A 115,343-nucleotide genomic window follows, 5' to 3' on the forward strand; every position below is an offset into this window, starting at 1 on the left:
CCGGGGGTGCCCGACCTGTACCAGGGCAACGAATGCTGGGACCTGAGCCTGGTCGACCCGGACAACCGCCGCGCGGTGGACTACGCCGCGCGCCGCCAGGCCCTGGACGACAGCCTGCCCCCCGCCGAACTGCTCGGGCACTGGCAGGACGGGCGGGTCAAGCAGGCCCTGATCGCCCAGGTGCTGGAGCAGCGCCGGGCCTACCCCGAGCTGTTTCGCCACGGCCGCTACCAACCTCTGGAGGTACGCGGCAAACACGCCGAGCGGGTGCTCGCCTTTGCCCGTATCGGCGAGGCGCAACGTGCGGTGGTGGTGGTGCCGCGGCTGGCCTCGGGCCTGCTGGGCAACGCCACGCAACCCTTGATCCCGGCACAGAACTGGGACGATACCCGTGTGCTTTTACCGTTCGCCTTGTGCGCTGCCAATTGCACGGGACTTTTCGCCCAGGGCGCAGTCACACCCTCTAACGAGCTGTGGCTGAGCACTGCGCTCAAAGCCTTCCCCGTCAATCTCTTCATAGAACAGACTGAGTCATCAGGAGCGTCGAGATGAGTGCTGAGGAAAAACGTATCCGCGAATTCGCCTACCAGATCTGGGAGTCGGAAGGTAAACCCGAAGGCCAGGAGGAGCGTCACTGGGAGATGGCACGCAAGTTGGCCGAAGCCGAGGCCATTGCGCCCAAGGCCGCCCCGCGCAAGCCCCGTACCACCCCGCCAGGCGCACCGCCGGTAGCCCCTGGCGCCAAGCCAAAGCCCGGCGCCGCCGCGTCCAAGGCCAAGCCGCCGGCCCCTGCGGCCAAGCCCGACCCGGCAAAGAAGCCGCGTACCGCGAAGAAGCCCGCCACGCCCTGACGCCGCCGTACCTTGCGTCACTACCGCCCCGGGGCAGCGCAACGCTGCCCCGGCGCCCAGTGCGTCGCCTTTCGCCCCCCAAGGATCGCTACAAGGATTGCCATGACCCAGCCCAAGTCCAAACACAACACCCAGCCCGACGCCGTTGAACCTTCGCGCATCCGCGAGGGCCTGCCCTTCCCCCTGGGCGCCACCTGGGACGGCCTGGGTGTGAACTTCGCACTGTTCTCGGCCAACGCCACCAAGGTCGAACTGTGCCTGTTCGACGCCAGCGGCGAACATGAGCTCGAGCGCATCGAACTGCCCGAATACACCGACGAGATCTACCACGGCTACCTGCCCGACGCGCACCCGGGGCAGATCTACGGCTACCGCGTGTACGGCCCCTACGAGCCGCAGAACGGGCACCGTTTCAACCCCAACAAGCTGCTGATCGACCCGTATGCCAAGCAGTTGGTCGGCGAGCTGCGCTGGTCCGAGGCCTTGTTCGGCTACACCATCGGCCACCCCGATGGCGACCTCAGTTTCGACGAGCGCGACAGTGCGCCGTTCGTGCCCAAGTGCAAGGTCATCGACCCGGCCTACACCTGGGGCCGCGACCAGCGCGTGGGCGTGCCGTGGGACCGTACCGTGTTCTACGAAGCGCACGTGCGCGGCATCAGCATGCGTCACCCGGCGGTGCCGGAAGCGGCGCGCGGTACCTTCGCCGGGCTGATGAACGACGAGCTGCTGGGGCACATCAAGGGCCTGGGCGTCAGCTCCATCGAGCTGCTGCCGATCCACGCCTTCGTCAACGACCAGCACCTGCTGCAAAAGGGCCTGAACAACTACTGGGGCTACAACAGCATCGCCTTCTTCGCGCCCCACCCGCGCTACCTGGCCAACGGCAAGATCGCCGAGTTCAAGGAGATGGTCGCGCACCTGCACGACGCCGGCCTGGAGGTGATTCTGGACGTGGTCTACAACCACACCGCCGAAGGCAACGAGCAGGGCCCCACACTGTCGATGCGCGGTATCGACAACGCCTCGTACTACCGCCTGATGCCCGACGACAAGCGCTACTACATCAACGACTCGGGCACCGGCAACACCCTGGACCTGAGCCATCCCTGCGTACTGCAACTGGTCACCGACTCGCTGCGCTACTGGGCAGGCGAGATGCACGTTGATGGCTTTCGCTTCGACCTGGCGACCATCCTGGGCCGCTACCACGAAGGCTTCGACGAGCGGCACAGCTTTCTGGTGGCCTGTCGCCAGGACCCGCTGCTGAGCCAGGTCAAGCTGATTGCCGAACCCTGGGACTGCGGCCCCGGTGGCTACCAGGTGGGCAACTTCGCGCCGGGCTGGGCCGAATGGAACGACCGCTTTCGCGACACCGTGCGCGCCTTCTGGAAAGGCGACGAAGGCCAGCTGGCCGACTTTGCCGCGCGCATGACCGCCTCCGGCGAGCTGTTCAACCGCCGCGGCCGGCGCCCCTATGCCTCGGTCAACTTCATCACCGCCCACGACGGCTTCACCCTGCGCGACCTGGTGTCGTACAACGACAAGCACAACGAGGACAACGACGAGAACAACCAGGACGGCAGCAACAACAACATCTCCTGGAACCACGGGGTCGAGGGGCCCACCGACGACCCCGAGATCAACAGCCTGCGCCAGCGCCAGATGCGCAACTTCTTCGCCACCCTGCTGCTGGCCCAGGGCACGCCGATGATCGTGGCCGGCGACGAGTTCAGCCGCACCCAGCACGGCAACAACAACGCCTACTGCCAGGACAGCGAGATCGGCTGGATCAACTGGGACCTGGACGAGCAAGGCAGCGCCCTGCTCAAGTTCGTCAAGCGCCTGACCAAGCTGCGCCTGGCCTACCCGATCCTGCGCCGCAGCCGCTTCCTGGTGGGCGACTACAACGAGGCGATCGGGGTCAAGGACGTGACCTGGCTGGCGCCGGACGCCAGCGAGATGAGCGTGGAACAGTGGGAAGACCCGCAAGGGCGTTGCCTGGGCATGCTCATGGACGGGCGCGCGCAGGTCAGCGGCATCCTGCGCCCGGGGGCAGACGCCACCTTGCTGCTGATCGTCAACGCGCACCACGACGGCGTGGACTTCACCCTGCCCGACGTGCCCGAGGGCGAGTACTGGAACTGCCTGATCGACACCGACCGGCCGCAGCTGCGCAAGGCCCAGCGCCTGGAATTCGGCAGCGTGTTCAACGTCACCGGACGCTCGTTGCTGCTGTTGGAACTGCAACGGGACGAGGACGCCTGACGCTTTAGCAATCATTCGAAATAGCCAGCCGCGTTGTCATTCGCAACGCGGCTATGCCCAATCAGTAACCGCTATTTTTCAACCGCTTACCCCCTCCAACACGGCCATCACAAAATAATCACACTATCTTGACGCCTGCCTGCGACTCTCCTTAGCTACACCTAGAACCACCGTGTTCAACTTCATTCCGGGCCTCTGGCACGCGGCTTTGCGCGCGCCATGGGGCAGGTTTGCTGGTTTGGGTCGCTCTCTGTTCCTGCCTTACAGCCCGTGACATCAGGCCAGACCTTTGGCTGTAACACACAGAGGAGATCGGCCATGAAAAGCGCACCCTGCCCTTCGGGGCTCGAGTATGTTTTCTACGCACTGTCGACGTCGCTGCTGCTGGCAACCCCGCTGGAAAGCCTGGCGGCGGGGCTGGAAGACGACGACCCGATGTTCAACCCGGCACACGGCCTGGCGCTGCCGTCGCTGGTCCCGGCCAGCGTGTCGGGGCTGAGCCTGGGCACGCTGGGGGCGTTTTCCGAACGCCTGGCAGAGCGCACGGCGGTGTTCGGCGACGAAGGCATTGCCAGCCAGTGGGCGCAGTTCTTTCCCACCCCGGTCAGGACTGCCCCGCAACGCCTGGATGCCACCAACCAGAACCTGCAGATCGCCCCCGACCTGTTCGTGCGGGAAACCGCCGGCGGCAACACCCACCGCGCCGGGATCTTCATGGGCCACAGCAACCTGCAGGGCGGCCTGGACAATCGCCGGCCACAGCTGGGTGACAAGCAGAACGCCGTGCGCCTGGAAGGGCAAAGCCTGGGCATGTACTGGAGCCTGCAGCATGACCAGGGCTGGCATGTGGATGCGGTGGCCATGGGCACCCGTTTCGACGCCAGCGGGCGCGGCAGCGACGGCGAACGGCTCGATGGCAACGGGCACGCGCTGACCTTCTCGGTGGAGGGCGGCTTCCCCATCGGCCTGGGCAAGCACTGGGTGATCGAGCCCCAGGCGCAGTTGATCAACCAGCAGTACTACCCCGGCAACGACGCCCAGGCCCAGACCCTGCAGGCCTATGACAGCCAGCCGAGCTGGACCGGCCGGGTGGGCGCGAAGCTGTCGGCCCGCTACGAGGTGCGCGGCATGCCCATCGAACCCTATGTGCGCACCAACGTGTGGTACGACTTCTCGAACGCCGACACGGTGAGCCTGGACAAGGTCGACAAGATCAGCAGCGGACGCAACGCCACCACCGTGGAGGTGGGCCTGGGCCTGGTGGCACGGGTGACGCCCAAGGTGGCGCTGTTTGTCAGTGCCGATTACAGCAGCGACGTGGACGACAACGACTTGAACGGGTTGATCGGCAACCTGGGGGTGCGTGTGCGCTGGTGAGCGGCGCTGAATGCATCGCGGGTCAGGCCCGCGATGCGACACGCATACCCCCGTCAACCTGAGGTTGACAGCTTATGTATACTGGCCGGCCATGCCCTCGCCAAGGACACCCCAGCGCATGACCGAAAACAGCTTCGCCTTTCGCCTCAAGGAACTGCTCGAACACCACAAGCTGACGCTGCAGGCGGTAGGCACGGCCCTGGGGATCTCGCGCACCGCCGTGCACAAATGGACCCGCGGCGGCGAGATCGACTATGCCAACCTGCGCAAGCTGGCCGACTTTCTCAAGGTCAACTGGATCTGGCTGCGCTACGGCGAAGAAGCCCTGCAGGACGTGCAGCAGACCCAGGTGGTGGAGCTGCCGATGACCGACCTGCGCCGGCGCTACACCGCCGAGATCATGGAGAGCGAAACCCGCATGAAGCTGGCCCAGGAAGGCGCCCGCATCGTGACCTGGGAATGGAACCTGATCAGCGACGAACTCACCTACTCGCCCAACGTCGAGGCCGTGTACGGCTGGCAGGTGATCCGCAACGAAGACTTCTGGGTGCACCTGCCCCCCGAAGACGTCGAGATGCTGCAGGCGCTGTACAGCAAGACCCTGCTCGAAGGCGAAGGCTGCGAGTGCGACTTTCGCATCTATCGCCCCGACGGCGAGATGCGCTGGATCGCCTCCCGCGCCACGGTGGTGCGCGACAGCGCCGGGCGCGCGGTGAAGATGGTCGGCATCAGCATGGACAACACCGAGCGCAAGGTCGCCGAAGAGCAACTGCGCAACAGCGAGGAACGTTTTCGCGCCATCTTCGAACTGGCCTGGGGCGCGCTGGCCTACATCGACCCGGACGGCACCTGGCAGCGGGTCAACGGCAGCTTCTGCGAGCTGCTGGGCTACAGCGCCGAAACGCTGTACGGCATGACCTTCCAGCAACTGACCCACCCCGACGACCTGGCCGCCAACCTGCAGTTGCTGCAGCGCCTGCTGGCCGGCGAGATCGAGCGCTACGAAGTGGAAAAGCGCGTGCGCCACAAGCAGGGCCACTACATCTGGGTACGTGCACGTACCGCCCTGCAGCGCCGCCAGGACGGCCAGCCGCAGCATCTGATCAGCGTGTTCGAGGACATAGGCGCCGAACGCCAGGAACGCGAACGCCTGCAGGCACGTATCGAGGCGCTTGAAGCACAGCGCGGGGCTTCGCAGGCATGAGCCGCTTCGTGGGGGTGTTTCACCTGCGAAGCCGGCATGCCGTGGACAGGGGCTTCAAGGTGCACGCGCTACACAGCGACAATCATGCCGATGCGCACCTTGAAGCGGGCGACATACGCAATGAACAGGGCTACCAGGACGATCAGACCTGCGACTTCACCGTGATCGAGATTGCCAGCACTGCCCAGGCGCCCCGGCGCCTGAGCTGGCTGGAGCGCATCACGGGCAAGCTGCATGCATGACCCCATCCCTGATCTGACTGCGGGGCACACATGAGCCGCTTTGTCGCTGTGTTTCACCACTGGCATATCACCAAACGCAACCTTGGCTTCGAGGTGCACAGCCTGGCAGGTCGCGATCAGGCACAGGCGCACCGCGAAGCCTGCGCACGGTTGGCCGATCAGGAAGTGAGCGATATCGTGCGCTGCGCCTTCACCCTGGTTGAGATCGGCGCGCATGAACACGTTGCGCGCCCGCTGAGCTGGCGCGAGCGCATCACCGGGCGTTTCGAGGGGCGTGGCTAGAGGCAGGTGGCCAACGCCGCCATGCGCCGCTGGGCCAATGCATCGTCCTTGAGGGTGTAGAACTTGACCACCGTGCCGCCGGCTTCGGCGCGCACATCGGCGAAGTATTCGGCATCGCGTGTCGACACCGTGGCCCCACCGTTGGGGCCGGCGTCGAGGTAGCCGCTGGCATCCACGCCGAAGACGGCTTCGTCCTGCCAACCGAACTGGATGCACTCGGCCACCAGCGGCTCGGCCTTGGCCGAGGTGAAGGTCTTGTGCGGTGCGCCCAGGCGAGCCTGGTTCATCGTCGACGAGGCGCATCCGGCCAGCACCAGTGCCGTACCCAATAGCATTGCTGCGCGCATGGTTGTCTCTCCCGTTGGTTGTGTGTCGGCAGCACCGGGCTCTTCGCTGGCCCTGCAGAAGCTGGCCTTGCCAGCGAAGAGCCCTGGCCTGCTGATTGAAAAAGGAGCGACTGTAGCATTGCCCCGGCCCCCGGTGAGAGAATGCCGCGCAGAAAAACGGACCCTCCCCCCCTGTGCCAAGGAACAGCACCATCCGAATCCTCTCGCTCGCCCTCATCGTCTCTACCCTCGCCCTCACCAGCTGCGGCACCATGATGCGCGGTGGGTACTGCGCCGAATGTGCATCCCCAGGCATGTACCGGGGCGTGCGCAACAACTTCTCGTTCCTGTTCAGCGCCACCTCGGCGCAGTTCTGCTGGCCGCTGATCGTGTGCCCGTTGGCGTTTATCGTCACCGCGCCCGTGGATATCGTGATCGATACCGCGATGATCCCCGCCGACCTCTCGCGCTGAGTGCCAAACAATCGAATCCCTCTATAGGTTCATCGACAAGGTCGATTAGTCACAAATTAAGTAAGGGCATAAACTGCCCCCGAATGCGCGCAATTCACCCACGATAGAAAGGGTCTTGGCGCGCACCCTCTGTGACTAGCCTGCATACCACTTACCGATCCTGACGCTGATCTCGGCGGGCCTGCGCGTGCGCGGCCGATTCTGGAGCTCGTTTGTACAAGGAGATAACCATGGGACTGGGCAGAAGACAGTTCTTCAAGCTGTGCACCGTCGGCGCTGCCACCGCCACTGCGGCCAGCCTGGGCTTCGCCCCGGGCATGGCCCAGGCCACCCAATCACGCCAGTACAAGCTGCTGCGCGCCAAGGAAACCCGCAACAACTGCACCTACTGCTCGGTGGGTTGCGGCGTGCTGATGTACAGCCTTGGCGACGGCGCCAAGAACGCCAAGGCGCGTATCTTCCACATCGAAGGCGACCCCGATCACCCGGTCAGCCGCGGCTCGCTGTGCCCCAAGGGCGCGGGCCTGGTGGACTACATCCACAGCGAACAACGCCTGCTCTACCCCGAATACCGCGCCCCTGGCTCGGACAAATGGCAGCGCATCAGCTGGGATCACGCCATCGAGCGCATCGCACGCCTGATGAAGGACGACCGTGACGCCAACTTCATCGAGAAGAACGACAAGGGCACCACGGTCAACCGCTGGCTGAGCACCGGCATGCTGTGCAGCTCGGCCGCCAGCAGCGAAACCGGCTCGCTGGACCAGCGCTTCACCCGCGCCCTGGGCATCCTGGGCACCGACAGCCAGGCCCGCGTGTGCCACGCCCCTACCGTCTCGGCGCTGGCGCCGACCTTCGGGCGCGGCGCCATGACCAACAACTGGGTCGACATCAAGAACGCCAACGTGGTGCTGATCATGGGCGGCAACCCCGCCGAGGCGCACCCGGTGGGCTTCAAGTGGGTGATCGAGGCCAAGATCCGCAATGGCGCCAAGGTCATCGTGGTGGACCCGCGCTTCAACCGCAGCGCCGCCGTGGCCGACATCTACTCGCCGATCCGCGCCGGCTCCGACGTGACCTTCCTGATGGGCGTGGTCAACTACCTGATCACCCACGACAAGATCCAGCACGACTACGTGCGCGCCTACACCAACGCCAGCCTGATCGTGCGCGAGGACTACAGCTTCGACGACGGCCTGTTCAGCGGCTACGACCCGGCCAAGCGCAGCTACGACCGCAGCTCCTGGACCTACGAGCTGGGCGCCGACGGCTTCGCCAGGCGCGACATGACCCTGAGCCACCCGCGCTGCGTGTGGAACCTGCTCAAGGCCCACGTCAGCCGCTACACCCCGGACATGGTCACCAACGTCTGCGGCACGCCCAAGGCCGACTTCCTGCAGATCTGCGAAATCCTCGGCACCACCAGTGCCCCGGACAAGACCGCCACCTTCCTCTACGCCCTGGGCTGGACCCACCACACCAACGGCGCGCAGATGATCCGAGGCTCGGGCATGATCCAGCTGCTGCTGGGCAACATCGGCATGGCCGGTGGCGGGGTCAACGCCCTGCGCGGCCACTCCAACATCCAGGGCTACACCGACCTGGGCCTGCTCTCGCTGCGCCTGCCCGGCTACATGAACCTGCCATCGGATGCGCAGACCGACCTGGCCACCTACCTCAAGCAGACCACGCCCAGCGCGGTGCTGCCCGACCAGGTCAACTACTACAAGCACACCCCCAAGTTCTTCGTCAGCCTGATGAAGAGCCTGTGGGGCGACAAGGCCACCAAGGACAACGACTGGGGCTTCGACTGGCTGCCCAAGTGGGACGACAGCTACGACGTGCTCAACTACAGCAACCGCATGTACGAGGGCAAGGTCAACGGCTACATCGCCCAGGGCTTCAACCCGGTGGCGGCGTTCCCGGACAAGAACAAGGCCCAGGCCGCGCTGGAGAAACTCAAGTTCCTGGTGATCATCGACCCGCTGGCCACCGAGACCTCGAGCTTCTGGCAGAACCACGGCGAGGAGCACGACGTGGACACCGCGGCGATCCAGACCGAAGTGTTCCGCCTGCCCTCCTCGTGCTTTGCCGAGGAAGACGGCTCGATCGTCAACTCCGGGCGCTGGCTGCAATGGCACTGGGCCGGCGCTGCGCCGCCGGGCGAGGCCTGGCACGACGGCAAGATCCTCGGCCACCTGTTCCTGAAGATCCGCGAGCTGTACGAGAAGGAAGGCGGTGCCAACCCCGCGCCGATCCTCAACATGGCCTGGGACTACGCCGACCCGTTCGACCCCAAGCCCGAGGAAGTGGCCAAGGAATCCAACGGCCGCGCCCTGGCCGACCTGCACGACGAACAGGGCAACCTGATTCTGCGCAAGGGCCAGTTGCTCGACGACTTCTCGCAGCTGCGCGACGACGGCACCACTGCCAGCTTCAACTGGATCTTCGCCGGCTCCTGGACCGAAAAGGGCAACCAGATGGCACGGCGCGACAACGCCGACAGCGGCCTGGGCTGCACCCCGGGCTGGGCCTGGGCGTGGCCGCAGAACCGGCGCATTCTCTACAACCGCGCCTCGGCCGACCCCCAGGGCAAGCCGTGGGACCCCAAGCGCAAGCTGATCGGCTGGGACGGGGCGCGCTGGAGCGGCGTGGACGTGCCGGACTTCGCCGTCACCGCTGCACCGGGCAGCAACACCAACCCGTTCATCATGCTGCCTGAAGGCCTGGGCCGGCTGTTCTCGGTGGGCGCGATGAACGACGGGCCGTTCCCCGAACACTACGAGCCCACCGAAAGCCCGCTGGCGAACAACCCGCTGCACCCGAACGTGACCTACAGCCCCACCGCGCGGGTGTACGAAAGCGATCGCAAGCGCATGGGCAGCCGCGAGCAGTTCCCGTATGTGGCCACCACCTACTCGATCACCGAGCTGTTCCGCCACTGGACCAAGCATGCGCGGCTCAACGCCATCGTGCAGCCCGAGCAGTTCATCGAGATCGGCGAGAAGCTGGCCGCCGACAAGGGCATCGTGCAGGGCGACCTGGTGCGCGTCAGCACCCAGCGTGGCTACATCAAGGCCAAGGCCGTGGTGACCAAGCGCATCCGCCGCCTGGCCATCGACGGGCAGGACGTCGACACCATCGGCATCCCCTGCCACTGGGGCTATGAAGGCACCACGCGCAAGGGCTTTCTGGCCAATACCCTGACCCCGGGGGTGGGCGATTCCAATACCCACACGCCGGAATACAAGGCGTTTCTCGTGAACATCGAAAAGGCCTGAGGGAGCGAACTTCATGTCCATGCAATCCCAAGACATCATCAAGCGCTCGGCCACCAACGTGCTGACCCCGGCGCCGCGTGCGCGCGACCACCAGGCCGAAGTGGCCAAGCTGATCGACGTGAGCATCTGCATCGGCTGCAAGGCCTGCCAGGTGGCCTGCAACGAGTGGAACGACCTGCGCGACGAGGTCGGCCACAACGTCGGCGTGTACGACAACCCGGCCGACCTGTCGGCCGAAACCTGGACGCTGATGCGCTTCGATGAAGTCGAAGATGAAAGCGGCAAGCTCGAATGGCTGATCCGCAAGGACGGCTGCATGCACTGCGCCGACCCGGGCTGCCTGAAGGCCTGCCCGCAACCGGGGGCGATCATCCAGTACGCCAACGGCATCGTCGACTTCCAGTCCGACCACTGCATCGGCTGCGGCTACTGCATCGCCGGCTGCCCGTTCGATGTGCCGCGCATCAGCAAGAAGGACAACAAGGCCTACAAGTGCACCCTGTGCGTGGACCGCGTGTCGGTCGGCCAGGAGCCGGCCTGCGTCAAGACCTGCCCCACCGGGGCGATCAACTTCGGCAGCAAGCAGGACATGCTGCACCAGGCCAGCGAGCGCGTGACCGAGCTGCAGGGCCGCGGCTTTGCCGGCGCCGGCATCTACGACCCGCAGGGCGTGGGCGGCACCCACGTGGTGTACGTGCTGCAGCACGCCGACAAGCCGCACCTGTACCACAAGCTGCCCACCGACCCGCGCATCAGCAGCGCCATCCATGGCTGGAAGGGCTGGCTCAAGCCGGTGGCGGCCGTGGCCTTCTTCGCCACCCTGGCCGGCACCCTGTTCCACTATGTGGGCGTGGGGCCGAACGAGGTCGAGGAAGCCGACGAGAAACACGAGGAGGACACCCACGCATGAACAAGGACAAACTGATCCTGCGCACCCGCTTCATCGAGCGTGCCAGCCACTGGGTAATGGTGCTGTGCTTCCTTGCCGTGGCCCTGTCGGGGCTGTCGTGGTTCTTCCCGTCGCTCAACGGGCTCAACGCCGTGTTCGGCACCCCGCAGCTGGCGCGCATCCTGCACCCGTTCTTCGGGGTGGTGGTGTTCCTGCTGCTGGCGTTCCTGTTCGTGCGCTTCGTCAAGTACAACCTGCCCGAGCGTGAAGACCTCGCGTGGTTCAGGAACGTGCGCCAGGTGCTGGCCGGCGAGCACGAGCCGGCGCTGCAGATCGGCAAGTACAACGCCGGGCAGAAAATCCTGTTCTGGGGAATCATGGGCCTGATCAGCGTGCTGCTGGTCAGTGGCGTGGTGATCTGGCGGCCGTACTTCGCGCCGTGGTTCAGCATCCCGTCGATTCGCATCGGCCTGCTGGTACACGCCATTGCCGGCATCTGCCTGATCCTGCTGATCATCGGCCATGCGTACCTGGCGTTCTGGGTCAAGGGTTCGATTCGTGGCATGGTCACCGGGTATGTGAGCCGCAGCTGGGCCAAGACCCACCATGATCGCTGGTACCGACAGATCAGCAACAAGCAGAGCGGGAGTGGCAAGCAGCAATGAACAGCATCCAGATGACCCCTGCCGAGCAGCGTAGCGCCGGCGTTGGCGAAATACCTGCCGTGCTGCTGCCGACCCTGGGCGAGCGCTACCGCCAGCGCGCCACCCGCCTGCGTCAGCTGGCCGAGGGGCACCCGATGGCCGACTACCTGCGGTTCGTGGCACAGGTGGCCGATGCCCAGCAGCAATTGCTCGAACGCCTGCCGCTACCGGCAACGCTGGTGAGCAGCCTGGCCGGGCGGGTAGCCGCCGGCAAGGCGCCGCTGGCCTGGGCCAGCCTGCCGCGCGATGCCTACTGGCAGCAACTGTTGCGCGGGCTTGGCGAGCACATCGAGCACGCCACCCTGCAGGGCCTGTGCGCGCAGGGCGAGGCCGCCCTGGACGTGGCGGCCGATGCGTTGCTGGCAGGCCGCTTCAGCGAGATCGACAGCGGTCAGGCGCTGTTCCTGTGGGCCGCCCTGTCGCTGTACTTCACCCAGCTGGCGGCGCACCTGCCCGCCATCGGCAATGCCGGCGTGGGCGAGCAGCGCCAGCATTGCCCGGTGTGCACCGGGGCGCCGGTGGCCAGCGTGATCATGACCGGTGCCCAGGCCGGGCTGCGCTACCTGCACTGCGGGTTGTGCGAGAGCCGCTGGCACATGGTGCGGCTCAAGTGCAGCAACTGCGAAGAGACCGGCAGCCTGGACTACTGGTCGCTGGATACCCATGAAACCGCGATCAAGGCCGAGAGCTGCGACGACTGCCACAGCTACCTGAAGGTGTTCTACCCCGAGCACGAGCGCGACCTTGAGCTGGTGGCCGATGACCTGGCCTCGATCGCGCTGGATGCCGAGGTGGAGCGCCAGGGGTTCGATCGCAGCGGCGTGAACCCGTTTCTGTTCCCGGGCTAGAGCGGGTAATGCATCAGCCAGTGTGATTTGCCCCAGGCCTGGAACTGCTCGAGGTACTGCCACCCCCGCTTGTGGTAGTACTCGGCGCGGTCGTGGGTGTGCAGGTAGAGGTGCGTGTGCCCCAGGGCCCTGGCCTTGGTGCAGATGCCCTCGATCAGCGTTTCGGCCAGGCCTTGGCCGCGGGCTTGCGGGCTGACGAACACGCAGGCCAGCCAGGGGCTCAGGTCGGGCCGCAGGGGCAGGTCGTCGCGGGCCAGTGAAGCGCTGCCCAGCAGATTGCCGTCATCCAGCGCCAGCAGGCTGTACAGGCTGCCGTCAGTCTGGCCATGGGCGAACTCCTGTTGCCATTGGGCCAGCGGTACATCGGCGTATTCGTAGGCGAACTGCTCGTGCAGCCAGCGGGCCAGGGTATCGCTGTGGTGTGGGTGGTTGCTGAGCCAGTCGATCATGGGTGTGCTCTGGGCGTTGGGGGGATGCAAAGGTACACCGAATTGGATGAGGGGTGTGGCCACCTGCATCTACACTTGTCAGTGCCACCGCACCTTCCCGGAGGACCGCGCCATGCCCCACTCTGACGTCCTGATCATCGGCGCCGGGCCCACCGGCCTGGTCCTGGCCCTGTGGCTGAGCAAGCTGGGCATCTCGGTACGCATCCTCGACAGGACCAGCGCCGCCGGCACCACCTCCCGCGCGCTCGCCGTGCAAGCCCGCACCCTGGAGCTGTACCGCCAGCTGGACCTGGCCGACGCGGTCGTTGGCGGCGGCCACCAGGTGCCCGCCGCCAACCTCTGGGTCAAGGCCGAGCCCGCCGCACGCCTGCCTTTGGACAGCATCGGCGCCAACCTCACGCCCTACCCCTTTCTCGAAATCTACCCGCAGGACCAGCACGAGAACCTGCTGATCGAGCGCCTGCGCGGCCTTGGCGTGGAGGTCGAACGCAGCACCGAACTGCTCGGTTTCACCCAGCACGACACCACCGTCAGCGTACGCCTGCGCCTGCCCGACGGCAGCGAGCAAGACTGCGAGGCGCATTACCTGGCCGGCTGCGACGGCGCCCATTCGACCGTGCGCAACGGCCTGCATGTCGACTTCCCCGGCGGCACCTACCAGCAGCTGTTCTACGTGGCCGACGTGGATGCCAGCGGCCCGCCCATGAACGGCGAGCTGCACGTGGACCTGGACGAGGCGGACTTTCTGGCGGTGTTCCCGCTGGCCGGCACAGGCCGCGCGCGGTTGATCGGCACGGTGCGCGACGCACGCGCCGAACACCCCGAGCAACTGCGTTTCGAGGATGTCAGCCAACGTGCCATCGAGCACCTGCAACTGCAGGTGCTCAAGGTCAACTGGTTTTCCACCTACCGCGTACACCATCGCGTGGCCGGGCATTTCCGCCAGCAGCGCGCCTTCCTGCTCGGCGACGCCGCGCACGTGCACAGCCCGGCCGGCGGCCAGGGCATGAACACCGGCATCGGCGATGCAATCAACCTGGCCTGGAAGCTGTGCAGCGTACTCAAGGGCAAGGCCCACGATGACCTGCTCGACAGCTACCCGGTCGAGCGCATGGCCTTCGCCCGGCGCCTGGTGGCCACCACCGACCAGGTGTTCACCTTCGCTACCGCCGATGGCAGCATCGCCAACCTGTTGCGTACGCGCCTGGCACCGGTGCTGATACCGCGCATGGCGGCATTCGCCAAGGCGCGCAGCCTGCTGTTTCGCACGGTCTCGCAGCTGGGCCTGAACTACCGCCTGATGCCGCTGAGCTTCGGCAGCGCCGGCCATGTGCAGGGCGGCGACCGCCTGCCCTGGGTGGTCACGCAGGAACACGACAATTTCGGCGCGCTGTCGCACCTGGGCTGGCAGGTGCACGTGTACGGCCTGGCCAGCAAGGAACTGAGTGCCTGGTGCGCCGCACGCCAGCTGCCACTGCAGGTTTACCCCTGGTCGGCCGCCTGCACGGCCGCCGGCCTGGCACGCAACGCGCTGTACCTGCTGCGCCCCGACAGCTACGTGGCGCTGGCCGAACCCTCGGCCTCCACCGCCGCCGTGGAGCGCTACTTCAGCGAGCGGGGCCTGCGCCCCTGGTGAGGTGCTTACGCCGGTTTGTCGGCGCCCAGCACCCCGGCATAGCGGTAGGTTGTCACGCAACACAGCACCAGGCCGCTGACCGCGACCGCGCCGCCCACCAGGCCGATGTCGCCAAGGCCCATGTGGGTACTGACCAGGCTGCCCAGCAATGCCCCGCCACCGATGCCCACGTTGTACAGCCCCGAGAACATGGCCATGGCCACGTCGGTGGCATCCGAAGCCAGCACCAGTACCTTCGATTGCAGGGCCAGGCTGAAACACATGATCGCCATGCCCCACACCATGCTCAGCGCGCAGAGCAGGGTCGGGTTGACTGCCAGCGGGGCCAGCAGCAACAGGCTCAGGGCGATGGCGCCGATGGCGCCAATCGCGAACCCCCGCGGGAAACGCTCGCTGTAGCGACTGAACAGGATCGAGCCGAAGATGCCCGCCCCGCCATACAGCAACAGCAGGATGGTGGTCATCTCGCCGCTCATCGCCGCGACCTGCTGGCTGAACGGCTCGATGTAGCTGTAGGCGGTGAACTGCGCGGTGATGCCCAGCACCACCAACGCATACACCGAGAGCAGCGCCGGCCGCTTGAGCAGCATCGGCAGGCTGCGCAGCGAACCGGAGTTCTGGCTGGGCAGGCGCGGCAGCGAGCGCATCAGCCACAGCAACGTCAGTACCGAGACCCCGGCGATGCCCATGAAGGTGGTGCGCCAGCCCAGCGCCTCGCCCACCACTCGCCCCAGCGGAATGCCCAGCACCATGGCCAGGGTGGTGCCGGTGGCCAGCACCCCGAGGGCCTTGGCCTGCTTGCCCGGCGGCGCCACCCGCACCGCCAGCGACGCGGTGATGGCCCAGAACACCGCGTGGGCCAGTGCGATACCGATGCGGCTGAACAGCAGCATGCCGAAGCTGGTGGCCATGCTCGACAGCACATGGCTGGCAATGAACAGCACGAACAGGAACGCCAGCAGCTTGCGCCGCTCGATGTTGCGGGTCATCAGCATCATCGGCAGCGAGGCCAGCGACACCACCCAGGCATAGATGGTCAGCATCAGCCCGACCTGGGCGGTGGGCATGTCGAAGCTGCGGCCGATATCGCTGAGCAGGGCCACCGGCACGAACTCGGTGGTGTTGAAGATGAATGCAGCCAGGGCCAGCGCGAAAACGCTGAGCCAGCTGCCATTACGGGTATCTGCGGGGTTGTTCATCGGACGGGGCAAGGCTCCGGGGCGGGCGCGTCAGACGCGACCCTGGGTTCAATGAAACCTGCGCAGCAAAAGGCGCGCAGGCAAAAGCCACCCCTTGGCCGGCGGCCTGGGTGTTGCGCTGCAGAAGGTTATTGTAGGTAGGTGCGGGTCGCAGGCCCGATGGTACGTCATGCATCGGGGGGGCGACAATAACGCTCGCCGCGCCGCGCCGGCCCCACCGATGAAACTTGCCACGGACATGCAGTGTCTTTGTCATGAGCCCGTAGTAGTGCAAAGCCTGACAAGGGCTGCAGCATTGTCCGATGGTCAGGGTTTACCGACACACGCCTAATCGGGGTCCCTTGAGTACCGGATCTGCCAGGAGGCCGTATGCGCCTAGTTTCGCAACTGCTCCAACGTCTCAGACAAAAAGGCCTGCGTCGCGCCTTGCGCCCGCTATGGCAACGCCACGTGTTCCAGCACTGGCAACTGGTGTGGCTGGACCGCGACCCGTTGGCCAGGGTGCCTCGACAACGCACCCGCCCCTGCCCTCCCGTGCGGCTCGTCCAGATCACCCCGAGCAACACCGACGCGTTCGCGCGCCATTTCCCCGGCCAGTTGCAGGCCATGAACGACCTTGCACGCGAAGGCCACACCGGCCACATGTACCTGGACGAAGCCGGTGACGCGGTGGCGATGGTGTGGGCCAGCACCCGTGACTATCACGACCGGCACTACTACGGCTGCACCTTCCCGGTACAGCCCGGCGAATACTTCCAGTTCGCCGGCGAAGTCGAGCGCGCCTACTTCGGCACCGGCCTGTCCACGCGGGTGCAGACCGAGCTGTGGGAGGCCATGCTCGCCAAAGGCTGCACGCGCATCGTGGTGGTGGTGGCGCTGGACAACGCACAGGCAGTCAAGATGCACCTGCACCTGGACTACCACGAACAGGGTCGCATCACCCACGCGTACAGGTTCTTCGGGCGCTGGTACTTCTCCCGCGTGACCCACTACAGCGGCTCGCGCCTGGCCCACCTGGCCCCGCGGGCCAGACGCAAGGCCGACAGCGAGCCGGCGCCGCAGCTGCACGACACCGACGCCTGAGCGCCTACGCCCCGGGTTGCAAGGTCATGCAGCGCGCATGACCTTCAGCTTACCGGGGCTGTAGAGAAGGCCGATGGCATGCAACTGCCGGTGGACGCCTAATCGGAGCTCCTGGAATAAAACCTGTCGGAGTTCTCATGCAATTGATCGAAATCGCCCACCAGCGCATCAGACAAAAAGGCTTGCTGCGTGCGCTTCGCCCGCTGTGGCGCCGCTACATCTTCTCGCACTGGCAACTGGTGTGGTTGCAGCGCAGCCCCCTTGCGCCCGTCGCCGCGCAACGCAGGCGCACCTGCCCGCCAGTGCACCTGGTAGCGATAACACCCCACAATACCGAGGCCTTCAGCCGTTACTTCCCTGGCCAGGTGCAGGCCATGACCGACCTCGCCGAACAGGGCCACACCGGCCACATGTACGTGGACAGCCACGGCAACGCGGTGGCGATGGTGTGGGCCAGCACCCGCGATTACCACGACCGCCATTACTACGGCTGCACCTTCCCGGTGCAGCCGGGCGAATACTTCCAGTTTGCCGGGGAAGTCGACCGCGCCTACTTCGGTACAGGCCTGTCGACCCAGGCCCAGCTCGACCTGTGGTCCACCATGCTGGCCAAGGGGTGTACGCGCATCGTCAATGTGGTGGCGCTGGACAACGTGCAGGCAGTGAAGATGCACCTGCAGCTGGATTATCAGGAACAGGGTCGCATCACCCACGCCTACAGAGTGTTCGGTTGCTGGCGGTTCTCGCGCACCACCCACTACAGCGGCAAGCGCCTCGCTCACCTGGCGCCGCGGGCCCGGCCACGGGCCCCTGACACCTTCATCGCCTGAGCAGAACCGCGCCTTGATTCAGGCGCCATTAAATCGTCAAAAAAGCGTCAGACCTTTCCGATCAACTGCTCTATGCCGGTAACCTCCGGTGTAGAGCGGTTCACCCTTGTTACACATATTTTGAAACAACCGCCGCGATGGCTTTTTGACACGCCGTCAAAACGCTGGGCTATACCATGAAAAAGATTTCATCAAACCCACCGTTTCATCCGCCCTATCCGGCAAGGAGGCACCATGGGTGCTTTGCAGAACGTGCGCGACAAGATCAGAAGAAAAGGCCTGCGCCGCGTCGCCAGAACCCTCTGGGAACGCCATGTGTTCTATCACTGGGAACTGCTGTGGATGGAGCGCGACCTGGTCAGTGCGGTACCGCCGCACAACCTGCGACCGCACAAGCCGGTGCGCCTGGTGACCATCACCGAGGACAACGCCGTCGCCTTTGCCCGCCACTTCGGCGACCGTGTGCAAACCATGGCCGAGCTTGCCCGCGAAGGCCACACCGGGCACATGTACCTGGACGATGCCGACAATGCGGTGGCATTCATCTGGGGCAGCAAGCGCGACTACCTGGACCGTCACTATTACGGCTGCACCTTCCCGGTCAAGGAGGGCGAGTTCTTCGAGTTCGGCGGCGAGATGACCCCGTCGTACTTCGGCACCAGGCTGTCGGTGGATGCCCAGGTCAACCTGTGGGCGGCCATGCAGGCCCAGGGCTGCAACAAGGTGGTGGACGTGGTCGAGACGCACAACGTACCGGCCATGAAGCTGCACCTGCGCATGGGTTATCACGAACAGGGGCGCGTGGCGCACGTGTACTGCCTGTTCGGGCGCTGGAAGTTCTTCCGCGAGACCACCTACAGCGGTTCACGCCTGGAACAGCTGCGCAAGCCGCGGGCAGTCAAGACAGCCGCCGCATCGGCATGAACCTGGCAGCCCCTGCGCCCGCGCTGCGGGTGCAGGGGCCTGCTCGACATCCCTGCTCAACCCCGCATCTACCCGCCCTGCGCGGCGCTTGACCGTACCTGGAGCGCATGCAAGCATCCGCCGGCCATGACGCCCACGAATGCAGTTCAGAGACGAATGCCCCGGGATGAAGATTCCATTGCAGATCCACGCATTGAAGACGCTCGCCTGGCAGGCCGGGTGCTGCACGGAACGACAATGGCGCGAGAGAGTCTAGGCATTGGCATTACCAATGCCTGCTCACTGCCGACATGAGACCCCGACCATGAATGCCCCCGCCTCCCCTGCGCCCGAACCCGGCCGCTGCCAACGCCTCAAGGCCGCCAGCCGCCGCGAGCACGACAGTGTCGATACGCTGGTGCTGGGCGTTCGACCGTTCGAGAGCCGCGAGCGCTATGCATTGTTTCTGCAAGTGCAGCACCGCTTTCATGGCAGCCTTCAAGCCTTGTATGGCGATGTGCAGCTGAACCGCACATTGCCCGGGCTGGCGGCGCTGTCGCGGTTCGAGGCAGTGCAGGCCGACCTGCGCGACCTTGGCCTGCCGGTGCCCGGTGTACCGGCACCTGTGCAGCTGTCTGCGCCAGCTGAAGCACTGGGCTGGCTGTACTGCAGCGAGGGCTCGAACCTGGGGGCGGCGTTTCTGTTCAGGCAGACCCAGCAACTGGGGCTGGGCGCGCAGCGTGGCGCCCGGCATCTGGCGCCGCACCCGGACGGGCGTGCGCTGCAGTGGCGCCAGTTCGTGGGGTTGATCGATGCACTGGTGCTGAGTGAGGAACAGGAGCGCCAGGCGGTGGATGGGGCGCTGGCGGCGTTCGAGTTCTATCGCAGCAGCGTGCGCGACATTTTCGGCTGAGGCCTGTAGCGACGTCTTCGCCGGCGCCTGCAGGAGTCACGATGATCCTGCAGGAGCCGGCCTTGCCGGCGATCGAGTGCGCAGCGCTCGCTAACCCTGCTCGGTCATCGCCTGCGGCTGATGCTCGATACGCGCCCGCTTGCGGTAGAACGCGATGCCCAGGATCAACGCCGTCACCGTCGCCGTCATCAAGGTCTCGTAGCGGTAGTCGGGGCTGAACAGCATGTAGCCCAGCACCAGCGAAATCACCACGATCACCAGCCAGGTCAGCCACGGGAACAGCCACATCTTGAACGCCAGCTCGGTGCCCTCGCGCTCGACGATGGCACGCATGCGCAGTTGCGACACGGCAATCACCAGGTACACCAGCAGCGCGATGGCCCCGGTGGTCGACAGCAGGAAGCCGAACACCTTGCCCGGGAAGGCGAAGTTCACGAAGCAACCGACAAACCCGGCCAGGGTCGACAGCAGCACCGCCACGGTGGGCACGCCACTGCCGGAAATACGCTTGGTCAGCGGGTGCGCCTCACCGCGCGCGCCCAGCGAATAGAGCATGCGCGAAGCGGTATACAGCCCCGAGTTCATGCAGCTGGTGACCGCCACCAGCACCACCACATCGATCAGGAACTTGGCGCCCGGCACGTTGAGGATTTCCAGCGCGCGCTGGAACGAACCCACCTGCAGCAGGCGCGGGTCATTCCACGGCACCAGCGCGACGATGAAGAAGATCGAGAACACGTAGAAGATCGCGATGCGGTACACCACCAGGTTGGTGGCGCGGCGGATCTTGTCTTTCGGGTTGGCGGTTTCGTCGGCGGCAATGGTGACGATCTCGGCACCGAAGAACGAGAAGATGGTCACCAGCACGCCGGCCAGCACGGCGCCGAAGCCGTTGGGCATGAAGCCGCCATTGGACCACAGGTTCTCGACGCCCGAGGTCTGCGCCAGCGGCCATACACCGCTCACCCCCATCAGGCACACCACCAAAAAGCCGATGATCGCCACCACCTTGACCAGGGCGAACCAGTACTCGAACTTGCCGAAGTTCTTCACGCTGATCAGGTTGCTGCACGACAGCACGATCATGATCAGGAAGGCAAAGGCCCAGGACGGCACGTCGGGGTACCAGGCGTGCAGGATGTCGGCACCGGCGATTGCCTCGACCGGAATGATCAGTACCCAGAACCACCAGTACAGCCAGCCGATGGTGAAGCCTGCCCATGGCCCGATGGCCCGCCCGGCGTAGGTGGAGAACGAGCCGCTGTTGGGGTCGGCGATGGCCATTTCGCCGAGCATGCGCATCACCAGCAGCACCAGCAGGCCGGTAATCATGTAGGAGATGAGGATGGCCGGACCGGCCTTGGCGATGGCGTTGGACGAACCGATGAACAACCCGGCGCCGATGATGCCGGCGATGGAGATCATCGAGACCTGACGCGAGGTCAGGCCGTGCTTGAGCGAGCGTTGCGGTTTTTCTTGTAGGGACGACATGGTTGCCTCTCTGGCCAATGCCTGCTGCACCTGGTTGCGCGATGACCGCGCAGGTCAGGCCAAGGTCTTCATGGAAAGTGTGCGGCAGCAGAAATGTAAGGAGCCGTTATTGTTTTTTGGGCATCGAACGTAATGTAACGGGTACTGATCGGCCTCTTTTCGATAAGTTTCGGACGCACTTTTCCCGGTCCCTCGGGGCATCGAAACTAGCAGTTGAAATGATTGACGCAGGTCAGTATTAATCTGCGAACAGGCTGCTTACAAACGACCTTTTATCACCACATGATTCCTCCATGGAATGAACTCAGTCCTTTTCATCTGCCCGGTGCCCTCGATGTCCAAGCGTTTGATGCCCTCCACCACCACCCTGCAATGCTTCGAAGCGGCGGCCCGCCACCTGAGCTTCACCCGCGCCGCGCAGGAGCTGCACCTGACCCAGAGCGCGGTGAGCAAGCAGGTGGCGCAACTCGAGGAGATGCTCTGCCACAACCTGTTCCAGCGCGTGCGCCGGCGCCTGCACCTGACCCCTGCAGGCTCGCTGTACCTGGCCGAGGTGAACAAGATCCTCACCCAGCTGGACATCTCCAGCCGCTACATCCTGACCTACGGCGGCGAGACCCAGGTGCTGACCGTGGCCACCCAGCCCACCTTCGGCGCACGCTGGCTGGTGCCCAACCTGCACGGTTTCAGCCGGCAGCACCCGAACATCCATCTGGACATCAAGAGCGAGCTGGAACCCTTCGACCTGCTCAACAACAAGGCCGACATCGCGTTTTTCTTCGGCCAGGGCACCTGGCCGGGGGCCACCTGCATCGAGCTGTTCCATGAAGAGGTGGTGCCGGTGTGTCACCCCGAGCTGATCGCGGCAGCGCTGCCACGCAGCGCCGAAGACCTCGCCCGCCACCCCTTGCTGCAATGCACCTCGCGCCCGGAGGCCTGGCACGAGTGGTTCCTGCAGCAGGACCTGCAGTCCCAGCACAGCTACCACGGGCCGCGCTTCGACACCTTCTACCTGTGCATCCGCGCGGCCCAGGCCGGCTGCGGCATCGCCCTGGTGCCACGCTACCTGGTGGCCGAAGAACTGGCCGAGGGCAAGCTGGTGGTGGCCTGGGCGCACACCATGCCCAGCGAGGGCGCGCACTTCATCGCCCATGCCGAGCATGCGGCGCAGGTGCCGAAGGTGAAGGCGTTCGTCGAGTGGATACAGGGCAGGATCACGATTTGACGGAATGATTGCTCGACTTTATTTCGCTTGTGGCGTTTGCCGGATGTTGGCTTAGATATATAAAAACTTCCGTCACCCAGGTACTTGCCCATGACGCACGAAACAATCAGCCGATCTCTTTCCATTGTGCATCCCATTACACTTTCACACGGGCGCAATGCCCAGGTGTGGGATACCGATGGCAAGCACTACATCGACTTCGTGGGCGGTATCGGCGTACTCAACCTGGGGCATTGCAACCCGGCGATCGTCAGCGCCATCCAGCACCAGGCCACGCAACTGACCCATGCGGCGTTCAACGCCGTCCCGCACGGGCCCTATGTGCAGTTCATGCAACGCCTGGAAGCGTTCGTGCCACTGAGCTACCCGATGGCAGGCATGCTCACCAACAGTGGCGCCGAGGCGGCGGAGAACGCCTTGAAAGTGGCCCGCGCCGCCACCGGGCGCACGGCGGTGGTGGCCTTCGATGGCGGCTTCCACGGACGTACCCTGGCCACGCTCAACCTCAATGGCAAGGTGGCACCCTACAAGCAGAAGGTCGGCGTGCTGCCCGGCCCGGTGTTCCACCTGCCCTACCCCAGCGCCGACAACGGCGTGACCGGCGAGCAGGCGATGCAGGCGCTGGAGCGCCTGTTCAGCGTCGAGATCGACGTCAACGAAGTGGCCTGCTTCATCTTCGAGCCGGTGCAGGGCGAAGCCGGCTTCCTGGCAATGGACCCCACCTTTGCCCAGGCCCTGCGCACGTTCTGCGATGCACACGGCATCCTGATCATCATCGACGAGATCCAGTCGGGCTTTGGCCGCACCGGCCAGCGCTTCGGCTTCCCGCGGCTGGGCATCGAGCCGGACCTGCTGCTGTTGGGCAAGAGCATTGCCGGCGGCGTGCCGCTGGGAGCGGTGGTAGGCCGGCGCGAGCTGATGGCCAGCCTGCCCAAGGGTGGCCTGGGCGGCACCTATTCGGGCAACCCGCTGGCCTGTGCGGCAGGGTTGGCGACCCTGGAACTGATGAGCGATGCCAACCTGGCGACCTGGGGCGAGTTGCAGGAGCGCGCCATCGTCGGGCGGTATGAAGCGTGGAAGGCCCGCGGGTTGACGCCGTACCTCGGGCGCCTGACCGGTGTGGGCGCCATGCGCGGCATCGAGCTGGTCACGCCACAAGGCAAGCCGGCCACCGCGCAGCTGGCCGAGGTGCTGGAGAAGGCACGCGCGGCCGGGCTGCTGCTGATGCCGGCGGGCAAGGCGCGGCACATCATCAGGTTGCTGGCGCCATTGACCGCCGAGGCAGACGTGCTGGAGCGTGGGCTGGATATCCTGGAGCGCTGCCTGGCAGAACTGTCATGAGCAAGTGCTTTTGCCCAGCGCAATCAGGCTTTATCCTGCATCGTTTCGCACGCTGGCCCTGGGAGTTCCAATGTACATCGATGTACCGCGCCGCCTGGTGTTCTTCGACAAGGACGACACCGTTCGCCCGCCCTGCCTCGTGCAGTACCATCCCGACACCGGCACCCTGAGCCGGCCGACTTTCGCCCAGCCCGACGACAGCGTGTGGGACATCGCGCGCGACCAACGCCGCATCGCGCTGAGCGGGGTCAAGTGGCTGGTGGTGCGCGGGGCCAGCCGCTCGCGGCTGAACCTTGTGCACGACGGCGCGCCGCTGCATGCAACCCAGAACCTGCTGTCGTACTGGGCACGCTTCGACCCCAGCGCCCGCTACGCGCTGGTCAGCGTGGCCAATGGCAAGAAACGCCCGGTGATCATCGACCTGGACAGCGGTGAACACAGCGACCCTGTGGAGCGTGACGTGGACGCCAGGTTCGGCAGCATCGACCCGCTGCTGGGCAGGCTCTGGGCCCCCGACGAGCGTGCCCGCAATGGCGTGCTGACGGTCGATTGCGCCAGCGGCGAAGTCGGCAGGGTCAGCGTGCCGCTGGAGGCAAAGGTGCGCAGCCTGCGCTTTTCCCGCGACGGGCAGTACCTGTTCGTGACCGGGGAAAACAACCGGCTGTTGTGCTGCGACCGCGAGGGCGCAACGGTATGGACCAAGGACGTCAGTGCGTATGGCCATGTCGGCTCGGGCCGGATCCTGTTCAACGAATCCGGCAGCCACCTGTGCCTGCCGACCTCGCCCACCGACAGCTCCACGCTCGCCGGCGATCTCATTATCGCAACCGCCACCGGCCATACCGAGACCACCATCATGCCCAAGGCGCGACTGGCCGCTGACTGGTTTGGCGACCACGTGCTGAGCCATCGTGGCGAGGTGGTGGACTTCTTCACCGGCGCCATCGTGGCCAAGCTGGACCTGGCCAGCCCCTGCTGATCGTCACCTGACCCGCCCCTTCAACGGCCCCCGCCGCCCCGTGTGCTAGCGTCTATGGGTGGCCTGCGCCTTGCGCACGGCCACGCCCATAAGAAATCAACCTGACCGACTGATGACGGGTGAGCCATGCAACTGCGAATCAACCAGACGACCTACGAGGTCGATGCTGACGCGGACACGCCCCTGCTGTGGGTGATCCGCGATGACCTGGGCCTGACCGGTACCAAGTACGGCTGCGGCCTGGCCCAGTGCGGCGCCTGCTCGGTGCTGGTGGACGGCGCCGTGGTGCGTGCCTGCGTGACCCCGGTGGCCGGCGTGGTGGGGCGCGAAATCACCACCATCGAAGCCGTGGAGGCCGACGCCGTGGGCAAGCGCGTGGTCAGCGCCTGGGTCAGGCACCAGGTGGCCCAGTGCGGTTACTGCCAGTCGGGCCAGGTGATGGCGGCCACTGCCCTGCTCAAGCACACCCCGCACCCGAGCGATGCCCAGATTGCTGCCGCAATGGTCAACCTGTGCCGTTGCGGCACCTACAACGCCATCCATGCCGCCGTGCACGACGTGGCCGCCGCGCAGGAGAACGCCTGATGAACGACAGCCTGCGCGTTACCGGCGTGGCCCAGCCCTTCCCTGTGGGCGAGCCGGTCAATATCTCGCGCCGCAGCTTTCTGCTGGCAAGCGCCGGCACGGCAGTGGGCGCACTGGTGCTGGGCTTCGGCCTGCCCCTGGGCCTGAGCCGTGTGCAGGCCGCCACGGGCAACGCAGCGGCGCCCGGCACTCAGGTGCCGGCCTTCCTGGAGATCCGCCCGGACGGCCGCATCCGCCTGCTCAGCCCGTTCATGGAGGGCGGCCAGGGCATCTTCACGGCCATGGCGCAGATCGTGGGCGAAGAGCTCGATGCCGACCCCGCCACCTTTTTGATCGACAGCGCACCGCCCGGCGAGCAGTACGTGGTGATGGACAACGGCATGCGTATCACCGGCGGCAGCATGTCGGTGCGCACCAGCTACCCGACCATGCGCCGCCTCGGCGCCCTGGCCCGCGCCATGCTGCTGCAGGCCGCTGCCGAGCGCCTGGGCGTGCCGGTGGGCGACCTGAGCACCGAGCCCGGCCGGGTGATACACGCCGCGTCGGGGCGCACGCTGGGCTATGGCGAACTGGCAGCCCAGGCCATGGACCTGCCCGTGCCAGACCCTGCCAGCGTGACGCTGCGCGACCCCAGCCAGTTCCGCTGGATCGGCAAGCCGGTGCAACGGGTGGACGCCTATGACAAGTCCACCGGCAAGGCCGTGTACAGCATCGACGTGAAGGTCGACGGCATGCTGCATGCCGCGGTGCAGCATGCACCGCGCCTGGGCATGCGCGTGGGCGAGCTGCGCAACGAGGCGCAGGTGAAAGCCATGAAGGGCGTGCATTCGGTGCATCGGCTGCCCGGTGCGGTGGCCGTGGTGGCCGAGCGCTGGTGGCACGCCAAGCGCGCGGTGGAGGCCGTACAGGTGCAGTGGCTGGAGGCATCGGCCGACGCGAAGGTGCGCCAGATGCCTGCGGACTTTTCCAGTGACGCCTTTCGCGACCAGTTGGCCGCGGCCACCGGCCCGGCCCGCGACGAAGAGAATGAAGGCGACTTCGGCAAAGCCTTTGCCGACGCCGCCACCCAGGTGGAGGCCACCTACCACAACCAGTTCCTCAACCATGCACAGCTGGAGCCGCCTTCGGCCCTGGCGCGCTTCAACCCCGACGGCACGCTGGAGGTGTGGCTGCCCAACCAGGCGCCCGACATGTTCCGCGCCGACATGGCCAAGCGCACCGGCCTGGACCCGGCGCAGATCACCCTGCATTCGCCGCTGCTGGGCGGCTTTTTCGGCCGCCACTTCCTGTACGACAGCGCCAACCCCTACCCGCAGGCGATCCTGCTGGCCAAGGCAGTCGGGCGCCCGGTCAAGCTGATCTGGAGCCGCGAAGAGGAGTTTCTGCGTGACGTGCTGCGCCCCATGGCCGTGGTCAAGTTCCGCGCCGCACTCGACGCCCAGGGCCTGCCGGTGGCCATCGAGGCAGTCAGCGCCACCGAAGGCCCCACCGAAGCCATCGCCGGCAAGCAGGGCGAGAAAATCGACCCCACCGCACTCGAAGGGCTGTCGGGCAAGGCCTACGCCATCCCCAGCAAACGTATCGCCCAGGTCTACGTGAAAGGCCCGGCGATGCTCGGTTACTGGCGTTCGGTGGGCAACTCGCTGAATGACTTCTTCTATGAGGCGTTCCTCGATGAGCTGGCCGACAAGGGCAAGCAGGACCCGTTCGAACTGCGCCTGCACCTGCTGCGCGACAACCAGCGCCTGACCAACCTGCTGCAGTCGGTGGGCGATCTGTCCGGTGGCTGGAAGCGCGGCCCGTTCACCGCCGAGGACGGCTCGCGGCGCGCTCGGGGTGTGGCCATGGCCTCGCCGTTCGGCTCGGAGGCGGCGGTGATCGCCGAGGTGTCCATCGAGCAGGGCCAGGTGAAAGTGCACGATATCTGGGAGGCCATCGACCCCGGCAGCATCGTCAACCCGGCGATCATCGAGGCGCAGGTCAATGGCGCGGTGTCGCTTGGGCTGTCGCAGGCACTGGTGGAGGAAGCGGTGTACGTGAACGGCCAGCCGCGCGCGCGCAACTATGACCTGTACCCGATCCTGTCGGCGCAGCGCATGGCGCGGGTGCATGTACGCATCGTCGAGAGCGGCGCGAAGATGGGCGGTATCGGCGAGCCGCCATTGCCGGCGGTGGCCCCGGCGGTGGCCAATGCGGTGGCGCACCTGACCGGCCAGCGCATCCGCAGCATGCCGCTGTCGCGCTACACCTTCAGCTAGGCCTCGATCAGGGATATCGCGCACATGACCAAGAGTCGACTCGCAACAACGCTGGGCTGTTTCGCGCTGCTGTGCCTCGTCATCGCAGCCGTGCTGGCCTGGTACGTGACCCGCACACCGGCCTCGCCGTTTGCAGCCCAGGCCAGTGCCGCACCGCCAGACCCGGCCCTGGTGCAACGCGGCGAGTACGTGGCGCGGCTGGGCGACTGCGTGGCCTGCCACAGCCTGCCAGAGGCGGCGCCGTTTACCGGCGGGCTGAAGATGTCCACCCCGCTGGGCGCGATCTACGCCACCAACATCACCGCCGACCGCGCCACCGGCATCGGCGCCTACAGCCTGGCCGACTTCGACCGCGCCGTGCGCCATGGGGTGACCCCGGACGGTCGCCGGCTGTACCCGGCCATGCCCTACCCCTCGTACGCCAAGCTCAGTGACGACGATATCCGCGCGCTGTATGCCTTCTTCATGCACGGGGTGAGCCCGGCGGCGCAGGCCAACAAGCCCAGCGAAATCCCCTGGCCACTGAACCTGCGCTGGCCGATTGCGCTGTGGAACGGCCTGTTCACCGACCCCGCGCCCTACCCGGCCAAGCCGGACCAGGACGCGCAGTGGAACCGCGGCGCCTACATCGTGCAGGGGCCGGGCCACTGCGGCAGTTGCCATACGCCGCGCGGCCTGGCCTTCAACGAGAAGGGCCTGAACGAGGCCAGCAAGACGTACCTGGCCGGCGGGCTGCTGGATGGCTGGTATGCGCCGAGCCTGCGCAACGACCCCAACACCGGGCTTGGGCGCTGGAACGAGGCGGATATCGTCAGCTTCCTCAAGCACGGGCGCAACCGGCACGCGGTGGTGTACGGCTCGATGACCGAGGCGTTCAACAATTCCACGCAGTTCATGAGCGACGAAGACCTGGGCGCGATCGCGCACTACCTCAAGTCGCTGCCCGGCGACCCCAGCCGCGACGGGCCGGCATGGCAGTACCAGGCGAGCGAGCTGTCGGCCACATCCACGGCCCCCGGCGCCCACACCTACGTGAGCCGCTGCGCGACCTGCCATGGCCTGGACGGGCGCGGCCAGGCCGAGTGGATGCCACCCCTGGCCGGCGCCACCTCGGCGCTGGCCAGGGAGGACGCATCGGCCATCAACATCACCTTGAACGGCTCGCAGCGCATCGTCGCCGCGGGCGTGCCGGACGCCTACCGCATGCCGGCATTTCGCGAACAGCTGTCGGACCGGGAGATCGCCGAGGTGCTGAGTTTTGTGCGCAGCACCTGGGGCAATCATGGTGGCGCGGTAGAGGCCAAGGCGGTGGGCAAGCTGCGCGAGCACACCGGGCCGGCCAGCAGCAACCCGATCATCTTGCAGATGCGTTGAGCATCACAACCAGGAAGCCCCCATGCCATTGCAACGCCTGTCGAGGACACCCCATGGAAAGCATTGACCTGCTGGTGCTGCGAACTGCCCGGGAGTGGCTTGCCGGCGGCGAGCGCTGCCTGCTGGCCACCGTGGTGCGCACCTGGGGCTCGTCGCCGCGACCGGTGGGCTCGATGATGGTGCTCAGGCAGGACGGGCGCGCGGTGGGCAGTGTGTCGGGCGGGTGCATCGAGGACGACCTGATTGACCGGTACAGCAGCCTCCATGGCGGGCCGGGGATACCCGGCGGCGCGCCACAGGTGGTGCGCTACGGCGTGAGTGCGGACGAGGCGCACCGGTTCGGCCTGCCATGTGGCGGCACCCTGGAACTGGTGCTGGAGTTCGCACCCTGCGCGCAGGCGCTGGGCCGTTTGCTGGCGCTGCTCGATGAGGGAGTACTGATGCGCCGCGAGCTTGACCTGGCCTCGGGCGAGGTGACGGTGCAGGCCGACCAGCCCCATGCACCGTTCAGCTTCGATGGGCAGCGGCTGAGCAACCCGCTGGGGCCGGCTTACCGGATGCTGCTGATCGGCGCCGGTGTGCTGGCCGAGTACGTGGCGGTGATGGCGCTGTTCAACGGGTTCAAGGTGTCGGTGTGTGATCCGCGGCCCGAGCACATGGACGTGTGGATGGTCGCCGGGGTAGAGAAGCTGATGGGCATGCCGGACGACGTGGTGCGCGCGTTTGCGGTGGATGCTCGCACCTGCGTGATTGCCCTGAGCCATGACCCCAGGCTGGATGACCTGGCGCTGATCGAAGCGCTGCGCGGGCCGGCGATGTACATCGGGGCGATTGGCTCGCGGCGCAACAGCGAGAGCCGCCGCCAGCGCTTGATCGGGCATTTTGGCCAGACGCCGGAATCGCTGCGGTGCCTGCATGGGCCCATCGGGCTCTACATCGCCAGCAAGACCCCAGGGGAGATTGCGGTGAGCGTGATGGCCGAGGTGCTGGCGGTGAAGAACGGCGTACCCCTGCCCGGCGCTGTCGGCGCGGGGCCGACCCAGCCCCGGGTGGAGCACCCGCCACTGACTCAGGCGTCGTGTTGTGCGCACCCAGGGTGACTGCATCGCCCTGGTGCTGGCTGCAGGCCGTGCCAGGCGCTTTGGCAGCGACAAGCGCCTGGCACGGCTGGCGTCGGGGCAAACGCTGCTGGCAGCCACGCTGGCACGGGCACTGGAGGCGTTCGACGACGTCCGGGTGGTACTCAGGCCCGGGGACGATCCCGCGAACCTGGCAATTGACGGGCGGGTACGGGTTCTGTGGGCCGAGCAGGCCGACCAGGGCATGGGCAGCAGCCTGGCAGCCGGGGTGCGTGCGCTGGAACAGTCACCGGCCCCGGCCGTGGCGGTGTTGCTGGGCGATATGCCCTGGGTGCAGGGGCAGACGCTCAAGCAGTTGAAGGCCCTGTGCAACGCCCGGCAGATCGTGCTGCCGCTGCATCACGGGGTGCGTGGGCATCCGGTGATCTTCGGTCGACAGTTCTGGCCGGCCCTGGCATGCCTGCAGGGCGATCAGGGCGGAAAGGACATCGTGCGCGGCGCGCACGACGCCTGCGTCCAGGTGCCGGTGGAGGATGCGGGTGTCATCAGGGATGTGGATCAGCCGCGGGACATCCCTGCTGGCTCGAGGTGAGCGACGCCACCCGCGGGCAACTGCCGCTGCACGCTGGCGCCGCGCTCAAAGCGCCGCATAGACAAGGGCTGACAGCCGGCCGGGGCGCGGATCGATCATGCTGTGGCCGCCCGAGGTCGTGGTGACGAAACCGAAACTCACGCGCCGCTCGGGGTCGGCAAAGCTGATCGGGCCGCCAAGCCCGATATGGCCGAAGGTGTCCGGGCCCATGGCGTGGGTAGCCGCCGGGTCGATTTGCTGCTCCAGCATGCAGCCCAGCCCGTAGCGCATTGGCCGCATCCATACCCGATCCATGCCATGACTGTGCTCTCGGGTGAATTCGTCGAGCAGTTCAGGGCCGATGAAGTGGCCCGCCAGCAGCGCACTGTAGAAACCGGCCAGGCCGTGAGCGGTGGCATGGCCACACACCCCGGGTTGCCGATAGGCCCACCAGCGCGGGTCACTGGTGCGCCGGGGCACCAAGCCGGGGTTGGTGAAGGCGAATGTGGCGATATGCGAGGGCTCGCTCTTCACCACCGTGCGCAGCGCTTGCGAGTAGGGGTCGCCAACGCGCCCGGAGGCACTGTCGAAGCGAGCGATACGGTGAAACTGCGTCTCGTCCACGCCAAGGTGCACGTCCAGGCCGTGGGGGTCCAGCATCTGTTCATGGATGAAGGCGCAGGGGTCGCGCCCGTCCACCCGACGAATCAGCTCGCCCAGAATCCAGCCAAAGGTGGTGGTGCCGTAGCCCAGGTCGGTGCCCGGTTCCCACCACAGCGGCTCGTCTTCCAGCACCCGCACCATGTGCTCCCAGTCATACATCATCGGGTTATGGTCGGGGCCCCGCAGCGCCGGCAGGCCAGCGGTGTGGTTCATCACCTGACGCACACTGACCCTGGCCTTGCCGTTGCGGGCGAACTCGGGCCAGTAGCGGGCCACCGTCGCATCCAGTTCCAGCCGGCCCGCCTCGACCAGCATCAGGATGGCCACTGCCACATAGGGTTTTACAACACAGAAGGTGTTGGCCAGCGTGTCGTGCGTCCAGGGCCTGCCGCCCTCCTGGTCCGCCACACCGGCCCACAGGTCGACGACCCGCTCCCCGTCCACCTGCACACAGAGCCCGGCACCCCGCTCCTGCGGATCATCGAACATCGCTTCGAAGGCCTGCCGGACCGCCTCGAAGGGCTGGGCACATATCCCTTGCGCTTTCATGCCTCGTCTTCCTCGTCGTTGAAATGTTGCCCTGTAACCGAGCGACGTTGCTGCGTAGCAGACCTGCCAGGCGACAATGATTGTCTCGGCGCCTGACAGACCCGAACGCATTACTGTTGGCTCGTGAACCTGACTATCGACTGCGCCCCCTGGGGCGCCCCCTCAAACACACAGGTTGATGGAACGTTCATCCACGCGAGCGCGTGTGCGTGTGCGCCAGGGAATAACGATTCGCGCGTTTATAGGTGCCGAAGTCATTGAACCGAACACCGGCCTCGGCCATGATTTGATGCGCATAAGGCGCGGTCATCTGGCGCAGGTAAAACGGGTCCCTGACAACGAAGTGGTGAATACTGTGGGTGCTGCCGAAGTTGAAGCAGAACAATTGAAACGGCCATAGCCACCAGGCGTTCATGACCTGAGTTTGCTGCAGCGCATTGCGCGGTGCCACATCACCGTAATAGTGCATGTTCGAACTGATGAAAAACAGGCAGAACTGCCGGATCAGGTTGGGCGCGACCAGAATCACGACCACACTGTTGACCACATCCATCACCGCCAGTGTGGTCGCGGAACTGTGCACCTCGTGCCCGCTGACCGCCCCAAGCCAGGCATACAGGTGGTAGCCGAGAAACACATACCAGCAACCCCAGTACAACAGCCCGAAGGGTGTATTGAGCCGGACGATCTTGACCAGCAAGCGGACTTTTTCCCGCCAGCCTGGGGCAAATACCGCATTGAGAAAACCGAAGATGAACCCGTCCACCAGTTTCAACAACCGCAGTACACCCCAGGGGCTGCCACTGGTGGTGATCCAGGCTTCCACATCCGTCTCGGTGCCTGACTCTTTATGGTGATGAAAGTGCAAACTTCGCCTTAACCAGGGGCTGGGCATTCCCGGCCGAGCCAACCAGCATAAAAACATCATGGCATTGTGCGCCAGCGGCTGTTTTCTGAAATAAAGACGATGAATCAGATCGTGTTCTATTTCATGAATGAACGAGGTCAGCAGCGCGTTGATCAGAATGCAGCCCCAGGCAGGAATGGCCCCCTGCAGGTAGAGCCCCCACTCACCACCATGCCGATCAGCGACACCGCCATGACACCTGCGCCCAGCGCATTCTGATGTTGCAGGATCGGATAGCGCTGGCGCAGGTAATTACCATGTTCGGTAATACGCCGGGTAACATGATCAATCTTTTGCTGATCGGTAGTGGGGCGTTCAAGTTCCATTGCTGCCTCCAAGACTTTCATACCTCATCCTCTGTTTGTGTCGGACAATCCCCCGCCAGGACAAACCGGCCGCGTCAATTGTTCGGGCTATACAACGGGTAGGTGAATGCATGCGCGCATTATATAAACGCAAATCGACTGCTTGCGTGAAGCTTGTTAAGATCCTTTCAAGCTTCAAAATGATAAGGCAAGTAAAAGTCTTTGCAACTGTGTATTTTGGGTGGGTTCAGCGTGACAGTTACGTGTAAGGATTTTTAATTTAGTTACAGGTTGTACAGTTATAAAACGACGCCGTACAAGTATTGCCAAGGAGGCACCATGAGATTGCATCGCATCAGATATTGCCGGCTCGCCTCACCGAAACCCGATGCCAGCGTACCCAGCCCAGCCAGCCCCGATGCCTTCGACGCGGTGTTTTACGATGCCCCTGCAGACACGGCCACCCACCGCGCAGGCTTTGAAAAGCTGCTGCGTTACCTGCAGTGCGGGGATACCGTGATCGTGGACAGCATGGCCTCGCTTTCGGCCAATACCGAGCAGTTGTGCAACTTCATTCGCCGCTTGATCGAAAAACAGGTCACGCTCAAGTTTGTGGATGAAAACCTGACATTCCGAGATGACGGCCGTGAAGTTGCGGGCCCCATCGTCGCGGCCATGGAGTTGCTTGCAGAGTTCGAGCGCGCGGCACTGCGCGAAAAACAGGCCGCCGGTATTGCAACTGCAAGAAATCGGGGTTCCTACCGAGGTCGAAAGAAGAAACTGTCCGACAATCAGGTTGTAAGTTTAATTGAGCGCGCCCGCGCGGGAGAAAGTAAATCCCGGCTGGCGCGTGATTTCGATATCAGTCGCCAGACGTTATATCGGTATTTGAAATCGACCTAGGGCTCTTCAGAAGAAGAGCCCTAGGTAACGTTGTCCCAGGCCCACTCACGCCCACAGATACGACTGTACGTAGCGCTGGAACACCAGTTCGTCGATGAGACAGCGCGCCGTCGCTTCGGTCGGGAAGCCCTTTTCGAAGGGCTGGTTGGCCTGTTCTTCGTACCGGCTGCTTCCTTGCCCGAATGCCTGAGGGTGGGGTGACAAAAGGCGATGATCAGAAACCTAGCAGAGGACGCGGCACCGACCAGAACGCCGCTATTTATTGCGACACACCTTGACACACCATTTGGTAACGATTCTCATATGTATTATTTTTATCACTACCACTGGAAACCCTTCATGTCGCGCCCTACCCCCCCGCATTGCTCCGGCCTGCCCCGCAATCTGTTGGCCATGGCCATCTGCATGGCCACCCTGACCCCCGCCCTGGCCGATGACAGCTCTGCGACACCGCAGCCAGCCAAGGCTGCGACCCTGGAGCTGGGCGCCACCGAAATCGTCAACACTCAACTGGGCAGTACCACCGAAGGCACCCAGTCATACACCACCGGCGCCATGTCGACCGCGACCAAGCTGCCGCTGACCCTGCGCGAAACGCCCCAGGCCGTTACCGTGATTACCCGCCAGCGCATGGACGACCAGGCCATGACCAGCATCAACGACGTGGTAAAGGCCACCCCGGGGCTGTTCCTCGACTTCTCCAGCGGCCCTGGCCGGCAAACGTACTCGGCGCGCGGTTTCGATATCGACAACCTGATGTACGACGGCATCCCCAGTGGCTACCAGGGCTGGACCGTGGGCGCCCAGCCGAACCTGGCGATGTTCGACCGGGTGGAGGTGGTGCGCGGCGCCACCGGGCTGGTGACCGGTGCGGGCAACCCTTCGGCTGCCATCAACCTGGTGCGCAAGCGCCCGCTGGCCGAACAGAAGGTCACCCTCACCGGTGCGGCCGGCAGCTGGGACGACTACCGCGGCGAGGTCGATGCCTCCAGCCCGCTCAACGACAGCGGCACCCTGCGCGGTCGGGTGGTGACGTCCTACCGCGACAGCAACAGCTTCGTCGATGGCGTGGACGAGACCCACGGCCTGTTCTACGCCATCACCGAGGCGGACCTGAGCGACGACACCACCCTGACCCTCGGCTTCTCCAACCAGAAGGACAAGACCAACTACTTCTGGGGCGCCTCGATGATCGGCCTGGACGGCCATCACCTGAACCTGCCGCGCTCGTACAACCCGGGTACCCCCTGGGAGAACAAGGACCAGGAGATCAACACCGTCTTTGCCGAGATCCGCCAGCGCCTGGCCAACGACTGGAAGCTGCAGGTCAACGCCAACTATTCCGAACAGAACGCGCTGTTCTCCGGCTCGTACCAGTCGCGCTGGGTCAACAACACGCTGGCACGCACCGTGTACCAGTCGGCCCACGATGAAAACCAGGCCGGCGTGGATGCCTTTGTCAGCGGGCCCTTCGAGGCGCTGGGGCGCACCCATGAACTGGTGGTGGGTGCCAGCAAGCGCATCTACGACATGACCACCCACAACTATGCCCCCTACGACCCCAACTGGCCGATCGATGCCGGCAAGCCGAACTTCACCCACACCGGCAACAGCCGCGAAGTGACCACCCAGGATGGCGTGTACCTGACCACCCGCCTGAGCCTGGCCGACCCGCTCAAGCTGATCCTGGGCGGGCGCCTGGACTGGTATGACTACGACAACCGCGATGGCGACGGCGACTACAAGGTCACCCGCAACGTCACCCGCTATGCCGGGCTGATCTACGACCTGGACGAGCATCACTCGGTCTACGTCAGCTACAGCGACATCTTCACCCCGCAGAGCAGCAAGGGCACCTCCGGCACCCCGGTCAAGCCGATCGTGGGCAAGAACTACGAGGTGGGCATCAAGGGCGAGTACTTTGAGGGTGCGCTCAACGCCAGCCTGGCGCTGTTTCGCATCGACCAGGAAAACCGCGCGGTGCAGGTGTTCGTGCCGAACTGCCCGCAGACCGAATGCTACGAGGCCTCGGGCGAGATCCGCAGCCAGGGTATCGACTTCGAGCTGCAGGGTGCGCTGACCGAGAACTGGCAGGTGGGCGGTGGCTACACCTATGCCCGCGTGCACACCCTCAAGGACGCCGCCAACCCGCAGAACGTCAACCAGCGCTTTGACACCGACACGCCCGAGCACCTGTTCAAGCTGACCACCACCTACCGCTTCCAGGGCCCGCTGGAGAAACTGCGCGTGGGTGGCAACGTGTCGTGGCAGAGCCGCCTGTACAACGACGTGGCGCTGGCAAACGGTGGCAGCTATCGCCTGGAACAGGGTGGCTACGCCGTCACCGACCTGATGGCCGGCTACCGGCTGACCCGCAACCTGGACCTGCAGCTCAACGCCAACAACGTGTTCGACCGCAAGTACTACTCGTCCATCTCCAACTCGACCAGCTATGGCAGCGACACCTACGGCACACCGCGCAACATGATGCTCACGGCCAAGTACAGTTTCTGATGTGAAGTGGCGCAGGGATGCGCCGTGTTGTTGTCTGTGCGCGGTGCGCCACGCACGCCCTGCCTTTCGATCGACACACCGTTGCGTACACCCCCGCCCCTGCTCGCGCCCTGCGAAATCCTTCAGCTGCCATCCCGGATGACTCGGCGAACGCCTGGCAAGCACCCTTTCGTGGCGAGTCAGCGCCCCCGCTGCCACGTCGCACTGGCACCTGCCGATATTGCCACCTCCTCGTGATCCGAATAATAATGCAACCAATTCCCATTTGAGATGCCATCATGCCGGTCGAGTCACCTGCCCTACCTGCTGCTGTCGGCGCGCTGTATGCGCAGCACAGCTCATGGCTGCACGGCTGGCTGCGCAAGCGCATGGGCAGCCACTGCGATGCGGCGGACCTGGTGCAGGACACGTTCGTCAAGCTCCTCAAGACCCGCACATCACTGGAAATCCGTGCACCCCGCCAGTACCTGTCGACGGTGGCCAAAGGCCTGATGATCGACCTGTTCCGCCGTCGCTCGCTCGAACAGGCCTACATGGAAACCCTGGCCAGCATTGCGCTTGCCGACATCCCCAGCGCCGAAGCGCAGGCAATCATGTTCGAAACGCTGGTGGAGCTGGACCGCATGCTCGCCGGCCTGGGCGCCAAGGTGCGTGAGGTGTTCATCCTGTCCCAGCTCGAGGGCCTGCCCTACGCGCAGATCGCCACGCGCCTGGATATTTCCCTGCGCTCGGTGAACAACCACATGGCCAAGGCCATGGAACATGTCTGCCTGATGCAGTGGGAAAGCGTCGAATGAACCGCTCCCCCTCCGCCGCCCAACGCGAGGCGGTGCGTGAGGCCGCGCGCTGGTACGCACAACTGTCATCCGGCACCGTCAGTGCCGAGGATCAGGCCTCGTGGCAACGCTGGCACGACAGCGACCCGCTGCACCGCCAGGCCTGGCAACGCATGCAGGCGGTCAGCCACAGCTTTGCCGGGCTGCCGGGGCGCATCGCCGCCTCCACCTTGCTGGGCAGCGGCAACAGCCGCCGCCAGGTGCTGTACGGCCTGGCCATGCTGCTGGGCGGTGGGGTCCTCGGGACGCTGGGCTGGCGCAGTGACACCCGTCGCCAATGGTACGCCGACTACCGCAGTGGCGTCGGCGAACGCCGTGCCGTGCGCCTGGTGGATGGCAGCCAGATGCTGCTGGACACCGACAGCGCCGTGGACGTGGATTTCGATATGCAGCAGCGGCGTGTGCTACTGCACCGCGGCCAGGTGCTGATCACCACCGCCCGCGACGATGCCGCCCGGCCTTTCAGGGTCGATACCCGCCACGGCAGCGTCCTGGCCCTGGGCACCCGCTTCACCGTCAGCGTCGACGACCATGGCAGCGAAGTCGCGGTGCTGGAAAAGGCCGTGGAGGTGTCGGTGCAGCCGATCGAGCGCCTGCGCCTGCATGCCGGTCAGCGGGTGGCGTTCGGCCCGGCCGGGATCGGCAGCCTGCGCAGCAACGACGCCGCTGTGGCGGCGTGGGAGCAAGGCAGCGTGATCGCGGTCGATACCCCGCTGCAGACCCTGCTGGCGCAACTCGCGCGCTATCGCCCCGGCGTACTGAACTGTGACCCGGCGGTGGCGCAGATGAAGATTTCCGGCGCGTTCCCCATCACCGATACCGAACTGGCCCTGACGGCGCTGCAAAGCGCATTCCCGCTGACCGTACAGCGCCGCACGCGCTACTGGGTGACGGTTGTGGCGCGCCCCTGAGCCAGCCGGCACCACAAATGAAAATAATTTTCACTTACTTGCACTTTCATCGACGCTCATCCGGCCTTCCCTCCCACAAGTTCAACTGAGTGTTCTGGGGAAGGAAACATGAGCGTCATGCAACGATCACACACCGCACTGGCCCTGGCGGCCCACCTCGCCCTGGGCAGCGTTGCCGCCTGGCCGCTCGCCGGCCTGGCCGCGCATGCGTCCAGCGAGCAAACCCGTGCCTATGACATCGCGCCCGGCACGCTGACCGAAAGCCTGGGCCGCTTTGCCAGCGCCGCCGGGGTGGTGTTGTCGTTCGATGCCGCGAGCACCCAGGGCCGCCGCGCCCCCGCCCTCCAGGGCGACTACAGCGTCGCAGGCGGCTTCGCCACCCTGCTGGCGGGCAGCGGCCTGCAGGTGGCACGCCAGGCCAATGGCGTGTACCTGCTGATCGCGTCCAACCCCGGCAACGGCTCGCTCGAACTGAGCGCGATCAACGTCAGCGGCCAGACGCTGGGCAGCACCACCGAAGGTACCGGCTCCTACACCACGGGCACCGTCACCATCGGCAAGAGTGAGCACAAGCTCAAGGACATCCCGCAAAGCGTCACGGTCATGACCCGCCAGCGCATGGACGACCAGAACATCACCAACCTGCCTGAGCTGTTCGCCAACGCACCGGGCATGACCTTTGCCAAGAGCCCCGGTACGGGTGGCTTCATCACCTCGCGCGGGTTCGAGATCGAATCGCTGCAGTACGACGGCGTGCCCATGACCCGCGGCATCTATGCGCTGGGCAGCTACCTCACCGAATCCACGGCCTTCTACGACCGAGTGGAACTGCTGCGTGGCGGCGCGGCCCTGCTGCAAGGCGCCAACAGCCCGGGCGGCGCGGTGAATCTGGTGCGCAAGCGCGGCCAGGCCAAGCCCACCCTGACCCTGACCGCACAGGCCGGAAGCTGGGACCACTACGCTACCCAGGCGGATGTCGGCGGCCCGTTGAATGAGGCGGGCACCGTGCGCGGTCGCGCCGTGGTCGACTACGACACCCGCGACTCGTTCATCGACCACGTTGGCGGATGGGAGCAGAAGGTCTACGGCGCCCTGGACTTCGACCTGTCGGAAAACACCACCCTGGGCGTTGGCCTCAGTGATCGCAAGACCCGCTTCACGCCCATGGTCGCCGGCCTGCCACGCTACAGCGACGGACGTGACATCGGCCTGTCCCGCTCGACGTACACCGGCTCCGACTGGAACCGCGGGCTGACCGAACAGTTGGCCCTTTACGTCGACCTGGAGCACCGATTCAACGACCACTGGAAGTTCAAGACAGCAGCGGTCGCGATCAACGAACGCAACGAAATGACGTATGCCTACATCGTGACACCCACCGGTGTGGCGAACGATGGCAGCGGCGTCGCCAACTGGCGCTATGCCACAGACTTCAATTCGCACAGCCGCGGCCTGGACCTGTTCATGGACGGCGACTTCAATGGCCTGGGTTTCGATCAGGAAGTCGTGCTCGGGGGCAACTACTCGCGCTACACCAGCGACAACACCATGGCCGTAGTACGCAGCGTAGGCGCCAACATCTTCGACCTGGACAACCACCTGCCGTACGAAAACTACGACAGCCTGGCGGCGCGCGGCACGCGCACCGACAGCCAGTACAAGATCGTGCAAAAAGGCATTTACGGCACCTGGCGCGTCAAGCTCACCGACCCCCTGACACTGATCCTGGGCGGGCGCACCAGCTGGTACTCCTACGAGTACGACTCGCAGATCTACGATCGCAATGCCTTCAGCTACCCCAGCGACAGTGACAAGGCCAACAATGGCGTGGTCACGCCCTACGCCGGGCTGGTCTATGCGCTGACGCCCGAGTGGTCGGCCTACGCCAGCTATGCGGACGTGTTCATTCCGCAGAGCGCCATCGGGGTGGGCGGCTCCACGATCGAGCCGATTACCGGCAGCAACTATGAAGTCGGCCTCAAGGGCGAGCTCAACGACGGGCGGCTCAACACCTCGCTTGCCCTGTTCCGTTACGACCACCAGAACCGCGCCGTCACAATGCTCAACACCGAGTCCCAGTGCGGGGGCTCGAACTGCTCCGAGGCATCCGGCAAGGTGCGCAGCCAGGGGCTGGAGGCTGAAATCAACGGTGAAGTGCTGCCTGGCCTGCAAGCGTCTGCCAGCTATGTCTACAACACCACCAGGTTTATCGAGGACAACACCTACGAAGGCAAGATCTTCTCCACCTGGACCCCCAAGCACACGGTGCGCATCTGGTCCGACTACACATTGCCAGGCGACTTCAACCGCTTCAGCGTCGGCGGTGGCTTGAACAGCCAGAGCAGCGCCGTCGCCTACGACCGCAAATTCGAGACGCCAGGGTTCACGATCTGGAATGCACGCATCGGCTACAAGGTCAGCGATGAGATCGGCCTGGCGGTGAACTTCAACAACCTCTTCGACAAGGTCTACTACATTCCGTCCTATACCGCAGTGGCCTCCAACAACTACTACGGCGACCCGCGCAACGTCATGTTCACCGTCAAGTACACACCGCAGTTCTGAGCAGGTTTCGGGCCCCTGGCATGGGTGTTCATGCAAGGGGCCCGTCGTCCTTCTTGCACTCCCCTGACGACGGCTGAGTCATGTCCAAGAAATCGCGCTCCAAGTTATGGTTCCTGATCCACAGCTGGCTGGCATTGCCGATCTGGTGCTTTGCCCTGCTCGTCTGCGTCACCGGTACCCTGGCAGTCGTCAGCCAGGAGCTGGTGTGGCTGGCAAAGCCGCAAATGCGTGCCAACCCGCCGACGCAAGACGCCCGCCGGCTCGACTACGACCAGATCCTCGCGGCCATTCATCGCGACCGCCCCGACCTGGACGTGCAGTACATCCTGCGTCCCGACCAGGACTCGTTCGCCCTGCAGGTCCAGGTGGTACAACCGGACCACAGCACCCGCAACCTCTATGTGAACCCGTACACCGGCAAGATCCAGGGGGTGAGCCCGGCGTTCGACGTGCGCGGCTTCACCCGTGCGCTGCACGGCTGGTGGCTGGTGCCCTTCGGTAATGGCTACCCCTGGGGCTGGTACCTGGTGTCATTGCTCGCCTTGCCGATGCTGGCCTCGCTGGTGACCGGGCTGGTGGTCTACAAGCGTTTCTGGAAGGCCTTTTTCAAACCGACCCTGCGCTTGAACCAGGGTGCGCGGATTTTCTGGGGCGACTTCCATCGCCTGAGCGGTGTGTGGTCGATCTGGTTCATCGCGATCATTTCGGTCACGAGCCTCTGGTTTCTGATCCAGGCCGTGCTAGCCGACAACCACATCTCCATTTCCAGCCGGCCTGCCATTGGCCTTGTCGCGAGGGAGACGGTGCCCCTGGCCGCACCTGGCGAGCAACCCGCGCGCATCAGCGTGGAACAGGCCATCGCGAATTTCTCGGCGCAGGTGCCCGGCTTCACCGCGAGCTTCATCAAGCTGCCGGGCAATGCCTATGACACCCTGCAGGTGCGCGGGCGTGGCGCCTATCCGCTGATGCAGCAGAGCGCGAACCTGAACCCGTACGACGGCAGCGTCATCACCTCCTACACACTGTCGGATCGGCGCGCGCTGGAGTTCATCACCGAATCCATGCGCCCGCTGCATACCGGTGACTTTGGTGGGCTGTGGCTGAAGCTGGTGTGGTTTGTCTTCGGCCTGCTACTGAGCGTGATGGTGCTCAGCGGCCTGCTGATCTGGAGCAAGCGCACGCTGCAGGCCACTGCAGCTGCGCTCAAGCGAGGCAAGGCGATCGAGGTGAGTGGCTCGCCGCTGCGGCGCTACTGGCTGAAATGGCGGTTTCATCTGAACGTGGTGCTGGTGGTGGTGCCCCTGGTATTTTTGCCCAGGTACTTCGCTGATCAGGCGTTGTTCAAGGGTGAGGCGGGGCTTGGCGAGCGCGAGATCGGGGAGGTTACGGTCGGGCCGTGGAGCCTGCGCCTGGCGGAGTTTCGCGCCCAGCCGCCGCGCAACGAAGGGCCGGCGGGGTATATCAAGAGTTTCAGCGCGGCCTTGTGCGAGGCCTGCATCGGCGAAGTGAAAGCGACCTATCTGCGCGTGGGCAAACCCCGCAGCCTACGCGCGGCGGGCGGGATCTTCTTTGGTTCGCCGCACAGCATGGGCACCTCGATTCCGATATCCCCGAAGACACCGGTGGATACCCTGCTGTGGGTGACGATGGAGGGCTGGGACGGCTCGGTGCACCAGGGCTCGATTGCGTTGAGCCAAGCGTCGCCCGCTTCGGTGGCGTGGTTGCAGGCGCAGGCGGCAGGGTCTCCGTGAGTGGCGGGGGCTCTACAAAACCTCAGCAGATGAGGCGCGTCTATTGGGTTCTCGGGATTTTGTACAGAGCCTAGAGGCCTTCGACTGGCTCCTTTTGGCCGAAAGCGGTCGTTTGTGAGTGGCAGCTATCGGCCAAAAGCGGTCATACGACGCGTCTACAAGCGGGGCAATTCAATTGATGAGGTTGATTTTGCCATTAGATAAATTTACAACTCTACCGTGCACTAGCTAGAATCAAGTAAACTTAAAAAAACCATGCCCTGGGCGAGCTCATGAAAAGTATCAACATTGCATATATCCTGTTCGGCTCCGTGCTTTCTTTAAAAGTGATGGCGAGCGGGCTAGACGTCGAGCACACACTAATTGAGCATCGCTGGTACACTTTTGAAGACGTGATAGAAAAGAGAAAAATATACAACAGGGTGGATATTTCGCGAGGGTACATCGAATACTATTTCGAGGGTGATGAATATAAACCCAAGCAGCCCGAAGAGAAATTGACGCCCCGTCAAAAATTCTATTCCAACCATGGCAGCGTTGGAACCTACGCGGCTGCTGATTATGAGACCGCGCTAGACAAGGAGTGCATAGATGTTGTCTCCGGTTCTTTAGGGTCATTTATAGGCGACTATGAAAACTCCAAAAGGCCTGATAGACAAAAATACAAGCGCACCGTTGTTGGCATAAAATCCTTAATGTACAAAGGCCCTGAGTATAACTTCAAGAGCCCTTCATCCTGGTCGCCTGCAGTGTTGCCCAAGAACAACAAAAGCCTTCTTTGTGAAATTTATGAAGTCAAGAGCAAAGAAAGTGATGTGAAATACATTGTTTATGCTGCTTCAGTGGCAACCGCTATGTTTGACGAAATTCATACGGCCCCATTGCCAGGTAACAAGGTCGAGTAATTAAAGGTCTTCGCACTCATGCTGCGGCGCCCACTGCTGCGGCATTGGCCGATTGCGGCCCTTCGTGAAGCTACTATGGGTTGTTAGCGGTCTTTCACCCAAGACCGCATACGGCCAGAATCTCTAGCTGCCGCAACAGACTGCAACGTATTGGTCAGCCTCAAGCGCAGGCCACTCTGCGCGCCTCAAACCTTTGAAATTCAAAAGCAAGCCAGATCGTCAAAATGAATGCATCAGCACTCAGACGGTAACGCCTCCTCCTTCCCTCTGCCAGAAACTTGAATCCCCACCCCAACCCCGTTAACCTTGCTCAGTCGCTGTAAATCCAGCGTCCAGGTTTGGTCACCTGAGATAAATCAAGGCGCACAAAGCGCCGCATCCGAATCAGTGGCGCTTTTTTGTGTCTGCTGTTTCGTGTTATGGCGGCTGTGCGTGGGGCGCATTCGTGCGCGCCGGGTTCCTTGATTCCCGGTTGACCAACCTGCGTACAGCCGCCACCCATCGTTTGGTCACGATGCTGGTCGGCTCCACCAATCAAGGAGCTGCACAATGACAAAAATCGTCCCTGATCCCCCACTCCCCAACACCCCGCGCAAACCCGCCTACACCTCCTTCGGCTGTTGCCACGGCGATCACCCTCCCCTGTTTTCCGTGCGCGAAGACATCAAGCTCGAAGATGCGCTGGTCTACCTGTCGATCATGATCCAGTGTGCAAGGGACACCACCGCACAAGCCTGCGAACGCGCCGATGAGCAGTTCAAAAGCCTGCTGATGGCCTCGCAACACTCGCTGGAATTGAGCAATGCGTTGATCGAGTCGGTGCTTGATGGCATGGAGGCCAAAGCGGTCAGTAGTTGATGACACAACACACGGGCCGCACACGCGGCCTATCGAAAGCAAAGAGGTGCGAGCGACCGCGTTCGGCCTTGTCTCAAATAGTGCCAAGGCCGCCCAAGATGGCCCACTCGCCCATCCCACTCAGCTTCAGACGACAGCCGACTGCCTCAACCTGCGACTCAACCCAGGCGTCTTACCCGTAACACGCTTGAACGCCCGACTGAACGCTGCCTGAGACGTATAGCCCAAACGCTGCGCGACCTCTTCAATTGGCAACCTTTCCAGCGTCAGCCACTGGCTGGCAAGCCGCATTCGCACTTCGGTGACGTAGCGCAGCGGGGTCATGCCAATCGTCAGTTGAAAACGCTCCGCAAAGACCGAGCGGGACGTATTGCATTGCTCCGCCAACTGCTCGACGGTCCAGTCGCGGCCCGGTTGTTGATGCAGCGCCAGCAGTGCACCAGCCAGCCGCGGATCGCGCAGGGCGGCAACCAGGCCGGAGGCGTTACCGCAGGCGCACTCGACCCAACCTCGAACGACCATGGCGGCGACCACGTCGGCCAATCGCGCGAGGATGCCGGCGAAGCCGATGCGTGCGGCGCTGACCTCGCGCTCCATGGTGGTGAGAATAGGCACCAGCCCTGGGTAACGCTGGCCGCCGGCATCGATCAGCATCAGGCCCGGCATCAGCTTGCCAAGGCCATGCAGGCTGCCCAATTCGAACTCCATGCAGCCACTGAACAAAAGCGTGGTCGGCATGGCGCCGACATCGGTTCCGGTGTCCACCGCGCTGACGGCGTCGCCCAGCGGCTCGCCGTCCAGAAGGTCGATTTGCTGCACGGGCACGTGTGTATCCGAGAGCAATTGATGGGCCGCGCCATGGGAGATGAAGACGGCGTTACCGGCGCACAGCGCATAGGTTGTGCCGTCTTCCATGCGCAGCACCGCGTTGCCGACCGCCAGGAAGTGGAACCAGGCATGCCCGGGTTTGGCAGCGAAGCCCAAGCCGAAGGCCGGGCCCGCCTGGATACGCCGGTAGTCGACACCGCGCAGGCGCATGCCGCGCAACAGCTCGTTGATGAGATCGGAAGAGAAGGCAGAGGGGTCCGTCGGCATGATTCAGGTGTTCTGGTCAAAAAATCGAGTTTTTCGATCATAGATCATCCGGTTTCTCGCGCCTAGACTGCGGGTCGCAATTGAAGATTGGGAGATCCGTGCAATGACTGACCTTGTTTGCAATGCCGTACCCGACAGCCGTCCCGGCGCCGGGCCGGATGCAGAACCTGCAACCCCCGCGTGGATGGCCGTGTTCTCGCTGGCCATGGGCGTGTTCGGCTTGCTGACCGCGGAGTACCTTCCGGCCAGCCTGTTGACGCCAATGGCGACCGAGCTGGGGGTATCCGAAGCGCTGGCTGGCCAGGCGGTAACGGTGACAGCCGTGGTGGCGCTGTTCGCCGGCCTGTTGGTGCCAGGCCTGACTCGCAGTATCGATCGCCGCTGGGTGTTGCTGGGATTTTCCACGTTGATGATCGCGTCCAATCTGTTGGTCGCCGTTTCCTCCAGTTTCGTGGTGCTGTTGTTGATGCGTATCTTGCTGGGCATCGCGCTTGGCGGGTTCTGGAGCATGGCGGCGGCGGTGGCGATGCGTCTGGTGCCGGGGGCGCTGTTGCCGCGAGCGCTCTCGATCATTTTCAGTGGCATCGCCGTCGGGACGGTGGTTGCGGTTCCGCTGGGTAGTTATCTGGGTGGGCTATATGGCTGGCGCAGCGCGTTCTTTGCAGCGGCGGCGGTGGGGGTGGTGACCCTGGCGTTCCAGTCAATCACGCTGCCGAGCCTTGCGCCGCGCCGCCCGGCACGCCTGCGCACGGTGCTTGAAGTATTGCTGCGCCCAGGCATTGCCATGGGGATGTTCGGTTGTGTGCTGGTGCACAGCGGCCACTTCGCGATGTTCACGTATGTTCGGCCATTTCTCGAAGGCACGACCGGCATTGGCCCGCAGGGGCTGTCGCTGATGCTGCTGGGTTTTGGTGTGGCGAACTTTGTCGGCACCCTGGTGGCCGGGTGGATGCTTGCTCGTTACCCGCTGGCCACCCTGGTGTCGATGCCCGCGCTGGTGGGCGTTGCGGCACTGGCGCTGGTCCTGTTGCCGGCGTCGGTGCCAGGGCAGGCCGTACTGCTGGCGGTGTGGGGCCTGGCCTTTGGCGGTGTGCCGGTGGCGTGGTCGAACTGGGTAGCCAACGCGGTCCCTGACCAGGCGGAAAGCGCCGGGGGCATGGTGGTAGCGTCGGTACAGTCGGCCATCGCCACAGGCGCAGCCGCGGGTGGGGCAATGTTCAGCCTCGGTGGCAGCGCAGGCGTATTCGTGGCGGCGGCCGTGCTGATGCTGCTGGCCGCGTTGCTGATTGCACTGCGGGTGCGAGTACCTTCGGTAGAGGGCGCTGTGCTGAACCGGTCGGCACGCCACTGATGATTCAGCTCTGCGGCGCGATCCGCGATAGCGCCTTGCGCGCCGCCCTCCCCTTGGTCGATACACGCCAGGCGACACGGCAGCGAAGAGTCGGTCAGCGGCCCTGGGGGCTATCTGCAAGCCAGTAATAGTCTGGCCAGTAAGGCCAGACATGGCGGTCGCGATGCACATGCTTGAGCGACAGGGTCTGGCCCGGGTGAAAGTGATCAGCCGGGTACTGACCTGACAACAGCACCGTGCGCGTTGTTGCGATCAGCGACTGGCAATAGTCACGCGCGGCTTTGTCGGCCCCCAGCACCTGACTGTGCGCAATTGAAAAGCCGAAGGCCGTCATCGGATGCCCGTCATTTTTCAGCCGGGTGAAGACAGGGGTCGGCTGCCGATACTCGGCAACGGGAACGATCTTGCCACCCAGTTGGCAGGCGAACTCCTGGGCCAACAGCGGTGGGCAGACAAGCAGCAGCAGGCACAGTTTGAGCTTCATGTTCACGTCACAGTTCAAGTGTCCGGCCCGGCGCGTGGCGACTGACAGGCCCAAGCCACGCAGTCTAAGCCCGGCCATGGCGTGTGACCACACCGGGTGCCCCTCACCCGGTGTGCGTCAGGCTCGCCTCAGTAGATATACGCCAACCTGAACTGCAGCGAATGGTCGGTCATCGGCCCCGAGCGCACGTCCACATCCCGCCAGTACTGCCCCATTACCTGCCACTGCTTGCCCAGCATGGTGGTCGCCGACAGGCCGACCGTGCCGTTGTTGTGGCTGGTTTCCAGGGTCTGCCCGTCCAGCGTCTCGCGCGAGCCCCAGTTGTGCCGGTACGACAGCGCCACCGAGGTGGCCGGGGTGAAGTTGTAGCGCAGGTGGTTGTGCAGCTGGATCAGCGGGTCACGGTGCGCACCGGTGTCGCGCTGCTCCTGGTAGAACTCGGTCTCGGCGATCACGTCCCACGTCCAGCGCTCGTTGAAGCCGTGCACATAGCCCACCTGGAAGTCCGCCGCCCAGCGGTTGCCGCTCAGGGCAAAGCCCTGGTTCTTGTCGGCGCCGGTGGGCGCGGTGACGAACAGCGACCAGCCCAGGTGGCGGTTGCGCTCCATGTCGGCCAGGCTCCACACCGTGGCGCCGAAGGTGATGTCGCCCAGGCCGCTGTTCTTCTGGCCGGTGGCGCCGATTTCCTGATGGCCGTAGGGGATGATGATCTGCGGGTCCCAGATCAGGCCGGTGTTGAAGAACTCGGTGAAGTGCACCAGACGCAGCACGCCCACGGTCAGGTCCAGGTCGAGGTTGTCGGCGGCGCGCTTGCCGCCCATGTACGAGCGGTCGATGCGCGGGTTCTGCTGGTACAGCAAGGCCAGGTCGGTGCCCGGTGGCAGCGCGGCATAGTCGCCGGAGTCGGGGCGTACATCGGCCAGCGCGGGGCTGGCGCACAGGGCAAGGAACAGCGAGCACGGCAATGCGCCGCCTTTGTGCAAAAGCGCTTTCATGGGGGTCACCTGTCTACCGGTTAATTGTTATTGGAACGGGTTGAGGCTGCCCCGCTCGCACGCCTGGCGAGCGGGGTCGAGGGGTGGCTTACTGCGCCGCAGTGGCGTCGGCGGCGGCGCGCAGGTCAAGGCTGCGCTTGATGATGTATTGCTGGATCAGTTGCATCTGCGGCATGTCCAGCACCCCGGCAAAGCTCGGCATGCCCTTGCTCATGAACGCACCGCTGACGATGCCGACGAAGGCCTGGTGCTTGTCCGGGCTCAGGTAGCGCAGGTCGGGGATCACCCCGCCGCTGGCGGCGTTGAGGCCGTGGCAGGCACCGCACATGCCGTTGAACAGGGTGCGGCCCTGGGCGATTTCATCCGCCGAGGCGGTCAGCGCGGGCACCTGCGGTGGCAGCACCGGCGCCTTGCGCGGCGGCGGCAGTTCGCCCTTGGCGCCAAGCTTGAACACCAGCACGCGGGATTCGGGTTGCACCTTGCCCTTGTCGGTCAGGCCGCCTGCGATCAGCGGCATGATGCCGCCCCAGCCGGCCATGAACGCCACGTACTGCTCGCCCTTGACCTCATAGGTGACCGGCCCGCCGAGCACGCCGGAGTTGGCGCGGTGCTCCCACAGCTGCTTGCCCTTGTCGGCGCTGAAGGCCATGACGCGGCCGTCCGAGGTGCCCTGGAACACCAGGTTGCCGGCGGTGCTGAGGGTGCCGCCGTTGCCGGACTCGACATAGTCGTGGGTCCAGGCGGCCTGCTGTTTGACCGGGTCCCAGGCAATCAGGTGGCCGCGCCAGGCGCTGCGGATCTGGTTGAGGATTTTCGGGTCTTCCGGCAGGTCGGGCACGTCCAGGCCGAAGTTCACCACCGACTTGGTCGGCAGGAACAGCGGCTTGTCGGCGGCCTTGAGTTCGGCCACGGTGTCCTGGGCCGGGATGTACACATAGCCGGTGTTGGGGTTGTACGACATCGGGTGCCAGCTGTGGCCGCCGAGGAAGCTTGGCTGTATCACCTTCGGCGCCTTGGCGTAGTCGGCCTGGTCGGTGAGGATGGGGCGCCCGGTCTTGGGGTCCAGGCCGCTGGCCCAGTTCACCTGCACGAAGTTGTTGCCCGAGATGAACTCGCCGTTGGTGCGGTCGATCACGTAGAAGAAACCGTTCTTGGGTGCCTGCATCAGCACCTTGCGGGTCTTGCCGTCGATCTGGATGTCGGCCAGCACGATCTGCTGGGTGGCGGTGAAGTCCCAGCGATCGCCGGGCGTCACCTGGAAGTGCCACACGTATTCGCCGGTTTCCGGGCGCAGCGCGACGATCGACGACAGGTACAGGTTGTCGCCCTCACCCTGGCTGCGGAACTGGTAGTTCCACGGCGAGCCGTTGCCGGTGCCCACGTACAGCAGGTCCAGCTCGGGGTCGTAGGACATCGAGTCCCAAACGGTGCCGCCACCGCCCCACTTGACCCAGCCATTGCCCTTCCAGGTTTTCATGGCCTTGGCCATGGCCTCGTTTTCCGGTGGCAGCGCCGGGTCGCCGGGCACGGTGAAGAAGCGCCAGGCCTGCTTGCCGGTATCGGCATCGTAGGCGGTGATATAGCCGCGCACGCCGAACTCGGCGCCGCCGTTGCCGATCAGCACCTTGCCTTTGACGATGCGCGGGGCGCCGGTGATGGTGTAGCTCTTGTTGGGGTCCAGAACGGTGTCGACGCTCCACACCTCCTTGCCGGTGGCCGCATCGAGGGCGATCAGGCGCCCATCGAAGCTGCCCACGTAGACCTTGCCCTGCCACACGGCCACACCGCGGTTGACCACGTCGCAGCAGCCCTGGCTGAGTTTTTCCATGGGGATCTTGGGGTCGTACTTCCACAGCGGCTTGCCGCTGGCGGCGTCGAAGGCATACACGATGCTGAAGGCACCGGTGGTGTACATCACGCCGTCGACCACGATGGGGGTGGCTTCGGTACCGCGATCGATGTCGAGCTTCTGCGTCCAGGCCAGGCCAAGCCCGGCGACGTTCTGGTCGTTGATGCGGGTCAGCGGGCTGAAGCGTTGTTCGTCGTAGGTACGCCCGTGGGCGAGCCAGTTGGCGGCGTCCTGGTTGGCGTTGAGCAGTCGGTTGGCGTCGATGTTGCCGGGCGTGCCGGCGTGGGCGAGCGTTGACACGTAGAGCACGGCAAGCGGCATCAAGCGTTTCATTTTTTATTGTTATCCCGTTCTGGGTGGATCAATGAGTGGCGTGGCAGGCCATGACGGGATTAGAGCAAAGTCGGAGGGGGTAAAGCGCTTGCGTGTGTGCCAGGTATTTTTGTGTGCGTGCCATATTGGTTTGCAGGCCCGGCCCCTTGGCCTGTAGGAGCCGGCCTTGCCGGCGAAGAGGACATGGCACGCTGGCCAGTCATGCCCCTTCGCCGGCAAGGCCGGCTCCTACAGGCGAACAAGGTCAGGCCGGGCGCTTGAGCACCAGCGTCAGGATGTCGTAGCTGGCCACCAGCTCACCCAGCTGGTTGGTCACTTCCACATCCCACGCCACCACCCCTTGCGGCTGGCCCAGCGGGCTGGATTTGCCCTGGTCGATCTTGCGCTTGCAGGTCAGGCGCGCCTGGATGGTGTCGCCAATGCCCACCGGGCTGATGAAACGCAGGGTGTCCAGGCCATAGTTGGCCAGCACCGGCCCCTCGCCCGGCGAGACGAACAGCCCCGCCGCCGCCGACAACACGAAGTAGCCATGCGCAATGCGCTTGCCGAACTGCGATTGCCTGGCCGCAATGTCGTCGAAGTGCATGTAGAAATGATCCCCCGACAGGCAGCCGAAGTTCACCAGGTCCGCTTCGGTCACGGTACGTCGATGGGTCAGCAGCGACTCGCCGATGCGCAGCTCTTCGAAGTGACGACGGAACGGGTGCACCTCGCTCTCGTACACCTGGGCACCGCGCACATACTCGCCGGTCACCGCCATCAGCATGCTCGGCGAACCCTGCACTGCCGCACGCTGCAGGTAGTGCTTGACCGCCCGCAGCCCGCCCAGCTCTTCACCGCCACCGGCACGCCCAGGGCCGCCGTGCTTGAGCTGCGGCAAGGGCGAACCGTGCCCGGTGGACTCCGCCGCCGCCTCGCTGTCGAGGATCAGCAACCGACCGTGCCAGGCCGCAGCCACCGGAATGGCCTTGGCTGCCACCTCGCGGTCGGCGGTCACCAGGCTGGCCACCAGGCTGCCTTTGCCGCGCGCGGCCAGCGCCAGCGCTTCGTCCAGGTCGTGGTAGGCCATCAGCGTGCTCACCGGGCCGAAGGCCTCGATGTCGTGGGCACCGCCATCGGCGTGCGGGTCGCGTGCCTGCAGCAGGGTCGGCGCAAAGAACGCCCCTTCGCCCACGCCCTCGCCCCGTGGTTCGAAACCATCGCTGGCGCCGAACAGCTGGTCGCAGCTCTGCAGCAGGCTGCGCACCCGCTCGCCCACGTCGCGCTGCTGGTCATGGGAAGCCAGCGCGCCCATGCGCACGCCCTCCACCGACGGGTCGCCCACCACTACCTTGCTCAGGCGCTCGCGCAGGCGCGTGGCCACGGCGTCCAGGTGCTTGGCCGGCACGATGGCGCGGCGGATGGCGGTGCACTTCTGCCCCGCCTTGGTGGTCATCTCGCGCACCACTTCCTTGATGTACAGGTCGAACTCGGCATCGTCCGGCTTCACGTCCGGGCCCAGGATCGCGCAGTTGAGCGAGTCGGCCTCGGCGGTGAACGGCACCGAGTGGCGGATCAGGTTCGGGGTCACCCGCAGCTTGGCCGCGGTGTCGGCAGAACCGGTGAAGGTCACCACGTCCTGGCCTTGCAGGCGGTCGAGCAGGTCGCCGGTGCTGCCCACCACCAGTTGCAGGCTGCCGGCCGGCAGCAGGCCGGACTCATCCATCAGGCGCACCACCGCTTCGGTCAGGTAGCTGGTGGAGGTGGCCGGCTTGACGATGCACGGCATGCCGGCCAGAAAGGTCGGCGCGAACTTTTCAAGCATGCCCCAGATCGGGAAGTTGAACGCGTTGATGTGCACCGCAAGCCCCGCACGCGGCACCAGGATGTGGCTGCCGGCGAAGGTGCCCTGCTTGCCCAGCGGGATGGCCGGGCCTTCGTGCAGCAGGTTGCCCGAGGGCAGTTCGCGGCTGCCGATGCCGGCATAGGCGAACAGCGTGGCGTTGCCGCCCTCGATGTCGATCCAGCTGTCGGCGCGGGTAGCACCGCTGTGGTGGGACAGTGCGTAGAGCTGTTCCTTGCGCTCGGCCAGGTACAGCGCCAGGGCCTTGAGCCGCGCGGCACGCTGCTGGAAGTCCATCGCCATCAGGCTGCGCAGGCCCTCACGGCGCGCATGCTCGATGGCTTCGGCAAAGTCGGGCCGCTCTTCATGGCTGTACGCCAATACGTGCCCGTCCAGGGCGCTGCGCAGCGGCTGCGCGCCATGCTGGCCGAGCCAGCGGCCGGCGATGAAGCTTTGCAAGGTTGGGGCAACAGACATGAGGTGTCCTCCGGTTCTTTTAAGGGGCGCGCTTACCACAGCGCCAGGGTGTAGCCGATGATCAGGCGGTTCTCGTCCAGGCTGTTGGTCAAGCCGTTGCCTGAGCGGAAGGTGACGTTGCGCCAGCGCAGGCTGACGTTCTTCAACGGGCCGCTCTGCACCACGTAGGTGATGTCGGTGTCGCGTTCGCGCTCGCGGCCGTTGTCCACGGTCGCGGTCCTGGCATGACGCCCGTCGGTGTAGCGGGTCATGAAGCTCAGGCCCGGGATGCCCAGGGCGACGAAGTCGTAGTCGTAGCGCAGTTGCCAGGAGTCGAGCCCGGCGCGGGTGTAGGTGTTGTAGGTCACCAGGTTGACGGTGTACGGGTCGCCGCCGTTGAGGAACGGGAAGGCGCTGTCGCCCGACATCTGCTGGAAGGTGGCACTGACCTTGTGCGCGCCACTGGCCAGGGTGAACATGCCGTTGAAGTTGCGGTTGTCGATGCGCCCTGCCCGCTCGGCGCCGTCGCCACGGCTGTCGAAATAGCGCAGGTCGCTGCGCAGGCTCAGGCCCTCGCCCAGCGGCTGGGTGTGCACCAGGCCGACGAACTGCTGACGGTAGATCTGGTCGAGCTTGGCGTAGTAGTACGTCAGGTTCAGTTGCGGGGTGAAGGCATAGGTGCCGCCACCAAAATCGAAGCGGTCGCTGCTGGCCGCGCCATAGCCGATGTCGTCGCGGCTGGAGGAATCGCGCAGGTTGGCCTTGGTCAGCCGCCCGGCGTTGAACGTCAGGCCGTCGATCTCCTGGCTGGTCAGCAGGCCGCCCTGAAAGCTGGCGGCCAGCAGGCGGGTGTCGTTGTACACCACCACCGGCAGGATCGGCTGCAAGGTACCCAGGCGCAGCACGCTCTTTGAGGCGCGCAGCTTGGCGGTCAGGCCCAGCTCGCTGTAGTCGTCGGCCGGTTCCAGGCTGTCTGGCCCGAACGGCAGCAGCCCGGTGCCGCGCCGATCACGGCTGGAGTCGAGCTTGATGCCCAGTTGCCCCATGGCGTCGACGCCTACCCCGATCGGGCCATCGGTGAAGCCGGACTCGAACTTCACGGTAAAGCCCTGGGCCCACTCCTCGGCCTTGGATTGCGGCGCGTTGCTCTGGCGAAAATCGCGGTTGATGTAGTGGTTGCGCAACTCGACCTTGGCATGGCTGTCGTCGATGAAGTCGGCCAGGGCCGGCGCGGCGACCAGGGGCAAGGCAAAGCCGGCCAGCAGCGAAGCCGGCATGAAGCGAATGTGGTTCATTATTTTTATACCCGACAATCGTTTTGGTTTATTAGTGTTTGCTTGCGCCTGCGGCACCGATGCCGGTCATCGAGCGGATGAACTGCGCCAGGTAGCGGCCGCGTTCCTGCGCTGCCCGCTCCGAGGTGTCGGTGACCGAGAACACCCAGGCGCCCAGGAACGCCAGGCTCATGGAGAACAGCGCCGGGTTGCTGTAGGGGAACAGCGCCGTTTCGTTGTGCAGCACGTTGACCCACACCGCCGGGCTGAGCACCAGCAGCACGATGGCCGAGACCAGCCCGCTCATGCTGCCGATCACCGCGCCACGGGTGGTCAGGCCCTTCCAGTACATCGAGAGGAACAGCACCGGGAAATTCACCGAGGCGGCAATCGCCAGCACCAGCCCGGACAGGAACGCGATGTTCTGCGACTCGAACATCAGGCCCAGGATGATCGCCAGCACGCCGATGGCCAGGGTGGCGATGCGCGACACGCGCATCTCTTCCTTCTCGGTGGCCTGGCCCTTGCGGATCACGCAGGCGTACAGGTCGTGGGACACCGCCGAGGCGCCGGACAACGCCAGCCCGGCCACCACTGCCAGGATGGTGGCGAAGGCCACGGCCGAGATGAAGCCCAGGAACAGGTTGCCGCCCACGGCCTGCGCCAGGTGCACGGCGATCATGTTGCCGCCGCCGATGATCGCGCCGTTGACGTCGCGGTAGCTTGCGTCGGTGCCGACCATCACGATGGCGCCGAAGCCCACCATGATCAGTAGCAGGTAGAAGTAGCCAATGAAGCCGGTGGCGTAGAACACGCTCTTGCGCGCTTGCTTGGCGTCACTCACGGTGAAGAAGCGCATCAGGATATGCGGCAGCCCGGCGGTGCCGAACATCATGCCCAGGCCCAGGGAAATCGCGTCGATGGGGTTGGACAGCAGCCCGCCCGGGGCCATGATCGCGGTGCCCTTGGCGTGCACCTCGGTGGCGGCGCTGAACATCGCCTCGGTGCTGAAACCAAAGTGCTTGAGCACCATGAACGCCATGAAGCTGGTGCCCGAGAGCAGCAGCACGGCCTTGATGATCTGTACCCAGGTGGTGGCGAGCATGCCGCCGAAGGTCACGTAGAACACCATCAGCACGCCCACCAGCATCACCGCATACAGGTAGCTGATGCCGAACAGCAGCTCGATCAGCTTGCCGGCGCCGACCATCTGCGCCACCAGGTACATCAGTGCCACGGTCAGGGTGCCCAGGGCCGAGGTCAGGCGCACCGGGGTCTGGTCCAGGCGGTACGACACCACGTCGGCGAAGGTGTACTTGCCCAGGTTGCGCAGGCGCTCGGCAATCAGGAACAGGATGATCGGCCAGCCGGCCAGCACGCCCAGGGCGTACAGCAGGCCGTCATAGCCGTTGAGGAACATCATCGCGGAGATGCCTAGGAACGAGGCGGCGCTGATCATGTCGCCGGCGATGGCCAGGCCGTTCTGAAAGCCGGTGAGGCCGCCGCCTGCGGTGTAGAAGTCACTGGCCGAACGGGTGCGCTGTGCGGCCCAGCGGGTGATACCCAGGGTGAACACGACGAACAGCAGGAACATGCTGATGGCTGTCCAGTTCATTTCGCGCACTCCTGGCGGACCTTGTCGTTGAGCGGGTCGAGCACGTTGTTGGCGCGGTACACGTAGATCCCGGTGAGGCCGAAGGACACCAGCACCACCAGCACGCCGACCAGCATGCCGACGGTGGTCACGCCGCCGCTGAGCGATTGCCCCAGGGTGCTGGGGGAGAACGCCACCAGCAGCACGAAGCCGTAGTAGATGACCAGCATGGCCAGGGTCAGCGACCAGTTCAGGCGCTGCTTGCGCCGTACCAGTTGCTTGAAGTCGGGGTGCTTGCAGATGCTGTCGATGTCTTCGGGGGTCATTGGGGCGCTCTCTTGGTGTTGTTGTTTTAGTTTTCAGGGCACACAGGTGTTGCGGTGTTCAGGCGGGCCTCATCGCCGTGTAGGAGCCGGCCTTGCCGGCGATGGGACCGACGCGGTATCAGACCTGATCGAAGTCCAGCACCACCCTGTCGCTGACCGGGTACGTCTGGCACGACAGCACATACCCCGCCGCCACTTCGTAGTCCTCCAGGGCGTGGTTGCTGTCCATCTCCACCTCCCCTTCGATGACCTTGCACTTGCAGGTCGAGCACACCCCGGCCTTGCACGAGTACGGCAGCTCGGCGCCGATGGCATTGCCGGCATCCAGCACGCTGACGGTGTTGCGCGGCAGGTCGAAGGCCAGCGCCCGACCGTCGCTGATCACGGTGATCTGGCTGACGGCGGCGTCCAGCTGGCGTGCCGCCTCGCGGGCTTCACGCTTGCGTTCGTCGCCCGCCGCTGCGAACAGCTCGAAATGGATCTTCTCCCCCGCCATGCCATTGGCCTTGAGGCTGTCGCGCACGGTCTCGGTCATCGCCTGCGGGCCGCAGATGAAGGCGGCGTCCAGCGCCCTTGGGTCGAGCCAGCGCGAGAACAGCTGACCGCACTTGTCGGCGTCGATGCGCCCGTTGTACAGGTCCACGTCCTGCTGCTCGCGGCTGAACACGAAGATCAGGTTCAGGCGTTGCAGGTAGCGGTTCTTCAGGTCTTCGAGCTTGTCGCGAAACAGCGCGCCGGAGCTTGAGCGGTTGCCGTAGAGCAAGGTGAAGCGGCTGTCGGGTTCGCGCTCCAGGGTGGTCTTGATGATCGACAGGATCGGCGTGATGCCGCTGCCCGCCGCCACCGCCAGGTAGTTGCCGCGACGGGTCGGGTCCAGTGGCACATGGAAGCTGCCCGAAGGCGGCATCACTTCGAGGCTGTGGCCGACCTTGAGCACCTCGTTGGCAAACGCCGAGAAGCGCCCGCCGGCCACGCGCTTGATCGCCACGCGCAGCTCGCCGTCTTCCACGCCGCTGCAGATCGAGTACGAACGGCGCACTTCCTCGTCGTCCAGTTGCGTGCGCATCACCAGGTACTGGCCCTGGGTGAAACGGAAATCGTCCTGCAGGTGCGCCGGCACCTCGAAGGCAATCGACACCGCATCGCGGGTCTCGGCGCGCACATCCTTGATGGTCAGGCTGTGAAATTGACTCATGCTGTTCTCCCGCTGCACGGCGCCAGCGCGCTCAGATGCATTTGAAATAGTCGAAAGGTTCCAGGCACTCGCGGCACCGGTACAGGGCCTTGCAGGCCGTGGAGCCGAACTGGCTGAGCAGCTCGGTGTGGCTGCTGGCGCACACCGGGCACAGCACCTGCGGGCTTTCGCCCAGCAGGCTGCGCTTGCTGGCACTGCCCACGGGCGGCGCGATGCCATAGGCACGCAGGCGCTCGCGCCCCTGCTCGGTGATCCAGTCGGTGCTCCAGGCCGGCGTCAGGCGCCGCTCCAGGCACGGCGCGGCGAACCCGGCCTGCTCCAGCGCCTGGCGGATATCGCCCTCGATCACCTCGGTGGCCGGGCAGCCCGAATAGGTCGGCGTGACCACAAGGTGCAGGTGGCCGGCCTGCCAGTGCAGGTCGCGCACTATCCCGAGGTCGACCACGCTGACCACCGGCACTTCCGGGTCCATCACCTGCTCCAGCACCGTCCAGGCGTGGCTCAGGTCATCGGCCCGCAGTGCCCGCGCACCGTGGTCGCTGGCGATCAGCTCACCAGGTTGCATCGGGGTAGGCCCGTGGCAAAAACTGCATTTCGGCCAGCAGGATGCCCAGGTGCTCGGTGTGCATGCCGGTACGCCCGCTGAGGTAGAAGTGGCTGGCCGCAGGCGGCAGCGACAGTTCGACCGAGGCGAAGGTGACCTCGACCTGGTGCAGCCATGCCGCGCCGACCTGCGCCGGGTCGGCGCCGATGCCCGCTGCGGCCAGGCGGGTTTCAGCCTCGCTGCCGCTGGCCAGCTCCACGGTGAAGCGCCACACCTGCGTGATGGCCGCGAGCATGCGCCGGCGACTTTCGTCGGTGCCGCCACCCAGGCGCTGCACCCATTCACTGGAGCGACGCAGGTGGTAGGTGACCTCCTTGAGCGCCTTGGCGGCGATGCCGGCGATGCGCAGGTCGGTGGAGTCGCACAGGCCCTTGAGCACCTGCAGGTGCCAGGCGTCGAACAGGAACTGCTTGGCCATGGTCACGGCGAAATCGCCGTTGGGCTGCTCCACCAGCAGCAGGTTGCGGTAGGCGCGCTCGTCGCGGCGAAACGCCAGGTCGTCGGCATCGCGGCCGTCGGCCAGCAGCTCGGCGGCGTAGTCCAGCCAGTTGCGCGCCTGGCCCACCAGGTCCAGGCCGACGTTCATCAGCGCCAGCTCTTCCTCGATGGCCGGCGCCTTGCCGCACCACTCGCACAGGCGCTGGCCCTGGATCAGGGCGCTGTCGCCCAGCAGCAGCAGGTAATGGATCAGATCGTCTTGGGTGCTGTTCATGGTCGACCTCACATGTGTCCGACTTCGTCGGGCAGCTCGTAGAAGCTGGCGTGCCGGTAGACCTTGTCGTCGGCCGGGTCGAACAGCGGGTCCTTCTCGTCCGGCGAGGAGGCCACGATCAGCGCCGAGGGCACCACCCACAGGCTTACGCCTTCGCTGCGGCGGGTGTACAGCTCGCGGGCGTTCTCGATGGCCATGGCGTCGTCGGCGGCATGCACGCTGCCCACATGCTTGTGGTTCAGGCCGTGCTTGCTGCGCACGAACACTTCGTAGAGGGTCCAGACAGACATCGTGTATCTCCCATCAGTCGCCGGTTCAGGCGGCGTTCTTGTTCTGTTGTTTGCGGGCGTAGGCGACGGCGGCTTCACGCACCCAGGCGCCGCTTTCGATGGCATTGCGCCGGGTGGCCAGGCGTTCCTGGTTGCACGGGCCGTTGCCCTTGAGCACGTCGAAGAATTCCTGCCACTGGATGGCGCCGAAATCGTAGTGGCCGCGCTCGGCGTTCCACTTCAGGTCGGGGTCGGGGGCGGTGCAGCCCAGCAGTTCGAGCTGCGGGATGGTCTGGTCGACGAAGCGCTGGCGCAATTCGTCGTTGCTCTGGCGTTTGATCTTCCAGGCCATCGACTGCGCGCTGTTGGGCGAGTTGTCGTCGCTGGGGCCGAACATCATCAGCGCCGGCCACCACAGGCGGTTGATCGCGTCCTGCACCATGTCCTTCTGGGCCTGGGTGCCGTGGCGCATCATGGTCAGCAGAATCTCGTAGCCCTGGCGCTGGTGAAAGCTCTCTTCCTTGCAGATGCGCACCATGGCCCGTGCGTAGGGGCCGTAGGAGGTGCGCTGCAGCACCACCTGGTTGACGATGGCCGCGCCATCCACCAGCCAGCCCACTGCGCCCATGTCGGCCCAGTTGAGGGTCGGGTAGTTGAAGATGCTGGAGTACTTGGCCTTGCCGCTGTGCAGCTTGGCGATCTCTTCGTCGCGATCGGCGCCCAGGGTTTCCATGGCGCTGTACAGGTACAGGCCGTGGCCGGCTTCGTCCTGGATCTTGGCCATCAGCTGCAGCTTGCGCTTGAGGGTCGGGGCACGGGTGACCCAGTTGCCCTCGGGCAGCATGCCGACGATCTCGGAGTGGGCGTGCTGGGAAATCTGGCGGATGAGGGTCTGACGATAGGCGTCGGGCATCCAGTTCTTGGCTTCGATCTTGATTTCGGCGTCGATCTTTTCCTGGAAGGCACGTTCCTGGGGCGACATCTCGTCCAGGGACTTGATGCGTTTGACGCCGGTTTCGACAAGCTGTGCGTACATGTTCGGGCTCCCGCCTCAAGGCTGGTTGGGCATGGGAGTATTTATAAGCGATACACAATTCAATATCAAACAGCTTTTTAGTGTATCTAATGTTTTTTTGTATCGCTTTGCACTGAAAGCGGACCGCTACGCGCTCCATCGCGGGTCAAGCCCGCTCCCACAGGAACACGCTTTATCCAAGAACAAAAAAAAGCCCCGACCAGGTCGGGGCTTCGGCAGCCATCAGCTATCAGCTGGCCAGACGCTTGTCATACACATGACAGGCCTTGCCTTCCGAACGTTTCAGCGTGCCCAACGGCTGCAGCACGATGCGCGTGCTGATGCCGATGTAGGTCTTGATCTGCTTGCCCAGCTCGGCGGTCAGCAGCCTGCGCTGGGCCTCGTCGTAGTGCTGGCATTCGGCACGCAGCTCCACGTGCACATCCACCGTGTCGAGATTTCCATCACGATACAGATAAATCTCATAGCACTCTGAAAACTGTTTTATTTTCAGAACCTGTTCCTCGACCTGGGTCGGGAACACGTTGACCCCACGCACGATGAGCATGTCGTCGCTGCGCCCGGTGATCTTGTCGATGCGCCGCATTGGCCGCGCGGTGCCGGGCAACAGGCGCGTCAGGTCGCGGGTGCGGTAGCGGATCATCGGCAGCGCCTCCTTGCTCAGCGAGGTGAACACCAGCTCGCCCATCTGTCCGTCAGGCAGCACCACACCGGTCACCGGGTCGATGATTTCGGGGTAGAAGTGGTCTTCCCAGAGGGTCGGCCCGTCCTTGGTCTCGGCGCACTCCATGGCCACGCCCGGGCCCATGATTTCCGACAGCCCGTAGATATCCAGCGCGGTGATGCCCATGCGCTGCTCGATGGAGCGGCGCAGCTCGTCGGTCCACGGCTCGGCACCGAAGATCCCCAGGCGCAGCGCCAGCTTGTGCGGGTCCAGCCCCTGACGCTCGATTTCGTCGGCCAGGTTGAGCATGTACGAGGGCGTGACCATGATGATGTCCGGCTGAAAGTCGTTGATCAGCTGCACCTGCTTCTCGGTCTGCCCGCCCGACATCGGGATCACCGTGCAGCCCAGGCGTTCGGCGCCGTAATGCGCGCCCAGCCCGCCGGTGAACAGCCCGTAGCCATACGACACATGCACCTTGTCGCCCTTGCGCCCGCCCGCGGCGCGGATCGAGCGCGCCACCACGTTGGCCCAGGTGTCGATATCGTTCTGCGTGTAGCCCACCACCGTCGGCTTGCCGGTGGTGCCGCTGGAGGCGTGCACCCGCACCACGTCATGCATGGGCACGGCGAACATGCCGTAGGGGTAGTTGTCGCGCAGGTCGGTCTTGGTGGTGAACGGGAATCGGGCCAGGTCGTCCAGCGAACGCACCTCGTCGGGGTGCACCCCCAACTGGTCGAAGCGCTGGCGGTACAGCGGCACGTTCTGGTAGGCGTGGGACAGGCTCCAGCGCAGGCGGTCAAGCTGGTGCTGGCGCAGTTCGTCGATGCTGGCGGTCTCCAGCGGGTCGAGTACAGCAGTGTTCAAGGCGGCCATGTTCATGTGTTCACTCTGATTCTTTTTATGGTTCAGCCCCTGACGGGCCCGAGTGTGGGAGCTGCACGGCTCCCGCTGTATTGCCGGCTCAGGTTCGCTCGATGATCATCGCGATACCCTGCCCCACGCCGATGCACATCGTGCACAGCGCGTACCGCCCGCCGCGCTGCTCCAGTTCCACCAGTGCGGTGGTCACCAGGCGAGCGCCGCTCATGCCCAGCGGATGCCCCAGGGCGATGGCGCCGCCATTGGGGTTGACCCGCGGGTCGTCGTCAGCCAGCCCGAGCTCGCGCAGCACCGCCAGGCCCTGCGCAGCGAAGGCTTCGTTCAGCTCGATGACATCCATGTCGGCCAGGTTCAGGTTGGCCAGTTCCAGTACCTTGCGCGTGGCCGGCACCGGGCCGATGCCCATGATGCGCGGCTCGACGCCGGCCGTGGCCATCGCCACCACCCGCCCACGGGCCTTGAGCCCGAAGCGCGCAGCCTGCGCCGGGCTTGCCAGCAGCAGCGCACAGGCACCGTCGTTGACCCCCGAGGCATTGCCCGCCGTGACACTGCCGCCCTCGCGAAACGGCGTACCCAGGCGTTGCAGCATCTGCAGCGTGGTGTCGCCACGCGGGTGTTCGTCGTGCTCGACGCGCCTGGGCTCGCCCTTGCGCTGGGCAATCGACACCGGCACGATCTCCTGCGCCAGGCGCCCGCTGGCCTGGGCAGCCGCCGCACGTTGCTGGCTGCGCAGGGCGAAGGCGTCCTGGTCGGCACGGGAAATGCCGAACTGTGCGGCGACGTTTTCGGCAGTCTCCGGCATCGAGTCGATACCATACGCCTTTTCCATCGCGGCGTTGACGAAGCGCCAGCCAATGGTGGTGTCGTACAGTTGCGCCTGGCGCGAGAAGGCCTGTTCGGCCTTGCCCATCACCAGCGGTGCGCGCGACATCGACTCCACCCCGCCCACCAGCAGCAGGCCGGCTTCGCCACTGCGGATCGAGCGTGCGCCCAGGCCGATGGCGTCCATGCCCGAGCCGCACAGGCGGTTGACCGTGGTGCCCGGCACTTCTATCGGCAGGCCGGCCAGCAGCGCCGACATGCGCGCCACGTTGCGATTGTCTTCGCCGGCCTGGTTGGCGCAGCCGAACAGCACGTCGTCCACCTGTGACCAGTCCACCTGCGGGTGGCGCGCCATCAGCGCACGCAGCGGCACCGCGCCCAGGTCGTCGGCACGTACCGTGCTCAGCGCGCCGGCATAGCGCCCGATGGGGGTGCGCACGGCGTCGATGATAAGGGCGTCATTCATCTGCGGTCTCCTGGGCAAGCACTGTGCCTTGCACCTTGTAAGATTTGCCATGGAACAGCGCGATCAGCTGCCCGTTCTGGTTTTCCACACGCACGTCGTAGTTGCCGGTGCGTCCACCACGGCTCTGCTCGACGCAACTTGCATTGAGCGTGTCGCCCATCAGTGCCGGGGCGATGTAGTCGATGCTGCAGCCCAGGCCGATGGTGACCTGGTTGTAGGTGTTGCAGGCCACGGCAAACGCCGAGTCGGCCAGGGTGAAGATGTAGCCGCCATGGCAGGTGCCATGGCCCTGGATCATGTCGGCGCGCACCGGCATGCTCAGGCGCGCCCTGCCCGGCGCGACGCTCAGCAGTTGCATGCCCAGCGCGAGGCTGGCGCGGTCACGGGCGAGCATGGCCTGGGCACATTGGCTGGCAAGCTCGGTGGCGTTCAGGTCAGTCATGCAATGCCCTCCCCTCGGCGACCGTGCGCCGCAGCAGCAGTGATGGCCGGTAGCGGCTTTCGCCGTAGGCGGCCTGCAGATTGTCGAGTACCGCCAGCACCTGCGTCGGGCCGATGGCGTCGGCCCAGGCCAGCGGGCCTTGGGGGTAGTTCACGCCCTTGCGCATGGCCAGGTCGACATCCGCCGCCGTGGCCACGCCCTGCAGCACCGCGTCGGCGGCTTCGTTGGCAAGCATGGCCACGGTGCGCATCACCAGCAGCCCCGGCACGTCGGCCAGCGGGCTGACCACCAGGCCCGCGGCCTGCAGCAAGGCCACAGCCTGGTCGCGGGCAGCGGGGGTGGTGTCGGCGGACCAGCTGATGCCGATGCGCCCAGCGGTGGCGTAGTCCAGCGCCAGGTCGAACAGCACGAGGTTGTGCAAGCCTTCGTCGCGGGCACGCTGGCTGGCCAGGCGACCGTCGGTCAGGGCCAGCACGGCGTCGCCCACGCGTATGACTGCGTGCCCGCATCGCGGGTCAAGCCCGCTCCCACAACGACCGGTGGGCGCGGGCTCGACCCGCGACGGGGCCCGCGACACCTTTATGCCGTGCGCCTCGATACGCGCCAGCAAGCCCTGCGCAATGCCCAGGTCGCCTTCGACTTCACAGGCCTCGATGCGCAAACCACTGCGCAGCTCGCTGACCACCGGGCGCGCGGCCGAGGGCCCATAGTCATAGAACCCCTGCCCGCTCTTGCGTCCCAGCCGGCCGGCATCCACCAGCGCCGCCTGGATCAGCGACGGCTGGAAGCGCATGTCGCCGTAATAGGCATCGAACACCGAACAGGTGACCGCGTAGTTGACGTCATGCCCGATCAGGTCGGTCAGCTCGAACGCACCCATGCGAAAGCCGCCGGCCTCGCGCATCAGCGCATCCAGCGTGGCGCACTCGGCCGCACCCTCCTGCAACAGGCGCAGGCTTTCGGCATAGAACGGACGCGCCACGCGGTTGACGATGAAGCCCGGGCTGGAGCTGGCATGCACCGGCGCCTTGCCCCAGGCCCTGGCCGTTGCATACAGGCTGGCCGCTACCTGCGGTGCCGTGGCCAGCCCCGAGACGATCTCGACCAGCGCCATGACCGGCGCAGGGTTGAAGAAGTGCACGCCCACGAACCGCTCGGGCCGCGCCAGGCCGGCCGCGATGCGGGTGATCGACAGCGACGAGGTGTTGCTGGCCAGCACGCAGTCGGCCGTGCAGATTGCTTCCAGGCGAGCAAACAGCTCGCGCTTGGCGTCGAGGTTCTCGACGATGGCCTCGATCACCAGCCCCGCATCCGCCAGCTCGTCGAGCGCCTGCACCGCGTGCAGGCGCGCCAGGGTGGCCTCGCGCTGCGCGGGGTCGAGCTTGCCCTTCTCCACCCGCTTGCCCAGTTGCACACCCAGCCCCTCGATGGCCGCGCTCGCCGCCCCCGGGCGGCTGTCGTGCAGCAGCACCGGATGCCCGGCCTGCGCCGCCACCTGGGCAATGCCGGCGCCCATGGCCCCGGCACCGATCACCGCCACCACAACGCTTGTGTCCAGTGCGCTCATGCTCAGCACCCCTTGAACACGGGGGCGCGCTTGGCCATGAAGGCGGCCACGCCCTCGCGGTAGTCCTCGCTGCGCCCGGCCAGGCGCTGCAGGTCGCGCTCCAGGTCCAGTTGCTGGTCAAGGCTGTTGTCCAGGCTGGCATTGAGCCCGCGCTTGATCAGTGCCAGGCCCGAGGTGGGCTGTGTCGCCAGCTGTCGCGCCAGGCCCAGGGCCTCGTCGCGCAGGGCCTCGTCGTCGACGCAGCGGTAGATCAGCCCCCACTGCTCGGCCTGCTCGGCCGACAGCTTGTTGCCCAGCAGCGCCAGGGCCTTGGCCCGCGCCACGCCGACCAGCCGCGGCAGGAACCAGGTACCGCCCGAGTCGGGCACCAGGCCGAGTTTGCAGAACGCCTGGATGAAGCTGGCCGAACGCGCCGCCAGCACCAGGTCGCAGGCCAGCGGGATGTTCGCCCCGGCGCCGGCGGCCACGCCGTTGACCGCGCAGATCACCGGCAGCGGCAAATCGCGCAGGGCGCGAATCAGCGGGTTGTAGAATTTTTCGATGGACTCGCCCAGGTCGGGCATCTGCGCACCGGGCGCGACGTTGCGGTCGGACAGGTCCTGCCCGGCACAGAAGCCGCGCCCTTCACCGGTAAGCAGCAGCACACGCACCTGGGCATTGGCGCGTACCTGCTTGAGCGCCTCCTTCACTTCGGCGTGCATCTGCGCGTTGAAGCTGTTGAGTTGCTCGGGACGGTTCAGGCGCAGAAAGGCCACGCCGTCGTCTATGTCGAAAAGAATGTGCTCGAAGGTCATGACCAGTACCGCTCGCAAGGTTGAAGTAAAAGGGGCCGGCGCACTCAGCGGCCGGTGAACACCGGGGCGCGTTTTTCGCGAAAGGCACTGATGCCCTCGCGCCGGTCATCGGTGGCGGCCAGCACGGTGAAGGCGTGGCGCTCGAAACGCAGGCCGCTGGCAAGGTCGGTGTCCATGGCCTTGAGCAGCGATTCCTTGGCCAGGCGCACGGCCAGCGGGGCCTTGCGCGCGATGGCCTGGGCGATCTGCACGGCGCGCTCGACGGTGAATTCGGGTTGGGTGATTTCGCTGACCAGGCCGACCTGTTGCGCGGTGCGCGCATCGATGGGCTCGCCGGTGAGCACCATCTGCATGGCCATGGACTTGCCCACCGCGCGCAGCAGACGCTGGGTGCCGCCGGCGCCAGGCATGATGCCCAGGTTGATTTCCGGCTGGCCGAAGCGCGCATCCACGCCCGCCACGATGATATCGGCGTGCATCGCCAGCTCGCAGCCACCGCCCAGGGCAAAGCCGTTGACGGCCGCCACCAGGGGCTTGCTGAAGCGGCTGATCTGCTGCCAACAGGCAACACGCGGGTCGTTGAGGATGCCCACCGCATCGCGCTCGGCCATCTCGTTGATGTCGGCGCCGGCGGCAAACGCCTTGCGGCTGCCGGTGAGCACCACGGCGCGGCAGCTGTCGTCACGCTCCAGGCGCTCGAGTTCGGCTGCCAGCTCGCCGAGCAGGCGGGTGTTGAGGGCATTGAGCACCTCGGGGCGGTGCAGCGTCACCAGGCAGATGCCGGCGTGGGAGTTATCAAGCAACAGGGTGTCAGGCATGACGGTCACCGCACGGGCCAGTCGAGGCTGGCTGTTATTGTTGGGTCGAGGCCGATTGCGGCAGAGTATAGCCACAATACGATACACAAAATCAACATTGCTGTGACTTGTCTGTGTCTGTTTGTTTTCCATCCGTGCCAAACAAAACTTGTAAATACTGTGTTTATCGCGAGAACAGCGCCAAGAAGCGATACATAGAAGCATTGCAAACAAGTAACAATACGTTATATTCGCTGTCATCCCCGTCCACAGGAAACCGACATGACCTGCTACAGCCTTGGCGGAATCACCCCGGTCATCGACCCCAGCGCCTACGTGCACCCTTCGGCGGTGCTGATTGGCGACGTGATCGTCGGCCCCGACTGCTATGTAGGCCCGCTGGCCAGCCTGCGCGGCGATTTCGGACGCATCATTCTCGAACAGGGCGCCAACCTGCAGGACACCTGCGTGATGCACGGCTTCCCCGACAGCGACACGGTGATCGAGCGCAACGGGCACGTGGGCCACGGCGCCGTGCTGCACGGCTGCCGCATCGGTGCCGATGCGCTGGTGGGCATGAATGCGGTGGTCATGGACGGCGCCGTGATCGGTGCCTGCTCGATCGTCGGTGCCACCGCCTTCGTCAAGGCCGGCTTCGACTGCCCGCCCCGCTCGCTGGTGGTGGGCTCGCCGGCCCAGGTCAAACGCAGCCTGAGCGACGCTGAAGTGCACTGGAAGCAGGGCGGCACGGGCGAGTACCACGCACTGACCCGGCGCTGCCTGGAGCAGATGGTGGAATGCAGCCCCTTGAGCCAACCCGAACAGGACCGCAGACGTGTCAGCGACAGTACGTTCCGCCCGAAAAACCACACGGCCTGAAGTGCCGGCGGCAACGCTGGCCTTGAAGGACAAACGGCAGTTATATTCCGGGGTTTCACCCAGCGGATCCTCCATGTCGTCGCTCGCGCCCCTCAATCAGCTCGTCACCCGTTTCCAGGAACAGATCCCGATCCGTGCCAGTTCGCTGATCGTCACCCTGTATGGCGATGCCATCGAACCCCACGGCGGCACCGTGTGGCTGGGCAGCCTGATCCAGTTGCTCGAGCCCTTCGGCATCAACGAGCGGCTGATCCGCACCTCGATGTTCCGCCTGACCAAGGAAGGCTGGCTGACCGCCGAAAAGGTCGGCCGGCGCAGCTACTACAGCCTCACCGGTGCCGGGCGGCGGCGTTTCGACAAGGCCTTCAAGCGGGTGTACAGCTCGGTGGTGCCGCAGTGGGATGGCTCCTGGCACCTGGCGATGCTCACCCAGCTGTCTGCCGACAAGCGCAAGCAGGTACGCGAAGAGCTCGAATGGCAGGGCTTTGGCGCCATCTCGCCGGTGGTGCTGGCCAGCCCGCGGGCCGACCGCACCGACATCAACGCCACCCTGCTGGACCTGGACGCGCTGGAAGACACCATCCTGTTCGAGACCACCGGCCAGGACGTGATGGCCTCCCGCGCCTTGCGTGCCCAGGTGCGCGAAAGCTGGCGTATCGAGGAACTGGGGGCGCAGTACAGCGAGTTCATCCAGCTGTTTCGCCCGGTGTGGCAGGCGCTGCGCGAGCAGGACAGCCTGCAGCCGATGGACTGCTTCATGGTGCGCCTGTTGCTGATTCACGAGTACCGCAAGCTGCTGCTGCGCGACCCGCACCTGCCCGACGAACTGCTGCCGGGCGACTGGGAAGGCCGCGCCGCACGCCAGCTGTGCCGCAACCTGTACCGACTGACCTGTGCCCCGGCCGAACAGTGGCTGAGCAGTGCGATGGAAACCGCAGACGGCCCGCTGCCCGATGCCAGCGAAAACTTCTACCGGCGCTTCGGCGGGCTGCGCTAACCTGCAGCGCGTGCCCCCAGCCATCACATGCACCCTAACAACAATGCCAGGTGTGAGGTGTGACCCATGAATACCGCTACTGCCCAGCAGCACTTCCAGCAATGGCTGGCCGACATCAACCATGCCTGCGGCGAGTTCGACGGTGCCGCGCTGGGGGATGCGTTCAGCGGTGAGATTCGCCCCCGCCAGCTGGGCGCCCTGCGCTTCAGTCACGTGAGCAGCTCTCACGCGCGGCTGCTGCGCACGCCGCGCGAGGTGCAGCGCAGCAGCGAACACAAGTACTTTGCGGTGTTCCAGCTCAAGGGCATGGCCAACATGGCCCAGGACGACGCCCGCGAAGTGCTGATGCCGGGGGACATCCTGCTGATCGACAGTGCACGCCCCAGCGACTTCACCTTTGGCGATGCCTCCCAGCAGATCTCGCTGATACTGCCCCACGACCGGGTCGACCAGCTGCTGCGCTTCACCCCGGTGGAGATCGGGCGCAAGATCCCGGCCGGCTCGCCGGTCGCCCTGCTCGCCCAGCAGATGCTGTTGTCCTCGACCCAGCTGGACGAGGTGAGCCTGGCCGAAAGCGAAGCGGTGATCGATGCGCTGATCAGCCTGATGCGCCCGGCACTGTGCGGCAGCGACAGCAACCCCGACCCGCATGAACGCATCTTTCGCAAAAGCCTGGCGCTGATCGAGACGCACATTGCCGACGAGGCGCTGTGCCCGGAGATGATCGCGCGCGACATCGGCGTGTCGATGCGCGGGCTGTACCGGGTGTTCGCCAAGAAGGGCCTGGTGATCGCGCAGTACATCAAGAACCGGCGCCTGGACATCTGCGCCGAAACCCTGCGCAACCCGCAGTCGACCCTCAAGCTGTCGGCGCTGGGGTACACCTGGGGCTTCTCCAACAGCAGCTACTTCACCACCGCGTTCAAGCAGCGCTTCGGCGTATCGCCCGGCGAGTACCGCAAGCGCTACAGCTGAGCGCCTGCGGCCTGCCAGCCGCCTCAGTGGCGGATGCACACCGACTTGGTCTCGGTGAAGGCGTCCAGCCAGTCGACGCCGAAATCACGCCCGGTACCGGATTGCTTGAAGCCGCCAAACGGCATGTTGGCATCGATCAGGGTGTGGCTGTTGACCCACACGGTGCCGGCCTCGATGCGCGGGGTGAGGTCCATGGCCGACTTGAGGCTGGTGGTCCACAGGCTGGCGGTCAGGCCATAGTCGCTGTCGTTGGCGCGGGCCAGCGCTTCTTCCACATCGGCCACGCGGGTCAGGCTCAGCACCGGGCCGAACACTTCGCTGCGGGTCAGGCGCAGGTTGTCGTCGGGGTTGAGGATCAATGACGGGCTGACGTAGTAGCCATTGGCATCCGGCGCGCTGGCACCGCTGATGATCTGCGCGCCCTGCTCGCGGGCATCGGCCAGGTAGGCCTGCACCGACTGCTGGTGCGCGCCGGAAGCCAGGGCGTTGATCTGCGCGCTGGGGTCCAGGCCCGGGCCTACGCTCAGCCCCTTGATCGCCTGCTCGAAATCCGCTGCCAGGCGGTCGAACAGCGGCGCCTCGACATAGATACGCGAACTGGCGGCGCACACCTGCCCCTGGTTGAGGAAGCTGCCCATCATCAGGCCTTCGATCACCTGCTGCGGGTCGGCGTCGGCCAGCACGATGGCCGGGTTCTTGCCACCCAGTTCCAGTGACAGGCGCGTCAGGCGGTCGACCGCCGAACGGGCAATGTGCTTGCCGGTGGCGGTAGAGCCGGTAAAGCTGATCTTCGCCACCCGCGGGTGGCTGGTGAGGGCGCTGCCGCATACGCTGCCGCTGCCGGTGATCAGGTTGAACACGCCGTCCGGAATGCCGGCCTCGGTGGCCAGCTCGGCCATGCGCATCAGGGTCAACGGGGTGATCTCGGAGGGCTTGATGACGATCGAGCAGCCGGCCGCCAGGGCGGGCATCACCTTCCACATGCCGATCATCAGCGGGAAGTTCCACGGCACGATGCCAGCCACCACGCCGACCGGCTCCTTGCGCGTATAGGCGGTGTAGCGGGCGCCTTCAGGCACCGGGATCGACACATCCAGGGTGCGCCCGCAGATCTTGGTGGTGAGGCCGGCGGTGTAGCGCATCCAGTTCAGGGTGCTGCCGACTTCGAAGGCGCGGGCGATGTTGATCGACTTGCCTTGTTCCAGGGTTTCGAGCTGGGCCAGCTCTTCACCGTGCTGTTCGAGCAAATCGGCGTAGCGCAGCAGGATACGCTCGCGCTCGGCCGGGGCGCGGCGCGCCCACACGCCACTGACGAATGCCCGATGCGCCGATTGCACGGCCTGGTCGACATCCTCGGCGCTGGCATCGGGGGTCACGGCAATGGGTTGGCCGTTGGCCGGGTTGAAGACGGTAAGGGTCTGGCTGGAGGTGGACGGCCGCCAGCCGCCATTGATGTACAGGCCGTGTTGGCGTCCGAGAAAACGCTGGACACTGGCTAGCAGGGGTACGGTGCCGGCAGTCATGAACACTCCTTTTGTTATGGTTGGGAACATCCCAGGAGAGTGTATGGCGCTGCTGAAGGTGGGGTGTTTCGCTGGCTGCCAGGGAGGTTGGCGGGTGTGCCAATGTGGTGGGTGGTGTGGCTGTTCGCCAGCAAGGCTGGCTCCTACAGGAGCAGGCCTTGCTGGCGAATGGGTGCGGGTCAGCGCAGGCGGGTACGGATCCGGTGGCACACGTTGAGCACCTGCTCCACCTCGCCCTCGCCCAGGTCGATCTTGCACGCCATGTTGCTGAACACCTGCGCCGCCTCGGCCTTGAGCTCACGGCCCTTGTCGGTCAGCAGCAGGTTGCGTCGGCGTCGGTCGCTGGGGTCCAGGTACACGGTGATGAACCCCGCATCCGCCAGGCGCTTGACGATTGGCGTCAACGTGCCCAGGTCGAACAGGGTGAGCTCGCTCAAGGCGCTGATCGACACATCATCCTTGCCCCACAACCCGGCCATCACCAGCAGTTGCGGGTAGGTGACGCCACGTCGCTTGAGCGGTTCGGCATAGTCCCGAACCATGGCGTTGGCTGTCGAATACAGCGAGAAACACAGCATCTTGTCGAAGTCGAACGTCGGGTCAAGCATGCACACCTCCCGCGACGCGGCTGTAGTGATGCACCGCGTCGACCAGTACTGCAACCGCCTCTGGCGAAGTGGCCGGCGAAATGCCCTGCCCCAGGTTGAACACATGGCCGAAACCGGCCGCTGGTGGTCCGAACGTCTGCAGGGTGCGTCGCACCTCGCGGCGAATGCTCGCCTCGTCTGCCAGCAGCACGGCCGGGTCGAGGTTGCCCTGCAGCGCCACGCAGTTGCCCACCAGCTGGCGTGCCAGCGCCAGGTCACACGTCCAGTCCAGGCCCAGCGCATCGGCGCCGCTGTCGGCCAGCGGGCTGAGCCACTGGGCGCCACCACGGGTATGCACGATGGAGGGAATGCGCACCCCATGCTGGGTCTTGTGCAGGCGCGCCAGCACTTCACGCAGGTAATACAGGGAGAAACGCCGATAGGCAGCGTCGGCCAGCACACCGCCGAAGCTGTCCACCAGCATCACCGCCTGGGCGCCGGACTCGATCTGTGCATTGAGGTCGGCAGCCACCGCGTGACCGAGCACCTTGAGCAACCGGTGCAGCAGTTCCGGGCGACGGTAGAGCATCTTCTTGATCAACTGGCAGTCGCCCGGCGGGCCACCCTCGACCATGTAGCAGGCCAGGGTCCAGGGGCTTGCGGCAAAGCCCACCACCGGCACCTTGCCCTCCAGTTCGTGACGCACCTGGGCGAGGGTCTGGTAGGTGTGCTCCAGCGCCTCGGGTTCGGGTACGCGCAGGCGCTCGATGGCCGCCTCGTCACGCAAGGGGTGACGAAAGCGAGGGCCATCGCCGTTCACGCAGTACAGGCCCAGCCCCATGGCGTCGGGCAGGCTGAGCATGTCGGCGAACACCACGGCGGCGTCCAGGCTGAAACGGCGCAGCGGTTGCAGGCTGGCCTCGGTGGCCAGGTCCGGGCTCTTCACCAGGTCCAGGTACGAGCCGGCCCTGGCACGCAGGGCACGATGCTCGGGCAGGTAGCGGCCGGCCTGGCGCATCAGCCAGACAGGCGTATGCGCCGTGGGTTGGCGCAGCAAGGCCTTGATAAACGTATTATTGTGCAAGGACGGGTAACTCATGCTGGTTCGCGAAATTCACTGCACAGCTCATGACTGGCGCCGCGGGGCGGCATCGGCAATCGTGCTGCGCAAGGCGTGGAGCGTGGCGCGGTAATCGGGCTGGGAAAAGATCGCCGTACCGGCCACGAACATGTCGGCACCGGCCGCAGCGACCTGGCCGATGGTGTGAAGGTTGACCCCGCCATCCACTTCCAGGCGGATGTCACGGCCACTGGCATCGATCAGCTTGCGCGCTGCTTCGATCTTGGGCAAGACCGCCGGGATGAACGACTGCCCGCCGAAGCCGGGGTTGACCGACATCAGCAACAACAGGTCGAGCTTGTCGAACACATACTTGCATTCCTCCAGCCCTGTTGCCGGATTGAAGGCCAGGCCCGCCTTGCACCCCAGATCCTTGATCAGTTGCAGGGAGCGGTCCAGGTGAACGGTGGCCTCGGGGTGAATCGAGATGTAGTCGGCACCCGCCTCGGCAAATGCCTGGATCATCGGGTCCACGGGGGTGACCATCAGGTGCACATCCAGCGGCGCGGTGATGCCGTAGCTGCGCAGCGCCTTGCAGAACTGCGGCCCCATGGTCAGGTTGGGTACGTAGTGGTTGTCCATCACGTCGATGTGGATGACGTCGGCACCGGCAGCCAGAACCCGCTCGGCTTCCTCGCCCAACCGGGCAAAATCGGCCGCCAGCATCGACGGGGCAATCCAGAACTCTTTCACACGCCTACTCCGTTACTCATTGGCTATTCGTCGCACCGGGCCCTGCTCGTTTTGCGCAAGGGCGGTGTTGATCTGTGCGATCAGGCTGTCACTTGCCGCTTCGAGATGAAAATGGTGCCCGCCATCATGCCAGTGCACACGGCTGGCCCAGGGCAACGCTTTTTTGCGCTTGTCGAATTCCGGGCCGGCAAACAGGCCCTGGCGCCCGAGCATCACATGCAGCGGGCAACTGATCTGGCGCAGGAAGTCGCAGGCCTGACGCTCGGTCAGCTGCATCGGTTCGGGCAGCACCAGCCGCGGGTCGTGACGCCAGCGGTAGCCATCCCCCACGCTGAGCAGGTCGCGCATGGCCAGCAGGCGTGCCGAGGCCGGCGAGAGCAGGCCGTCGATACTGTTGCGCCGCTCGTTGACCGCCGCCTCGACGCTGCTGAACTGCACGCTGTCGGGGGCCGAGAACCCATGCAGGCGGGTGCGCAGGGCCAGGCGCATCAGGCGATGGGCCTTCTTCAGGTGCTCCACGGTGTCTTCTTCGGCGATGGTGAACGGAGCGCCCATGCCATCGAGGAAGATCATGCTGTCGATGGACTTGTTCATCGCCCCCAGGATCGACGCGATACCGCTGCCCATGGAATGGCCGATCACCGAAAAGCGCTTCCAGCCCATGCACTCGACCAGGGTATTCATGTCGTCGGCATGTTCCCACAGATAGTAGCCACTGTCGGCACGCCGATGGTCCGAGCGTCCATGCCCGGCGAGGTCCGGTGCCACCACGAAGCAATCCTTCAGGTACGGCGCCACCTGTTCGAACGAGGCGGCGTTGTCCAGCCAGCCATGCACGGCCAATACCGGATGAGCCCCCTCCTCGCCCCAGACCCGCAGGGCAAACGTCTGCCCGTTGACGTCCAGGGTCTGGTCCCTGCCTTTATTGCCAAGACGCATGTAGATACTCCCTGCGTAAGCACTGTTTCGAGGTAACGGGCAACACCCGCAGCGCCTGTCAGCCGGCGGCCGCCAGCTGCGCCGAGCGTGCCGTGTGTTGCAACTGCTTGAGGTCGAACTTGCCGTTGGCGGTGCGCGGCAAGGTGAGCTCGATACTGATTGCCAGTGGCACCTTGTGCGGCTCGAGCCCGGCGCGGCAGCGTTCGAGCAACTGCTCGGCGCTGAGCGTGACGCCCTGGCTCAAGGTCACGAAAGCCCACAGCCCTTCGCCGGCCGCAGCATCCTCGACACCGACCACCGCTGCCGCGTCGATGCCTGCCATGGCATAGAAGAAGTCTTCCACTTCCGCCGGGCTGACCTTCATGCCGCGGGACTTGATCACGTGGTCCATCCGGCCTTCGAAATACAGGTAGCCGTCTTCGTCCAGGTGGCAGTAGTCGCCGGTATGCAGCACGCTCTCCCCGGGATAGGGGCCGGGCTTGAGCTTTTTCGCCGTGGCCTGCGGGTTGCGCCAGTAGCCGGCCATGACCGTGGCGCCGCGAATCACCAACTGGCCCACCTGGTGGGCCTGGTCGATGCGCTGGCCGTGCTCGTCGATCAGCCACAACTCGGTGTTGGGAATGGCGATGCCGACGCTGCCCGGCTTGCTGTCGATGTCCTCTGGCGGCAGGTAGGTGCAGCGCTTGCACTCGGTCAGGCCGTACATGGAGAAGATCTGCGCCTGCGGAAACAGCGCCTTCATCTGCGCAATGTGCGGCGGCTTGAGCGCCGCGCCGGTATTGGTGACCATGCGCACGTGCTCGAAACTGGCGTTGCGCTTGCTCGCGTACTCATGCAGCAGCATGAGCATGGTGGGCACGAACGGGATGACCGTGATCTGGTACTGGCGGATCTTCTTGATCAGGAAGATCGGCCAGGTGAATTCCTTTTCCAGTACCAGGGTGGCGCCCGCGCTCAGCGCCATGATCATCTGGTACAGGCCATAGTCGAACGACAGCGGCAACGAGCAGAGCACGTGGTCGCTGTCGTTGTAGCCCAGGTAGGTGTGCAGCGACGACAGCGCCGCGAGCATGTTGCGATGGGTCAGCATCACGCCCTTGGGCTCGCCGGTGGACCCGGAGGTATAGATGATCGCGGCCAGGTCCAGGTCCAGCGTGCCGCAGGGCACCGGAGCTCCGTTGCCCTGCACCAGCACACCCTCGAAGGTGCGTGTCAGCGCCGAGTCGGCCTCGCCGTCCAGCAGCACGATGGTGCGCAGGTACGGCAGGCTCGGGGTGTCCACCGACAGGCTGGCGAACTTCTCCGAGGTGGTGATCAGCACCGAGGCCTCGGCGTCCCGCACGATGTAGTCAAGGCCGTCGGCGTGGGTCTCCAGGCCGACATTGACCACCACGCCACCGGCCTTGAGCACACCCCAGAAGGCACAGATGGTTTCTACCCGGTTGCCCAGGCACAGCACCACCCGCTCCTGACGCTGCAGGCCACAGGCCTGCAAGCCCGAGGCCAGCCGCGAACTGGAATCGTCGAGGTCGGCATAGGTGTAGGTTTCATCGGCATAGATGACTGCCGCCTTGCGCGGGTACAGGCCGTTGCTGGCCTCCAGTACCTGCTGCAGGAGCACGCTAGACCGGCTCATACTGTACCTCTGGCTGGCCTTGCGAGGCGGTTTCGGGGGCGTTCTGGCGGTTGGCGTCGATGTACTGCGCCAGCGTCGTCACGGTATTGAAGTGCCCGGGGGCAATGGTGTCGGGGTTGACGAAGAAGCCTTCGATCTCGTCCTCCAGGCTGACCAGCAGCTCCATCGAGGTGAGCGAGTCGAGCCCCAGGTGGTCACGCAGGTGCGAGTCGGCACGCACCTCGGTACTGGCTGGCAGCTTGAGCACCACCCGCAGGATCTCGATCAGTTGCGCCTGCGTGGCGCCGCTGGCCGTCACGCCGGGTGCGCTGCTGGCGACAGGTGCGCTGGCCGGGGCGGCGAGCATGTCGTCCAGCGCCACGTCGGCGTGGCTGTCGCGGATCTCCAGCGCGGTCTGACGGGCCCTGGCCAGGAACAGGCGGCCGTGGCTGACGATCACCTCGGCCGGGTGACCATGGCTGTGGAACAGGGTGGGCGAGGCCGTGGGGCCATAGGCACCGGAGGCCGTCACCGCCAGCAGGTCGCCTTCGCTCAGGGTCTCGATGCGCACGTCACGCCCCAGCAGGTCGTCGGGGCTGCACAGCGGGCCGGAGATATGGTACTCGCGCAGCGGTGCGCCATTGCTGCCGGTGGCGTGCACGATGCGAAAATTGCGCTTGAGCACCTGGCCGCTGCCCGCCGCGGCACCGTGGCAGTTGGTGCCGCCGTCGGTCACGGCGAAGGTCTTGCCGTGGTTGTGCTTGATGTTGTCGACGGTGACCAGCAGCGCGCCGCATTTGCCGGCCACGAAACGGCCGGACTCGACGATGATGCGGGTACGCGGGAACTGGCGATGGAAACTGTCGAACAGCGGGGCCAGCAGCTGCTTGAGCTGACGGGTGTCGAGTTCCTTTTCGTTCTCGTAGTACTTGATGCCCAGGCCGCCGCCGACGTCGACCATGCTCAGGTCCAGGTCGTAGCGAAGGGTGAGGTTGCGGTACAGGTCGAGGATGTAGCTGGCATTGTCATACACCGACTGGGCGTCGAGGATCTTGGTGCCGTTGTAGACGTGAATGCCCTTGATATGCAGGTTGGGCAGCGCCAGGTACTGGCCGAAATTGGCCACTGCGGTGTCTTCCTCGATACCGAAGTGGGTCGGGCGCCCGCCCATCTTCCAGGGCGAGCCCGAGGCCGAGAAATTGGGATTGATGCGAATGGCCACCGGCGCGGTACAGCCCAGCGAGCCGGCCAGGGCAGAAAGCGCGCGCAGTTCGGTTTCGGATTCGACGACGATGGCGTACACCCCCACTTCCAGCGCCCGGCGGTGTTCCTCGGGCTTCTTGTAGGGGCCCAGGAAAATGATGTCCTGGGGTGCAACGCCCGCCTTCAGGGCGATTTCCAGCTCGCCCAGCGAACAGACCTCGGTGTTGCCGCCGTACGAACGGATCAGCTTCACCAGCGACAGATTCGGATTGACCTTGAGCGCGTAGAAGATATCCACGCAGTCGGGCAAGGCGTCGCGCAGTTCATTGAAACTGCTGCGCAGCACCGCCTCGTCATACAGGTAGGTAGGCGTACCGAATGTCGCCTTTGCCTGGAGGACCAATTCTTTGGAAAGCTTCATCTGTTGCTCCCTTCGTTATTATATTTTCCGGTGCCGAATGCGTGCGCGGGATGCGCACCTGCGTCGTCCCGTTAGCCCTGGCGCGTTAAGTGTCGTATCGGATCGCGCAACGCCTGCAACAACGACAGAAAGCCCCTGCCTGCAAAACTTTGCGCGCAAAGTTTGTGAAATTCTCTACTGCGTTTCGCGGTGATGTCAAGATAATTCCAATGGACCCTGGCTGCGGCCGATGGTCACCCCGTTGACGGCGATTTAGGCCGCATAACAGCGTTCAAATGTCGCACCTGTTACAGATCAGTAGCGCTTTTGCCCAATGAATACAGGGCTTTTATCTGATCCGTATATAAGGCCTGTTTCTGAGTCTGTTTTGTCTGCGGCAGGCTTTCTAGAGTCAGCGCCTGTGCTCGTCCCGTCGGGGGGTGGGCTAGGAAGGAAACGCGGATAAACAGCCATGAGTACTCATCAACAGGCACAGGCCTACAACTACAAGGTGGTCCGGCAGTTCGTGGTCATGACGGTGGTGTGGGGCATCGTCGGCATGGCCATGGGCGTATGGATCGCCTCGCAACTGGTCTGGCCGGAGCTCAACCTGGACCTGCCCTGGACCACCTTCGGCCGCCTGCGCCCCCTGCACACCAGCCTGGTGATCTTCGGTTTCGCCGGCAGCGCGCAATTTGCCGCCAGCTACTACGCGGTGCAGCGCACCTGCCAGGTACGCCTTTACAGCGACTGGCTGACCGCCTTCACCTTCTGGGGCTGGCAGGCGACCATCGTGATCATGCTGCTGAGCCTGCCCCTGGGCCTTACCACCACCAAGGAATACGCCGAGATCGAATTCACCGGCGCGGTGTGGATGGCAATCGTGTGGGTGGCCTATGGCGTGGTGTTCTTCGGCACCCTGCTGCGCCGCAAGGGCACGCACATCTATGTCGGCAACTGGTTCTTCGGGGCCTTCATCGTGGTCATCGCGATGCTGCACGTGGTCAACCACCTGTCGATTCCGGTCAGCTGGTTCAAGTCCTACCCGGTGTACGCGGGGGCCACCGATGCGATGGTGCAGTGGTGGTACGGCCACAACGCGGTGGGCTTCTTCCTGACCACCGGCTTCCTGGGGATGATGTACTACTTCGTGCCCAAGCAGGTCGGCAAGCCGGTGTATTCCTACCGCCTGTCGATCGTGCACTTCTGGGCGCTGATCACCCTGTACATCTGGGCAGGCCCGCACCACCTGCACTACACCGCCCTGCCCGACTGGGCGCAGTCGCTGGGCATGGCGATGTCGATCATCCTGCTGGCCCCGAGCTGGGGCGGCATGATCAACGGCATGATGACCCTCTCGGGCGCCTGGCATAAGCTGCGCAGCGACCCGATCCTGCGTTTCCTAGTGCTGTCGCTGGCGTTCTACGGCATGTCGACCTTCGAAGGGCCGATGATGGCGATCAAGACCGTCAACGCCCTGTCGCACTACACCGACTGGACCATCGGCCACGTGCATGCGGGTGCGCTGGGCTGGGTGGCGATGATCACCTTCGGCGCGCTGTACCACATGATTCCCAAGGTGTTCGGCCGCGAGAAGATGTACAGCACCGGGCTGATCAACCTGCACTTCTGGCTGGCCACCATCGGTACCGTGCTGTACATCGCCTCGATGTGGGTCAACGGCATCACCCAGGGCCTGATGTGGCGCGCCATCAACGACGACGGCACCCTCACCTACTCGTTCGTGGAGGCACTGGTGGCCAGCCACCCGGGCTTCATCGTGCGCTTCGTCGGTGGCGTGTGCTTCCTGAGCGGGATGCTGCTGATGGCCTGGAACACCTGGCGCACGGTACGCGTGGCAGACCCGAAACTGGCACTGGACAACGCGCAGATGGCGTAAGGGGCAGCGAATGAACGGCTGGGCATATGGGTTGTATTGCGTGACCGGACTGGTGTTCTTCTACCTTATCACCAGCGCCTGCCTGAGGCGCCATAGCGACCAGGTGGATGACCAGGCAAGCCTCATACCCTTTGCCGATGACCCGGTGGTGGCGCGCCGGGTCGAGCAGGCCATCGGGCGACCGGTGCCTGCCGAGGCACCGGAGGCTTTGCTGAAGGCTTGAGGGTGGTGCTGTACCGGCATGTCCGCAAGAGCGGGTTGATTCGCTCTTGCGGCTTGGCCTATTGGTGACTGACCCAGTAAACCGCCGTCACGACCACCAGTACAATCAGGCAGAGTATCGCCCACGCATCGACACTGCTGTCCGGCTTGCTTGCCTTGCTTGGATTTCCCATTGCATTGCCTCTTGTTGTGGTTATGGGAATGCACTGCACCTGATGCAGTTAAGTCCAGCAATGCCCTTTGCTCAAGCAGGGTTTTTGTACAGCTCGTCGGTTAGTAGTCCATCGCGTCCTTCAGGAACGGGTATCGATACCCTGGCGCCTTGCCAACGGCGCTGAACCCCTTGAAATCCAGCCCATAGTCGCCCTGCTGTTCAAGCGTGAGCCAGCGCCGCGCCTTGACCGCATCGATCAGCTGAAGCACCGGCACCGGCCGCGGCCGGGCGAGCAACTGACCGATCGGCACGCCCTGCGCATCATCGTGCAGCAGCACCATGGCCCACCCGCCCAGAGAAAAGTGCCCGCCCATCAACACGCTCAATCGACCCTCGATTCGCGCCTGCAGGGCCTGCGGCGAACTGTTCACCGCACTGAACATCACATCCCGGCCCGGCACCCGCCCGGCCTCCTCGAATGCCTGCATCGCGCCGAACGCCATCTCGTCATTGGCCGACCACACCAGCTGCGTACGCGGATAACGCGCACCCAGCAACTGCGCCTGCTCATAGGCGCGCTGGCGACTCCATTCCCCATACACCAGCTGGCGCAGGTGCACGCCGGGCAACTCGGCCAACGCCCGGTGCATGCCCTGCTCACGCAACTGCGCTGCCGGGGTGTGCTTCAACCCAGAGAACGCCAGCAGGTCCACGCCCTGCTCTAGGGCAGCGGGCGGCAACTGCTCGACCAGCGTCTTGAGCATGCGGTAGCCGGCCTCCTCGTCGTTGCCGGTCAGGGTGCCGAGGACCGGCGGATAACGGTCCGGATACTCGTGCACCTGGCGCGCCTGGTCGACCGTCAGGCCGTTGTTGACCAGAAACAGCCTGACCCCGCTGCCGCGCGACAGGCGGATGATCTCCGGCGCCACGTACTGCTCGTTGACCAGCACCAGGTAGTCCGGCCGCTGCGGCCCCTGGAGCGCCTGTCGCGCCTGATGCAGCACACGCTGGCGATCACGCCCGCTGTACTCGACACGCAGGGACATGCCCAGGTTCTGCGCGGCGCCTTGCATGAAACGCGAGTAACTGACCCAGAAGGTCTCGTCGGCATTGCCCGGATTGAGAAACACCACCGAGGCCGCCTGGGCGCCACTCACCAGCGACAGGCCCAGCCACACCGACAGGCACAAGGCCTTGAGCATTCGAGTACGCTCCTGCAACGCAAAGCGCCGAGTATAACCGCGACGGCACGGGCAACGCTCAGGTGACAGCCAAACGCTAGCCAGTCTCACTTAGTCCATATAGTTCTTTTCATATGCAAAAACATCACTTTTGCGCATAAACGCAAACTGCTATCTTGCCTCGGCTCCGCCCCGGAGTGCGCGGCCGTGCGCGCGATTAGCTGCAAGCAGCCTGAGAACAGGACCCCTATGTACGTATACGACGAGTACGATCAGCGGATCATCGAGGACCGCGTCAAGCAGTTCCGAGACCAGACCCGACGCTACCTGGCCGGTGAGCTGAGCGAAGAAGAGTTCCGCCCCCTGCGCCTGCAAAATGGCCTCTATATTCAACGTTTTGCCCCGATGTTGCGGGTAGCCGTGCCCTACGGCCAGCTGACGTCGCGCCAGACCCGGATGCTGGCCAAAATCGCTCGCGACTACGACAAAGGCTACGCGCACATCAGTACCCGGCAGAACGTGCAGTACAACTGGCCTGCCCTGGAGGACATCCCCGAGATCCTCGCCGAGCTGGCCACGGTGCAGATGCACGCGATCCAGACCAGCGGCAACTGCCTGCGCAACGTCACCACCGACCAGTTCGCCGGCGTTGCCGCCGACGAAGTGATCGACCCGCGCCCATGGTGTGAAATCGTGCGTCAGTGGACCACCTTCCACCCCGAGTTCGCGTACCTGCCGCGCAAGTTCAAGATCGCCATCAATGGCTCGGCCAGCGACCGTGCGGCCATCGAAGTGCACGACATCGGCCTGGAGCCGGTGCACAACGCGGCCGGTGAACTGGGCTTTCGCGTGCTGGTCGGCGGCGGCCTGGGCCGTACCCCGGTGGTGGGCGCCTTCATCAACGAATTTCTGCCCTGGCAGGACCTGCTCAGCTACCTGGACGCGATCCTGCGCGTGTACAACCGTTACGGTCGCCGTGACAACAAGTACAAGGCGCGCATCAAGATCCTGGTCAAGGCCCTCACGCCGGAGGTGTTCGCCCAGAAGGTCGACGCCGAAATGGAGCACCTGCGCGGCGGCAGCACCACCCTGACCGATGCCGAAGTGCATCGCGTGGCCAAGCACTTCGTCGACCCCGACTACCTGGCGCTGGACAACCTCGACAGCCAGCTGGCCGAGCTCGACCAGCAGCACCCGGGCTTCGCCCGCTGGCGCACGCGCAATACCCTGGCGCACAAGAAGCCGGGCTATGTGGCCGTTACCCTGTCGCTCAAGCCGACCGGCGTGGCGCCGGGCGACCTGACCGACAAGCAGCTGGACGCGGTGGCCGACCTTGCCGAACGCTACAGCTTCGGCCAGTTGCGCACCTCCCACGAGCAGAACATCATCCTGGCCGACGTCGAGCAGCGCCAGCTGCACGCGCTGTGGCTGGAGCTGCGTGAAAACGGCTTCGCCACGCCGAACATCGGCCTGCTGACCGACATCATCTGCTGCCCGGGTGGCGACTTCTGCTCGCTGGCCAACGCCAAGTCGATCCCGATCGCCGAATCCATCCAGCGCCGCTTCGACGACCTGGACTATCTGTTCGACATCGGCGAACTGGACCTGAACATCTCCGGCTGCATGAACGCCTGCGGCCACCACCACGTCGGCCATATCGGCATTCTCGGGGTGGACAAGAAGGGCGAGGAGTTCTACCAGGTGTCCCTGGGTGGCAGCGCCAGCCGCGACGCCAGCCTGGGCAAGATCCTCGGCCCCTCGTTCGCTCAGGACGACATGCCGGACGTGATCGAGAAGCTGATCGATGTGTACGTCGAGAAACGTACTGAAGACGAGCGCTTCATCGACACCTACCAACGTATTGGCATCGACCCTTTCAAGGAGCGCGTCTATGCAGCGAATCATTAAGGGCAACCAGATCGTCGACGAAACCTGGCACCTGCTGCCCAAGGACGTCACCCTGGACGAACTGACCAACTGCGACGACTACATCGTGCCGCTGCACCTGTGGCGCGAGCACGCCCATGCCCTCAAGGCCCGCGACGGCGGCCTGGGCGTGTGGCTGGATGCCGACGAGGAAGCCGAGGAAATCGGCGATGACGTGGCCAGCTTCCAGGTCATCGCGTTGAACTTCCCGGCCTTCACCGACGGGCGCAACTACTCCAATGCGCGCCTGCTGCGTGACCGCTACAAGTTCACCGGCGAGCTGCGTGCCATCGGCGACGTGCTGCGCGACCAGCTGTTCTACATGAAGCGTTGCGGTTTCGACGCCTTCGCCCTGCGGGCCGACAAGGACCCGGTCGAAGCGCTGCAGAGCCTGCAGGACTTCTCGGTGACCTACCAGGCCGCCACCGACGAGCCGCAGCCGCTGTTCCGTCGACGCTGAACACCGCCCCATGAAAAAGGCCCCTTGCGGGGCCTTTTTTTGTGGCGTCGAATTTACAACCGGGTGACCTGGTCAGGCACGCTGTTCCAGATTTCTGCCGTCAGCGTCTCCAGCAACTTTTTCTCCTCCTTGGCCAGGTTGGCTTGCAGTACGTGGCTCTGGCGCAGGTACGCCGCTTCGGTGATGTGCCCGGCATCGGCATCTGCCTGCAAGGCCTCCATGCGGGCATGCAGCGGCTTGGCGATGCGCTGGTAGCGCTCGGCATACTGCACCTTCAGATAACTGACCCAGAAGTCGCGCTGGGCAATCGAAGCCTTGAGCACTGCCGGCGTCTCGCCCTCTTCGATCTCCTTCTGCGCAGCCTTGATATCGGCATCGCTGACCTGGGCAGTGGCTCGGTAGCGCATGGTGTTGGGCTGCCCCGGCAGCTCGAGCGGCTCGGTCAGCGCGGTACGGTAAGCCAGCCGCACTTCGACCTCGTCCACCACCGTGCCAGCACGCACACGTGCATCGATGACCCGTTGGGCAATCAGCTCGACCTGCTCCAGACGATACAGCCCACGCGCCAGCTTCATCAGTGACCACTCGGCACCCAGCTGGCTACCCAGCGCCAGGGCGTGGTTGATCAGCACCTGCACCTCAAGCTGGCTGAACACCAGGATCACCGCATCGCCACAATTGCGCACGCTGTCCAGGGTCTGCAGTACCTCCTCGCGCAGCGCCGTGTTGGCGCTCACTGCCTTGATCAGCGCCCACACCCGCTGCTTGAGGTCGTCGTAGGTCTCGCGAAAATCGGACGTCTCCCCCAGGTCATCGAACAGCCGGAACAGTTCGCCGGTGCCCGGTTCGGCCTTGAGCGCATCCCACATCGCCTGCAGTTCGGCCGCCTGCACCGCATCTGCACCGGCAAGCCAGGCCGTGGCACCAGCAGCCATCGGCTCGGGCGCAAAATGGACGCGCAGGTTCGGCGTCACGCCAAAGCTGATACGCGTGCGCTGACGATAGACCGTCAGCCTGACCTGGCTGTCGGCATCGATCGGGTTGCCGTGCAGGCTGGTGACCCGATTGATCCTCAACACCCGATCGACACGCTCGGCTGAGGGCGCCAGCACGTCCTGCGGCACCACCTGAATGTTGTTGGCGCGCAGGTCGACCTCTTCGAGCATGTCAAGGTCCATCAGGCCGGTCGGCCAGGTACTGATGCCCGTGTGCTGCAGCCTGAGCCCGCGCAGGTCGACCAGGGTCGAAACATCGGGCGCGGTTATCAACGGGTTATGGTCCAGGTTGAGGATTCTCAGGCGAACCAGTTTGGCCAGCACCGCATTGGCAGCAGCATCCATGACCAGGCTGTTGTAGCTGAACGTCAGCCGGGTGATGCGCGGTATGGCTTCCAGCGCGGCAGGCAGGGTGCTGAACAGGTTGTTGGAAAGGTTGAGCCAGCGCGTATTGGCAAACTGCTCGACAAAGGCTTCGGGCAATTCGCTCAACTGCATGTCGCGCATGAACAGCGACGCCACATGGCTGAAATCGGCACTCAGAATCGGCAGACCTTCAAGGCGCGTCTCCGACAGGTTGAGGGTGTAGCCGACGGTTCGCCCTTCAAAGGTTACCACCGGGCTGGTCTGGCGCCGCCAGCAACGCTCGATGCGATCGGCCGCCACCTCCCGGTGGCGACGGGTGGCGAAACTCACGGACTGATCGTTGCGCCAGGCGGTCAGCTCATCGATCAGCTTGAACAGTTCCTGGCGACGCCCCTCAAGCTTGACCAGCAGCTCCTCCTCACTGAGCCCCTCGCCTAGCTCCTGCAAAAAGGCCTGCACCTCGTCCACCGCCAGGTCGGGGTACAGCGCCCGGACCCTCTGCATCGGCGTCTGCGGCCTGCCGAACGGGCGCCGGCCACTGAGCGGATAACCGATCTGGCCATCGAGCATGCGCATTGGCGGCTTGAACCAGCGCGTGCGCGGACGCACGCCGATGCTGCTACGCACCGCAGCCGTATCCTTGGCGGCATTCTCGGCCAACATCAGGCGCAACGCGTCGGCCTGGTTGATGTTCAGGCCCAGCAGCACGCGCTCGCTGTCGGGCAGCGCATGCAGCATGGCGGCGCACAACGGCTCCACCCCGCCCAGCGCGTTATGCTCGCTGTCATAAGCCTGATAGCCTTCGTCCAGCCGCGCGAGAATACGCTTGGTGCCGGTGGCCGTGCTGCTCCCGACCGCCTTGAGCTCATCGCCCCACGGGCTGCCCTCACGCACCTGCAACAGCACATCGCCAGACCAACCCGGCAAGGCCTGCAACTGGTCCATGGCAACCTTCAGGCAGTCCAGGCGATCGGTGTAGCCCAGGTAGAGGCCCTCACGGGCACGCACCACGCGCGCCTGCTCCACCAGCCAGCGGGCCTGTTCGGCCAGGCGCAACGGCACCCGCGGCGGGTTGGCGGTGAGCTGCGCTCGCTCGCTGACGCTGGCACTCTCGACCAGCTCTCTGGCCTGCCGCCACGCCAGCCCGGCAAACTGCTTGCGTACCACCGCCATGCCCGCCACCTCCTGCACCGGGTCGGCGCGGTAGAGGCTGTCGAACACCTGGCTGCGGTTGACGCTGGCGTAACGGGCATAGGCTTCACGCAATTGCGTCAGGCGACCAGCCTCGGTCCTGGCCAGGTAGGGGCCGAACAGGGCCTTCTCTTCCTGTTCGGTCAAGCCCTGCAGCAGCGTTGTCAGGAAGCGACCGTCGACCAGTTCCTGGCGCGTGATCGACAGGGTCCGGTTGTCGGCGCTCAGCGGCGTACCGTACTCCTTGACCAGCTGCCCGTCCTCCATCACCCGCACCAGCACGCCGGCCGGCCAACCCGGCATGCGTGTGAGCAAGGCCAGGGGCAAGGCATCGAGCTCGGTGGCCAGTGGTTGCCCGTCGCGCATGGCCGCAATCACATCCGCCACCCTGCGGCTCATCTGCCAGCGCACCAGGCTGTCGCCGAGCAACGCCGGCAAAGGCTCGTTGTTGCTGTGCAGGCGGCGCAGGCGTGCCTCGTCGATGCCGGTGATGGCGGCCATGTTCAGCAGGTCCTCGTCACCCATGCCGTCCACCAGATGGCCCAGGCGCCGCCACAACATCAGGCCTTCCCACTGCTGCGGGTCTTCGGCCTCGAGGCGCCAGGCCCCGGCGCCGTTGTGCACCACCGGCGGCTGGTAGGCGTCATCGCGAGGATGGCGGACCTGGTACTGGCCCGCTTCGGTGCCGACCACCTCGTAGGCGCGGCCCTGCACACGAATGTAGGTCTTGTCGCCCACGCTGTAGCGCCCCTGAAGGTCCGGCACGACCCCCGACAGATCGACATCCGCGGCATAGGGCTCCAGCTGCGGCTTCCACAGCCGGTACTGCCCGTTGGCCAGCCTGATCTGGATCGTGCCTTCCAGCAACTCGCTGCCCGGCCCGACGGCCAACGGCTTGAGGGCAAGCCCCAGGCCCACGGCGAATGCAATATTCAGTGCCACCGACTGCAGATGCGCCATGGCCAGCTCGCGATCACCCACCTCCCAGTCCTCGATGCCCTCGACCACCTCCCCGATCAACTGGCCGGCCGCCACCACCGCCATCACCTCCCCCAGCCCGGGTACGAAGAAGGCGGCGCTGTTGAGCACGTTCAGACCGATGCTTTCCCAGTACGCCAGGCGCGCCTCGCGGGCCGCTTCGTCCGCGTCGGCACTGGGCACGGCCAGGTGCCGCGCATCAGCCTTGGCCTTCTCGATCAGGCGTCGATGCTGCAACTCGAACAGGTCTTCTTCCACACGGTGTTCACGCAGGTACAGGTCCGCCTCCAGGTTGGGCTGGCGCTCCAGCAGCCCGTGCTGGCCATCGACCAGGTGAAACAGATTGCTTTCCAGCAGCCCGAAGAAGCGCTCTTCATCGGCCCGTGCCACACAACCGCGCATGGCCTGCTGATAGGCGGGCGAAATCAGGTTGATGCGCAGGTCGCGCTTGAACGCCTCGATGCTCGGATATTCCTTGAGCGGGTACAGGGGCGCGCCAGGCACATACACCAGCACAGGCTCGGTCTGCTCGCTGAGCAGGCGGTCGGCACTGGCCACCCAGATACCGGACAAGCCAATGCCGAACATTTCCAGGGTGCTGAACACCAGGGGCTTGCCGTTGTACTGGGCGGCACCGGTGCCATCGAGCCAGCCGAGCAAGGCGCTGCGGGCAGCCTCGCCAATCTCGCCCTTCATCGCCGCAATCCAGGTGCGCACGCGCAGGCGCGCCTTGTAGGCCTCGATGGACTGCCGGCGAACCCGATCATGGGTGGCCGGCGCCTCGTACACCGCAGCCAGGTGCTCCTGGTACTGCTTGCCCAGGTCCAGCTCATGGCACACGCGGGCAAAGTCGCGCGGGGCCACCGCCAGCTTGCTGCTGTAAACGTAGCGATAGCGCGGCGCGTGCTCGCTGCCAGGTACCAGCGCCATGGAAAATGCGCCCTTGGCCGCCAGGGCCGTACCGTCGTCGAATTCGGCATCCCGGGCAAAGTTCTGCAGCGCCGCCTGCAGCAGGCTCTGGCGCCTGGGCACCACGCGTACCAGCGCGCCCAGCAGTTCGGTGTCGTGGGTGACGTGCACGAATTCGTGGGTGTTGACGTCGTCGTCGCGCTGCAAGTCGCGCTTGAGCCTGGCCTTGAGCAGCGGCTCGGCGAACTCGACGATGCCTTTGAGGGGGCGCAGGGTACGCGCCAACGCGTCGGCGCAGGCGCGGGCGCGCTGCTGGCAGGCGAGCAGTGCCTGGCGCTGGTCCTCGCGGGCATTGCTGAACCAGGGCGCCGGCGCATCCCCTGCGCCCTGGTGCTGTTCGGCGCCCCAGGGCCGGCTCAGGGCCGCGAAACTTGCAGGGGTGGAGTGCTTGAGCCAGTCAGGCATGCGCTGATGGATGAAGGGGCCATGCGGCCCCGGGGTGACATAGGTGTCGGTGGAATCGGTGGGAGTGGTCATGATGGTCCTCGGGGTAGATTGAACCCCAAGCAGACCCCATCATGACGCAGGTGAAGTGCTACATATTGCTCAGCGCCAGCGGCCCAGACGGCTCCACAAGCCCACCAGGGTGTTCTCGATGGAGGCGCTGGCAGCCAGGCCAACGCGCTCCTGCAGGCTCTTGCGTTCGGCAAAATGCAGGTGATACAGGTTCGAATCGAGAGCGCGTTCGCTCAGGTATTCGTCACTGGTGCGCAGCTCGTCCACCAGTTGCTTGTTCAATGCCGCCACCCCCAGCCAGACCTCGCCGGTGGCCACCTCATCGATGTGCAACTGCGGGCGGTAACGCGAGACGAAATCCTTGAACAGCTGATGGGTCACGTCCAGGTCTTCCTGGAACTTCTCACGGCCCTTCTCGGTGTTTTCGCCAAACACGGTCACGGTGCGCTTGTACTCACCCGCCGTGAACACCTCGAAGTCGACATCGTGCTTTTTCAGCAGGCGGTTGACGTTGGGCAACTGCGCCACCACCCCGATGGAGCCCAGAATGGCGAAGGGCGCACTGACGATCCTGTCACCGATGCAGGCCATCATGTAGCCGCCGCTGGCCGCCACCTTGTCGATGCACACCGTCAGCGGCACGCCGGCCTGGCGGATACGCGCCAGCTGCGAGGAGGCCAGGCCGTAGCTGTGCACCATGCCGCCACCGCTTTCAAGGCGCAGTACCACTTCGTCCTTGGGCGTGGCGAGGGTCAGCAGCGCGGTGATTTCATTGCGCAGGCTCTCGGTGGCCGAGGCCTTGATGTCGCCGTCGAAATCCAGCACGAACACCCGCGGCTTGTCCTCGGGCTTTTTCTTCTGCTGCTTGTCGCGCTTGGCCTGCTGCTTGCGCAGGGCCTTGAGCTGGGCCTTGTCGAGCAGACCCGACTCCAGGCGCTCGCGCAGGTCCTTGTAGAAATCGTTGAGGCGAGTCACGTGCAACTGCCCCCCGGCCTTGCGCCGGCCCTTGCCGCGCAACCCGGCAATGGCCGACAACACCACCAGGAGCGCGATCACCAGGGTCGCGGTCTTGGCCAGAAAGCTGGCGTATTCAGCAAGAAAATCCACAGTAGCTCCTTAACATGTCTGCGCCCGTACGGCGCCAAACGTGGCCCAAGCATACCGGCGCGGCCACGCCTCCACCAGCGTGGGCAACGCCCCGAAACGCAGTTCAAACGACCTTTTCAAACGCTTGTATGTTTTTTCGTTGACAGGCCGCCATCGGCCACCTACCCTCGCCAGAACCTTCACTCCAGGCATACGACGTGGGCAGCATCTACCTCATTCGACATGGCCAGGCCTCCTTTGGTGCCGACGACTACGACGTGTTGTCGCCGACCGGCATTGCCCAGAGCGAAGCACTGGGCGATCACCTCGCCCAGCTGGGCCTGCGCCTGGATCGCTGCATGGCCGGCGACCTGCGCCGCCAGCAGCACACCGCACGCCTGGCCCTGGCCCGCCTGCAGGCTGCCGGCAGCGCGGTACCCAGCCTGGAAACCGACCCTGCCTTCAACGAATTCGACGCCGACGCCGTCATCCGCGCGCTGCTGCCCGGCCTGCTGCCGGACGAGCCCGAGGCGCTGCACATCCTGCGCAATGCCCGCGACAACCGCAGCGAGTTCCAGCGCCTGTTCGCCCTGCTGGTGCAGCGCTGGCACGGCGGCGAGCACGATGTCGACGGCCTGCAAAGCTGGCAGGGCTTCGTCGCGCAGGTGCACGACGGCCTGCAACGCCTGCTGCGCGAGGCCGGGCAAGGCGACAACATTGCCATCTTCACCTCCGGCGGCACCATCACCGCCCTGCTCCACCTGATCACCGGCATCACCCCCAGCCAGGCGTTCGCGCTGAACTGGCAGATCGTCAACACCTCGCTCAGCCAGCTGAAGTTTCGTGGCCGCGAGGTGGCGCTGGCTTCCTTCAACAACCAGGCCCACGTGCAGTTGCTGAGGGTGCCGGCGCTCATCACCTACCGATGAGCACCGGCCTGTTGCGGCCCCAGGGTCGCTTACATCACTTAATAAGGAATACACCATGACCGACGTAGCTAAAGCCGTTCAAGCCATGCAAGAGAAGTTCAACCCTGCCGCCGCTGCCGGCCTGGACCTGGTGTTCGGCTTCAACATCACCGACGAAGACAAGCACTTCTCGCTGATCGTCAAGGACGGCACCTGCGACCTGCAGGAAGGCGAAAACCCTGACGCCAACTGCACCCTGGTGCTGGACAGCGAAACCCTCAAGGGCATCGTCAGCGGCGAAACCGACGGCATGCAGGCCTTCATGGGCGGCAAGCTGCGCGTCGAAGGCGACATGATGCTGTCGATGAAACTCAGCGAGCTGTTCCCGGCCTGAGCCTTGCGCTGATGCCGACCAGAACCGAAGCCTTGTGCTTCGGTTTTTTTTCGCCCGGCATCAGGGGTGGTGATCGTGGTGCAACACGCTGGCCTATAACACAGTCAAACACTTGTTCGGTTTATCCACGAGAATTAGATTAAACAATAATCAGCGACTTTCAGAATAAGGGAAAAGCATGACGCTCACCGACCAGTCGACCCAGGTTCGCCCCGGCGAAGAACTCGATGCCGCCCTCATCGACCCTTATCTCAAGGCCAGCATTCCGGGCCTGAGCGGCACGCCGGTGATCAGCCAGTTCCCCGGTGGCGCGTCCAACCTCACCTACCTGCTCAGCTACCCGGACCGCGAGTTCGTGCTGCGCCGCCCGCCGTTCGGGCAAAAGGCCAAGTCGGCCCACGACATGGGCCGCGAGTTTCGCATCCTCAACCAGCTCAACAGCGGCTTCCCCTATTGCCCCAAGGCCTACGTGCACTGCACCGACGAATCGCTGATCGGCGGCGAGTTCTACGTGATGGACCGGGTCAAGGGCATCATCCTGCGCTCGGACCTGCCCCCCGAGCTGGGCCTGGACAGCCAGCGCACCGAAGCCCTGTGCAAGAGCTTCATCGACCGCCTGGTCGAGCTGCACCAGGTGGACTACACCGCCTGCGGCCTGGCCGACCTGGGCAAGCCCGAAGGCTATGTGCAGCGCCAGATCGAAGGCTGGAGCGCACGTTATGAAAAGGCCCTGACCCCGGATGCACCGCGCTGGGAAGCGGTGATCGCCTGGCTGCGCGAGAAGATGCCGGCCGACCACCCACGCCCCGCCATCGTGCACAACGACTACCGCTTCGACAACGTGATCCTCGACGCCGACAACCCCATGCGCATCATCGGCGTGCTGGACTGGGAAATGACCACCCTCGGCGACCCGCTGATGGACCTTGGCAATACCCTGGCCTACTGGATCGAAGCCGGCGACCCTGCGCCCGTGCAGCTGATGCGTCGCCAGCCGAGCAACGCACCGGGCATGCTCACCCGGCGCCAGTTCGTCGACTACTACGCCGAACGTGCCGGGCTGCAGATCGACAACTTCGACTTCTACTACACCTACGGCCTGTTCCGCCTGGCCGGCATCGTGCAGCAGATCTACTACCGCTTCTTCCATGGCCAGACCCAGGACAAGCGCTTCGCCCAGTTCGTGCACATGAACAAGCTGCTGGAGCATATGAGCCTGCAGGTCATCGGCAAATCCACGCTCTGACGCCCTACAACTACAAGGAACCCGCCCCATGTCCAAGACCCAGTTGTTCGACCTCGACGGCAAGATCGCCTTCGTGTCCGGCGCCAGCCGCGGCATCGGCGAGGCGATTGCCCACCTGCTGGCCCAGCAGGGTGCCCACGTGATCGTGTCCAGCCGCAAGCTCGATGGCTGCCAGCACGTGGCCGACGCGATCATCGCCGCCGGCGGCAAGGCCACGGCGGTGGCCTGCCACATTGGCGAGATGGAACAGATCGGCGCGGTGTTCGCCGGCATTCGCGAGCAGTTCGGGCGCCTGGACATCCTGGTCAACAACGCCGCCACCAACCCGCAGTTCTGCAACGTGCTGGACACCGACCTGAGCGCCTTCCAGAAGACCGTCGACGTGAACATCCGCGGCTACTTCTTCATGTCGGTCGAGGCCGGCAAGCTGATGCGCGAAAACGGCGGCGGCAGCATCATCAACGTGGCGTCGATCAATGGCGTATCGCCGGGGGTGTTCCAGGGGATCTACTCGGTGACCAAGGCGGCGGTGATCAACATGACCAAGGTGTTCGCCAAGGAATGCGCCCCCTTTGGCATCCGCTGCAATGCGCTGCTGCCGGGGCTGACCGACACCAGGTTCGCCTCGGCGCTGGTCAAGAACGAAGCGATCCTGAACACGGCGCTGCAGCAGATCCCGCTCAAGCGCGTGGCCGATCCGAAGGAGATGGCGGGCGCGGTGCTGTACCTGGCCAGCGATGCGTCCAGCTACACCACCGGTACGGCGTTGAATGTGGATGGGGGGTTCCTGTCCTGATACCGCAAAGCGGGTCAAGCCCGCTCCCACAAGGATCACCGCTATTTCTGTGGGAGCGGGCTTGACCCGCGATAGGGCCCTGACAGGCACGCACCATCTCCTTTACCATAGCGCCCCTCAGGCGCAGCTTTACCGTTCTGCGCCCCAGTCGAATAAGCCCAACACCATGCCCTTCGAACTCAGCGTAGATCTCACCACCCTAGCCATTCTTGCCGCCGTGGCCTTCGTGGCCGGGTTCATCGACGCCATCGCCGGCGGCGGCGGCCTGCTCACCACCCCCGCCCTGCTCACCGCCGGCATGCCGCCGCACCTGGTGCTGGGCACCAACAAGCTCAGCTCCACCTTCGGCTCGGCCACCGCCGGCTTCACCTACTACCGGCGCAAGCTGTTCCACCCCGCACAGTGGCGACATGCCCTGGTCGGTACCCTGGTAGGGGCCTTCATCGGCGCCATCGTTGCCCATTACCTGCCCGCCGAATGGCTGAACAAGATGCTCCCGGTGGTGGTGTTCGCCTGCGGCGTTTACCTGCTGTTCGGCGGCACGCCCAAGGCGCCGCTGGACGCCGATGCGCCGATCAAGAAGAAGTGGCAACTGCCCCAGGGCCTGACCCTGGGTTTCTATGACGGCGTGGCCGGCCCGGGCACCGGCGCATTCTGGACCGTCAGCACCCTGCTGCTCTACCCCATCGACCTGGTCAAGGCCAGCGGCGTGGCGCGCAGCATGAACTTCGTGAGCAACGCCGCAGCACTGTCGGTGTTCATCTTCTCCGGCCAGGTAGACTGGGCGGTGGGCCTGGCCATGGGCTCGTCGCTGATGGTCGGCGCGTTCTTCGGCGCACGCACCGCCATCAGCGGCGGCAGCAAGTTCATCCGCCCGGTGTTCATCACCGTGGTGCTGGCCCTGACCGTACGCCTAGCGTGGCAGCACTGGTTCGGCCAGGCCTAGGCGGCGCGCCACGTACAGGTCGATCAGGTAACGCGCAATCGAGCGGCCCGCCGGCAACGGCGGCAGCGCATGCACGCTGAACCACTGGGCATCCTCGATCTCGTCGGCCTGCATCACGATCTCGCCGCCGGCGTATTCGGCATGAAAGCCCAGCATCATCGAATGCGGGAACGGCCAGCACTGGCTGCCCACGTACTGGAGGTTCTTCACCTCCAGCGCCACCTCTTCACGCACCTCGCGCACCAGGCAGTCCTCGGCCGACTCGCCCGGCTCGGCAAACCCGGCCAGGGTGCTGTACACGCCGGTCACGAAGCGTGGCGAGCGCGCCAGCAGTATCTCGTCGCCACGGGTGATCAGCACGATCATGCTCGGCGAAATGCGCGGGTAGCTGCGCAGCTCGCAGCCGGCGCAGTACATCGCGCGCTCCCACTGGATCTGCACCATCGCCTGCCCGCAACTGCCGCAAAAGCGGTGCTCGCGGGCCCAGGTGGCGATCTGCGCGGCGTAACCGAGGAGGGTATAGGTATCGGAATCGCCTTCCAGCATGAACTGGCGCAGGCCGCGCCAGCTGCAGCCCTGCGGCGCCTGTGCCGAGCGCAGTTCGAGCAGAAACACCGGCTGGCCGTCGAAGTGGCCGATGCCGTGCTCGCACACCACGTCCAGGTCCTGGCGCCTGAGCCAGTCCCGCGGGAACAGCGCGCCGTTGGCGTCCACCAGAAAGCCCTCGGCACAGTGGGCGACGGCCAGGCCGCCGGGGGTGTTGGGGTCCAGTACTGCAGTGGTCCAGCGCGCTGACATGTTGCGTTCCTTGAGGGTTCGCGACCGGGCTCAGTCGTCGAACTGCGGTTTCTGTTTGCTCATGCTGGCGGCCATCGCCACCCGCAGGTCGGTGGATTGCAACATGGCAGCATTCCAGGTGGCAATGTATTCCAGCCCGTCGTCGATGCGGTGATCGCGCATGTAGCTGAGCATCTCCTTGGTGCCGGCCACGGCAATCGGGGATTTGCCCGCGATCTCGGCGGCAATCGCAAAGACCCCGTCCAGCAGGCTGGCCTGATCGTCGAAGGTGCGGTTGACCAGGCCGATCTGGCGCGCCTCGTCGGCGCCGACAGTGCGCCCGGTGTAGGCCAGCTCGCGCAGCATGCCGTCGCCGATGATGCGTGGCAGGCGCTGCAGGGTGCCGACGTCGGCGGCCATGCCCATGTCGATTTCCTTGATCGAGAACTGCGCATCGGCAGCCGCGTAGCGCATGTCGCAGGCGGCGATCAGGTCGATCGCGCCGCCCAGGCAGTAGCCCTGGATGGCTGCCAGCACCGGCTTGCGGCAGGTATCCACGGCATTGAACGAGGCCTGCATCTGCAGGATCTTGCGCCGCAGCAGGCGCGCGTTGCGGCCTACGTCCTTGCCCATTTCGTTGGCCACCGAGGCCAGCAGCATCAGGTCGATGCCGGAAGAAAAATGCTTGCCGGCGCCGCTGATCACCACCACGCGCACCGCGTCGGTCTCGTCGATCCACTGGAAGATCTCGACGATCTCGCTCCAGAACGCGGCATTCATGGCGTTGATCTTTTCCGGGCGGTTGATCTGGACGTGGGCGATGCTGTTCGACAGTTCGACCTTGAACGCGGTGTAGTCGGTCACGTGGCACTCCTTGGGCTGACGCGGGATGAGGTGGCTGGACTATATCGCAGACCGTAGGCGGCGCTTGTGCCAAAGGCTGGGCTGTTGCTCCTGCACTGCAGGAGCCGGCCTTGCCGGCGAAGCGGCCGCCGCAGTCACCCGCAGCGGGCCCTGTCGCGCACCGGACACTGCGCCCGGTGCAGGTTCAGCGCCGTGTTGATGATGCCGATATGGCTGAAGGCCTGCGGGAAATTGCCCAGCATGCGGCCACCTTGCGGGTCGTACTGCTCGGCCAGCAGCCCCACATCGTTGCACAGCCCGCACAGGCGCTCGAACAACGCCTGGGCCTCTTGCTGACGCCCCAGCAGCACGTACACGTCCGCCAGCCAGAACGAGCACACCAGAAACGTACCCTCCCCCGGCGCCAGCCCATCGCAGCCGCTGTCGCTGTCGTAGCGGCGCACCAGCCCGTCATGCAGCAGGCGCTTCTCGATCTGCGCCAGGGTTGCCAGAAACCTCGGGTCGTCGGCTGGCAGAAAACCGGTCAGGGCAATCTGCAGCAGGCTCGCGTCCATCTCCTGCGAGCCATAGGCCTGCACAAAACAGCCCAACTGCGCATCGACGCCCTGCTCGCACACCTGGCGATGGATCTGCGCGGCCACCTCGCGGTAGTGCGCAGCCTGGGCCTTGCCCTCCTCGGTCGGCTCGCTCAGGCTGGCCGCCCGATCGAACGCCACCCAGGCCATCACCTTGGAGTGGGTGAAATGCTGCTGCGGCCCGCGCACCTCCCAGATGCCCTCGTCGGGCTGGCGCCAGATGGTCTCCAGGTACGGCATGATCACCCGCCCGATCGCCGCACTGCGCGGCAAGCGCGGCAGGCCGCCGCGCATGGCCTGACACAGCGCATCGGCCACCTCGCCATAGATGTCCAGCTGGTGCTGCACCGCCGCGGCATTGCCCACCCGCACCGGCTGCGAACCGGCATAGCCGGCCAGCCAGGGCAGCTCGTACTCCGGCAGCCGGCGCTCGCCGGCCAGGCCGTACATGATCTGCATCTGCTCGGGGTTGCCCGCCACCGAGCGCAGCAGCCATTCGCGCCAGGCCTGGGCCTCCTCGAAGTAGCCCAGGTTCATGAACGCCAGCAAGGTCATGGTGGCATCGCGCAGCCAGCAGTAGCGGTAATCCCAGTTGCGCTCGCCACCCAGGTGCTCCGGCAGCGAGGTGGTGGCCGCGGCCACGATGCCGCCGGTGGGTGCATAGGTCAGCGCCTTGAGGGTGATCAGCGAGCGCTTGACCCGCGCCGTGTGCTCGCCCACCTGCGGGCAGCGCGCAGCAAACTCGCGCCACTTGTGCGCGGTGTCCAGCAGCGCCTGCTCCGGCTCGAAGGCCGGCTGCAACGGCAGGTGCGATGGCTGGTGGCTCAGGCTGAAGGTGTGGCGCTGCCCGGCCTTCACGCTGAAGCGGCTGCCGGTATGGTGATCGCGTGCGTGGGTGCTTACCGTGCTGCGCAGGGTCAGGCGGTCCGGCCCTGCCACCGCCGTCAGGGTCAGCGGGTCGAGCTTCTCGACCCAGGGCACGCTGCTGCCATAGTCGAAGCGCATCACCAGGTCCATGTCGAAGGCCACCTCGCCCTCCAGCCCCTCGACGATGCGCAGCACGCTGTGGTGCGCGTCGTCCAGCGGCATGCAGTCGATCAGCCGCGCACGGCCGCTGGCAGTGACGAAGGTGGTGTGCAGGATCAGGGTGTCCTGCTGGTACTCGCGGGTTACCTCCAGCGGCGCTTCGCGCGGCGCGATCTGCCAGCGCCCGTTTTCTTCGTCGCCCAGCAGCGCGGCAAAGCAGGCCGGCGAGTCGAAGCGTGGAAAGCACAGCCAGTCCAGCGAGCCTTCACGGCCCACCAGTGCTGCGCTGCGGCAATTGCCCAGTAGTGCGTAGTCTTCGATGGCGCCCGTCATGAACCTCCCGTCAACCAATGCTGTGCCAGACCCGCCGATCGCGGGCCAGCAGTTCGTCGGCCGCCTGCGGGCCGTCTTCCCCGGCCGCATACGGCTGCACCTCGCCGCCCTGCGCCCAGGCGTCCAGGAACGGCTGCACCGCACGCCAGCCGTTCTCGATGTTGTCGGCACGCTGGTACAGCGTCTGGTCGCCCGTCAGGCAGTCGTAGATCAGGGTCTCGTAGCCCGTGGAGGGCTGCATCTTGAAGAAGTCCTTGTAGGCAAAACCCAGCTCGACGTTCTCCATGGCCAGGGTCGGCCCCGGCCGCTTGGCCTGCAGGTCGAACCACATGCCCTCGTTGGGCTGGATCTGGATCTTCAGGTAGTTGGGCTTGGGCCGCTCGGCGTCGCTGTCGCGAAACTGCGCATAGGGCGCCGGCTTGAAGCAGATGGCAATCTCGGTGTCACGCACGCTCATGCGCTTGCCAGTGCGCAGGTAGAACGGCACGCCCACCCAGCGCCAGTTGTCGATCATCACCTTGAGCGCCACGTAGGTTTCGGTCTGGCTGTCGGGGTCGACCCGTGGCTCTTCGCGGTAGCCGGCCAGCTTCTTGCGCCCCTGCTTGCCGGCGGTGTACTGCCCGCGCACCGAGTTCTTCAGGGCCATGGCCTTGGACCACGGGCGAATCGCGCCGATCACCTTGGCCTTTTCACTGCGCACCGCGTCCGCGCCAAAGGCGGCGGGCGGCTCCATCGCCACCATCGCCAGCAGCTGGAACAGGTGGTTGGGCACCATGTCGCGCAGTGCCCCGGTGGTGTCGTAGAAGGCGCCACGGGTTTCCACGCCCACCGTCTCGGCAGCGGTGATCTGCACGTGATCGATGTAGTGGTTGTTCCAGAACGCCTCGAACAGGCCGTTGGAAAAACGGCTGACCAGGATGTTCTGTACCGTCTCCTTGCCCAGGTAGTGATCGATGCGGTAGATCTGCTTTTCGCTCATCACCTTGAGCAGGCAGGCGTTCAGCGCCTCGGCGCTGGCCAGGTCCGAACCGAAGGGCTTCTCCACCACCACCCGACGAAAGCCGTTGGCCTCGTCCAGCAGCCCGGCCGCCCCCAGTTGCTGCACCACGCCGCTGAAAAAACGCGGCGAGGTGGCCAGGTAGAAGATCGCGTTGCCGGTGCGCCCCTTGTCGATGCGCTCGGCGATGGCCTGGTAGGTGGAGGGCTCCATGAAGTCGCCGGTGAGGTAGCCGATGCCCTTGGCCAGGCGCTTCCACAGCTTGTCGTCCAGGCACCGGGTGGCGCCCTCGCCCTGGTCGCGTTCACGCATGAAGGTTTCCAGGCGCTCGGCGAATTCGCCGTCGGTGGCCGGGTTGTGGTCGACCCCGACGATGCGCATGCCTTTGTCGAGCAGGCCGTCGCGGTGCAGGTTGTACAGCGCCGGCATCAGCAGGCGTTTGACCAGGTCGCCATTGGCGCCAAACAGGAACAGGGTACAGGCTGGTGCCGCTTCGACATCGTGTTCACTCATTCGGGCTTCTCGACATGGCCACCAAAACCGAAGCGCATCGCCGACAGCAGCTTGTCACCGTAGGTGCCCTGCTGCTGGCGTGAACGAAAGCGCGCGAACAGTGCGCTGGACAACACCGGTACCGGCACCGCCTGCTCCACCGCCGCATCGATGGTCCAGCGCCCTTCTCCGCTGTCGGACACCGAGCCGCTGTAGCTGCCCAGCTGCGGGTCGGCCACCAGTGCATCGGCGGTCAGGTCCAGCAGCCACGAGGTGACCACGCTGCCGCGGCGCCACACCTCGGCGATTTCGGGCAGGTTGAGGTCGAAGCGCTGGTCGGCCGGCAGGCTTTCGCTGGCCTTGGTCTTGAGAATGTCGAAGCCCTCGGCATAGGCCTGCATCAGGCCGTACTCGATGCCGTTGTGGATCATCTTGACGAAATGCCCGGCGCCGGGTGGCCCGGCATGGATATAGCCCTTTTCGGCGCGCTCGCTGGGGCCGGTACGGCCACGGGTACGTGGAATGTCGCCCTCACCCGGTGCCAGGGTGGCGAACAGCGGCTCGAGGCGTTCGAAAATCGCCTGCTCGCCGCCGATCATCATGCAGTAGCCGCGCTCAAGGCCCCACACGCCACCGGAGGTGCCGACGTCCACGTAGTGCAACTGGCGCTCGGCCAGGTGCTGGGCGCGGCGGATGTCGTCCTTGTAGAAGGTATTGCCGCCGTCGATGATCACATCGTCCGCTTCCAGCAGGTCGGCCAGTTGCGCGATGGTCTGCTCGGTGGCCTCGCCCGCCGGCAGCATCACCCAGACCGCGCGCGGCGCGTCCAGTTGCTGCACCAGTGCGGCCAGGTCGGCGGCGCCTGTGGCGCCCTCGGCCACCAGCGTATCGATGGCGGGCGCGTTGCGGTCATGCACCACGGTGTGGTGCCCCTCGCGCATCAGGCGCCTTGCAATATTGCCGCCCATGCGGCCCAGCCCCACGATTCCCAGTTGCATGTGCCGATGCTCCGTAAAGTGTAGAAAGCCTGCTCAGGCCTTCAAGGTTAGTCCAGGCAGGCCCGGGTTGGTTTCATCGACCAACGGCACGACAGCGATAAACAAAAAAGTTCCCATGACAGGAAAAAGAATTCAGAATCGCGGCCGATCGAGCGTCTACGCTCAAACCATGTACCAAACCAATTGCGAGGTGTGCAATGGGAACCTTGATGTCAGCGAGCCCACCCCAGACCCTTTACGTGAGCGTGCGCCGCGACGAACTGCGCCGCCTCAAGGAAGAACGCGACCAGTTGCAGCGTCAGGTGGCGCAGCTGAGCCTGCTGTTGCAACAGGCCCAGGGCAGCGACAAGGCCGTGGTCACTCTCTAGGCGGCCAGCAGCGCCCGCGCCGAATACACAGCGCCGGCCACCGCCACCAGCAACAGCACCAGCCCCGACAGCCGGGCCACCAGCGCCCGGTGCCGCTGCGCCAGGGCGCCGCGCATCAGCGCGATGTACAGCGCCAGCACCCCCAGGTCGACCACCAGCCACAACGCCGCCAGCACCCCGATGCTGGTGCCGAACGAGGCCGTGACGTGGATGAACTGCGGGAAGAACGCCACGAAGAACAGAATGTCCTTGGGGTTGGCGATACCCACCGCAAAGCCGTGCCACCAGCCACTTGCCCTGGGCGGCGGCGCATCCTCCACGGCTGGCGCACGCAGCGCCCCCAGCCCCAGCCAGGCCATGAACACGCACCCCACCAGCGCCACCGCATTGAGAACCACCGGGCTGAGTGCCAGGCTGCCGGCCAGGATCAGCGCAGCGGCGGCCACCAGCACCAGGGAGGCGGCATTGGCCCCCAGCGCCGTGCGTATGGCCGCCCCGGTGCCCGAACGCCCGCTGGTGCCGACCACCAGCGCCACCACCGGCCCAGGGGTGGCGATCAGAATGAGTACAGTGCCCAGGTAGGCCAACAGCAGCGTGGTGTTCAAAAGAGGCTCCTTTGTCGTCAATGCAGGTCAAGTGCAGAGTGTGCGCAGCTGCATCGCCCTTGAAAAACGCAAAATGCTCTGCCCTACTACGACAAATACTCATCATGGACTGCCCCTGGCATGGTTGAACGTCTGCCCCCGTTGTATGCACTGCGCGCCTTTGAAGTGGCGGCGCGCACCTGTTCGTTCACCCGCGCCGGGGAAGAGCTGGCGCTGACCCAGAGCGCCATCAGCCGCCATATCCGCACCCTGGAGGCCCAGTTCGGTTGCCGCCTGTTCGAGCGCCACGGCCCGCGCCTGCGCCTCACCGATGCCGGGCGGCGCCTGGCCGAGCAACTGGGGGCCGGCTTTGCCCTGATCGAACAGGCCTGCCAGCCGTTTCGCAGCGCTTCGCGCCACCTGCGCCTGAAGGCGCCATCCACCCTGACCATGCGCTGGCTGCTGGGCTGCATCCAGCGTTACCCCCAGGCCGACACCGTGCAGCTGGCAAGCGTGTGGATGGACGTCGACAGCGTGGATTTTGCCAGCGAGCCCTACGACTGCGCGGTGCTGCTGGGCAATGGGCAGTTCGGTGGGCAGGTCGAGGTGTGCAAGCTGTTCGATGAGCGATTGATCCCGATCTGTGCGCCGGGGTTGCTGGGGGATGGCGTGTGGGATGCGCAGCGGCTGGCCGGGGTGGCGTTGCTGCACCCGTCCAATGACCGGCGGGACTGGCAGCGCTGGCTGCGCGGGGCGGGCCTGCTCGAGCAGGTCGACCTGCAGCGCGGCACGCTGTTCGATACGCTGGAGCAAGGGATTGCGGCGGCCATGGCCGGGCATGGCGTGTCGATCGGCGATCTGGCGCTGGTGAGCGACGATGTCCGCGCCGGGCGGCTGGCGTTGCCGTTCGAACAGGCGGTGGCAACGGGAGATGCCTACTACCTGGTGTGGCCGGTGGGCAGTGCGTGGCGCGAGAGCATCGAGCGGCTACGGGTGTACCTGCTGGGGCAGTTGCCGGCCTGAAGAACTTCGCGGGGCAAGCCCGCTCCCACAGGTACGGCGCTGGTTTCGAGAACGGCGCTGTACCTGTGGGAGCGGGCTTGACCCGCGATGAGGCCCTCAAGCCCGACCTCAGTTCGAACAGGCGGTGGCAACGGGGGATGCCTACTACCTGGTGTGGCCGGTGGGCAGTGCGTGACGCGAGAGCATCGAGCGGCTACGGGTGTACCTGCTGGGGCAGTTGCCGGCCTGAGAAACTTCGCGGGTCAAGCCCGCTCCCACAGGTACGGCGCTGGTTTCGAGAACGGCGCTGTACCTGTGGGAGCGGGCTTGACCCGCGATGAGGCCCTCAAGCCCGACCTCAGTTCGAACAGGCGATGGCAACGGGGGATGCCTACTACCTGGTGTGGCCGGTGGGCAGTGCGTGGCGCGAGAGCATCGAGCGATTGCGGGTGTACCTGCTGGCCTCTTCGCCGGCAAGGCCGGCTCCTACAGACGGCGCAACCTTGTAGGAGCCGGCCTTGCCGGCGAAGAGGCCCGCAAGAGCGACCTCAGAACCGCGTCGTGGCACTCACCCCGAACGTCCTGCGATCCCCCCGCGCATCCCACGCCACATCGAACGGCAGCGGCACGCTGTCGGTCTTGTACTGCTTGTCGGTGAGGTTGTTCACGTAGGCGGTGAAGTCCAGGTCATATTGCCCGCCCACATGGTACGTGGCGCTGGCATTGCCCAGTGTGTAGCCACCCTGCGACACGCTGTGGTCGGCCTGCGCGGTGGGCAGAAAGAAGATCCGGCTCTGGTAGCGCCAGTCGGTACCCAGGGTGATGTCGTCGCCATTCTCCAGCGCAATGCGATAACTGCCCCCCACCGCCAGCGTGCGCGACGGCGAACGTGCAATGCGGTTGCCCGAGTAGTCCACACCCCCCGACTCGAAGTCCTGCAACTCGGTATGCAGCAGCCCCAGCGAGCCATGCAGTTCCAGGTTGGCCAAGGGCAGCGCCTGCAACTCGAACTCGGCACCGCGTATCACGCCCTGGCCGCTGTTGGTCAGCAACGACACCACCTGCCCGTTGCGCACCGACACCGCGTTCACCTGGATGTCCGAATAGTCGTAGTAGAACACGTTGGCATTGGCGATCAGGCGCTCGTCGAACCACTCGCTCTTGACCCCCAGTTCGTAGGCGTCGACGTTCTCCGGCGCCACCACCGAGGCCTCGGCCTGCACCTGCGCCCCGCCGCTGAAGCCGCCGGAACGAAAGCCCTTGGCATAACGAAAGTACACCCGCGCGTTGTCGTTGAGCTGGTACTCGGGGGTGAAGTCGTAGGTCAGCTTGTTCCAGGTGCGTTTCTCGTCCTGCACCACCGTGGTCGCCAGCGGCCCGCTGTAATGCTTCCACCAGTCGTTGCGGTTGCTGAAGTCGACACTGGCAGCATCCGGCGCGGCCACCCGGCGCAGGTCGATGTCCTTGGTTTCGCGGGTCCAGCGCAGGCCGGCGGTGAAGCTCAGGTCGTCGGTGGCCTGCCAGGTGCTGCTGCCGAACAGCGCGAAGCTGTCGGTCTTCTGGTCGATGTCGGTACGCCCGAAGTCGGCCACGCCGAAGGCCTGGTTGTAGGCTTCGGGGAACAGTGCGTTGCTGTTGTGGCTGTCGAGCTGTTCGTGGAACAGGTGGGTGCCGACGATCCAGCTCACCGGCTGGTTCTTCGCCGACGACAGGCGCAGCTCCTGCGACACCTGCTTCCAGCGGTCGTCGTTATAGCCACGGCCGAACTCGTAGATGCTCATGTTCGGGCTCTGGGCCTTTTCGTGCACGTCGTCGAAGGCGGTGATCGAGTCCAGCTGCAGCTCGCCAAGGTCCCACTTGAGCGCCAGTTGCAGGCCGTTGTGCTCGATGCGGTCATCGGCCTTGCCGGTGAAGGCGACCTTGTCGGAGGCAGGCTTGGGCGCAGGCCCGAACAGCGTGCTGCCGCCCGGCCCGGCACCCCAGGCGCGGGCCACGATACCTTGCCCCTTGTAGTCACGGGCGTGCAGCTGCAGGGTGGCCTGCAGGTCGTCGTTGATCTGGGCCAGCAGTTGCAGGCGCAGGGCCTGGTCGTGGATGTCGCCGGCAGTGTGGCCATCGACCTCGTTCTTGAGCTGGCCGTCGCTGCTCTGGTCGATGAACGCCACCCGCGCGGCCAGGCGGTCCTTGACCAGGGTATCGCCGTAGGCACCTTCGTACAGGCGCGAATTGTAGTTGCCCAGGTCGAGCTTGAAGTAGCCGTTGGCGCCGTCTTCGAAGCTTGGCTTGCGCGACACGAAGTTGATCGCGCCACCGGTGGTGTTCTTGCCCCACAGCGTGCCTTGCGGGCCGCGCAGCACCTCGACGCGCTCCATGTCGTAGAGCGGGAAGCCGGTGGCCACGTGCGGGTCGATGTACACGTCATCGGTATAGATGCCCACCGGGTACACGGTAGTCGAGGCCATGTCGCCCGAGCCCATGCCGCGGATGTACCAGCGCGGGCGCTGGTGCCCGGCGAACTCGGGGGCGATGGCGTTGGGCACGTTCTGCAGGGCCTTGCCGGCACTGAAGCCGCCGCCGCTGCGGTCGATCTGGCGATCACTGACCACCGAGATCGCCGAGGGTACGTCCTGTACCGATTCTTCGCGCTTCTGCGCGGTCACGGTGACGGTGGGCAAGGCGTCGGCGGGCGGTGCGGCGGCCAGGGCGGCAGCGCCGTGCAACGTGGCGGCAATGGCCAGGGCAAGGGGTAGATAGGCGGTAGGGGCAGGCATGGCGGGGGTTCCGATGAGTCAGGGTAAGCGGACTATCGCAAGCGGCGTGCCAATGAGACATGTACTTGATTTATATGTGTTTTATGGATAAACAGCGAGCGTACTGCTGGCCAGGCAACAGTGAGGCAGCAGTGGGTTGTGTGCCAGGCATCAGGGCCTGTTCACCGGCAAAATGCTGCCCTGCGACAACGCCTTGATTTAAGGTAGGCGCTTGCTGCCACCCACCAGGAGCCTGCCGATGATCCGCCCCGCCACCGCCCACGACGTTGCACCTGTACAGGCACTGATCGAGGCTGCCTATGCGCTGTACATTCCACGCATCGGTGCCAGGCCGGGGCCGATGCTGGAGGATTACGCCGCGCTGATCGCCCAGGGTCGGGTCGAGGTGTTCGAAGAGCAGGGTCAGGTGCTCGGTGTGCTGGTGCTGATCGCCCAGGCCGATGGCCTGTTGCTCGACAATGTCGCGGTAAGCCCGGCCGCTCAGGGCCGCGGGCTGGGGCGACAACTGATGGCGCATGCCGAAGCGCGGGCCCGGCAGCTGGGGCTGGAGGTGGTGCGGCTGTACACCAATGAAGCGATGAGCGAAAACCTGGGGCTGTATGAGCGGCTGGGTTATCGCGAAACCCACAGGGCCGTGCAGGCGGGGTTTCGGCGGGTGTTCATGGAGAAGCGGCTGGGCGACTGAAGTGCCTGGCCGGCAAGGCCGACGCCTACAGGCGTAGCGCTGAACCTGTAGGCGCCGGCCTTGCCGGCGAAGGGGTGTCTCAGTCTTCCAGCGGCTTGGGCGGCGCAGCCGGCTTGGCGGGCTTGGCCGGTTTGGCATGCTTGCCCGGCTTGCCCTCTGGCGCAGGCTCGGCGGCGGGCGCTGCGACCGTCGGCGCCACAATGGCCTTTTCGCTGGCCGGCAACTGGTCGACCGCCGCGAAGATCTGCTCCGGCTCCACCGTGCCGTCATGCTCGATGATGTGCTTCTCGCCGTCCTTGCCCACCAGTACCACCTGGGTGCCCTTGCGCGCGCCCAGGCTGAGTTCGCGAATCAGCGCCATGGTGGTCTGCTGCTCGAGGTTCTTGTCGTCACGCTTGCCGACCATGCCCGCCACGCTGTAGAGCACCAGGTTGCGCTCCTCGAACTTGCTCTTGGTCGCCGGGTCCTTGAGGGCCTCGTTCAGGGTGCGCAAGGTCGGGTCGGCGGTGCTGGGGGCAATCACGATCAGGGGTCTGGACTTGCCCAGGTCAACGGCCAGGGGCGCGTCGTCGGCGAGCAGCGGGCTGGCGACTGCCAGCAGGGTGGCGAAGGTCAGTGACCGAACAAGCATGTGCATCTCCTTCTTGTTTCCATGCACCAAAGACTACAGATCAAAGCGAAAGATCCGAGCGAGCCTAAACGACTGCCCGCGTGTGTGGACGTTTACAAAAGTAACTTTCGGTTTCAAGGGTAGCTGTGCATGTGCAGAGGATAGCTGAAGGTCAGGGATGTGTCGGGCCACTCGCCCCTTCGCCGGCCAGGCCGGTTCCTGCAGGTTCGCTCAATGGTGGTGTGCAGGGGCGCAACAGCCCCATCAGAACAACCCCATCTGCCGATCGATCAGGGTGCTGAAGTCATCCCCCACAAACGGCAGTATCGCATCGGCCACCGGCTGCAGTTGCCGGGTCAGGTAATGCTCGTAGTCGATGCCGTTGCGCCGGTTTTCCAAAGGCTCGGGCCCGGCCAGGGTCATCACGTAGCTGATCCACCCGCCATTCTGGTACTGGCGTGGCCGCCCCTGGCTGTCGTTGAACTCGTCGGCCATGCGTGCCGCCCGCACATGCGGCGGCACGTTGCGCTGGTAGTCGTCCAGGGGCCGGCGCAGGCGCTTGCGGTAGACCAGCTGATCGTCCAGCTCGCCGGCCAGGGTGCGCTGCACGTAGTCCTTCACATAGGCCTGGTGCGGCCTGCGCTCGAAAATGCGCTGGTACAGCTCCTGCTGAAAGTGCTGGGCCAGCGGCGACCAGTCGGTGCGCACGGCCTCCAGGCCCTTGTAGACCATCTCGTCGGGCCCGCCCTCGCGGTGTACCAGGCCCGCATAGCGCTTCTTGCTGCCCTCCTCGGCACCGCGGATGGTGGGCATCAGAAAGCGCTTGTAGTGGGTTTCGTACTGCAGCTCCAGCGCACTGTCCAGGCCGTACTCATCGCGCAGGTGCTCGCGCCACCACTGGTTGACCTGCTGCACCAGGGCACGCCCGATCTCCCCGGCCTGCGCCTCGTCATGGGCCCGCTTGAGCCACACGAAGGTCGAGTCGGTATCGCCGTAGATCACCGTGTAGCCCTGGGCCTCGATCAGCTCGCGGGTGCGGCGCATGATCGCGTGCCCGCGCATTGTGATCGACGACGCCAGGCGCGGGTCGAAAAAGCGGCAGCCACTGGAACCAAGCACCCCGTAGAAGGCGTTCATGATGATCTTCAGCGCCTGCGACAGCGGCGCATTGTGTTCGCGCTTGGCCTGCTCGCGGCCCTGCCACACGCGCTCGACGATGGCCGGCAGGCAATGCCGGGTGCGCGAGAAGCGTGCGCCGCGAAAACCCGGCACCGAGTGTTCGTCATCCGGCTCGCGCAGGCCCTCGACCAGGCCGATGGGGTCGATCAGGAAGGTGCGGATGATCGACGGGTACAGGCTCTTGTAGTCCAGCACCAGCACCGACTCGTACAGGCCGGGGCGCGAATCCATCACGAAGCCGCCGGGGCTGGCCTCGTCCGGGCGCCCGCCCAGGCTTGGGGCGACGAAGCCCTGGCGGTGCATCAGCGGTATGTACAGGTGACAGAACGCCGCCACCGAACCGCCGCTGCGGTCGGCCGGCAGGCCGGTGACCGTGGCGCGTTCGAGCAGAAAGGTCAGCAGCTCGGTCCTGGCGAAGATGCGCGTGACCAGCTCGCAGTCCTTGAGGTTGTAGCGCGCCAGGGCCGGCTTGTCCTCGGCGAACATGCGGTTGATTTCGTCCATGCGCTGGTACGGCGTATCGATGGCCTTGCCTTCGCCGAGCAGGGTCTGGGCGACGTTCTCCAGGCTGAACGAGGGGAAGCTCCAGGTCGCCGACCGCAGCGCCTCGATGCCGTCGATGATCAGGCGCCCGGCAGCGGCGGCAAAAAAGTGCGTGCGGCTGCCGTGCTCGCGCCATTCCATCACCTCGCCGCCGCGCCCCAGGCGCAGCGGCACCTGCAACTGCTGGGCATGGGCGTGCAGCACGCGCAGGTCGAACTGCACCAGGTTCCAGCCGATGATCGCGTCGGGGTCGTGCCGGGCCATCCAGTCGTTCAGGCGCTCCAGCAGCTGGGCACGGCTGGCGCAGTACTCCAGGTCGAAGTCCACGCCACTGGCGTCGCCGTTGGCCGGGCCGAGCATGTACACCTGGCGCTGGCCACAACCTTCCAGGGCAATCGAGTACAGCTCGCCGCGCTCGGTGGTCTCGATGTCCAGCGACACCAGGCGCAGGTTCGGCCGGTAGTCCGGGGCCGGCTTGAGCTGGGCGTCGAGCAGCAGGCCGTCGGCATCGGGGCGGCCGCTGAACGTCACCGGGGCAGTGATGAAGCGCTCCATCAGGTAGCGCTCGGGCGGGCGGATGTCGGCTTCCAGCAGGTCGACGCCCGCGGCGCGCAGGCGTTTTTCCAGCTGCATCAGCTGGCGATGCTGGCGGCAGTACAGGCCCAGCACCGGTCGGTGGCGGAAGTCGCACAGCGCCAGCTCGCGCAGCTCGACGTCGCGTTCGGTGCGCAGCACCGCCTCGACATGGGCACGCTGGGTGGCGGCGACGAACGCCACCGACGTCTGCACGGGCAGGCGCAACTGGCGCGGGCCCTGGTCGGTCGCCAGCCAGAACTCCACGCATGTGCCCTCTGGCGTATCCCGCCAGTGCCGGGTCAGGACAAAGCCCTGTTGAACCTCCACCGCTGCAACCTCGTACCCCTGTCAATGCGCCGATTCTACCTGATAGTGCCGGGCTTACCCGGCATTGCGCCGCCCCAGCGGAAAACCGTGCCGGTGCGAACGCAGGGTCAGGGTCAACGCCAGCCCCACCAGCGCCAGCAGCAGCCACGGGAAACTCTGCACGCCCCAGTGGCTCAGCAGCACGCCGCCCACCAGCCCGGCCACGGCGATGGCCAGGTTCCACACGGTGACGATCATCGACTGCGCCACGTCCGCGCCCTCGCCCGCCGCATCGGCACTGGCGGTCTGCAGCAGGGTGCCGGCGCCGCCGAAGCTCAGGCCCCACAGCGCCACACTGAAGTACACCAGCAGCGGCGCACCGGTAGCCAGGCCCAGCAGCACCGACGCCACGCCGAAACCGACCAGGCTGCCCAGCACCAGCCGGCGCAGGTGGCGGTCGATCAGCACGCCCACCACGCCAATCCCCACCAGCGCGGCGCAGCCGAACAGCAGCAGTACCGGGCCGGTGCTGCCGGCCATGCCGCCGGCCTGCAGAAACGGCACGATGTAGGTGTACAGCACGTTGTGCGCCAGCACCCAGGTGAAGATCACCGCCAGCACCGCGCTCACCCCGGGGGTGGCCAGCACCTGGCCGATGGCGGCACGCCTGCCGGCCGGCTGGCCGTCGAAGTCCGGCACGCTGAGCAGCACCCAGCCCATCAGCACCAGGGTCGCCAGCGATACCAGCACGAAGGTGCTGCGCCAGCCCAGCAGGTCGCCCAGCCAGGTGCCCGCCGGCACCCCCAGCGACAGCGCCAGGGGCGCGCCGATCATGGCCACCGCCATCGCCCGACCCTGCTGGCTCACGCTGACCATGCGCCGTGCGTACCCGGCGATCACGCCCCACGCCAGGCCGGCCGCCACCCCGCACATGAAGCGCGCCGCCAGGGTCAGGCTGTAGTGCTCGGACACCGCCGTCACCGTGTTGAACACCCCGAAGCCGAGCACCGCCAGCATCAGCACCCTGCGTCGGCGCCAGCCCTGGGTCAGGGTCACCAGCGGGATCGCCGCCAGCAGCGAGCCCAGCGCATAGGCCGTGACCAGTTGCCCGGCCATCGCCTCGCTGACCTGCAGGCCGCTGGCGATGTGCCCCAGCAGGCCGGCCGGCAGGGTCTCGGTGAGAATCGCGATGAAGCCGGCCATCGACAACGCCAGCAGGCCGGACAACGGGAACGCCGGTTCGGCCTCCACCCCTGCTGCGGCCTGGGCCGGGCAACTGCTCTGGGACATGGTGCAAACTCCTGAAATAAAAAAGTGACTGCACGGTAATCCTTCCCGCCACTGCGGAAAAAGACGGGTAGAATTCCGCACAATCCGGACACACCTGTCCGCAATCGGAGAACGACCATGGACAGCCTCAGCGGCTTCGTGGTGTTTGTGAAAGTGGCCGAAACCCGCAGTTTCGTGGCCGCCGGCAAGGCCCTGGGGGTCAGCGCCTCGGCGGTGGGCAAGCGCGTGGCGCGGCTGGAGAGCCGGCTGGCGGTACGTCTGTTCCACCGCAGCACCCGCAGCATCACCCTCACTGCCGAGGGCGCGCTGTTTCTGGAGCGCAGCCGGCGCATCCTGGCCGAAATCGAAGCCACCGAAGCCGAGCTGTCCCAGGCCAGCCAGGCCCCGCGCGGCAAGCTGCGGGTGAGCCTGCCCCAGGTCAGCAGCATGATCGTGCCGCTGCTCAGCGACTTCATCGGGCAGTACCCGCAGATCGAACTGGACCTGGACTTCAGCGACCGCATGGTGGATATCGTCGGCGAAGGTTTCGACGTGGTACTGCGGGCCGGCGAACCCTCCGATTCGCGTCTCAATGCCCGCCGCCTGGGCGACTTCCGGCATGTGCTGGTGGGCTCGCCGGCCTACTTCGCCGAGCACGGCACACCGCGCCATCCCCGCGATCTGGCCCGTCACGCCGGGCTGCACTACCGCTTCCTGACCACCGGCAAACTCCAGCGCTGGCCACTGCGCCGCGCCGACAACGGCGCCGACCACGAGGTGCCGGTGTCGATGGTGTGCAACCACCTGGAAACACGCATCTGCTTTGCCATGCGCGGCCACGGTATCGCCTGCCTGCCGGACTTCACCATCACCCAGCAACTGGAACGCGGCGAACTGGTGACGGTACTGGATGAACACCTGGACCACGGCGGTTGTCTGTACCTGTTGTGGCCATCGGGGCGACAGATGTCGCCCAAGCTGCGGGTATTCATCGACTTCATGGAGCAACGGCTGTTTGCCCCGGTGCCGCCAACCGCTAGAATGCCGACCCAGGAGCCCCACCCAACCATGGATAGCCGGATACCGACATGACCAGCGCTGCCCTTTTTTCGCGGATGGAACGTTAACGTGTTTTCTGCCTGTCGCTACATCAGCCTGCTCTGTCTGCTGCCCGCCCTGGCCCTGGCCGATGAGGTGCGCATCGACCCCCACGCCGACCTGCTGTACCGCCAGGCCCTGCCGTTTCTGGAGCAGGCCGATGCACGCAGCCGTGCCCTGCCACTGACCCCCGAGCCCGGCGACCAGGAGCTGATCGGCGAGGTCGAGGCGCTGGGGCGCATCCTGGAACCGGCGGTGGCGCTGCTGCGCAAGGCGGCCGAACTCGACCACCCGGTGGCGCAGTACCGCCTGGCGCTGTTCTACATCACCTACCTGCCGCAGAACGACATCGCCAGGTCCGCCTGCCCGCTGCTCGAAGCCAGCATTCGCCAGGGCTTCGCCCCGGCCGCCCTGGGCATCACCACCTGGTGCCCGGCCTTCAGCGACAGCGCCGACTACCGCCAGGCGCTGGAACGCATACCGCTGAACAACACCCTGTACGCCCCCTATTACCCGCAGCCGGCGGTGCGCCTGGAATGCAATCGCCAGCAGCCCCAGGGGCTGAACATGCAGTGGGGGCGCCAGCGTGACTTCCAGGCCGAGGTCTACCGCCTGCTGGGCACCATCGACCCGGGCCAGCGCCTTACCTACTACCAGAAGGCCGTCGACATCAATGGCTGCCTGCCGGCGCAGCGACGCCTCACCAGCCAGCGCTGAAGTACGCGGGCACCGCAAGATCGTACAAGGCAAGCGCCCACGGCTCTGGCATCCTGTGCAACCGACCCCAAGCGTGTGTTGTCATGTCCCGTTCTGCCGTTGCCCGCACTGCCTACATCCAAGGCTCGATCGCCTGCCTGCCGCTGTCGCTGGCGGTGGCCCCCTGGGGGCTGCTGGCCGGTTCCATGGCCATCGAGGCCAACCTCACCCCGCTCGAAGGCCAGGGCCTGTCGGCCATCGTGTTCGCCGGCGCCGCGCAACTGGTGGCCATCGGCATGCTCAAGGGCGGCGCCAACCTGTTCTCGATCCTGCTCACCACCCTGCTGCTGACCTCCCAGCACCTGCTGTACGGCCTGTCGATGCGCCCGGTGATCGCCGACCTGCCGCTGCGCTGGCGGCTGGGCCTGGGCTTTCTGCTGACCGACGAATTCTTCGCCCTCACCAGCCAGTACGACCGCCAGCAGTTCAACCGCTGGTACGCGCTGGGCGTGGGCCTGACCTTCTACATTGCCTGGAACCTGTTCACCCTGGCCGGCATCGTGCTGGGGCGCAACATCCCGCACCTGGACCAGCTGGGCCTGGACTTCTCCATCGTCGCCACCTTCGTGGCGCTGATCGCGCCGCTGGTACGCAACCTGGCCACCGTGGTGTGCGTGGCGGTGGCCCTGTTCAGCTCGGTGCTGTTCAGCTACTGGCACTGGGAAACCGCGCTGGTGCTGGCCGGGCTGCTGGGCATGAGCGCAGGCTTCATCTGCCAGAAACTGACCGGAGCACGCACATGATCATGCTGCTGATCGTTGCCATGGGCCTGCTGGTGTTTCTCAACCGCTACGCCTTTCTCGAACCCCGCCTGCCGTTGCGCCTGAGTTCCAATGCGCGGCAGTTCCTGGGGTTTGCCGTGCCGGGCATGCTCACAGCCATCTGCGGGCCGATCGTGTTCATGCCTGACCACCAGCTCGACCTGAGCCTGGCCAACCCCTACCTGCTGGGCGCGGTCGTGGCCGTCGTGCTGGTGCTGTGGACCCGCAGCGTGCTGCTGAGCATGTTGCTGAGCATGGGGTTGTTCTTCGTGCTGCGCTGGTGGTTGAACGGCGCCCCATGAAAACCGTGCTGCGTGAACAGACCCGCCTGTGGCAGGCCCAGGCACTGGGCGACATCGAGATGCTGCATGCGCGCTACGTGCAGCAGCGCTTCGCCCCGCATGTGCACGAAGGCTACGTGATCACCATCATCGAGTCCGGTGCACAGCGCTTCTGGCACCGTGGCAGCGAGCACCTGGCGCCCGAGGGCAGCATGGTGCTGATCAACCCGGACGAGCTGCACACCGGTGCCAAGGCGCATGCCCATGGCTGGCGCTACCGTGGCTACTACCCCGAGCAGGAGCGCATCACCTCGGTGCTGGACGAGCTGGAGCTCAAGCGCGGCGGCCTGCCCATCTTCAAGGCCAGCGTGCTGCACGACCCGCAGCTGGCGCGTGCCTTCAGTGGCTTGCACAGCCTGGCCGAGCATGGCGCCAGTGCGCTGGAGCAGCAGACCGCGTGGCGCGAGGCGGTGTTGCTGCTGGTGCAGCGTCATGCCGGGGCGCGCGAGGCGCGTGCACCGGGGCAGGAGCCGCAGTCGGTGGCCAGGGCCAAGGAGCTGATGGAAAGCCGGCTGGCCTACCCGCCGTCGCTGGAGGAGTTGGCGCTTGCGGTGGGGTTGTCGCCGTTTCATTTTGCCCGGGTGTTTCGCCAGGCTACCGGCCTGCCGCCGCATGCCTGGCTCAAGCAGCGCCGGCTGAGCCGTGCACGGGAATTGCTCAAGGCTGATTGCCTGCCGTTCAACGTTGCGTTTGCGCTGGGGTATTCGGACCAGAGTCATCTGAACCGGCAATTCAAGCAGGCGTACGGCGTGACGCCGGGGGAGTATCGGCGGGCGTGTTCGGTGTGAGGTGCCGGGCTGCCCCCACGACCTGGAGCCAATGCAGGAGCCGGCCTTGCCGGCGAAGGGGTCAGCCCCTCACCCATGCACCCAGCGCCGATGCAGCCCTCGCGCCAGTGCATCCAGCATGAAGCCCAGCACCCCGATCACCAGCACCATCGCCATCAGCTCCGAGTACGCCAGCCGGTCGCGGGTATCCAGAATGAAATACCCCAGCCCCGCACTCACCCCGAGCATCTCGCACGGCACCAGCACGATCCACACTATGCCGATGGCCAGCCGCACGCCGGTCAGAACATGCCCCACCACCCCCGGCAGGATCACCTTGCGCAAGGTCTCCCAGCGCGTGGCGCTCAGGCTGCGGCTCAACTGCAACCAGCGCGGGTCGAGCTGACGCACACCCGCCGCCGTGTTGAGCAAGATCGGCCACAACGCGGCAAACGCCAGCAGGAAGTAGATCGGCGCATCACCCACCCCCATCAGCATCACCACCACCGGCATCCACGACAGCGGCGAGATCATGCGCAGGAACTGGAACGCCGGGGTGGTCGCCGCGTCCAGGCGCCGGTAGCTGCCCACCAGCAAACCCAGCGGCACGCCCACCAGCAACGCCAGCACCAACCCCACCAGAATGCGCTTGAGGCTCACCGCCACATGCTCGTACAGCTCGGCATGCCCCAAAAGCTCCAGCAGGCTGGCAAAGGTGGCCTGCGGCGCAAACCGCAAGGCCAGCCCGTCACCGCCGAACAGCACGATCCCACCCCACCACAGCAACAACAGCACCAGCAGCCCGGCGATACCCAGGGCCGCGTGTTTGACTGGCTTAACCATCAGACCGCGAACTCCTCGCTGCGCTCGAAGCTGTCGGGCAAGCCGAAGGCCTTGAGCCCGCCGACGGCACCGATGGCGTTGCGCACGAAGCGGTCATCCACCAGGTCGCGGGCGGTCTGTTGCGGGTCCAGTGCGGCCAGGAAGCCCTTGTCGCCTTCGATCAGGGTGTCCTTGAGGCGGCGCACCAGTTCCTCGGTGTAGCTGGGGAACGGGTACGGCTGGAAGTCGATGCGCTGCTCGTCCCACTGCGCATGCCGGATCGCCCCGCTCTGCACATACTGTTCGCGGCTGTCGGCAGCCGGCGTGAGCACCCGGCCCAGCACCTCGGGGGCATGCGGGGTGTAGCGGTTGGCACCGCTCTTGGACAGAATCTGCGCCGCCTCGGCGCGGTGGTCTCGGGTCCACAGCTGGGCCTTGACGATGGCGTTGACCACCTTCTGCGACCACTCGGGGCGGTTGTTCAGGTCGTGCTCGTGCATGAACACCACGCAGCACGCATGGTTGCGCCACACGTCCCCGGTAAAGCGCTGCACGCGCCCGACCTTGAGTTCCTCGGCCAGGGCATTGAACGGCTCGGCGACGATGTAGCCGGCAATGCGCTTGCTGGCCAACGCCGGCGGCATGTCCGAAGGCGGCAGTACCACCAGGTTGACCTCGTTGGCCGCCACCGCAGCCGTCGCCGCCTGCGACACCGGCTGCAAGCCGTTATCACGGAACAGTTGCTGCACCACCACGTTGTGAATGGAGTACCAGAACGGGATCGCCACCGTCTTGCCGCCCAGCTGCTTCACCTCGGTGATGTCCGGGGCCACGGTCAGCCCCGAGCCGCCCACGTGGTTCCAGGCCACCACCTTGGCCGGCACCTTGCTGCCGTAACGCGCCCATACGGTCATCGGCGACAGCAGGTGGATCACGTTGACCTGCCCGGAAATGAACGCCTCGATCACCTGCGCCCAGCTGCGCAGCAGCACCGGGCGCTCGGCCTTGATGCCCTCGGCCTCGAACAGGCCGTTGTTGTGCGCCACCAGCAGCGGCGTGGCGTCGGTGATCGGCAGGTAGCCGATGCGCACCGGCGCATCCGGCTCGGCGGCGGCACGCGCCTGCAGGCTGCTCAGCAGCGGCATCGCACCGGCGGCACTGAGCACCGCGCTGAGTTTGAGAAAATCACGACGAGTGTGGGTGAAGTCGTCCAGGCACATGGGCAGTCTCCGACGGCGTAGGCAAAGAATCGGTTGGGTAAGTGTGGGTGCGGCTCGCCCGCCGAAGGGTCTTGAGAATCTCGATGCGCAACGCGCCCAGTGCCTCGACCTGCTGCTCACGCGGGTGCGCCAGGTCGATGGGCCATTGGCCGAGGGTCCGCGCCGGGTGGTCGCCCAGTAGCAGGATGCGGTCGGACAACAGCAGGGCCTCGTCGATATCGTGGGTGATCAGCACCGCAGCGGTGCCGTGTTCGGCGATCACGCTCAGCAGCAGTTGCTGCATGTCGGCGCGGGTCACTTCGTCCAGCGCGCCAAAGGGCTCGTCCAGCAGCAGTACATGGGGCTGGCGCGCCAGGCAGCG

General features: G+C 65.3%; 99 protein-coding genes and 3 pseudogenes (2 of these 102 only partly in view). 54 read left to right on the forward strand and 48 right to left on the reverse strand.

The window, feature by feature from the left end; all coding sequences use genetic code 11:
• The 7 genes from KH389_RS14990 to KH389_RS15020 form a co-directional block, all read left to right on the forward strand.
• On the forward strand, positions 1–552 hold the 3' portion of the coding sequence (locus KH389_RS14990) for a malto-oligosyltrehalose synthase (RefSeq protein ID WP_196932374.1). 2,253 nt of this gene lie to the left of the window's left edge; 552 of the gene's 2,805 nt are visible here — the last part of the coding sequence; its start codon lies beyond the left edge, outside the window; the stop codon is at positions 550–552.
• Complete coding sequence (locus KH389_RS14995; RefSeq protein ID WP_043862952.1) at positions 549–851, forward strand: DUF2934 domain-containing protein; 303 nt, start codon at positions 549–551, stop codon at positions 849–851. Before KH389_RS14990 ends, KH389_RS14995 begins: the two co-directional genes overlap by 4 nt.
• 102 nt (positions 852–953) lie before the next feature.
• On the forward strand, positions 954–3,119 hold the full coding sequence (gene glgX, locus KH389_RS15000) for a glycogen debranching protein GlgX (RefSeq protein ID WP_054915395.1): 2,166 nt from the start codon (positions 954–956) through the stop codon (positions 3,117–3,119).
• A gap of 318 nt (positions 3,120–3,437) precedes the next feature.
• Entirely contained in the window at positions 3,438–4,496 is a 1,059-nt protein-coding gene (locus tag KH389_RS15005; protein WP_213605758.1) for an autotransporter outer membrane beta-barrel domain-containing protein, read from the forward strand.
• Positions 4,497–4,614: 118 nt separating this feature from the next.
• Entirely contained in the window at positions 4,615–5,700 is a 1,086-nt protein-coding gene (locus tag KH389_RS15010) for a helix-turn-helix domain-containing protein (protein WP_043862955.1), read from the forward strand.
• Positions 5,697–5,942 carry a hypothetical protein gene (locus tag KH389_RS15015; RefSeq protein ID WP_043862956.1) on the forward strand — a complete coding sequence of 82 codons (246 nt, stop codon included), beginning with the start codon at positions 5,697–5,699 and terminating at the stop codon, positions 5,940–5,942. Before KH389_RS15010 ends, KH389_RS15015 begins: the two co-directional genes overlap by 4 nt.
• A gap of 30 nt (positions 5,943–5,972) precedes the next feature.
• Positions 5,973–6,224, forward strand: coding sequence for a hypothetical protein (locus tag KH389_RS15020; protein WP_043862957.1), 252 nt, complete (start codon positions 5,973–5,975; stop codon positions 6,222–6,224).
• On the opposite strand, the gene KH389_RS15025 is transcribed toward KH389_RS15020, so the two are convergent.
• On the reverse strand, positions 6,221–6,571 hold the full coding sequence (locus KH389_RS15025) for a hypothetical protein (protein ID WP_043862958.1): 351 nt from the start codon (positions 6,569–6,571) through the stop codon (positions 6,221–6,223). The two genes, KH389_RS15020 and KH389_RS15025, sit on opposite strands and share 4 nt — an antisense overlap.
• A 173-nt stretch (positions 6,572–6,744) precedes the next feature.
• Between KH389_RS15025 and KH389_RS15030 the strand changes: the two genes are divergently transcribed.
• The 5 genes from KH389_RS15030 to fdhE all read left to right on the forward strand — a co-directional run bounded on the left by KH389_RS15030 (position 6,745) and on the right by fdhE (position 12,745).
• Entirely contained in the window at positions 6,745–7,023 is a 279-nt protein-coding gene (locus KH389_RS15030; protein ID WP_116054465.1) for a YceK/YidQ family lipoprotein, read from the forward strand.
• Between the two features lie 230 nt (positions 7,024–7,253).
• The gene (gene fdnG, locus KH389_RS15035) at positions 7,254–10,304 is read left to right on the forward strand and encodes a formate dehydrogenase-N subunit alpha (RefSeq protein WP_123752496.1); all 3,051 of its coding nucleotides are present in this window, start codon (positions 7,254–7,256) and stop codon (positions 10,302–10,304) included.
• A gap of 19 nt (positions 10,305–10,323) precedes the next feature.
• The gene (gene fdxH / locus KH389_RS15040) at positions 10,324–11,214 is read left to right on the forward strand and encodes a formate dehydrogenase subunit beta (protein WP_269210608.1); all 891 of its coding nucleotides are present in this window, start codon (positions 10,324–10,326) and stop codon (positions 11,212–11,214) included.
• Entirely contained in the window at positions 11,211–11,858 is a 648-nt protein-coding gene (locus tag KH389_RS15045; protein ID WP_043862960.1) for a formate dehydrogenase subunit gamma, read from the forward strand. Before fdxH ends, KH389_RS15045 begins: the two co-directional genes overlap by 4 nt.
• The gene (gene fdhE, locus KH389_RS15050; protein ID WP_043862961.1) at positions 11,855–12,745 is read left to right on the forward strand and encodes a formate dehydrogenase accessory protein FdhE; all 891 of its coding nucleotides are present in this window, start codon (positions 11,855–11,857) and stop codon (positions 12,743–12,745) included. Before KH389_RS15045 ends, fdhE begins: the two co-directional genes overlap by 4 nt.
• On the opposite strand, the gene KH389_RS15055 is transcribed toward fdhE, so the two are convergent.
• Positions 12,742–13,194, reverse strand: a complete 453-nt coding sequence (locus KH389_RS15055) for a GNAT family N-acetyltransferase (RefSeq protein ID WP_213605759.1) — start codon at positions 13,192–13,194, stop codon at positions 12,742–12,744. The two genes, fdhE and KH389_RS15055, sit on opposite strands and share 4 nt — an antisense overlap.
• 112 nt (positions 13,195–13,306) lie before the next feature.
• On the opposite strand from KH389_RS15055, the gene KH389_RS15060 reads away from it, so the two are divergent.
• Entirely contained in the window at positions 13,307–14,830 is a 1,524-nt protein-coding gene (locus KH389_RS15060; protein WP_213605760.1) for an FAD-dependent oxidoreductase, read from the forward strand.
• Between the two features lie 5 nt (positions 14,831–14,835).
• Here KH389_RS15060 and KH389_RS15065 read toward each other — a convergent pair whose 3' ends face one another.
• On the reverse strand, positions 14,836–16,029 hold the full coding sequence (locus tag KH389_RS15065) for a sugar transporter (RefSeq protein WP_043862964.1): 1,194 nt from the start codon (positions 16,027–16,029) through the stop codon (positions 14,836–14,838).
• A 369-nt stretch (positions 16,030–16,398) separates the two neighbouring features.
• Between KH389_RS15065 and KH389_RS15070 the strand changes: the two genes are divergently transcribed.
• The 4 genes from KH389_RS15070 to KH389_RS15085 all read left to right on the forward strand — a co-directional run bounded on the left by KH389_RS15070 (position 16,399) and on the right by KH389_RS15085 (position 19,758).
• Positions 16,399–17,112, forward strand: coding sequence for a GNAT family N-acetyltransferase (locus KH389_RS15070; RefSeq protein ID WP_229589264.1), 714 nt, complete (start codon positions 16,399–16,401; stop codon positions 17,110–17,112).
• A 137-nt stretch (positions 17,113–17,249) separates the two neighbouring features.
• Positions 17,250–17,942, forward strand: a complete 693-nt coding sequence (locus KH389_RS15075) for an N-acetyltransferase (RefSeq protein WP_116054480.1) — start codon at positions 17,250–17,252, stop codon at positions 17,940–17,942.
• A gap of 234 nt (positions 17,943–18,176) precedes the next feature.
• Complete coding sequence (locus tag KH389_RS15080; protein ID WP_213605761.1) at positions 18,177–18,866, forward strand: GNAT family N-acetyltransferase; 690 nt, start codon at positions 18,177–18,179, stop codon at positions 18,864–18,866.
• Between the two features lie 304 nt (positions 18,867–19,170).
• Positions 19,171–19,758 (forward strand): biliverdin-producing heme oxygenase, encoded by a 588-nt coding sequence (locus tag KH389_RS15085; protein ID WP_116054483.1) that lies wholly within the window; start codon positions 19,171–19,173, stop codon positions 19,756–19,758.
• A 90-nt stretch (positions 19,759–19,848) separates the two neighbouring features.
• On the opposite strand, the gene KH389_RS15090 is transcribed toward KH389_RS15085, so the two are convergent.
• Positions 19,849–21,249 (reverse strand): amino acid permease, encoded by a 1,401-nt coding sequence (locus KH389_RS15090; RefSeq protein ID WP_213605762.1) that lies wholly within the window; start codon positions 21,247–21,249, stop codon positions 19,849–19,851.
• A gap of 334 nt (positions 21,250–21,583) precedes the next feature.
• Between KH389_RS15090 and gcvA the strand changes: the two genes are divergently transcribed.
• The 8 genes from gcvA to KH389_RS15130 all read left to right on the forward strand — a co-directional run bounded on the left by gcvA (position 21,584) and on the right by KH389_RS15130 (position 30,682).
• Positions 21,584–22,474 carry a transcriptional regulator GcvA gene (gene gcvA / locus KH389_RS15095; protein ID WP_043862969.1) on the forward strand — a complete coding sequence of 297 codons (891 nt, stop codon included), beginning with the start codon at positions 21,584–21,586 and terminating at the stop codon, positions 22,472–22,474.
• A 90-nt stretch (positions 22,475–22,564) separates the two neighbouring features.
• On the forward strand, positions 22,565–23,815 hold the full coding sequence (locus tag KH389_RS15100) for a 2-aminoadipate transaminase (RefSeq protein ID WP_054915403.1): 1,251 nt from the start codon (positions 22,565–22,567) through the stop codon (positions 23,813–23,815).
• A gap of 70 nt (positions 23,816–23,885) precedes the next feature.
• Positions 23,886–24,794: a YncE family protein gene (locus tag KH389_RS15105; protein WP_213605763.1), complete on the forward strand. Its 909-nt coding sequence runs from the start codon at positions 23,886–23,888 to the stop codon at positions 24,792–24,794.
• 126 nt (positions 24,795–24,920) lie between these two features.
• Positions 24,921–25,379, forward strand: coding sequence for a (2Fe-2S)-binding protein (locus tag KH389_RS15110; RefSeq protein ID WP_123752490.1), 459 nt, complete (start codon positions 24,921–24,923; stop codon positions 25,377–25,379).
• Positions 25,379–27,637 (forward strand): xanthine dehydrogenase family protein molybdopterin-binding subunit, encoded by a 2,259-nt coding sequence (locus KH389_RS15115; protein ID WP_213605764.1) that lies wholly within the window; start codon positions 25,379–25,381, stop codon positions 27,635–27,637. The genes KH389_RS15110 and KH389_RS15115 overlap by 1 nt, the downstream gene beginning before the upstream one ends.
• Positions 27,638–27,661: 24 nt before the next feature.
• Positions 27,662–29,011, forward strand: a complete 1,350-nt coding sequence (locus tag KH389_RS15120; RefSeq protein WP_213605765.1) for a c-type cytochrome — start codon at positions 27,662–27,664, stop codon at positions 29,009–29,011.
• 53 nt (positions 29,012–29,064) lie between these two features.
• Positions 29,065–30,111, forward strand: coding sequence for an XdhC family protein (locus KH389_RS15125; protein ID WP_213605766.1), 1,047 nt, complete (start codon positions 29,065–29,067; stop codon positions 30,109–30,111).
• Positions 30,095–30,682 carry a nucleotidyltransferase family protein gene (locus KH389_RS15130; protein ID WP_244988640.1) on the forward strand — a complete coding sequence of 196 codons (588 nt, stop codon included), beginning with the start codon at positions 30,095–30,097 and terminating at the stop codon, positions 30,680–30,682. The genes KH389_RS15125 and KH389_RS15130 overlap by 17 nt, the downstream gene beginning before the upstream one ends.
• A 45-nt stretch (positions 30,683–30,727) precedes the next feature.
• On the opposite strand, the gene KH389_RS15135 is transcribed toward KH389_RS15130, so the two are convergent.
• Together KH389_RS15135 and KH389_RS15140 are read right to left on the reverse strand one after the other, a co-directional pair.
• Positions 30,728–31,873, reverse strand: a complete 1,146-nt coding sequence (locus tag KH389_RS15135; protein WP_213605767.1) for a serine hydrolase domain-containing protein — start codon at positions 31,871–31,873, stop codon at positions 30,728–30,730.
• 187 nt (positions 31,874–32,060) lie between these two features.
• A pseudogene (locus KH389_RS15140) lies at positions 32,061–33,127 on the reverse strand (fatty acid desaturase).
• 297 nt (positions 33,128–33,424) lie between these two features.
• On the opposite strand from KH389_RS15140, the gene KH389_RS15145 reads away from it, so the two are divergent.
• From KH389_RS15145 to KH389_RS15180, 8 genes and pseudogenes are all read left to right on the forward strand, one after another.
• Positions 33,425–33,988 carry a recombinase family protein gene (locus KH389_RS15145; protein ID WP_043862978.1) on the forward strand — a complete coding sequence of 188 codons (564 nt, stop codon included), beginning with the start codon at positions 33,425–33,427 and terminating at the stop codon, positions 33,986–33,988.
• A gap of 339 nt (positions 33,989–34,327) precedes the next feature.
• Positions 34,328–36,502 carry a TonB-dependent siderophore receptor gene (locus KH389_RS15150; protein WP_213605768.1) on the forward strand — a complete coding sequence of 725 codons (2,175 nt, stop codon included), beginning with the start codon at positions 34,328–34,330 and terminating at the stop codon, positions 36,500–36,502.
• 278 nt (positions 36,503–36,780) lie between these two features.
• Positions 36,781–37,299 carry a sigma-70 family RNA polymerase sigma factor gene (locus tag KH389_RS15155; RefSeq protein WP_054915411.1) on the forward strand — a complete coding sequence of 173 codons (519 nt, stop codon included), beginning with the start codon at positions 36,781–36,783 and terminating at the stop codon, positions 37,297–37,299.
• Positions 37,296–38,249 carry a FecR domain-containing protein gene (locus tag KH389_RS15160; protein WP_213605769.1) on the forward strand — a complete coding sequence of 318 codons (954 nt, stop codon included), beginning with the start codon at positions 37,296–37,298 and terminating at the stop codon, positions 38,247–38,249. The genes KH389_RS15155 and KH389_RS15160 overlap by 4 nt, the downstream gene beginning before the upstream one ends.
• 117 nt (positions 38,250–38,366) lie before the next feature.
• Complete coding sequence (locus KH389_RS15165; RefSeq protein WP_213605770.1) at positions 38,367–40,814, forward strand: TonB-dependent siderophore receptor; 2,448 nt, start codon at positions 38,367–38,369, stop codon at positions 40,812–40,814.
• An 80-nt stretch (positions 40,815–40,894) separates the two neighbouring features.
• Positions 40,895–42,025, forward strand: a pseudogene (locus KH389_RS15170) (PepSY-associated TM helix domain-containing protein); the annotation flags it as partial.
• 812 nt (positions 42,026–42,837) lie between these two features.
• Complete coding sequence (locus KH389_RS15175) at positions 42,838–43,470, forward strand: hypothetical protein (RefSeq protein WP_213605772.1); 633 nt, start codon at positions 42,838–42,840, stop codon at positions 43,468–43,470.
• A 549-nt stretch (positions 43,471–44,019) separates the two neighbouring features.
• Positions 44,020–44,328 carry a DUF3077 domain-containing protein gene (locus KH389_RS15180; RefSeq protein ID WP_213605773.1) on the forward strand — a complete coding sequence of 103 codons (309 nt, stop codon included), beginning with the start codon at positions 44,020–44,022 and terminating at the stop codon, positions 44,326–44,328.
• 126 nt (positions 44,329–44,454) lie between these two features.
• On the opposite strand, the gene KH389_RS15185 is transcribed toward KH389_RS15180, so the two are convergent.
• Positions 44,455–45,423 (reverse strand): AraC family transcriptional regulator, encoded by a 969-nt coding sequence (locus KH389_RS15185; RefSeq protein WP_213605774.1) that lies wholly within the window; start codon positions 45,421–45,423, stop codon positions 44,455–44,457.
• Positions 45,424–45,526: 103 nt separating this feature from the next.
• Between KH389_RS15185 and KH389_RS15190 the strand changes: the two genes are divergently transcribed.
• A complete protein-coding gene (locus tag KH389_RS15190) occupies positions 45,527–46,774 on the forward strand; it encodes an MFS transporter (protein WP_213605775.1) in 1,248 nt (415 codons plus the stop codon).
• Positions 46,775–46,868: 94 nt separating this feature from the next.
• On the opposite strand, the gene KH389_RS15195 is transcribed toward KH389_RS15190, so the two are convergent.
• The 18 genes and pseudogenes from KH389_RS15195 to paaF form a co-directional block, all read right to left on the reverse strand.
• Positions 46,869–47,258, reverse strand: coding sequence for a hypothetical protein (locus tag KH389_RS15195; RefSeq protein ID WP_152644126.1), 390 nt, complete (start codon positions 47,256–47,258; stop codon positions 46,869–46,871).
• 128 nt (positions 47,259–47,386) lie between these two features.
• Positions 47,387–48,253, reverse strand: a complete 867-nt coding sequence (locus tag KH389_RS15200) for a transporter (RefSeq protein ID WP_043862995.1) — start codon at positions 48,251–48,253, stop codon at positions 47,387–47,389.
• A gap of 88 nt (positions 48,254–48,341) precedes the next feature.
• Complete coding sequence (locus KH389_RS15205) at positions 48,342–50,435, reverse strand: PQQ-dependent dehydrogenase, methanol/ethanol family (protein ID WP_213605776.1); 2,094 nt, start codon at positions 50,433–50,435, stop codon at positions 48,342–48,344.
• 244 nt (positions 50,436–50,679) lie between these two features.
• Positions 50,680–52,734, reverse strand: a complete 2,055-nt coding sequence (gene paaZ / locus KH389_RS15210) for a phenylacetic acid degradation bifunctional protein PaaZ (protein ID WP_213605777.1) — start codon at positions 52,732–52,734, stop codon at positions 50,680–50,682.
• Between the two features lie 32 nt (positions 52,735–52,766).
• A complete protein-coding gene (locus tag KH389_RS15215; protein WP_043862998.1) occupies positions 52,767–54,008 on the reverse strand; it encodes an OprD family porin in 1,242 nt (413 codons plus the stop codon).
• 31 nt (positions 54,009–54,039) lie between these two features.
• A pseudogene (locus KH389_RS15220) lies at positions 54,040–55,608 on the reverse strand (cation acetate symporter); the annotation flags it as partial.
• Positions 55,599–55,907 (reverse strand): DUF485 domain-containing protein, encoded by a 309-nt coding sequence (locus KH389_RS15225; protein WP_043863000.1) that lies wholly within the window; start codon positions 55,905–55,907, stop codon positions 55,599–55,601. The gene KH389_RS15225 and the pseudogene KH389_RS15220, both read right to left, overlap by 10 nt.
• A gap of 118 nt (positions 55,908–56,025) precedes the next feature.
• The gene (paaE, locus tag KH389_RS15230) at positions 56,026–57,102 is read right to left on the reverse strand and encodes a 1,2-phenylacetyl-CoA epoxidase subunit PaaE (protein ID WP_043863001.1); all 1,077 of its coding nucleotides are present in this window, start codon (positions 57,100–57,102) and stop codon (positions 56,026–56,028) included.
• Between the two features lie 31 nt (positions 57,103–57,133).
• Positions 57,134–57,667 (reverse strand): 1,2-phenylacetyl-CoA epoxidase subunit PaaD, encoded by a 534-nt coding sequence (gene paaD, locus KH389_RS15235; protein ID WP_054915435.1) that lies wholly within the window; start codon positions 57,665–57,667, stop codon positions 57,134–57,136.
• Positions 57,654–58,418 (reverse strand): 1,2-phenylacetyl-CoA epoxidase subunit PaaC, encoded by a 765-nt coding sequence (gene paaC, locus KH389_RS15240; RefSeq protein WP_213605778.1) that lies wholly within the window; start codon positions 58,416–58,418, stop codon positions 57,654–57,656. The genes paaD and paaC overlap by 14 nt, the downstream gene beginning before the upstream one ends.
• An 8-nt stretch (positions 58,419–58,426) precedes the next feature.
• Complete coding sequence (gene paaB / locus KH389_RS15245) at positions 58,427–58,708, reverse strand: 1,2-phenylacetyl-CoA epoxidase subunit PaaB (protein ID WP_043863004.1); 282 nt, start codon at positions 58,706–58,708, stop codon at positions 58,427–58,429.
• A gap of 25 nt (positions 58,709–58,733) precedes the next feature.
• Entirely contained in the window at positions 58,734–59,723 is a 990-nt protein-coding gene (gene paaA, locus KH389_RS15250) for a 1,2-phenylacetyl-CoA epoxidase subunit PaaA (RefSeq protein WP_054915436.1), read from the reverse strand.
• A gap of 229 nt (positions 59,724–59,952) precedes the next feature.
• Positions 59,953–61,269 carry a phenylacetate--CoA ligase PaaK gene (gene paaK, locus KH389_RS15255; protein WP_043863006.1) on the reverse strand — a complete coding sequence of 439 codons (1,317 nt, stop codon included), beginning with the start codon at positions 61,267–61,269 and terminating at the stop codon, positions 59,953–59,955.
• Positions 61,270–61,351: 82 nt separating this feature from the next.
• A complete protein-coding gene (pcaF, locus tag KH389_RS15260) occupies positions 61,352–62,557 on the reverse strand; it encodes a 3-oxoadipyl-CoA thiolase (protein ID WP_123752470.1) in 1,206 nt (401 codons plus the stop codon).
• Positions 62,550–62,999 (reverse strand): hydroxyphenylacetyl-CoA thioesterase PaaI, encoded by a 450-nt coding sequence (gene paaI / locus KH389_RS15265; RefSeq protein ID WP_043863008.1) that lies wholly within the window; start codon positions 62,997–62,999, stop codon positions 62,550–62,552. Before paaI ends, pcaF begins: the two co-directional genes overlap by 8 nt.
• Positions 62,992–64,566, reverse strand: coding sequence for a 3-hydroxyacyl-CoA dehydrogenase PaaH (paaH, locus tag KH389_RS15270; protein WP_043863009.1), 1,575 nt, complete (start codon positions 64,564–64,566; stop codon positions 62,992–62,994). Before paaH ends, paaI begins: the two co-directional genes overlap by 8 nt.
• A 2-nt stretch (positions 64,567–64,568) precedes the next feature.
• On the reverse strand, positions 64,569–65,360 hold the full coding sequence (gene paaG, locus KH389_RS15275; protein WP_043863010.1) for a 2-(1,2-epoxy-1,2-dihydrophenyl)acetyl-CoA isomerase PaaG: 792 nt from the start codon (positions 65,358–65,360) through the stop codon (positions 64,569–64,571).
• Positions 65,361–65,404: 44 nt separating this feature from the next.
• Complete coding sequence (gene paaF / locus KH389_RS15280; protein ID WP_043863011.1) at positions 65,405–66,178, reverse strand: 2,3-dehydroadipyl-CoA hydratase PaaF; 774 nt, start codon at positions 66,176–66,178, stop codon at positions 65,405–65,407.
• Between the two features lie 261 nt (positions 66,179–66,439).
• Here paaF and paaY point away from each other — a divergent pair, with 261 nt between their 5' ends.
• From paaY to feaR, 3 genes are all read left to right on the forward strand, one after another.
• Positions 66,440–67,036 (forward strand): phenylacetic acid degradation protein PaaY, encoded by a 597-nt coding sequence (gene paaY / locus KH389_RS15285; RefSeq protein ID WP_043863012.1) that lies wholly within the window; start codon positions 66,440–66,442, stop codon positions 67,034–67,036.
• 73 nt (positions 67,037–67,109) lie between these two features.
• Positions 67,110–68,033: a phenylacetic acid degradation operon negative regulatory protein PaaX gene (paaX, locus tag KH389_RS15290; RefSeq protein WP_054915441.1), complete on the forward strand. Its 924-nt coding sequence runs from the start codon at positions 67,110–67,112 to the stop codon at positions 68,031–68,033.
• A gap of 66 nt (positions 68,034–68,099) precedes the next feature.
• Complete coding sequence (feaR, locus tag KH389_RS15295; protein WP_043863014.1) at positions 68,100–69,008, forward strand: transcriptional regulator FeaR; 909 nt, start codon at positions 68,100–68,102, stop codon at positions 69,006–69,008.
• Between the two features lie 23 nt (positions 69,009–69,031).
• Here feaR and KH389_RS15300 read toward each other — a convergent pair whose 3' ends face one another.
• From KH389_RS15300 to KH389_RS15330, 7 genes are all read right to left on the reverse strand, one after another.
• Positions 69,032–70,531 (reverse strand): aldehyde dehydrogenase family protein, encoded by a 1,500-nt coding sequence (locus tag KH389_RS15300; protein WP_058541132.1) that lies wholly within the window; start codon positions 70,529–70,531, stop codon positions 69,032–69,034.
• A 179-nt stretch (positions 70,532–70,710) separates the two neighbouring features.
• Positions 70,711–71,139 carry a MarR family winged helix-turn-helix transcriptional regulator gene (locus KH389_RS15305; protein ID WP_043863016.1) on the reverse strand — a complete coding sequence of 143 codons (429 nt, stop codon included), beginning with the start codon at positions 71,137–71,139 and terminating at the stop codon, positions 70,711–70,713.
• Positions 71,132–72,217, reverse strand: coding sequence for a uroporphyrinogen decarboxylase (gene hemE, locus KH389_RS15310; RefSeq protein WP_213605779.1), 1,086 nt, complete (start codon positions 72,215–72,217; stop codon positions 71,132–71,134). Before hemE ends, KH389_RS15305 begins: the two co-directional genes overlap by 8 nt.
• A 27-nt stretch (positions 72,218–72,244) precedes the next feature.
• Positions 72,245–72,931 carry a ribulose-phosphate 3-epimerase gene (gene rpe, locus KH389_RS15315; RefSeq protein ID WP_043863018.1) on the reverse strand — a complete coding sequence of 229 codons (687 nt, stop codon included), beginning with the start codon at positions 72,929–72,931 and terminating at the stop codon, positions 72,245–72,247.
• A gap of 12 nt (positions 72,932–72,943) precedes the next feature.
• The gene (locus KH389_RS15320; protein ID WP_043863019.1) at positions 72,944–73,870 is read right to left on the reverse strand and encodes an alpha/beta fold hydrolase; all 927 of its coding nucleotides are present in this window, start codon (positions 73,868–73,870) and stop codon (positions 72,944–72,946) included.
• A gap of 58 nt (positions 73,871–73,928) precedes the next feature.
• Positions 73,929–75,506: a class I adenylate-forming enzyme family protein gene (locus KH389_RS15325; RefSeq protein WP_213605780.1), complete on the reverse strand. Its 1,578-nt coding sequence runs from the start codon at positions 75,504–75,506 to the stop codon at positions 73,929–73,931.
• The gene (locus KH389_RS15330; protein ID WP_213605781.1) at positions 75,493–77,109 is read right to left on the reverse strand and encodes a phosphopantetheine-binding protein; all 1,617 of its coding nucleotides are present in this window, start codon (positions 77,107–77,109) and stop codon (positions 75,493–75,495) included. Before KH389_RS15330 ends, KH389_RS15325 begins: the two co-directional genes overlap by 14 nt.
• Before the next feature lie 451 nt (positions 77,110–77,560).
• Between KH389_RS15330 and ccoN the strand changes: the two genes are divergently transcribed.
• Together ccoN and KH389_RS15340 are read left to right on the forward strand one after the other, a co-directional pair.
• Entirely contained in the window at positions 77,561–78,988 is a 1,428-nt protein-coding gene (gene ccoN, locus KH389_RS15335) for a cytochrome-c oxidase, cbb3-type subunit I (RefSeq protein ID WP_116054531.1), read from the forward strand.
• Positions 78,989–78,998: 10 nt separating this feature from the next.
• Positions 78,999–79,211, forward strand: coding sequence for a hypothetical protein (locus KH389_RS15340; RefSeq protein ID WP_054915446.1), 213 nt, complete (start codon positions 78,999–79,001; stop codon positions 79,209–79,211).
• Positions 79,212–79,483: 272 nt separating this feature from the next.
• On the opposite strand, the gene KH389_RS15345 is transcribed toward KH389_RS15340, so the two are convergent.
• Positions 79,484–80,566: an ABC transporter substrate-binding protein gene (locus tag KH389_RS15345; protein ID WP_213605782.1), complete on the reverse strand. Its 1,083-nt coding sequence runs from the start codon at positions 80,564–80,566 to the stop codon at positions 79,484–79,486.
• A 228-nt stretch (positions 80,567–80,794) separates the two neighbouring features.
• Here KH389_RS15345 and KH389_RS15350 point away from each other — a divergent pair, with 228 nt between their 5' ends.
• Both KH389_RS15350 and KH389_RS15355 read left to right on the forward strand, forming a co-directional pair.
• Positions 80,795–82,453: a nitrite/sulfite reductase gene (locus KH389_RS15350; protein WP_043859916.1), complete on the forward strand. Its 1,659-nt coding sequence runs from the start codon at positions 80,795–80,797 to the stop codon at positions 82,451–82,453.
• Positions 82,437–82,931, forward strand: a complete 495-nt coding sequence (locus KH389_RS15355; protein WP_043859917.1) for a DUF934 domain-containing protein — start codon at positions 82,437–82,439, stop codon at positions 82,929–82,931. Before KH389_RS15350 ends, KH389_RS15355 begins: the two co-directional genes overlap by 17 nt.
• A 53-nt stretch (positions 82,932–82,984) precedes the next feature.
• On the opposite strand, the gene KH389_RS15360 is transcribed toward KH389_RS15355, so the two are convergent.
• Together KH389_RS15360 and sohB are read right to left on the reverse strand one after the other, a co-directional pair.
• The gene (locus KH389_RS15360; protein ID WP_213605783.1) at positions 82,985–87,907 is read right to left on the reverse strand and encodes an NEL-type E3 ubiquitin ligase domain-containing protein; all 4,923 of its coding nucleotides are present in this window, start codon (positions 87,905–87,907) and stop codon (positions 82,985–82,987) included.
• 69 nt (positions 87,908–87,976) lie between these two features.
• Positions 87,977–88,993, reverse strand: a complete 1,017-nt coding sequence (gene sohB / locus KH389_RS15365) for a protease SohB (RefSeq protein ID WP_213605784.1) — start codon at positions 88,991–88,993, stop codon at positions 87,977–87,979.
• A gap of 197 nt (positions 88,994–89,190) precedes the next feature.
• Here sohB and KH389_RS15370 point away from each other — a divergent pair, with 197 nt between their 5' ends.
• The 5 genes from KH389_RS15370 to KH389_RS15390 all read left to right on the forward strand — a co-directional run bounded on the left by KH389_RS15370 (position 89,191) and on the right by KH389_RS15390 (position 93,262).
• A complete protein-coding gene (locus KH389_RS15370) occupies positions 89,191–89,901 on the forward strand; it encodes a histidine phosphatase family protein (RefSeq protein WP_213605785.1) in 711 nt (236 codons plus the stop codon).
• Positions 89,902–89,956: 55 nt separating this feature from the next.
• Positions 89,957–90,274: an SCP2 sterol-binding domain-containing protein gene (locus KH389_RS15375; RefSeq protein WP_043859921.1), complete on the forward strand. Its 318-nt coding sequence runs from the start codon at positions 89,957–89,959 to the stop codon at positions 90,272–90,274.
• 178 nt (positions 90,275–90,452) lie between these two features.
• Complete coding sequence (locus KH389_RS15380) at positions 90,453–91,520, forward strand: phosphotransferase family protein (protein ID WP_054915451.1); 1,068 nt, start codon at positions 90,453–90,455, stop codon at positions 91,518–91,520.
• 28 nt (positions 91,521–91,548) lie between these two features.
• A complete protein-coding gene (locus KH389_RS15385) occupies positions 91,549–92,316 on the forward strand; it encodes an SDR family oxidoreductase (RefSeq protein ID WP_043859923.1) in 768 nt (255 codons plus the stop codon).
• A gap of 166 nt (positions 92,317–92,482) precedes the next feature.
• Entirely contained in the window at positions 92,483–93,262 is a 780-nt protein-coding gene (locus KH389_RS15390) for a TSUP family transporter (protein ID WP_043859924.1), read from the forward strand.
• Here the strand turns inward: KH389_RS15390 and nudC are convergent.
• The 5 genes from nudC to gnd form a co-directional block, all read right to left on the reverse strand.
• The gene (nudC, locus tag KH389_RS15395) at positions 93,230–94,060 is read right to left on the reverse strand and encodes an NAD(+) diphosphatase (RefSeq protein ID WP_058541138.1); all 831 of its coding nucleotides are present in this window, start codon (positions 94,058–94,060) and stop codon (positions 93,230–93,232) included. The two genes, KH389_RS15390 and nudC, sit on opposite strands and share 33 nt — an antisense overlap.
• A 30-nt stretch (positions 94,061–94,090) precedes the next feature.
• Entirely contained in the window at positions 94,091–94,903 is an 813-nt protein-coding gene (locus KH389_RS15400) for a crotonase/enoyl-CoA hydratase family protein (RefSeq protein WP_043859926.1), read from the reverse strand.
• A gap of 134 nt (positions 94,904–95,037) precedes the next feature.
• Positions 95,038–96,837 (reverse strand): glycoside hydrolase family 15 protein, encoded by a 1,800-nt coding sequence (locus KH389_RS15405; RefSeq protein WP_213605786.1) that lies wholly within the window; start codon positions 96,835–96,837, stop codon positions 95,038–95,040.
• Between the two features lie 10 nt (positions 96,838–96,847).
• The gene (gene zwf / locus KH389_RS15410) at positions 96,848–98,347 is read right to left on the reverse strand and encodes a glucose-6-phosphate dehydrogenase (protein ID WP_213605787.1); all 1,500 of its coding nucleotides are present in this window, start codon (positions 98,345–98,347) and stop codon (positions 96,848–96,850) included.
• Positions 98,344–99,324 carry a phosphogluconate dehydrogenase (NAD(+)-dependent, decarboxylating) gene (gene gnd, locus KH389_RS15415; RefSeq protein ID WP_043862637.1) on the reverse strand — a complete coding sequence of 327 codons (981 nt, stop codon included), beginning with the start codon at positions 99,322–99,324 and terminating at the stop codon, positions 98,344–98,346. The genes zwf and gnd overlap by 4 nt, the downstream gene beginning before the upstream one ends.
• A 197-nt stretch (positions 99,325–99,521) precedes the next feature.
• Here gnd and KH389_RS15420 point away from each other — a divergent pair, with 197 nt between their 5' ends.
• A complete protein-coding gene (locus KH389_RS15420) occupies positions 99,522–99,692 on the forward strand; it encodes a DUF6026 family protein (protein WP_221181553.1) in 171 nt (56 codons plus the stop codon).
• Here the strand turns inward: KH389_RS15420 and KH389_RS15425 are convergent.
• Positions 99,689–100,297, reverse strand: a complete 609-nt coding sequence (locus KH389_RS15425; RefSeq protein ID WP_043862636.1) for a LysE family translocator — start codon at positions 100,295–100,297, stop codon at positions 99,689–99,691. The two genes, KH389_RS15420 and KH389_RS15425, sit on opposite strands and share 4 nt — an antisense overlap.
• 120 nt (positions 100,298–100,417) lie before the next feature.
• Here KH389_RS15425 and KH389_RS15430 point away from each other — a divergent pair, with 120 nt between their 5' ends.
• Positions 100,418–101,299: a LysR family transcriptional regulator gene (locus KH389_RS15430; RefSeq protein ID WP_213605788.1), complete on the forward strand. Its 882-nt coding sequence runs from the start codon at positions 100,418–100,420 to the stop codon at positions 101,297–101,299.
• A 527-nt stretch (positions 101,300–101,826) separates the two neighbouring features.
• On the opposite strand, the gene KH389_RS15435 is transcribed toward KH389_RS15430, so the two are convergent.
• Complete coding sequence (locus KH389_RS15435; RefSeq protein ID WP_213605789.1) at positions 101,827–104,049, reverse strand: TonB-dependent receptor; 2,223 nt, start codon at positions 104,047–104,049, stop codon at positions 101,827–101,829.
• Between the two features lie 238 nt (positions 104,050–104,287).
• Between KH389_RS15435 and KH389_RS15440 the strand changes: the two genes are divergently transcribed.
• Positions 104,288–104,734 (forward strand): GNAT family N-acetyltransferase, encoded by a 447-nt coding sequence (locus tag KH389_RS15440; RefSeq protein WP_058541143.1) that lies wholly within the window; start codon positions 104,288–104,290, stop codon positions 104,732–104,734.
• Between the two features lie 79 nt (positions 104,735–104,813).
• Here KH389_RS15440 and KH389_RS15445 read toward each other — a convergent pair whose 3' ends face one another.
• From KH389_RS15445 to KH389_RS15455, 3 genes are all read right to left on the reverse strand, one after another.
• Positions 104,814–105,365 carry a DUF4174 domain-containing protein gene (locus KH389_RS15445; RefSeq protein WP_043860195.1) on the reverse strand — a complete coding sequence of 184 codons (552 nt, stop codon included), beginning with the start codon at positions 105,363–105,365 and terminating at the stop codon, positions 104,814–104,816.
• Positions 105,366–105,608: 243 nt separating this feature from the next.
• Positions 105,609–107,969, reverse strand: a complete 2,361-nt coding sequence (locus KH389_RS15450) for a DNA polymerase II (protein ID WP_054916068.1) — start codon at positions 107,967–107,969, stop codon at positions 105,609–105,611.
• A gap of 54 nt (positions 107,970–108,023) precedes the next feature.
• Complete coding sequence (locus KH389_RS15455) at positions 108,024–109,238, reverse strand: MFS transporter (protein ID WP_213605790.1); 1,215 nt, start codon at positions 109,236–109,238, stop codon at positions 108,024–108,026.
• A gap of 117 nt (positions 109,239–109,355) precedes the next feature.
• Between KH389_RS15455 and KH389_RS15460 the strand changes: the two genes are divergently transcribed.
• The 5 genes from KH389_RS15460 (at position 109,356) to KH389_RS15480 (ending at position 112,961) form a co-directional block, all read left to right on the forward strand.
• Complete coding sequence (locus tag KH389_RS15460) at positions 109,356–110,309, forward strand: LysR family transcriptional regulator (protein WP_213605791.1); 954 nt, start codon at positions 109,356–109,358, stop codon at positions 110,307–110,309.
• Positions 110,310–110,345: 36 nt separating this feature from the next.
• On the forward strand, positions 110,346–111,032 hold the full coding sequence (locus KH389_RS15465; RefSeq protein WP_043860192.1) for an SEL1-like repeat protein: 687 nt from the start codon (positions 110,346–110,348) through the stop codon (positions 111,030–111,032).
• 83 nt (positions 111,033–111,115) lie between these two features.
• On the forward strand, positions 111,116–111,814 hold the full coding sequence (locus tag KH389_RS15470; protein ID WP_043860191.1) for an AzlC family ABC transporter permease: 699 nt from the start codon (positions 111,116–111,118) through the stop codon (positions 111,812–111,814).
• Complete coding sequence (locus KH389_RS15475; RefSeq protein WP_054916070.1) at positions 111,811–112,134, forward strand: AzlD domain-containing protein; 324 nt, start codon at positions 111,811–111,813, stop codon at positions 112,132–112,134. Before KH389_RS15470 ends, KH389_RS15475 begins: the two co-directional genes overlap by 4 nt.
• Positions 112,131–112,961 (forward strand): AraC family transcriptional regulator, encoded by an 831-nt coding sequence (locus KH389_RS15480; protein ID WP_100633815.1) that lies wholly within the window; start codon positions 112,131–112,133, stop codon positions 112,959–112,961. Before KH389_RS15475 ends, KH389_RS15480 begins: the two co-directional genes overlap by 4 nt.
• Before the next feature lie 69 nt (positions 112,962–113,030).
• Here the strand turns inward: KH389_RS15480 and KH389_RS15485 are convergent, their stop codons facing one another.
• The 3 genes in view from KH389_RS15485 to KH389_RS15495 are tightly spaced (each overlapping or abutting the next) and all read right to left on the reverse strand, a layout consistent with a single transcriptional unit that may run on beyond the window.
• The gene (locus tag KH389_RS15485; RefSeq protein WP_058541148.1) at positions 113,031–113,783 is read right to left on the reverse strand and encodes an ABC transporter permease; all 753 of its coding nucleotides are present in this window, start codon (positions 113,781–113,783) and stop codon (positions 113,031–113,033) included.
• A complete protein-coding gene (locus KH389_RS15490; RefSeq protein WP_100633811.1) occupies positions 113,783–114,982 on the reverse strand; it encodes an ABC transporter substrate-binding protein in 1,200 nt (399 codons plus the stop codon). Before KH389_RS15490 ends, KH389_RS15485 begins: the two co-directional genes overlap by 1 nt.
• Positions 114,948–115,343, reverse strand: the final stretch of a protein-coding gene (locus KH389_RS15495) for an ABC transporter ATP-binding protein (protein WP_213605792.1). It continues 453 nt past the right edge of the window; 396 of the gene's 849 nt are visible here — the last part of the coding sequence; the start codon falls outside the window, past its right edge; it ends in the stop codon at positions 114,948–114,950. Before KH389_RS15495 ends, KH389_RS15490 begins: the two co-directional genes overlap by 35 nt.

It is taken from the genome of Pseudomonas qingdaonensis, assembly GCF_018398475.1.
GTDB lineage: Bacteria > Pseudomonadota > Gammaproteobacteria > Pseudomonadales > Pseudomonadaceae > Aquipseudomonas > Aquipseudomonas palmensis.

Coding starts and splice junctions, on each gene's coding strand:
- KH389_RS14995 (WP_043862952.1), top strand. CDS start 549: ATGAGTGCTGAGGAAAAACGTATCCGCGAATTCGCCTACCAGATCTGG.
- glgX (WP_054915395.1), top strand. CDS start 954: ATGACCCAGCCCAAGTCCAAACACAACACCCAGCCCGACGCCGTTGAA.
- KH389_RS15005 (WP_213605758.1), top strand. CDS start 3,438: ATGAAAAGCGCACCCTGCCCTTCGGGGCTCGAGTATGTTTTCTACGCA.
- KH389_RS15010 (WP_043862955.1), top strand. CDS start 4,615: ATGACCGAAAACAGCTTCGCCTTTCGCCTCAAGGAACTGCTCGAACAC.
- KH389_RS15015 (WP_043862956.1), top strand. CDS start 5,697: ATGAGCCGCTTCGTGGGGGTGTTTCACCTGCGAAGCCGGCATGCCGTG.
- KH389_RS15020 (WP_043862957.1), top strand. CDS start 5,973: ATGAGCCGCTTTGTCGCTGTGTTTCACCACTGGCATATCACCAAACGC.
- KH389_RS15025 (WP_043862958.1), bottom strand. CDS start 6,571: ATGCGCGCAGCAATGCTATTGGGTACGGCACTGGTGCTGGCCGGATGC.
- fdnG (WP_123752496.1), top strand. CDS start 7,254: ATGGGACTGGGCAGAAGACAGTTCTTCAAGCTGTGCACCGTCGGCGCT.
- fdxH (WP_269210608.1), top strand. CDS start 10,324: ATGCAATCCCAAGACATCATCAAGCGCTCGGCCACCAACGTGCTGACC.
- KH389_RS15045 (WP_043862960.1), top strand. CDS start 11,211: ATGAACAAGGACAAACTGATCCTGCGCACCCGCTTCATCGAGCGTGCC.
- fdhE (WP_043862961.1), top strand. CDS start 11,855: ATGAACAGCATCCAGATGACCCCTGCCGAGCAGCGTAGCGCCGGCGTT.
- KH389_RS15055 (WP_213605759.1), bottom strand. CDS start 13,194: ATGATCGACTGGCTCAGCAACCACCCACACCACAGCGATACCCTGGCC.
- KH389_RS15060 (WP_213605760.1), top strand. CDS start 13,307: ATGCCCCACTCTGACGTCCTGATCATCGGCGCCGGGCCCACCGGCCTG.
- KH389_RS15065 (WP_043862964.1), bottom strand. CDS start 16,029: ATGAACAACCCCGCAGATACCCGTAATGGCAGCTGGCTCAGCGTTTTC.
- KH389_RS15070 (WP_229589264.1), top strand. CDS start 16,399: ATGCGCCTAGTTTCGCAACTGCTCCAACGTCTCAGACAAAAAGGCCTG.
- KH389_RS15075 (WP_116054480.1), top strand. CDS start 17,250: ATGCAATTGATCGAAATCGCCCACCAGCGCATCAGACAAAAAGGCTTG.
- KH389_RS15080 (WP_213605761.1), top strand. CDS start 18,177: ATGGGTGCTTTGCAGAACGTGCGCGACAAGATCAGAAGAAAAGGCCTG.
- KH389_RS15085 (WP_116054483.1), top strand. CDS start 19,171: ATGAATGCCCCCGCCTCCCCTGCGCCCGAACCCGGCCGCTGCCAACGC.
- KH389_RS15090 (WP_213605762.1), bottom strand. CDS start 21,249: ATGTCGTCCCTACAAGAAAAACCGCAACGCTCGCTCAAGCACGGCCTG.
- gcvA (WP_043862969.1), top strand. CDS start 21,584: ATGTCCAAGCGTTTGATGCCCTCCACCACCACCCTGCAATGCTTCGAA.
- KH389_RS15100 (WP_054915403.1), top strand. CDS start 22,565: ATGACGCACGAAACAATCAGCCGATCTCTTTCCATTGTGCATCCCATT.
- KH389_RS15105 (WP_213605763.1), top strand. CDS start 23,886: ATGTACATCGATGTACCGCGCCGCCTGGTGTTCTTCGACAAGGACGAC.
- KH389_RS15110 (WP_123752490.1), top strand. CDS start 24,921: ATGCAACTGCGAATCAACCAGACGACCTACGAGGTCGATGCTGACGCG.
- KH389_RS15115 (WP_213605764.1), top strand. CDS start 25,379: ATGAACGACAGCCTGCGCGTTACCGGCGTGGCCCAGCCCTTCCCTGTG.
- KH389_RS15120 (WP_213605765.1), top strand. CDS start 27,662: ATGACCAAGAGTCGACTCGCAACAACGCTGGGCTGTTTCGCGCTGCTG.
- KH389_RS15125 (WP_213605766.1), top strand. CDS start 29,065: ATGGAAAGCATTGACCTGCTGGTGCTGCGAACTGCCCGGGAGTGGCTT.
- KH389_RS15135 (WP_213605767.1), bottom strand. CDS start 31,873: ATGAAAGCGCAAGGGATATGTGCCCAGCCCTTCGAGGCGGTCCGGCAG.
- KH389_RS15145 (WP_043862978.1), top strand. CDS start 33,425: ATGAGATTGCATCGCATCAGATATTGCCGGCTCGCCTCACCGAAACCC.
- KH389_RS15150 (WP_213605768.1), top strand. CDS start 34,328: ATGTCGCGCCCTACCCCCCCGCATTGCTCCGGCCTGCCCCGCAATCTG.
- KH389_RS15155 (WP_054915411.1), top strand. CDS start 36,781: ATGCCGGTCGAGTCACCTGCCCTACCTGCTGCTGTCGGCGCGCTGTAT.
- KH389_RS15160 (WP_213605769.1), top strand. CDS start 37,296: ATGAACCGCTCCCCCTCCGCCGCCCAACGCGAGGCGGTGCGTGAGGCC.
- KH389_RS15165 (WP_213605770.1), top strand. CDS start 38,367: ATGCAACGATCACACACCGCACTGGCCCTGGCGGCCCACCTCGCCCTG.
- KH389_RS15175 (WP_213605772.1), top strand. CDS start 42,838: ATGAAAAGTATCAACATTGCATATATCCTGTTCGGCTCCGTGCTTTCT.
- KH389_RS15180 (WP_213605773.1), top strand. CDS start 44,020: ATGACAAAAATCGTCCCTGATCCCCCACTCCCCAACACCCCGCGCAAA.
- KH389_RS15185 (WP_213605774.1), bottom strand. CDS start 45,423: ATGCCGACGGACCCCTCTGCCTTCTCTTCCGATCTCATCAACGAGCTG.
- KH389_RS15190 (WP_213605775.1), top strand. CDS start 45,527: ATGACTGACCTTGTTTGCAATGCCGTACCCGACAGCCGTCCCGGCGCC.
- KH389_RS15195 (WP_152644126.1), bottom strand. CDS start 47,258: ATGAAGCTCAAACTGTGCCTGCTGCTGCTTGTCTGCCCACCGCTGTTG.
- KH389_RS15200 (WP_043862995.1), bottom strand. CDS start 48,253: ATGAAAGCGCTTTTGCACAAAGGCGGCGCATTGCCGTGCTCGCTGTTC.
- KH389_RS15205 (WP_213605776.1), bottom strand. CDS start 50,435: ATGAAACGCTTGATGCCGCTTGCCGTGCTCTACGTGTCAACGCTCGCC.
- paaZ (WP_213605777.1), bottom strand. CDS start 52,734: ATGTCTGTTGCCCCAACCTTGCAAAGCTTCATCGCCGGCCGCTGGCTC.
- KH389_RS15215 (WP_043862998.1), bottom strand. CDS start 54,008: ATGAACCACATTCGCTTCATGCCGGCTTCGCTGCTGGCCGGCTTTGCC.
- KH389_RS15225 (WP_043863000.1), bottom strand. CDS start 55,907: ATGACCCCCGAAGACATCGACAGCATCTGCAAGCACCCCGACTTCAAG.
- paaE (WP_043863001.1), bottom strand. CDS start 57,102: ATGAGTCAATTTCACAGCCTGACCATCAAGGATGTGCGCGCCGAGACC.
- paaD (WP_054915435.1), bottom strand. CDS start 57,667: ATGCAACCTGGTGAGCTGATCGCCAGCGACCACGGTGCGCGGGCACTG.
- paaC (WP_213605778.1), bottom strand. CDS start 58,418: ATGAACAGCACCCAAGACGATCTGATCCATTACCTGCTGCTGCTGGGC.
- paaB (WP_043863004.1), bottom strand. CDS start 58,708: ATGTCTGTCTGGACCCTCTACGAAGTGTTCGTGCGCAGCAAGCACGGC.
- paaA (WP_054915436.1), bottom strand. CDS start 59,723: ATGTACGCACAGCTTGTCGAAACCGGCGTCAAACGCATCAAGTCCCTG.
- paaK (WP_043863006.1), bottom strand. CDS start 61,269: ATGAACATGGCCGCCTTGAACACTGCTGTACTCGACCCGCTGGAGACC.
- pcaF (WP_123752470.1), bottom strand. CDS start 62,557: ATGAATGACGCCCTTATCATCGACGCCGTGCGCACCCCCATCGGGCGC.
- paaI (WP_043863008.1), bottom strand. CDS start 62,999: ATGACTGACCTGAACGCCACCGAGCTTGCCAGCCAATGTGCCCAGGCC.
- paaH (WP_043863009.1), bottom strand. CDS start 64,566: ATGAGCGCACTGGACACAAGCGTTGTGGTGGCGGTGATCGGTGCCGGG.
- paaG (WP_043863010.1), bottom strand. CDS start 65,360: ATGACCTTCGAGCACATTCTTTTCGACATAGACGACGGCGTGGCCTTT.
- paaF (WP_043863011.1), bottom strand. CDS start 66,178: ATGCCTGACACCCTGTTGCTTGATAACTCCCACGCCGGCATCTGCCTG.
- paaY (WP_043863012.1), top strand. CDS start 66,440: ATGACCTGCTACAGCCTTGGCGGAATCACCCCGGTCATCGACCCCAGC.
- paaX (WP_054915441.1), top strand. CDS start 67,110: ATGTCGTCGCTCGCGCCCCTCAATCAGCTCGTCACCCGTTTCCAGGAA.
- feaR (WP_043863014.1), top strand. CDS start 68,100: ATGAATACCGCTACTGCCCAGCAGCACTTCCAGCAATGGCTGGCCGAC.
- KH389_RS15300 (WP_058541132.1), bottom strand. CDS start 70,531: ATGACTGCCGGCACCGTACCCCTGCTAGCCAGTGTCCAGCGTTTTCTC.
- KH389_RS15305 (WP_043863016.1), bottom strand. CDS start 71,139: ATGCTTGACCCGACGTTCGACTTCGACAAGATGCTGTGTTTCTCGCTG.
- hemE (WP_213605779.1), bottom strand. CDS start 72,217: ATGAGTTACCCGTCCTTGCACAATAATACGTTTATCAAGGCCTTGCTG.
- KH389_RS15320 (WP_043863019.1), bottom strand. CDS start 73,870: ATGCGTCTTGGCAATAAAGGCAGGGACCAGACCCTGGACGTCAACGGG.
- KH389_RS15325 (WP_213605780.1), bottom strand. CDS start 75,506: ATGAGCCGGTCTAGCGTGCTCCTGCAGCAGGTACTGGAGGCCAGCAAC.
- KH389_RS15330 (WP_213605781.1), bottom strand. CDS start 77,109: ATGAAGCTTTCCAAAGAATTGGTCCTCCAGGCAAAGGCGACATTCGGT.
- ccoN (WP_116054531.1), top strand. CDS start 77,561: ATGAGTACTCATCAACAGGCACAGGCCTACAACTACAAGGTGGTCCGG.
- KH389_RS15340 (WP_054915446.1), top strand. CDS start 78,999: ATGAACGGCTGGGCATATGGGTTGTATTGCGTGACCGGACTGGTGTTC.
- KH389_RS15345 (WP_213605782.1), bottom strand. CDS start 80,566: ATGCTCAAGGCCTTGTGCCTGTCGGTGTGGCTGGGCCTGTCGCTGGTG.
- KH389_RS15350 (WP_043859916.1), top strand. CDS start 80,795: ATGTACGTATACGACGAGTACGATCAGCGGATCATCGAGGACCGCGTC.
- KH389_RS15355 (WP_043859917.1), top strand. CDS start 82,437: ATGCAGCGAATCATTAAGGGCAACCAGATCGTCGACGAAACCTGGCAC.
- KH389_RS15360 (WP_213605783.1), bottom strand. CDS start 87,907: ATGACCACTCCCACCGATTCCACCGACACCTATGTCACCCCGGGGCCG.
- KH389_RS15375 (WP_043859921.1), top strand. CDS start 89,957: ATGACCGACGTAGCTAAAGCCGTTCAAGCCATGCAAGAGAAGTTCAAC.
- KH389_RS15380 (WP_054915451.1), top strand. CDS start 90,453: ATGACGCTCACCGACCAGTCGACCCAGGTTCGCCCCGGCGAAGAACTC.
- KH389_RS15385 (WP_043859923.1), top strand. CDS start 91,549: ATGTCCAAGACCCAGTTGTTCGACCTCGACGGCAAGATCGCCTTCGTG.
- KH389_RS15390 (WP_043859924.1), top strand. CDS start 92,483: ATGCCCTTCGAACTCAGCGTAGATCTCACCACCCTAGCCATTCTTGCC.
- nudC (WP_058541138.1), bottom strand. CDS start 94,060: ATGTCAGCGCGCTGGACCACTGCAGTACTGGACCCCAACACCCCCGGC.
- KH389_RS15405 (WP_213605786.1), bottom strand. CDS start 96,837: ATGACGGGCGCCATCGAAGACTACGCACTACTGGGCAATTGCCGCAGC.
- zwf (WP_213605787.1), bottom strand. CDS start 98,347: ATGAGTGAACACGATGTCGAAGCGGCACCAGCCTGTACCCTGTTCCTG.
- gnd (WP_043862637.1), bottom strand. CDS start 99,324: ATGCAACTGGGAATCGTGGGGCTGGGCCGCATGGGCGGCAATATTGCA.
- KH389_RS15420 (WP_221181553.1), top strand. CDS start 99,522: ATGGGAACCTTGATGTCAGCGAGCCCACCCCAGACCCTTTACGTGAGC.
- KH389_RS15430 (WP_213605788.1), top strand. CDS start 100,418: ATGGTTGAACGTCTGCCCCCGTTGTATGCACTGCGCGCCTTTGAAGTG.
- KH389_RS15435 (WP_213605789.1), bottom strand. CDS start 104,049: ATGCCTGCCCCTACCGCCTATCTACCCCTTGCCCTGGCCATTGCCGCC.
- KH389_RS15440 (WP_058541143.1), top strand. CDS start 104,288: ATGATCCGCCCCGCCACCGCCCACGACGTTGCACCTGTACAGGCACTG.
- KH389_RS15445 (WP_043860195.1), bottom strand. CDS start 105,365: ATGCTTGTTCGGTCACTGACCTTCGCCACCCTGCTGGCAGTCGCCAGC.
- KH389_RS15455 (WP_213605790.1), bottom strand. CDS start 109,238: ATGTCCCAGAGCAGTTGCCCGGCCCAGGCCGCAGCAGGGGTGGAGGCC.
- KH389_RS15460 (WP_213605791.1), top strand. CDS start 109,356: ATGGACAGCCTCAGCGGCTTCGTGGTGTTTGTGAAAGTGGCCGAAACC.
- KH389_RS15470 (WP_043860191.1), top strand. CDS start 111,116: ATGTCCCGTTCTGCCGTTGCCCGCACTGCCTACATCCAAGGCTCGATC.
- KH389_RS15475 (WP_054916070.1), top strand. CDS start 111,811: ATGATCATGCTGCTGATCGTTGCCATGGGCCTGCTGGTGTTTCTCAAC.
- KH389_RS15480 (WP_100633815.1), top strand. CDS start 112,131: ATGAAAACCGTGCTGCGTGAACAGACCCGCCTGTGGCAGGCCCAGGCA.
- KH389_RS15485 (WP_058541148.1), bottom strand. CDS start 113,783: ATGGTTAAGCCAGTCAAACACGCGGCCCTGGGTATCGCCGGGCTGCTG.
- KH389_RS15490 (WP_100633811.1), bottom strand. CDS start 114,982: ATGTGCCTGGACGACTTCACCCACACTCGTCGTGATTTTCTCAAACTC.